The 115343-nt window shown below is 69.9% G+C and carries 100 protein-coding genes and 1 pseudogene (2 of these 101 running past the window's edge); 46 read left to right on the forward strand and 55 right to left on the reverse strand.

The features are described 5' to 3' along the window. Positions 1 to 113, reverse strand: partial view of a winged helix-turn-helix transcriptional regulator gene (locus OOJ91_RS08265; RefSeq protein WP_266244044.1) — the 5' portion only. 286 nt of this gene lie to the left of the window's left edge; 113 of the gene's 399 nt are visible here — the first part of the coding sequence; it begins with the start codon at positions 111 to 113; its stop codon lies off the left edge, out of view. A gap of 54 nt (positions 114 to 167) precedes the next feature. On the opposite strand from OOJ91_RS08265, the gene OOJ91_RS08270 reads away from it, so the two are divergent. Further along, the gene (locus OOJ91_RS08270) at positions 168 to 980 is read left to right on the forward strand and encodes an alpha/beta fold hydrolase (RefSeq protein ID WP_266244045.1); all 813 of its coding nucleotides are present in this window, start codon (positions 168 to 170) and stop codon (positions 978 to 980) included. A gap of 70 nt (positions 981 to 1050) precedes the next feature. Here the strand turns inward: OOJ91_RS08270 and OOJ91_RS08275 are convergent, their stop codons facing one another. From OOJ91_RS08275 to OOJ91_RS08290, 4 genes are all read right to left on the reverse strand, one after another. Then, a complete protein-coding gene (locus tag OOJ91_RS08275) occupies positions 1051 to 2412 on the reverse strand; it encodes a BNR repeat-containing protein (protein ID WP_266244046.1) in 1362 nt (453 codons plus the stop codon). A 215-nt stretch (positions 2413 to 2627) separates the two neighbouring features. Next, on the reverse strand, positions 2628 to 3845 hold the full coding sequence (locus OOJ91_RS08280; RefSeq protein WP_266244047.1) for a nucleotide disphospho-sugar-binding domain-containing protein: 1218 nt from the start codon (positions 3843 to 3845) through the stop codon (positions 2628 to 2630). Further along, entirely contained in the window at positions 3842 to 4516 is a 675-nt protein-coding gene (locus tag OOJ91_RS08285; RefSeq protein WP_266244048.1) for a VC0807 family protein, read from the reverse strand. The genes OOJ91_RS08280 and OOJ91_RS08285 overlap by 4 nt, the downstream gene beginning before the upstream one ends. Further along, a complete protein-coding gene (locus OOJ91_RS08290; protein WP_266244049.1) occupies positions 4513 to 5130 on the reverse strand; it encodes a TetR/AcrR family transcriptional regulator in 618 nt (205 codons plus the stop codon). The genes OOJ91_RS08285 and OOJ91_RS08290 overlap by 4 nt, the downstream gene beginning before the upstream one ends. Before the next feature lie 213 nt (positions 5131 to 5343). On the opposite strand from OOJ91_RS08290, the gene OOJ91_RS08295 reads away from it, so the two are divergent. After that, positions 5344 to 6606: a prolyl oligopeptidase family serine peptidase gene (locus tag OOJ91_RS08295; protein WP_266244050.1), complete on the forward strand. Its 1263-nt coding sequence runs from the start codon at positions 5344 to 5346 to the stop codon at positions 6604 to 6606. A 10-nt stretch (positions 6607 to 6616) separates the two neighbouring features. Here the strand turns inward: OOJ91_RS08295 and OOJ91_RS08300 are convergent, their stop codons facing one another. The 3 genes from OOJ91_RS08300 to OOJ91_RS08310 all read right to left on the reverse strand — a co-directional run bounded on the left by OOJ91_RS08300 (position 6617) and on the right by OOJ91_RS08310 (position 9667). Beyond that, a complete protein-coding gene (locus OOJ91_RS08300) occupies positions 6617 to 7012 on the reverse strand; it encodes a VOC family protein (protein ID WP_266245312.1) in 396 nt (131 codons plus the stop codon). Positions 7013 to 7232: 220 nt separating this feature from the next. Then, positions 7233 to 8006, reverse strand: a complete 774-nt coding sequence (locus tag OOJ91_RS08305) for a hypothetical protein (protein WP_266244051.1) — start codon at positions 8004 to 8006, stop codon at positions 7233 to 7235. Between the two features lie 170 nt (positions 8007 to 8176). Beyond that, positions 8177 to 9667: an endo-1,4-beta-xylanase gene (locus tag OOJ91_RS08310; protein ID WP_439117031.1), complete on the reverse strand. Its 1491-nt coding sequence runs from the start codon at positions 9665 to 9667 to the stop codon at positions 8177 to 8179. 660 nt (positions 9668 to 10327) lie between these two features. Between OOJ91_RS08310 and OOJ91_RS08315 the strand changes: the two genes are divergently transcribed. From OOJ91_RS08315 to OOJ91_RS08325, 3 genes are all read left to right on the forward strand, one after another. Continuing rightward, complete coding sequence (locus OOJ91_RS08315; RefSeq protein WP_266244053.1) at positions 10328 to 10906, forward strand: hypothetical protein; 579 nt, start codon at positions 10328 to 10330, stop codon at positions 10904 to 10906. A gap of 176 nt (positions 10907 to 11082) precedes the next feature. Further along, entirely contained in the window at positions 11083 to 11763 is a 681-nt protein-coding gene (locus OOJ91_RS08320) for a lytic polysaccharide monooxygenase auxiliary activity family 9 protein (RefSeq protein WP_266244054.1), read from the forward strand. A 100-nt stretch (positions 11764 to 11863) separates the two neighbouring features. Further along, positions 11864 to 13096: a PQQ-dependent sugar dehydrogenase gene (locus OOJ91_RS08325; RefSeq protein ID WP_266244055.1), complete on the forward strand. Its 1233-nt coding sequence runs from the start codon at positions 11864 to 11866 to the stop codon at positions 13094 to 13096. A 300-nt stretch (positions 13097 to 13396) separates the two neighbouring features. Here OOJ91_RS08325 and OOJ91_RS08330 read toward each other — a convergent pair whose 3' ends face one another. Then, a complete protein-coding gene (locus OOJ91_RS08330; RefSeq protein WP_323178428.1) occupies positions 13397 to 14533 on the reverse strand; it encodes a helix-turn-helix transcriptional regulator in 1137 nt (378 codons plus the stop codon). A 96-nt stretch (positions 14534 to 14629) separates the two neighbouring features. Here OOJ91_RS08330 and OOJ91_RS08335 point away from each other — a divergent pair, with 96 nt between their 5' ends. Together OOJ91_RS08335 and OOJ91_RS08340 are read left to right on the forward strand one after the other, a co-directional pair. Further along, complete coding sequence (locus tag OOJ91_RS08335; protein WP_266245313.1) at positions 14630 to 15460, forward strand: alpha/beta fold hydrolase; 831 nt, start codon at positions 14630 to 14632, stop codon at positions 15458 to 15460. Positions 15461 to 15512: 52 nt separating this feature from the next. Continuing rightward, positions 15513 to 16361, forward strand: a complete 849-nt coding sequence (locus OOJ91_RS08340; RefSeq protein WP_266244057.1) for an alpha/beta fold hydrolase — start codon at positions 15513 to 15515, stop codon at positions 16359 to 16361. A gap of 75 nt (positions 16362 to 16436) precedes the next feature. Here the strand turns inward: OOJ91_RS08340 and OOJ91_RS08345 are convergent, their stop codons facing one another. Then, the gene (locus OOJ91_RS08345; protein ID WP_266244058.1) at positions 16437 to 17303 is read right to left on the reverse strand and encodes an alpha/beta fold hydrolase; all 867 of its coding nucleotides are present in this window, start codon (positions 17301 to 17303) and stop codon (positions 16437 to 16439) included. Positions 17304 to 17666: 363 nt separating this feature from the next. Between OOJ91_RS08345 and OOJ91_RS08350 the strand changes: the two genes are divergently transcribed. Next, on the forward strand, positions 17667 to 18782 hold the full coding sequence (locus OOJ91_RS08350) for an alkene reductase (RefSeq protein WP_266244059.1): 1116 nt from the start codon (positions 17667 to 17669) through the stop codon (positions 18780 to 18782). After that, positions 18752 to 19048: an antibiotic biosynthesis monooxygenase family protein gene (locus OOJ91_RS08355; protein WP_266244060.1), complete on the forward strand. Its 297-nt coding sequence runs from the start codon at positions 18752 to 18754 to the stop codon at positions 19046 to 19048. The genes OOJ91_RS08350 and OOJ91_RS08355 overlap by 31 nt, the downstream gene beginning before the upstream one ends. A 64-nt stretch (positions 19049 to 19112) precedes the next feature. Here OOJ91_RS08355 and OOJ91_RS08360 read toward each other — a convergent pair whose 3' ends face one another. Beyond that, positions 19113 to 19901 carry an SDR family NAD(P)-dependent oxidoreductase gene (locus OOJ91_RS08360; protein WP_266244061.1) on the reverse strand — a complete coding sequence of 263 codons (789 nt, stop codon included), beginning with the start codon at positions 19899 to 19901 and terminating at the stop codon, positions 19113 to 19115. Between the two features lie 28 nt (positions 19902 to 19929). Further along, on the reverse strand, positions 19930 to 20850 hold the full coding sequence (locus tag OOJ91_RS08365; protein ID WP_266244062.1) for a zinc-binding dehydrogenase: 921 nt from the start codon (positions 20848 to 20850) through the stop codon (positions 19930 to 19932). 186 nt (positions 20851 to 21036) lie between these two features. Here OOJ91_RS08365 and OOJ91_RS08370 point away from each other — a divergent pair, with 186 nt between their 5' ends. Then, positions 21037 to 22488 (forward strand): AfsR/SARP family transcriptional regulator, encoded by a 1452-nt coding sequence (locus OOJ91_RS08370; protein WP_266244063.1) that lies wholly within the window; start codon positions 21037 to 21039, stop codon positions 22486 to 22488. Here the strand turns inward: OOJ91_RS08370 and OOJ91_RS08375 are convergent. From OOJ91_RS08375 to OOJ91_RS08385, 3 genes are all read right to left on the reverse strand, one after another. Beyond that, on the reverse strand, positions 22373 to 23962 hold the full coding sequence (locus OOJ91_RS08375) for an FAD-dependent oxidoreductase (RefSeq protein ID WP_266244064.1): 1590 nt from the start codon (positions 23960 to 23962) through the stop codon (positions 22373 to 22375). The genes OOJ91_RS08370 and OOJ91_RS08375 overlap by 116 nt on opposite strands. Further along, on the reverse strand, positions 23959 to 24936 hold the full coding sequence (locus OOJ91_RS08380; RefSeq protein WP_266244065.1) for a quinone oxidoreductase family protein: 978 nt from the start codon (positions 24934 to 24936) through the stop codon (positions 23959 to 23961). The genes OOJ91_RS08375 and OOJ91_RS08380 overlap by 4 nt, the downstream gene beginning before the upstream one ends. 93 nt (positions 24937 to 25029) lie before the next feature. Continuing rightward, a complete protein-coding gene (locus tag OOJ91_RS08385; protein ID WP_266244066.1) occupies positions 25030 to 26490 on the reverse strand; it encodes a DHA2 family efflux MFS transporter permease subunit in 1461 nt (486 codons plus the stop codon). Between the two features lie 191 nt (positions 26491 to 26681). On the opposite strand from OOJ91_RS08385, the gene OOJ91_RS08390 reads away from it, so the two are divergent. The 5 genes from OOJ91_RS08390 to OOJ91_RS08410 all read left to right on the forward strand — a co-directional run bounded on the left by OOJ91_RS08390 (position 26682) and on the right by OOJ91_RS08410 (position 33545). Next, on the forward strand, positions 26682 to 27140 hold the full coding sequence (locus OOJ91_RS08390; RefSeq protein WP_266244067.1) for a MarR family winged helix-turn-helix transcriptional regulator: 459 nt from the start codon (positions 26682 to 26684) through the stop codon (positions 27138 to 27140). A 23-nt stretch (positions 27141 to 27163) separates the two neighbouring features. Then, complete coding sequence (locus OOJ91_RS08395; protein WP_266244068.1) at positions 27164 to 28177, forward strand: LLM class flavin-dependent oxidoreductase; 1014 nt, start codon at positions 27164 to 27166, stop codon at positions 28175 to 28177. A gap of 78 nt (positions 28178 to 28255) precedes the next feature. Next, positions 28256 to 31294 carry an AfsR/SARP family transcriptional regulator gene (locus OOJ91_RS08400; RefSeq protein WP_266244069.1) on the forward strand — a complete coding sequence of 1013 codons (3039 nt, stop codon included), beginning with the start codon at positions 28256 to 28258 and terminating at the stop codon, positions 31292 to 31294. A gap of 42 nt (positions 31295 to 31336) precedes the next feature. Further along, positions 31337 to 32509, forward strand: a complete 1173-nt coding sequence (locus tag OOJ91_RS08405; RefSeq protein ID WP_266244070.1) for an amidohydrolase family protein — start codon at positions 31337 to 31339, stop codon at positions 32507 to 32509. A gap of 82 nt (positions 32510 to 32591) precedes the next feature. Further along, on the forward strand, positions 32592 to 33545 hold the full coding sequence (locus OOJ91_RS08410) for an aromatase/cyclase (protein WP_266244071.1): 954 nt from the start codon (positions 32592 to 32594) through the stop codon (positions 33543 to 33545). Between the two features lie 59 nt (positions 33546 to 33604). On the opposite strand, the gene OOJ91_RS08415 is transcribed toward OOJ91_RS08410, so the two are convergent. From OOJ91_RS08415 to OOJ91_RS08430, 4 genes are read right to left on the reverse strand one after another with little or no spacing between them, the layout of a single operon-like run. Beyond that, the gene (locus OOJ91_RS08415) at positions 33605 to 33868 is read right to left on the reverse strand and encodes an acyl carrier protein (protein ID WP_266244072.1); all 264 of its coding nucleotides are present in this window, start codon (positions 33866 to 33868) and stop codon (positions 33605 to 33607) included. 37 nt (positions 33869 to 33905) lie between these two features. Continuing rightward, on the reverse strand, positions 33906 to 35117 hold the full coding sequence (locus tag OOJ91_RS08420; protein WP_266244073.1) for a beta-ketoacyl synthase N-terminal-like domain-containing protein: 1212 nt from the start codon (positions 35115 to 35117) through the stop codon (positions 33906 to 33908). Further along, complete coding sequence (locus OOJ91_RS08425; protein WP_266244074.1) at positions 35114 to 36382, reverse strand: beta-ketoacyl-[acyl-carrier-protein] synthase family protein; 1269 nt, start codon at positions 36380 to 36382, stop codon at positions 35114 to 35116. The genes OOJ91_RS08420 and OOJ91_RS08425 overlap by 4 nt, the downstream gene beginning before the upstream one ends. Positions 36383 to 36392: 10 nt before the next feature. Then, positions 36393 to 37412: an acyltransferase domain-containing protein gene (locus OOJ91_RS08430; protein WP_266244075.1), complete on the reverse strand. Its 1020-nt coding sequence runs from the start codon at positions 37410 to 37412 to the stop codon at positions 36393 to 36395. Positions 37413 to 37655: 243 nt separating this feature from the next. Here OOJ91_RS08430 and OOJ91_RS08435 point away from each other — a divergent pair, with 243 nt between their 5' ends. After that, positions 37656 to 38687, forward strand: a complete 1032-nt coding sequence (locus OOJ91_RS08435; RefSeq protein ID WP_266244076.1) for a ketoacyl-ACP synthase III family protein — start codon at positions 37656 to 37658, stop codon at positions 38685 to 38687. 6 nt (positions 38688 to 38693) lie between these two features. On the opposite strand, the gene OOJ91_RS08440 is transcribed toward OOJ91_RS08435, so the two are convergent. From OOJ91_RS08440 to OOJ91_RS08465, 6 genes are all read right to left on the reverse strand, one after another. Next, positions 38694 to 39614: an ABC transporter substrate-binding protein gene (locus OOJ91_RS08440; protein WP_266244077.1), complete on the reverse strand. Its 921-nt coding sequence runs from the start codon at positions 39612 to 39614 to the stop codon at positions 38694 to 38696. A gap of 10 nt (positions 39615 to 39624) precedes the next feature. Further along, the gene (locus tag OOJ91_RS08445; RefSeq protein WP_425561481.1) at positions 39625 to 40434 is read right to left on the reverse strand and encodes an amino acid ABC transporter ATP-binding protein; all 810 of its coding nucleotides are present in this window, start codon (positions 40432 to 40434) and stop codon (positions 39625 to 39627) included. Beyond that, positions 40431 to 41333 (reverse strand): amino acid ABC transporter permease, encoded by a 903-nt coding sequence (locus tag OOJ91_RS08450; protein ID WP_266244078.1) that lies wholly within the window; start codon positions 41331 to 41333, stop codon positions 40431 to 40433. Before OOJ91_RS08450 ends, OOJ91_RS08445 begins: the two co-directional genes overlap by 4 nt. Positions 41334 to 41345: 12 nt before the next feature. After that, complete coding sequence (locus tag OOJ91_RS08455) at positions 41346 to 42398, reverse strand: LLM class flavin-dependent oxidoreductase (RefSeq protein ID WP_266244079.1); 1053 nt, start codon at positions 42396 to 42398, stop codon at positions 41346 to 41348. Between the two features lie 66 nt (positions 42399 to 42464). After that, a complete protein-coding gene (locus tag OOJ91_RS08460; RefSeq protein ID WP_266244080.1) occupies positions 42465 to 43538 on the reverse strand; it encodes a phosphotransferase family protein in 1074 nt (357 codons plus the stop codon). Between the two features lie 13 nt (positions 43539 to 43551). Further along, positions 43552 to 44388, reverse strand: a complete 837-nt coding sequence (locus tag OOJ91_RS08465; protein ID WP_266244081.1) for an AfsR/SARP family transcriptional regulator — start codon at positions 44386 to 44388, stop codon at positions 43552 to 43554. Positions 44389 to 44483: 95 nt separating this feature from the next. Here OOJ91_RS08465 and OOJ91_RS08470 point away from each other — a divergent pair, with 95 nt between their 5' ends. Next, positions 44484 to 45395 (forward strand): MBL fold metallo-hydrolase, encoded by a 912-nt coding sequence (locus OOJ91_RS08470; RefSeq protein WP_266244082.1) that lies wholly within the window; start codon positions 44484 to 44486, stop codon positions 45393 to 45395. A gap of 90 nt (positions 45396 to 45485) precedes the next feature. Continuing rightward, positions 45486 to 46193, forward strand: a complete 708-nt coding sequence (locus tag OOJ91_RS08475; protein ID WP_266244083.1) for an SDR family NAD(P)-dependent oxidoreductase — start codon at positions 45486 to 45488, stop codon at positions 46191 to 46193. A gap of 152 nt (positions 46194 to 46345) precedes the next feature. Here OOJ91_RS08475 and OOJ91_RS08480 read toward each other — a convergent pair whose 3' ends face one another. The 3 genes from OOJ91_RS08480 to OOJ91_RS08490 form a co-directional block, all read right to left on the reverse strand. After that, positions 46346 to 46798, reverse strand: a complete 453-nt coding sequence (locus OOJ91_RS08480; RefSeq protein ID WP_266244084.1) for a nuclear transport factor 2 family protein — start codon at positions 46796 to 46798, stop codon at positions 46346 to 46348. A gap of 26 nt (positions 46799 to 46824) precedes the next feature. Further along, complete coding sequence (locus OOJ91_RS08485; RefSeq protein ID WP_266244085.1) at positions 46825 to 47607, reverse strand: AfsR/SARP family transcriptional regulator; 783 nt, start codon at positions 47605 to 47607, stop codon at positions 46825 to 46827. Positions 47608 to 47943: 336 nt separating this feature from the next. Next, the gene (locus OOJ91_RS08490) at positions 47944 to 48126 is read right to left on the reverse strand and encodes a hypothetical protein (protein ID WP_266244086.1); all 183 of its coding nucleotides are present in this window, start codon (positions 48124 to 48126) and stop codon (positions 47944 to 47946) included. A 200-nt stretch (positions 48127 to 48326) separates the two neighbouring features. Between OOJ91_RS08490 and OOJ91_RS08495 the strand changes: the two genes are divergently transcribed. Continuing rightward, the gene (locus OOJ91_RS08495) at positions 48327 to 48824 is read left to right on the forward strand and encodes a hypothetical protein (RefSeq protein ID WP_266244087.1); all 498 of its coding nucleotides are present in this window, start codon (positions 48327 to 48329) and stop codon (positions 48822 to 48824) included. A gap of 67 nt (positions 48825 to 48891) precedes the next feature. On the opposite strand, the gene OOJ91_RS08500 is transcribed toward OOJ91_RS08495, so the two are convergent. The 7 genes from OOJ91_RS08500 to OOJ91_RS08530 all read right to left on the reverse strand — a co-directional run bounded on the left by OOJ91_RS08500 (position 48892) and on the right by OOJ91_RS08530 (position 65474). Then, positions 48892 to 49578: a hypothetical protein gene (locus OOJ91_RS08500; protein ID WP_266244088.1), complete on the reverse strand. Its 687-nt coding sequence runs from the start codon at positions 49576 to 49578 to the stop codon at positions 48892 to 48894. 16 nt (positions 49579 to 49594) lie between these two features. After that, a complete protein-coding gene (locus OOJ91_RS08505) occupies positions 49595 to 61213 on the reverse strand; it encodes a putative Ig domain-containing protein (RefSeq protein ID WP_266244089.1) in 11619 nt (3872 codons plus the stop codon). Positions 61214 to 61585: 372 nt separating this feature from the next. Next, a complete protein-coding gene (locus OOJ91_RS08510; protein WP_266244090.1) occupies positions 61586 to 62491 on the reverse strand; it encodes a hypothetical protein in 906 nt (301 codons plus the stop codon). Between the two features lie 292 nt (positions 62492 to 62783). Next, a complete protein-coding gene (locus OOJ91_RS08515; protein WP_266244091.1) occupies positions 62784 to 63137 on the reverse strand; it encodes a hypothetical protein in 354 nt (117 codons plus the stop codon). A gap of 97 nt (positions 63138 to 63234) precedes the next feature. Next, positions 63235 to 64056 carry an alpha/beta fold hydrolase gene (locus OOJ91_RS08520; RefSeq protein WP_266244092.1) on the reverse strand — a complete coding sequence of 274 codons (822 nt, stop codon included), beginning with the start codon at positions 64054 to 64056 and terminating at the stop codon, positions 63235 to 63237. A gap of 19 nt (positions 64057 to 64075) precedes the next feature. Then, complete coding sequence (locus OOJ91_RS08525; RefSeq protein WP_266244093.1) at positions 64076 to 64645, reverse strand: DJ-1/PfpI family protein; 570 nt, start codon at positions 64643 to 64645, stop codon at positions 64076 to 64078. 85 nt (positions 64646 to 64730) lie between these two features. Continuing rightward, positions 64731 to 65474, reverse strand: coding sequence for a GntR family transcriptional regulator (locus tag OOJ91_RS08530; protein ID WP_266244094.1), 744 nt, complete (start codon positions 65472 to 65474; stop codon positions 64731 to 64733). A gap of 340 nt (positions 65475 to 65814) precedes the next feature. Here OOJ91_RS08530 and OOJ91_RS08535 point away from each other — a divergent pair, with 340 nt between their 5' ends. From OOJ91_RS08535 to OOJ91_RS08575, 9 genes are all read left to right on the forward strand, one after another. After that, complete coding sequence (locus OOJ91_RS08535) at positions 65815 to 67179, forward strand: extracellular solute-binding protein (protein WP_266244095.1); 1365 nt, start codon at positions 65815 to 65817, stop codon at positions 67177 to 67179. A gap of 101 nt (positions 67180 to 67280) precedes the next feature. Further along, positions 67281 to 68126, forward strand: coding sequence for a carbohydrate ABC transporter permease (locus OOJ91_RS08540; protein WP_266244096.1), 846 nt, complete (start codon positions 67281 to 67283; stop codon positions 68124 to 68126). After that, entirely contained in the window at positions 68126 to 69037 is a 912-nt protein-coding gene (locus tag OOJ91_RS08545; RefSeq protein WP_266244097.1) for a carbohydrate ABC transporter permease, read from the forward strand. Before OOJ91_RS08540 ends, OOJ91_RS08545 begins: the two co-directional genes overlap by 1 nt. Continuing rightward, positions 69037 to 70104 carry an ABC transporter ATP-binding protein gene (locus tag OOJ91_RS08550; RefSeq protein WP_266244098.1) on the forward strand — a complete coding sequence of 356 codons (1068 nt, stop codon included), beginning with the start codon at positions 69037 to 69039 and terminating at the stop codon, positions 70102 to 70104. Before OOJ91_RS08545 ends, OOJ91_RS08550 begins: the two co-directional genes overlap by 1 nt. Then, the gene (locus OOJ91_RS08555) at positions 70104 to 71180 is read left to right on the forward strand and encodes an ABC transporter ATP-binding protein (protein WP_266244099.1); all 1077 of its coding nucleotides are present in this window, start codon (positions 70104 to 70106) and stop codon (positions 71178 to 71180) included. The genes OOJ91_RS08550 and OOJ91_RS08555 overlap by 1 nt, the downstream gene beginning before the upstream one ends. Before the next feature lie 22 nt (positions 71181 to 71202). Then, complete coding sequence (locus OOJ91_RS08560; protein ID WP_266244100.1) at positions 71203 to 71379, forward strand: hypothetical protein; 177 nt, start codon at positions 71203 to 71205, stop codon at positions 71377 to 71379. A gap of 75 nt (positions 71380 to 71454) precedes the next feature. After that, positions 71455 to 72915 carry an NAD-dependent succinate-semialdehyde dehydrogenase gene (locus OOJ91_RS08565; RefSeq protein ID WP_266244101.1) on the forward strand — a complete coding sequence of 487 codons (1461 nt, stop codon included), beginning with the start codon at positions 71455 to 71457 and terminating at the stop codon, positions 72913 to 72915. 138 nt (positions 72916 to 73053) lie between these two features. Further along, entirely contained in the window at positions 73054 to 74307 is a 1254-nt protein-coding gene (locus OOJ91_RS08570) for an iron-containing alcohol dehydrogenase (protein ID WP_266244102.1), read from the forward strand. Between the two features lie 321 nt (positions 74308 to 74628). Further along, a complete protein-coding gene (locus OOJ91_RS08575) occupies positions 74629 to 75858 on the forward strand; it encodes a GH25 family lysozyme (RefSeq protein ID WP_266244103.1) in 1230 nt (409 codons plus the stop codon). A gap of 73 nt (positions 75859 to 75931) precedes the next feature. Here OOJ91_RS08575 and OOJ91_RS08580 read toward each other — a convergent pair whose 3' ends face one another. Further along, positions 75932 to 76771, reverse strand: coding sequence for an ABC transporter ATP-binding protein (locus OOJ91_RS08580; protein WP_266244104.1), 840 nt, complete (start codon positions 76769 to 76771; stop codon positions 75932 to 75934). A 158-nt stretch (positions 76772 to 76929) separates the two neighbouring features. Then, complete coding sequence (locus OOJ91_RS08585) at positions 76930 to 77475, reverse strand: GNAT family N-acetyltransferase (protein ID WP_266244105.1); 546 nt, start codon at positions 77473 to 77475, stop codon at positions 76930 to 76932. A 50-nt stretch (positions 77476 to 77525) separates the two neighbouring features. Here OOJ91_RS08585 and OOJ91_RS08590 point away from each other — a divergent pair, with 50 nt between their 5' ends. Continuing rightward, complete coding sequence (locus OOJ91_RS08590) at positions 77526 to 78002, forward strand: HEAT repeat domain-containing protein (protein WP_266244106.1); 477 nt, start codon at positions 77526 to 77528, stop codon at positions 78000 to 78002. Between the two features lie 100 nt (positions 78003 to 78102). On the opposite strand, the gene OOJ91_RS08595 is transcribed toward OOJ91_RS08590, so the two are convergent. Then, positions 78103 to 78609, reverse strand: a complete 507-nt coding sequence (locus OOJ91_RS08595) for a TetR family transcriptional regulator C-terminal domain-containing protein (protein WP_323178429.1) — start codon at positions 78607 to 78609, stop codon at positions 78103 to 78105. Between the two features lie 172 nt (positions 78610 to 78781). Here OOJ91_RS08595 and OOJ91_RS08600 point away from each other — a divergent pair, with 172 nt between their 5' ends. Next, the gene (locus OOJ91_RS08600; protein ID WP_266244108.1) at positions 78782 to 79768 is read left to right on the forward strand and encodes a hypothetical protein; all 987 of its coding nucleotides are present in this window, start codon (positions 78782 to 78784) and stop codon (positions 79766 to 79768) included. A 102-nt stretch (positions 79769 to 79870) separates the two neighbouring features. Here OOJ91_RS08600 and OOJ91_RS08605 read toward each other — a convergent pair whose 3' ends face one another. Beyond that, the gene (locus OOJ91_RS08605; RefSeq protein ID WP_266244109.1) at positions 79871 to 82969 is read right to left on the reverse strand and encodes a hypothetical protein; all 3099 of its coding nucleotides are present in this window, start codon (positions 82967 to 82969) and stop codon (positions 79871 to 79873) included. A 145-nt stretch (positions 82970 to 83114) separates the two neighbouring features. On the opposite strand from OOJ91_RS08605, the gene OOJ91_RS08610 reads away from it, so the two are divergent. Together OOJ91_RS08610 and OOJ91_RS08615 are read left to right on the forward strand one after the other, a co-directional pair. Next, positions 83115 to 84830, forward strand: a complete 1716-nt coding sequence (locus tag OOJ91_RS08610) for a hypothetical protein (RefSeq protein ID WP_266244110.1) — start codon at positions 83115 to 83117, stop codon at positions 84828 to 84830. A gap of 17 nt (positions 84831 to 84847) precedes the next feature. Next, positions 84848 to 85417, forward strand: coding sequence for a hypothetical protein (locus tag OOJ91_RS08615; RefSeq protein ID WP_266244111.1), 570 nt, complete (start codon positions 84848 to 84850; stop codon positions 85415 to 85417). A 66-nt stretch (positions 85418 to 85483) separates the two neighbouring features. On the opposite strand, the gene OOJ91_RS08620 is transcribed toward OOJ91_RS08615, so the two are convergent. Continuing rightward, positions 85484 to 86116, reverse strand: coding sequence for a hypothetical protein (locus OOJ91_RS08620; RefSeq protein WP_266244112.1), 633 nt, complete (start codon positions 86114 to 86116; stop codon positions 85484 to 85486). Beyond that, positions 86097 to 86459 carry a hypothetical protein gene (locus tag OOJ91_RS08625; protein ID WP_266244113.1) on the reverse strand — a complete coding sequence of 121 codons (363 nt, stop codon included), beginning with the start codon at positions 86457 to 86459 and terminating at the stop codon, positions 86097 to 86099. The genes OOJ91_RS08620 and OOJ91_RS08625 overlap by 20 nt, the downstream gene beginning before the upstream one ends. 62 nt (positions 86460 to 86521) lie before the next feature. Here OOJ91_RS08625 and OOJ91_RS08630 point away from each other — a divergent pair, with 62 nt between their 5' ends. After that, positions 86522 to 87190 carry a hypothetical protein gene (locus tag OOJ91_RS08630; RefSeq protein WP_266244114.1) on the forward strand — a complete coding sequence of 223 codons (669 nt, stop codon included), beginning with the start codon at positions 86522 to 86524 and terminating at the stop codon, positions 87188 to 87190. Positions 87191 to 87406: 216 nt separating this feature from the next. Then, positions 87407 to 87772 (forward strand): hypothetical protein, encoded by a 366-nt coding sequence (locus OOJ91_RS08635; RefSeq protein ID WP_266244115.1) that lies wholly within the window; start codon positions 87407 to 87409, stop codon positions 87770 to 87772. A 74-nt stretch (positions 87773 to 87846) separates the two neighbouring features. On the opposite strand, the gene OOJ91_RS08640 is transcribed toward OOJ91_RS08635, so the two are convergent. Next, on the reverse strand, positions 87847 to 88434 hold the full coding sequence (locus OOJ91_RS08640) for a hypothetical protein (RefSeq protein WP_323178471.1): 588 nt from the start codon (positions 88432 to 88434) through the stop codon (positions 87847 to 87849). An 87-nt stretch (positions 88435 to 88521) separates the two neighbouring features. Between OOJ91_RS08640 and OOJ91_RS08645 the strand changes: the two genes are divergently transcribed. Next, positions 88522 to 88722 (forward strand): hypothetical protein, encoded by a 201-nt coding sequence (locus tag OOJ91_RS08645; RefSeq protein WP_266244117.1) that lies wholly within the window; start codon positions 88522 to 88524, stop codon positions 88720 to 88722. 486 nt (positions 88723 to 89208) lie between these two features. Continuing rightward, positions 89209 to 90609 carry a poly(ethylene terephthalate) hydrolase family protein gene (locus OOJ91_RS08650; RefSeq protein ID WP_266244118.1) on the forward strand — a complete coding sequence of 467 codons (1401 nt, stop codon included), beginning with the start codon at positions 89209 to 89211 and terminating at the stop codon, positions 90607 to 90609. 224 nt (positions 90610 to 90833) lie between these two features. Here OOJ91_RS08650 and OOJ91_RS08655 read toward each other — a convergent pair whose 3' ends face one another. The 3 genes from OOJ91_RS08655 to OOJ91_RS08665 are packed head-to-tail and all read right to left on the reverse strand — an operon-like array spanning position 90834 to position 93031. Next, entirely contained in the window at positions 90834 to 91127 is a 294-nt protein-coding gene (locus OOJ91_RS08655) for a DUF1330 domain-containing protein (protein ID WP_266244119.1), read from the reverse strand. A gap of 30 nt (positions 91128 to 91157) precedes the next feature. Further along, complete coding sequence (locus OOJ91_RS08660; protein WP_266244120.1) at positions 91158 to 92576, reverse strand: MFS transporter; 1419 nt, start codon at positions 92574 to 92576, stop codon at positions 91158 to 91160. After that, on the reverse strand, positions 92573 to 93031 hold the full coding sequence (locus OOJ91_RS08665) for a MarR family winged helix-turn-helix transcriptional regulator (protein ID WP_266244121.1): 459 nt from the start codon (positions 93029 to 93031) through the stop codon (positions 92573 to 92575). Before OOJ91_RS08665 ends, OOJ91_RS08660 begins: the two co-directional genes overlap by 4 nt. 193 nt (positions 93032 to 93224) lie before the next feature. On the opposite strand from OOJ91_RS08665, the gene OOJ91_RS08670 reads away from it, so the two are divergent. Continuing rightward, positions 93225 to 93713 carry a hypothetical protein gene (locus OOJ91_RS08670; protein ID WP_266244122.1) on the forward strand — a complete coding sequence of 163 codons (489 nt, stop codon included), beginning with the start codon at positions 93225 to 93227 and terminating at the stop codon, positions 93711 to 93713. A gap of 361 nt (positions 93714 to 94074) precedes the next feature. Here OOJ91_RS08670 and OOJ91_RS08675 read toward each other — a convergent pair whose 3' ends face one another. Then, entirely contained in the window at positions 94075 to 94566 is a 492-nt protein-coding gene (locus OOJ91_RS08675; RefSeq protein ID WP_266244123.1) for a cupin domain-containing protein, read from the reverse strand. Between the two features lie 505 nt (positions 94567 to 95071). Continuing rightward, entirely contained in the window at positions 95072 to 95356 is a 285-nt protein-coding gene (locus OOJ91_RS08680; RefSeq protein ID WP_266244124.1) for a RidA family protein, read from the reverse strand. A gap of 301 nt (positions 95357 to 95657) precedes the next feature. On the opposite strand from OOJ91_RS08680, the gene OOJ91_RS08685 reads away from it, so the two are divergent. Both OOJ91_RS08685 and OOJ91_RS08690 read left to right on the forward strand, forming a co-directional pair. Then, entirely contained in the window at positions 95658 to 98357 is a 2700-nt protein-coding gene (locus OOJ91_RS08685) for an RICIN domain-containing protein (protein WP_266244125.1), read from the forward strand. A 144-nt stretch (positions 98358 to 98501) separates the two neighbouring features. Beyond that, positions 98502 to 101387, forward strand: coding sequence for a glycosyl hydrolase family 95 catalytic domain-containing protein (locus OOJ91_RS08690; RefSeq protein ID WP_266244126.1), 2886 nt, complete (start codon positions 98502 to 98504; stop codon positions 101385 to 101387). Between the two features lie 90 nt (positions 101388 to 101477). On the opposite strand, the pseudogene OOJ91_RS08695 reads toward OOJ91_RS08690, so the two are convergent. After that, a pseudogene (locus OOJ91_RS08695) lies at positions 101478 to 101576 on the reverse strand (IS5/IS1182 family transposase); the annotation flags it as partial. Positions 101577 to 101979: 403 nt separating this feature from the next. Here OOJ91_RS08695 and OOJ91_RS08700 point away from each other — a divergent pair. The 4 genes from OOJ91_RS08700 (at position 101980) to OOJ91_RS08715 (ending at position 105622) form a co-directional block, all read left to right on the forward strand. Continuing rightward, positions 101980 to 102816, forward strand: coding sequence for an alpha/beta fold hydrolase (locus OOJ91_RS08700; RefSeq protein WP_266244127.1), 837 nt, complete (start codon positions 101980 to 101982; stop codon positions 102814 to 102816). Next, the gene (locus OOJ91_RS08705) at positions 102809 to 103393 is read left to right on the forward strand and encodes a TetR/AcrR family transcriptional regulator (protein WP_266244128.1); all 585 of its coding nucleotides are present in this window, start codon (positions 102809 to 102811) and stop codon (positions 103391 to 103393) included. The genes OOJ91_RS08700 and OOJ91_RS08705 overlap by 8 nt, the downstream gene beginning before the upstream one ends. Positions 103394 to 103492: 99 nt before the next feature. Further along, entirely contained in the window at positions 103493 to 104761 is a 1269-nt protein-coding gene (locus tag OOJ91_RS08710) for a low temperature requirement protein A (protein WP_266244129.1), read from the forward strand. 150 nt (positions 104762 to 104911) lie between these two features. Then, positions 104912 to 105622 carry a DUF998 domain-containing protein gene (locus tag OOJ91_RS08715; protein WP_266244130.1) on the forward strand — a complete coding sequence of 237 codons (711 nt, stop codon included), beginning with the start codon at positions 104912 to 104914 and terminating at the stop codon, positions 105620 to 105622. A gap of 115 nt (positions 105623 to 105737) precedes the next feature. Here OOJ91_RS08715 and OOJ91_RS08720 read toward each other — a convergent pair whose 3' ends face one another. From OOJ91_RS08720 to OOJ91_RS08730, 3 genes are all read right to left on the reverse strand, one after another. Then, entirely contained in the window at positions 105738 to 107213 is a 1476-nt protein-coding gene (locus tag OOJ91_RS08720) for an ArnT family glycosyltransferase (protein ID WP_266244131.1), read from the reverse strand. Between the two features lie 177 nt (positions 107214 to 107390). Next, complete coding sequence (locus OOJ91_RS08725; protein WP_266244132.1) at positions 107391 to 108041, reverse strand: response regulator; 651 nt, start codon at positions 108039 to 108041, stop codon at positions 107391 to 107393. Further along, complete coding sequence (locus tag OOJ91_RS08730; protein ID WP_266244133.1) at positions 108038 to 109318, reverse strand: sensor histidine kinase; 1281 nt, start codon at positions 109316 to 109318, stop codon at positions 108038 to 108040. Before OOJ91_RS08730 ends, OOJ91_RS08725 begins: the two co-directional genes overlap by 4 nt. A gap of 574 nt (positions 109319 to 109892) precedes the next feature. Here OOJ91_RS08730 and OOJ91_RS08735 point away from each other — a divergent pair. Genes OOJ91_RS08735 through OOJ91_RS08745 form a run of 3 tightly spaced genes read left to right on the forward strand, consistent with a single transcriptional unit; the run spans position 109893 to position 112272 of the window. After that, a complete protein-coding gene (locus OOJ91_RS08735) occupies positions 109893 to 110477 on the forward strand; it encodes a TetR/AcrR family transcriptional regulator (RefSeq protein WP_266244134.1) in 585 nt (194 codons plus the stop codon). Beyond that, positions 110474 to 111295, forward strand: a complete 822-nt coding sequence (locus OOJ91_RS08740; RefSeq protein ID WP_266244135.1) for an alpha/beta fold hydrolase — start codon at positions 110474 to 110476, stop codon at positions 111293 to 111295. The genes OOJ91_RS08735 and OOJ91_RS08740 overlap by 4 nt, the downstream gene beginning before the upstream one ends. Positions 111296 to 111351: 56 nt before the next feature. After that, positions 111352 to 112272, forward strand: a complete 921-nt coding sequence (locus OOJ91_RS08745) for an NADP-dependent oxidoreductase (protein ID WP_266244136.1) — start codon at positions 111352 to 111354, stop codon at positions 112270 to 112272. 231 nt (positions 112273 to 112503) lie between these two features. On the opposite strand, the gene OOJ91_RS08750 is transcribed toward OOJ91_RS08745, so the two are convergent. From OOJ91_RS08750 to OOJ91_RS08765, 4 genes are all read right to left on the reverse strand, one after another. After that, positions 112504 to 112941 carry a hypothetical protein gene (locus OOJ91_RS08750; RefSeq protein ID WP_266244137.1) on the reverse strand — a complete coding sequence of 146 codons (438 nt, stop codon included), beginning with the start codon at positions 112939 to 112941 and terminating at the stop codon, positions 112504 to 112506. A gap of 304 nt (positions 112942 to 113245) precedes the next feature. After that, a complete protein-coding gene (locus OOJ91_RS08755) occupies positions 113246 to 113884 on the reverse strand; it encodes an NAD(P)-dependent oxidoreductase (RefSeq protein WP_266244138.1) in 639 nt (212 codons plus the stop codon). After that, the gene (locus OOJ91_RS08760) at positions 113881 to 114708 is read right to left on the reverse strand and encodes an SGNH/GDSL hydrolase family protein (protein WP_266244139.1); all 828 of its coding nucleotides are present in this window, start codon (positions 114706 to 114708) and stop codon (positions 113881 to 113883) included. Before OOJ91_RS08760 ends, OOJ91_RS08755 begins: the two co-directional genes overlap by 4 nt. After that, positions 114705 to 115343 carry the 3' portion of a hypothetical protein gene (locus OOJ91_RS08765; protein ID WP_266244140.1) on the reverse strand. Its footprint extends 66 nt past the window's final position, so only the last 639 of its 705 coding nucleotides appear in the window; its start codon lies off the right edge, out of view — the gene reads right to left on this strand; the stop codon is at positions 114705 to 114707. Before OOJ91_RS08765 ends, OOJ91_RS08760 begins: the two co-directional genes overlap by 4 nt.

The raw sequence follows: 115343 nt of genomic DNA on the forward strand, positions 1-115343 counted from the left end.
CACTTGTCGCCGATCCGGTCGAGCAGCTGCCGAGTCGGACAATCCGGGCTGAAAAGGTCCCCGGTTACCGCGGACTCACCAGGTGGCGCGAAAGTGCCGTCTTGCCAGGTCACCGAATATCTCCCATGTTGAGCAGGTAACCAATGGTAACCAGCAGGGGATCAGACATGGAATTGCGCAGAATCCGGACAAACGGCACCGAGTTGAACGTCGCCCTGGACGGCGCGGGCCCGCCGGTGCTGCTCATGCACGGCTGGCCGCACACCTGGCAGGTCTGGCGCGAGGTGCTGCCGTTGCTGGGTGGACGGCGCCGCGTCATCGCACCCGACCTACGAGGGCTCGGCGACAGCGCCCGTGCGGCGGACGGGTTCGACGCGGTGACCGGCGCCGGCGACATGCTCGGCCTGCTCGACGCGCTGGGGGTCGAGCAGGCCGAGGTCGTGGCCCTGGACGCGGGCGTGCCCGCCGCCTTCCTGCTCGGCGCCCTGCACCCCGCGCGGGTGCGCCGCCTGGTGCTGATGGAGGCGACCCTGCCCGGCCTGCCCGGCGGCTTTCCGGCGCCACCGTGGTGGTTCGGCTTCCACTCGGCCCCTGGGCTGGCCGAGACGGTGCTCGAAGGCCACGAGGCCGAGTACCTCGACTGGTTCCTGACGGCCGGCACCTTCGAGCGTCGGGGAGTGCCCCCGGAGATCCGCGACGCGTTCGTCAGTGCGTACACCGGCCGTGAGGCGCTGCGCTGCGGCTTCGGCTACTACCGCGCCGCCGAGCAGAACGCCGCAGCGATCGCCGCAGCCGGCCGACTGACCACGCCCACCCTGGCCGTCGGCGGCAACACCGTCGGCGACCTGCTCCACCGGCAGCTCACCCCGATTGCCGACGACCTGAGCGGTGAGCTGATTCCCCACAGCGGCCATCTCGTGCCACTGGACCGCCCGGACGCCGTCGCGCAGTTGCTCCGCGTCGACTCCGCAGGGCCCTAGCCGAGCGGCGGCAGGGTCGCGATGACTCGCCACGAGCGGGAACCGGGAAAATGCTCCCGCTCGTGGCGAGTCAGTTCCCGGCGCTCGTGAAGTTCAGGACGTCGATGCGGCTGCCGCCCGGATGCGGCGCGAAGACGCTTGCGATGTTGTTGGACTTCAGCAGTCGGTGGTCGAGCAGCGGATCGGAGGTGAAGGTCGCCGTGGACCGGTAGCGCACGGCCCAGTCCGACCAACCCGAGGCTCGGGACGCCGTCGCGACCTGCAACACGCCCGTGTTCGAGGCAGCGCTTACCACGAACAGGTTGTCCCGGGAATCGACGCCGATGTCGCCACGGCTGACACCCGCCTGGTAGCCGAGGATCCGCTGGCGCCACTGGCCGGTCGCAGCCTCGCGCCAGTAGTGGACGAGTACGGCGCTGGTGCGGGCGTTGGTGAAGACGGCGTCACTTGGCGCCGACGGCGGCAGGTGGGAAGCCAGGACGTGCACGTTTCCCGCCGAGTCGACGGTCTGCGACTCCTGGTTCATCAGGCCACGGTTCTGTCCGATCGCCCAGAACCGTGCCGCGGCGGCGGTCGTCGAGATCGGGCTGGAGTCGGCGGCGCCGATCAGCGCACCCGAACCACTGCGCCACGTTCGGCCTCGGTCCGTGCTGTACGCGTAGTAGAGATCGTGGTTGCTGCTCGCGTCGAAGGTCTCCCGGACGGTCCAGGTCATGTGCAGCACGCCCTGCCCGTCGTACTGGAAACCGAACAGATAGGCATTGTTGCCGAGCGTGGTGCCATTCATGATCTTGCCGACGAAGTTCCACGCACCATCCCGATACTCGAACAGGACCTGGTTGCCGTTCCCGCTCTCACCCGTACGGATCGTCAGTTGCAGATTGCCGTCGGGCATCGTGGTGAACTGCGGATAGGTCATGACGGCCATGTCGCGTCCGGCAAGGTTGTTCTGCACAGCGCCGAAGATGCCCGGCGACCAGGCGGCGGTGTCCGGCGAGGTGGCGATGCCGGCCACCGACCTGCGGTAGCGGAAACGCTGGGAATGCATGTCGAACGACAGGTGGATGCTGCCGTCCACGTGCGACAGGCCGATGCTGATCACATTGTGCGAATCGGTGGTGGTGGTGCGGTAGTCCGTCAGGCGGATGGTCTGCCACGTGCCGTTCGTCGGACGCCGGGAGACGTTGACGTAGCCCTGCTCGTCCCAGAACGCCGCGTACTGCCATCGGGCGTGCGAGACGATGCCGTCCTGCTGGAACGATTCGCCGTTCATCAGACCCGTGTAGCTTTCCGCGGTGCGGCCCTGGGTGGTCAGTGTGGTCGTGGTCGGCGCGTTCACCGTCGGCGACGCCGCCGAGGCCGGCGACGCGCCGGTGACGACCAGGAGGCCGACCAGCGCCGAACCAGCCCGGTAACGCTTCGAGACCGTCATCGGAGATCCTCTCGTGGATAGCCCATGCGCCGCCGGTATCCGGACGTTTCACGTCGGCCGGACCCTGTGGATCGTGGCGGGCATCGCTTACACAGGGGTACATGCGATCCGTCGCCCGCAGGTTGCCGCCAACCAGAAAGATTCTTCGGGAATCTACCGGCGACCCGCTGCGCGGCGGAAGGTGACGGCCCGGGTCGCGTAGGACGGGGCCGCGCTCATGCGTCGACCTCATCCCGATCCGACGCGAGGGCCGCCTCCACCGCGTCCGCCGCCGCTCGGCGCCCGCCGGTGGCCCGCACCTTCGCGGAGGCAGCGCGCAACCGCTCGCGCGTCGTCGGATCGTGCGCGAGGTCGCGCATCCTGGCCACGCCCTCGTCCCCGCTCGGGCCACCGCGGTCGCTGAGGTTCACGCCGAGACCGAGGGCCTCGACACGTGCCGCGACGAGGTGCTGCTCGCTCGTGCGAGGTGCGCACACCATCGGGACGGCGAACCAGAGGGCCTCCATGACGCTGCCCATCCCGGCGTGCGTGACGAAGAGGTCGGCCTGCGCCAACGCGGCGAGCTGGTCGACGTGCTCGTGCGCCTCGACCCGGTCGGGCACCGTTCCGAGGGCGTCGACCGGGAACCCGCCGGTGGACACGAGCACCCGGTGGTCCGGCGCCACGGCGGCCGCGGAGCGGATCAGCGACCGTACCGCCTCCGGCTCGGCGGCGGCGGTGCCGGCGCTGACGTACACGAGCCGTTCGTGCGCCGCGGGTCCGGCGCCGAGCCGCGAGCCCAGACACGGTCCGACGAAGTGCTGGTCCGTGCCGAACTCGTCCCCGTTCCACTGGAACCATCGCGGGAGGAACGCGATCGATCGCCGCTCGCGCGCCTCGGCCAGGTCGCGGACGGTGCTGCGCTCGACTCCCCAGCGCGCACAGAACTGGTCGAGCTGATCCTGCAACGGTGTGAAGGCGGGATGTGCGGGGTCGAGCACGCTCGCCTGGCCGGTGGCCGCGGCGAGCGACCACGCCGGCCCCTGGGCGAAGGACGGAAACAGCGCCACCGCCGGCCGGTCGAGGAGCTGCGCCAGCGCGCGGCCGGCCGGGTGGGCGGCCCGGTCGTAGAGCAGGACGTCGGGGACGTCGCCGCGCAGGACGGAAATGACCTGGGGTACGACGGCGACTGCCTCCGCCACCAGCACGAACGGCAGCCACACCGCGAAGTCGCCCGGCGGCACCGACGACGACGGGCGCGTGACGAGCGTCGACTCGTAGGTGACGACGTCCGCGCCGGCGGCTCTCGCGGCGGGCACCGCGACGTCCGGGGCGAAACAGGTGACCCGATGCCCGCGTGCCCGCAATTCCGTGATCACGTCGAGTACGGGAAGCAGGTGGCCGGTGGCCCCGACGGCGAGGACGGCGACGTGCGCGCCTGTCGTCGTGCTCATGCGCGCAGCCCGTGTCGGGCGGTGTACCAGAAGAACCAGGACAGCAGCCCGGCGAGCATGACGACGTACTGCACGTTGGTGACAGTCGCGACCGCGTCGAGGTCGATCACCGAGGCGATCGCGACGCGGACCACGGCGTCCAGCATCAGTACGACGCCGACCACCACGCTCACCAGGCGCAGCCGGCGCCGGAAGACGGGATCATCGATCCAGCGCTGCTGCCACGCCGCGGCGCCGGCGTCGCCGACCTTGGCCGTGGCGATGGCCGTGCCGAGGTGGAGCATGAACGGCCGCTTCATGGCCAGTGACAGCAGCACCCAGGCGCCGAGCAGACCGGTGAGCCATCCGTCCTTGATGTACAGCAGACGCGCGTCCCCGGTTACCACGCTCAACGCGCCTCCCGCGACGAACAGGCTGACGACGACGAGGCCGGCGACGTCGACCCGGCGGCTGCGCGCGGCGACCAGGGCGGCGTACGCCGCGGGGACCGCGCCCGCGGCGAGGGTGGCGGCCAACACGTCGGCGCCCATGGCGCGGAGCGCGTAGTAGACGACAAGCGGCAGGACCGCGTCGACGACGACTCGTCCGACCAGAGCGCGGCGTGCGCCCCGTCTCACCCGCACCTCGGCGGCGGCTACCGCGTCCCCCGAATCCTCGTTCACCAGCCTCACGAGAGCACCTCCCCGAGGTCCCCCGAGGCCGGGTCCACGGTGATCGCGCGATCGAAGAGTGCGCACAACTCCTCCGCGTAGACGGCCAGGTCCATCCCGTCTTCGCGGGCGAACCGCTCCACGGCGGCATCGACAGCGGCGCGGACCGTCACCGCCATCACCACCGGGTCGAACCGGCGCAGCTCCCCCGACTCCTGACCGGAGACGAACAGCTGCGCCAGCAGCACCACCGGCACGTCCTCACCAAGGTCCGCGTCCGCCGCGTCGCGGGGCAGGTTCCGGGCGATCTCGACCGCAGCACGCGCGTACGCCTGTCGTTCGCCGAGGAAGCGGAAGTTCGAGCGCAGGTACGCGGCGAGCTTGCCGCGCGCCGACGCCTCGGCCTCGATGGCCGGGACCATGAACTGCTGCGCCCGCTCACCGATGTGGCGCAGTGCCGCGGCGACCAACTCCTGCTTGGTGTCGTAGTGGTACGTGATGAGCCGCGTGCTGCTGAGTCGCGCCTTCTCAACGATCCGCGCGAACGTCGCCCCCGCGTAGCCGTGCTCGGCGAGCAACTCGACGACCGCCTCCAGGATCCGCGTCTTTCGATCAACCTCCGGTGTTATCTGCATGGATAAAATAGCAGCATGCGACCGGCCACCGCGTCAAGGGCACACGCTCCGGACCCTTCGACCAACCGCCCCGCGCCCGGGCGTCGTCACCCCGCCCAGACAGCGGCGGATCGGTGCGATCACCAGCGGCGACTCCGGTTGCCAGCGGATCTCCGCGGCGCTACGTTGACGATTCATTGATAAATATCTACGCCGCAAGGCACGGGGGCGCGCATGTCCACGTCTGTCAATCGCCGCACCGTCCTGGCCGGTGGCGCCGGCGCCGCCATCGGCCTGGCGCTGCCCGGCTCCGCCGACGCCGGTGGCCACCACCCCACACCCGTGAGCTTCACCCTCAACGCGACAACGCTCGACGGCGGCGAGCAGGTCACCTCGGTCACCCTCGACACCGGCCGGCTCGGGCCCATCGACCCCGCCGGGCTGACCCCCGGCACGTTCAGCGTGCACGCCAGGGCCACCAGCCCGATCCCGATCGCTCCCGGCGACCAGATCTTCAGCGAGTACGACCTGGACCGTGCGGTGACCGCGGCCCGCCTCGACCGGCACGGCAACATCGTGCTGGAGCTGAGCCACGCCGAAGGTCAACCGGGCGGTGGCACCCTCGGCTACATCCTGAGCAGGGGCCGCAACGTCCGGCTGGACCTCGTCTACACCATCACGCAGAACGCCCCGATCGCCCGGCGCCACGGCTCACCGCTCACCATCGCGCGCTTCGTGCAGGGACGGCTGGCGAACCCCGAGGTGGACGCCTTCAGCCACCATGTCTCGGGCTCCGGCCTGAAGTACCGGCTGTACTCCCCCGACCACCCACCCCGGCACGGTCGACGGCCGCTGATCGTCTGGCTGCACGGCGCCGGCGAGGGCGCCTCACTGCCCGACGACTACTACGACAACGAGACCACTCTGCGCGCCAACCGTGGGGCGCTCGGCTTCGCCACCCCCGAGGCGCAGCGGATCTTCTCCGGCGCGTACGTCGTCGCTCCGCAGAGCACCTCCTACTGGATGGAGGACGGCCCTCGGTTCGCCCCGCTGATCCGCGAGATCGTCCAGGACCTCGTCCGCCGCGGGCGCGTCGACCCGGCGCGGATCTACGTGGTCGGTTGCAGCAACGGCGGCTACATGTCCCTGGAGATGACAGTCGCCTATCCCGACCTTTTCGCGGCGTCGGTGCCGATCTGCGGCGTCGTCCAGCCGCTCGACGGGGAGGGCCCGCCGCTGATCACCGACGCGGAGCTGACGGGGATCCACACCCCGACCTGGCTGGTCACCTCACGCGACGACGACACCGTGCCGCCCGAGACCAACACGATCCACGCTCACGACCTCATCCCGGGAGCACTGCTCACCCTGTACGACCATGTCGTCTGGAACGGCTACCAGTTCCCCGGCCACTGGTCCTGGATCTACGTGGCCCGCAACGACCCGAGCCGCAACGGCACCCACGTCTGGCAGTGGATGGCCCGCCGCCGTCGGTGATGTGCTCACGTCAGCCAGCCCCGAGCAGATCCCATCGGTTGCCGGCGATGTCGAGGAAGACCGCGACCCGGCCATAAGGCTCGGTCCGCGGCTCCCGGACGACTGTGACACCGGCCTCGACCATTCGCCGGTAGGCGGCGTCGAAGTCGTCGACCCGGAAGAAGAACCCGACCCGGCCGGCCACCTGGTTACCGGCTGCGGCGCGTTGGTGTTCTCCGTCGGCGCGAGCGAGCAGGATTCCGGTCTGGGCGCCCGGCGGCCTAACGACGACCCACCGCTTGGGTCGGCCGTCATTGGTCAGCGATGGGGAGTCCTCGACAAGGTCGAAGCCGAGTACGTCGGTGAAGAACGCGATCGCGGGGTCGTACTCCTCGACAATCAGGGCAACCAGGTCGATCTGCACCAGGGCAGCGTACGCGAGACGGTGACCTGCTGGCCGCGGGCGCCTGGTCGAGGCGAAGCACGCGGTGGACCGCATCGCCGGCAGGCTCCATCTTGAGCGGTAAGTCCTTCCTCCTGGCCTGACCAGCACAGCGACGCCGCTGCCGGGGTGCGGTAGCAGAGCCGTACCCCGGCAGGGACGTCGATCGGGACCGAGACTCCTCCGAGCCACCCGGCGCTTCAGATCAGCAGCCGAGCCGCCTGCTCGACAGGGCGACGTCGTCGATCCACAGGTCGAACTCGTCAGGTGTCGTGCCGCCCTGGTAGAGCTGCCAGCCGATCTTCACCGTGTCGACAGTCGGCAGGACGAAGGGAACCTCGTTGCCACCGTGGTCGCTCGTGGAGGCGGTCAGCTCCGGGTTCGCCACGCCGTCGATCCACACCGCGACGCGGTTGTCGGCGGCGTCGATCTTCCACTCGAAGCACTGCCAGGTGTCCTCGGCTACCGGGGCGGACTCCCGCCAGGTGGTCCAGTCGCCGGTCGGGCCGCCGTCGGCGCCGACCCCCCAGAAGGTCCCCGGGACCGTGGGCGCGTACTGGCCGCCCACCGGACGGACGACCTCCGCGCTGCCGGTGCCTGTCGCTTCCACAAGCGTGAAGTGTGCCCAGTCCGGGGCCGTGGGGAAGGCATCGACGCGCAGACGCATCCGGCCGTAGAAACGGTTGTCCGGCGCGGCGAAGTCGTCGACGCGCAGGAAGGCGCGTCCGTTGTCAACAGTGTGGATGTGCAGCACCTGGTTGCCACGGCGGGCACGTTCGACGGTGAGCGTGCCGTGGCGGGTGTCGACGCCCCAGTTCACCGTGCTGGGCCCTCCGGGGGGCAGTCGCTCGAAGTCCTCGCAGAAGAGCAGGCCACGGGGGCACGAGGGCGGGGAGCCCCCCGACGCGCTGGCCGGAACGCTGCCGACTGCGGTGGTGAGGATCAGGGCGGCGCTGAACACCGCGAGAATTGTGCGCATTGCCATCCTCCATTGATGTGTCTCTGGCGACGCGTCGGCAAGCGTCCGGACGGCAACCGGTCGACAGTGGTGAGCCGGGTTCGACCGACCACTACGGCACCCGGGTCCGGAGCCGGCGGCTCCGGACCCGGTCAGCGTCCTGACGCGGAGGGCCGGTACGTGGCGCCGGGTCAGGGGCTGGTGCAGGAGAGGCCGCTGGGCGCCGTGTTGCTGCTGCCGTTGACCAGGAAGCCGAAGGTGGTCGAGGCGTTCGCGCCGAGAGACCCGTTGTATTCGGCGTTACGGACGCTTACCGTCCCGCTGGTGCCGGTGTTGATGCCGCTCCAGACGTTGGCGATGCTCTGCCCGCTGGCCAGCGTCAGCCGTACGGTCCAGCCGCTGAGGGTGGCGGAGCCGTTGTTGGCCACCGTGACCTCGCCCTGGAAGCCACCGCTCCAGCTGTTGACCATGCGGTACGTCGCGGTGCAGGCGCCCGGCGGAGCAGTCGTCGGCGGAGCAGTGGTCGGCGGAGCAGTGGTCGGCGGAGCAGTCGTCGGCGGAGCAGTCGTCGGCGGAGCAGTCGTCGGCGGAGCAGTCGTCGGTGGGGTCGTGGTCGGCGGCGTGCCCGGCACTGTGGTGGAGGCGGCGTTGAGAGCGTTGAGGACGGCGGTGTACGCCGCCTTGGGGTTGCTGTTGCGGTCGAAGAGCAGCGGGTTCTCGTTACCGCGCCAGGAGTCGCTGTCCCGGATGCCCCACGTCGTGATGCCGACGCAGCGGGGGACGTTCACGCAGGCCTGGGTCAGGCCCTGGTACTGGCTGGTCGAGGCGTTGGTGACGTCCGCCTCGGTCAACGCGACGTCGACCCCGAGGGCAGCGAAGCTGGACAGCGTCTGCTGGAAGTTGCCCGGCAGTGAGCTGCCACCTGTGAAGTGGGTCTGGAGGCCCACGCAGTCGACCGGGACGCCCCGGGACTTGAAGTCCCTGATCATGTTGTAGACGCCCTGCGTCTTGGCGTACGTCCAGTTCTCGATGTTGTAGTCGTTGTAGCACAGCTTCACGCTGGGGTCGGCGGCGCGCGCGGTCCGGAACGCCACCTCGATCCAGTCGTTCCCGGTGGACTGCAGGTTCGACGACCGCCGGCTGCCGTTCTCGGCGTAGGCCTCGTTCACCACGTCCCAGTAGGCGAATTTGCCCTTGTAGTGGGCCATGACGCCGTTGATGTGGCTGATCATCGCGGCCCGTAGGGCGCTGCCGCTGAGGCTTCCCCAGAACCCGGGCTGCTGGCCGTGCCAGGCCAGGGTGTGACCACGGAACCGCATGCCGTGCTCGGTGGCCCAGTTGTAGATCGCGTCGCCGCGACGGAAGTCGAACTGACCAGGGTTGGGCTCGGTCGCGTCGGGCTTCATCTCGTTGACGGCCGTCATCATGTCGAACTCGCGGTTCGCGATGGTCAGGAAGCCCGAGTCGGTGAGACGGTCCGACCCCATGGCGGCGCCGAAGTACCGGCCGCTGCGCTCGGCGGCGGCTTTCAGGGTGGTCCCGGGCGGTCCGCTGAGATCGGCGCGGGCGAAGGTCGCCAGGGCCATCGAGGACACGGTGATCGCCAGGGCACAGGCCCCGCCCAGAAGCAGCCTCGCGGCACCCCGGGTTCGGCGTTTCGGTCGAGCGGGTACGTCGTTCATCTGTGCTTTCCCCTCGGTGTTCTGTCTGGTCCAATGCCGACGCGAGCACGGAACCGAGGATCGCTGCACGGCCGGCGATCGGAGCACGCGCTCGCCGCTGGACCAGCACGCCGCAGGTGACGCCGAGCCGGCGTCAACCCCGCCGCGCCCGAATCGGTGGCCACCGCAGGCTGCCCGGCCCGCCCGGTGGATGGTGAGCACTCCGCGCCGTACGCCCGTGCGGTGTGCCACTGCCCTGCCCGCGATGCTATATCGAATCAGTTCGATCCGCGCGGGTCGGTGTCCGATGCTGTCGCCGCGTCGCCCGGCGAGCGGGGCGGCCGGGCCGAATCGGCACTGACGTACATCAATGTTGCACGTGTGGAGTCAGATGTGCTGGAATGGCTCATATCGCCGCAGCACGGGGGCAACCGTGCTGAGATCGGCCAGCACGGGAGCATCGCAGAGCCGGCAGCGTGTCACTGTGACAGACACTCGCATGCCCCTGCGCCGGGTCATCGCCGTGAGGGCGGGCATCGCGCCGGGCAAGGAATCTCGCCCGCCAGACGTATCCCCCGGCACGCGTCCCCGACGGCCGTCGCGCTCGACGCCTGACTCGCCCGGGGGCATCCGATTCGGTCTGCCAGCGCATCAGAACCGGCGACGAGGTGAGAAGCGACAATGATTTCCCGAGACAGTTTCGCGGGGTGGTACCGCCACCGCCTGCTCTGGGTGGCGGTGATCCTGCTGGCGGTGTCGGCCGGCACCGTCGTACTTGTCAATCGGGCCGCCCCGGAGACAGAGCCGGCGGATCTGCAGGCGCAGATCGTGGCCCGAATGCGCACCACGCTCGAACAGGCGGACCCGGGGCAGCACAACCACGCCGGACACAGCGCCCAGCCGGGGGCCACTGCGGAGAAGCCGCAGGTGATCTGCGGGATCCGCGTCTACGGCTACGAGCCAGCGGACGCGACCGCTCTCGCCGACGTCCAGAAGGTCTACGGCTTCCACCTCTGTGGAGTCGCCGAGCAGAACCGCCCGTGGGACGTGGCGGTCAAGCTGGCCGGACCGTTGATCATGGACATGTCCACCAACCCTCCGGGCATCCAGGTCGTCGAGGCGACCGCCGACGTCAGGTTCGTCGACCGGCTACGGGAGATGTTCCCGGCCAAGTACGCGACGTTGGCGCAGGAGGAGGCGTTGACCCCTGCGGAGATGGCCGAGCAGCGCCGCCGGTACGACGCCGCAGCCGGGCTCTGACCAGGCCTGGCGGCCGAGCAGGTAAGGGGGGACCCGTATTGATCCGACGATCCGGACAGCTAGCTCCACATCCACCCATAGATAGATCAGCATTGATATTTACGGCGATGGATGCAACAGTGGCTTTGGGAGCGTTCCCATACTGATCTCCCGTACCGAGGAACGGAGGATGAACAGTGCGTTCACACAAGCCCGACCAATCCGGCGGACGACAGCGGTCGACCGTCCGTCGGTCCCTCCAGGCGCTCGTCCTGATGGTCGCCATGGTGGTCGGTACGCTGCCCTCGACCGGCGCGGCTCAGGCACACGGCACAGTCATCGGCCCGGCGACCCGGGCCTACCAGTGCTGGAAGACCTGGGGCAACCAGCACACCAACCCGGCCATGCAGCAGCAGGACCCGATGTGCTGGCAGGCGTTCCAGGCCAACCCCGACACCATGTGGAACTGGATGAGCCAACTGCGGGACGGCCTCGCCGGCCAGTACCAGGCCCGCACCCCGGACGGGCAACTGTGCAGCAACGCCCTCTCCAGGAACGACGCGGTGAACCAGCCCGGGGCGTGGAAGACGACAGCCGTCAGCCGCAACCTCACGGTCCAGATGTACGACCAGGCCAGCCACGGGGCTGACTACTTCCAGGTCTACGTCACCAAGCAGGGGTTCAACCCGGCCACCCAGCGGCTCGGGTGGGGCAACCTCGACCTGATCGCGACGACCGGACGGTACGCGCCGGCCCAGAACATCACGTTCAACGTCTCGCTCCCTGCGCGCAGTGGGAACCAGATCCTGTTCGTGCTGTGGAGGGCGTCGCACCTGGACCAGACCTACATGTGGTGCAGCGACATCACCATCGCCTGATCGGCAGGTCCGACAGGTACGGCACCACTCCGGCCCGGGGCGCGTTGGCGCCCTGGGCCGGACTGCTCGCCCACCACCCCACCTGATCGAGGAGCTGAACATGCAGAGACGGCGTTATCGCCCGGCCACCATGCTGGCGGGGCTGCTCATCCTGACCCTGTCCGCGCTTCTGGTGCCGCCGGCGCCGATGGCCGGCACCGCGGCGGCCGGCACGCCCCGCGCCCGTGCGGTGCCACTGACCGAGCTGACAGTCGTATCCGAACGGGTGGCGTTCGGTCTGCAGCGTCCGATCGCGCTCACCGGACTGCCGGACGGTCGGATGCTGATCGCGGAGAAGAACGGCACCGTCCGCGCGTACCATCCCGACACCGGCCTGGCGGCAGAGCCGGTGCTCGACCTGACCGCCCGGATCGACACGTCGGACAACGAGCGCGGCCTCCTCGGCATCACGCCCGCGCCGAACTTCGCGCGGACCGGGATCCTCTACGTGGCCTACACGAGCCTGCCGGCCGGCGCGCTCACCCTGGCACGAGTGCCCATCGGCGCTCCGGACCGGCTCCAGGTGCTGCTCACCCAGGAGCACGCCGAGTTCGGCAACCACAACGGCGGCCAGGTCGCCTTCGGCCGCGACGGCTACCTCTACTGGTCCACCGGCGACGGCGGCGACGCGAACGACCCGTTCAAGAGCGGCCAGAACCTCGGCACCCTGCTCGGCAAGATCGTGCGAATCGACGTCAACCGCGCCTGCGGGGGCAAGCCCTACTGCGTGCCCTCCGACAACCCGTTCGTCCGCGTGCCTGGCGCGCGGCCGGAGATCTGGGTCTACGGGCTGCGCAACCCGTGGAAGTTCTCCATCGACCCGGTCGACGGCTCCCTGTGGATCGGTGATGTCGGCCAGGGGCTGGTCGAGGAGATCGACCACATCCGCCCGTCGCAGCGTGGGGCGAACCTCGGGTGGTCCTGTCGAGAGGGCACGCCGGTCTTCGACCAGACGCAGTGCCGGCCGGGCGTGCGGCTCACCGACCCGGTCTTCGAGTACGAGCACTACCTGACGGAGAACTGTTCGGTGATCGGCGGCGTGGTGTACCGAGGGTCCGCCACCCCGGAGGCGCGAGGCACGTACCTCGCGAGCGACTACTGCTCGACCCTCGCGTTCGCCGTCCGCCCCAGGGCCACGGGCGGCTACGAGTCCGCGACGATCGGCAACCTCCCCACCCAGCCCACCGCGATCGGCACCGACGCGCAGGGTGAGCTGTACGTGCTCAGCGACCTCCCGGGATGGCTGAGCCGGGTACGGTTCGAGCGGGTCCAGCCGGCCCCGGCAGCGGGGTGACGATCCGCTGAACCTCCGGGCGATTCCTCCCCATCCGTGACCCCACAGTGGGCGGCCGCGCACGAGCGGCCGTCCACTGTGGGGTCCGCCCCCAATCCGCCCCACCCGGCTGCGACAGCCGAGAACGTACGACCTCATGCTCCCGCCTCACTGGGATCGGGGCAGCGGTGGTGCCGCGTCCGGCACCGTCGTGCGGTTACCGCGAGGCGTACGACGGTGCCGGACCGCCGGCCCGGTATTGACGGCTGACGGTGCCGTGAATGTGGTCGAGAAACTGCTACCGATGACCTCGCTGTCCGTTCAGGAAAACGCGCCGTCACGTGCCGCAGCAGCCACCGATCTCGATGCCGACAGGGCGGCGGCGAAGCGCTGCGGCTCAGCCGGCGCCATCACCACGATGCTGAGGTGCGGTGCGCTCTGCAGCGTCAGGAACTCGTTTGTGAACGACATCTCACCGAACGCCGGGTGCCGCAGGGTCTTCACGTGGTGCTGCCAGGTGGAGACGGTCTGGTCGTGCCACAGCTGCCGAAATTCGGGGCTGCGCTCGGAGAGCTCGTTGGTGATCTCGGCGAGCCGAGGATGGCCAGGGTACTGCCCGGCATGCAGGCGCAGCAGCCCGACCAAGTCGGCGGCGGCGCCCGCCCACTCCGCTCCCCACCGCTCACGGGCCTCCGGGGCGAGCATCGTCCACCGGACGGCGTTTCGGTGGCGGGCGGGCATCGTCGCGAAGTCGGCGTACAGGAACGCCGCGGCGGCGTTGAAGTACGCCACGTCCAGCATGGGCTGCAGCACCCCCGCCGGCGTGTCGCCGAACGCTGCGACAAGCTGCCGTACCCGATCGTTGACGGGATCGCCGGGATCGGCGACCGGCCGCTGCTCGGCGACGCGCGCGAGCGCGAACAGGTGCCGGCGCTCGTCGTCGGTCAGACACAGCGTGCGGGCCACGCTGCTCAGCACCCCGGGCGACGCCGTCGGCTGCCGCCCCTGCTCGAGGCGCGCGTAGTAGTCGACGCTCACGCCCGCGAGTTGGGCCACCTCTTCGCGGCGCAGCCCCGGAACTCGCCGCCGGTGCCCTCCCGGCAGGCCGACGCGACGAGGCTCTACGCGGCTTCGCCGATCCCGCAGGAAGGCGGCCAGAGCTTCATTACGGATCACCCAACAAAGGTTACGCGAGGGTGGGCATCCGATTCCTAGGTCATGGTGTGCCTGGCACGTCGCACCGACCGGTGGTTGCCTGAGTACCGCAGGCGCTACTGAAGAAGTGGACAGGGATGCAGATTTCACCAACAGGTTCCGGCGGTCTCCAAGGGTTGCCGATGGGCTTGTGACGCACGCCCCCATCCGGCGCCTACGGCCGAGCCGACCGAACCGAGCCGATCGCCACGGCGCCGGTTGACCTCGAGGCCGATCGAATTGCCGACACCACGCCGGCCACATTCGCGAGCCGTTCCCATTGTGCTGCCCGGCGTTGGTTCCACAAATATGTTCGCGCTGGCCGGCGAAAGCCGGCTCGAAAAGAATGGACCAGAACAGATGGCGTACATCAAGGTCGGAGAGGAAAACTCCACCGACATCGAGCTGTATTACGAGGACCACGGAACCGGCCGGCCGGTGGTGCTCATCCACGGGTTCCCCCTCAGCGGACGCTCGTGGGAGAAGCAGGAAGCCGCGCTTCTCGACGCCGGATACCGGGTGATCACCTACGACCGGCGAGGCTTCGGGCGGTCCAGCCAACCGGCCGGCGGCTACGACTACGACACCTTCGCCAGCGACCTGGACACCCTTCTGCACACCCTCGAACTCGACGATGTCACGCTCGTGGGCTTCTCGATGGGCACCGGTGAGGTCGTCCGCTACCTGGGAACCCGCGGCTCGGCCCGAGTGGCCCGGGTGGCCCTGCTCGGACCGCTCGGACCGTTCCTGCGCAAGACCGATGACAACCCCGAAGGTGTCGAGACGGCGTTCTTCGAGGGCATCAAGTCCGCCATCAGGGCGGATCGGCCGGCGGCCATCAAATCGTTCCTCGACAACTTCTACAACATGGATGTCCTCGGCGGCACCCTGGTGAGCGACTCCGCCTGGCAGGACAGCTTCAACGTGGCGCTGGGCGCCTCGCCCATCGCCGCGGTGAAGTGCGTCGACGCGTGGCTGGAGGACTTCCGCGACGACATCGCCTCGATCGACATCCCGGTACTGGTCGTCCAGGGCGACTCGGACCGGATCCTGCCGCCGCCGGTCACCGGTAACCGGCTGCCCGCGCTGCTGCGCGACGTACGGCAGGTCCAGATCGAGGGCGGCCCGCACGCGATCGGCTGGACGCACGCCGAGCGCGTGAACCAGGAGCTGATCGCCTTCCTCGGCTGAGAAGCCACCGGCACCGTCCATCCGCAGAAACGAAACATTGGAAAGGAACGCAGTGTTCTCTGTCTCGAACAAGGCTCGCCGACTGGCGCTGGGAGCAGCCGGCCTCGGTGTGCTGATCAGCCTCGCCGGGGTCGCCGCGCCGGCCCTCGCCGAAAGCAGCTACCTGCACCCCGCGAAGGAGAAGCCGACTGTCGTGCTCGTGCACGGCGCGTGGGCGGACGGGTCCAGCTGGGACAAGGTGGCGGCCAAGCTCCAGCACGACGGCTACCGGGTGGTCACGCCGCCGAATCTGCTGTCGGGCGTGAAGAACGACGCGGACAGTCTCCGCGCGTACCTGGACACCATCACCGGACCGATCGTCCTCGTCGGGCACTCGTACGGCGGCATGGTCATCACCAACGCGGCAGTGGGTGACGAGCAGGTCAAGGCCCTGGTGTACGTCGACGCGTACATCCCGGATGCGCACGACACAGTGCTGTCGCTGACCTCGGCCGTGCCGGGCTCGGTCTTCGCGGCCGAAGCGTCCACAGTCTTCGACCAGGTCGCGATTCCCGGCGCCGACCCGGGAATTGTCAACCTCTACGTGAAGCCGTCGATCTTCGGTAAGGCGTTCGCCGACAGGAGCATCCCCGCCAAGGACGTGGCGGTACTGGCCGCCCGGCAGCGGCCCCTGGCCTTGAACGCCCTGGTCGAGGAGTCCGGCGAGCCGGCCTGGCGCACCATCCCCTCGTGGTCGGTGATCGGCAAGCAGGACGCCGTCATCCCCGCCGCCGAGCAGGTCGCCATGTCCAAGAGGGCCAAGGCACACACCACCGAGGTCAACGCCCCCCACCTGTCCATGGTCACCGACACGGGCGCGGTCACCAACCAGATCGAGGCCGCCGCCAAGGCGACCAACTGACAGGACAATCGGCTGTGGCCGCGTGGGCCGGTCTGGCCCACGCGGCCACGGTGGTGCCGATGTCACGGGGTCCGGTCAGGTGGTCGTCCGGGCCGCCTCCAGGATGACCTGGGTGACCTCACCGGGATGCGAGATCAGGCCCAGGTGGCCGGCGTCGATCCGGGTGATGTCGGCCCCCGCCCGCTTCATCATCTCTTCCTGGCGGGCCGGCGGGATGACCCGGTCCTCCTCACCGATCACCGCCCATACCGGGATCGTCTTCCACGCCGGCTCCGTGGCCGGCTCCGCCAGGGCGTTCGTGGCCAGGGCGGTCTGGGTCACGGCGAGCACCTCCGCCTGCCGCCGAGGCAGACCGTTGGCGAAGCCGGGGATGAACACCTTCGGAAGGACGTACGCGTCGACCGCGCCTTCCGGGGCGCCGGGGAACGGCACGAGCTTGAAGACGCTCGTGGGGTCGGTCAAGGCCGGCTCCAGCACCGAGCCGGAGCCTGCGGTGAGTTCCTCGACGGTCTCCCCCTTGTCCGGGGCGAAGGCGTCGACGAACACGAGTGCCTTGACGTTCTTGTTACCGGTCGCGGCGTCGCTCACCACGAAGCCGCCGTACGAGTGGGCCGCGAGCACGATGGGACCCTCGATGGTGGACAGGAAGTCCTTCAGGTAGCCGCTGTCGATCGTCGGCCCCCGGCCGGGTTGCGGCGCGACCTGGACCTCGAAACCGCGTGCCTGGAGTCTGCGGACCTCCCCACTCCAGCTCGAGCCGTCGGCCCAGGCGCCGTGCACCAGGACGATCGTCGGCTTGTCGCCATGCCCCTCGTCGGGGGTAGGTCGCACACCGCCGTCCGCGAACACGTGTGGGGCGCCTGAGCCGAGCACCGTCACAAGGGTTGCGGCGACGAGCGTTGCGGCGATGGTCTTCGGCCGACGTAGCGAGATACCGAGCATGTCTCTTCTCCCTCGTTGGTCAGTGGTTTCCGAACCCGGGCAGATGCGGATGGCTGCCAACGCGACACCGCCGAAGCCACAACCTGTCGCGAGCACCGCCTGGTGGCGGGTGCACCGACAGCGGCCGGGCTTCGGTGCCGCGACGACTCGCTTATCGCCCAACCCTCACCGTACGGACACTCGACGGAGATCTCGGACAGAAGAGGAGAATCGCTCAGGTTTCACCCTGCGGGAGGACACACCACGAACGGACCACGGCGATCCCTCAATGCCTCGGCTTCCCGCCGGCCGGTGATCTGCGCCGAGGCACCAGGTCCAGCAGGCCTCCACAGGTTCTCCACCGGAGGTGGTGACCATCGCGGTATGCCGACACTTTTCGAGCCGGTTCAGCTGGGCCGCCTGCGGTTACCCAGCCGGATCGTGATGGCGCCGATGGGCCGGGGGCGAGCCGACAAGCGGGGGACGCCGCTGCCCTACGTGGCCGAGTACTACGCCCAGCGGGCTGCCGCCGGCCTCATCGTCAGCGAGGCCACCAGTCCGGCGCCGCGCGCGGCCGGCCACGCGTACGGGGTGCAGTGGCACTCCGCCGCGGACACCGAGGCCTGGACCGCGGTGTCCGCGGCTGTGCAGGCGGCCGGCGGACGCATGGTGCTGCAGATCATGCATGCCGGGCGGATCGGTCATCCCGGCCTCTACGGTCACCGGCCGCTGGCGCCCTCCCCGGTGGCCGCGGCCGGCATGGCCCGCACGTACGACGGTCCGCGCCCGTACCCCGAACCGCTGGAGATGTCGCCGGCGGACATCGCGGACGCGATCGAGGACGTCGTCAGGTGCGCCCGCGCGGCGATCACGGCCGGCTTCGAGGGCGTCGAGCTGCACGGCGCCAACGGGTACCTGATCCACCAGTTCCTGTCCGGCACTGTCAACCGCCGCTCCGACGGTTACGGCGGTCCCCCGCACCGCCGGGTGCGATTCGCGGTGGAGCTGCTGGAGGCCGTCGCCGCCGCGATCGGCGCGGACCGGGTCGGACTGCGGTTGTCCCCCGGGTTCGGCCTCAACGACATGAGCGAACCCGATGCCGAGGTGGTCTACCCGGCCCTGCTCGACGCCCTGCGGCCCGTCGATCCGGCCTATCTGCACCTGGTCCACGGCTCCGATCCCGCCCTGGTCCGGGCGGTCCGGGCGGCGTGGGCCGGACCGATCATCGTGAATCCGGGCACGGGTGACCTCGATCCGGACGCCACTGCGCGCGTCGTGGCGGACGCGCTGACCGCCGGGTTCGACGCGGTCTCCTTCGGCAAGCAGTTCCTCGCGAACCCCGACCTGCCGCGCCGCCTGGCCGACGGCGCCGCGCTCAACCGGCCGGACCCGGCGACCTTCTACCAGGGCGGCCGGCAGGGCTACCTCGACTACCCGACCGCCGACATCACCGAAGGAAAGGCGACGCCATGGTCGTATTCGTCAACAAGCTCACGCTGATCGGTGCCGCGGAGGACCTGGAGAGCCGCTACGCCAAGGTCGCCGAGTACATGCGGACCCGCCCCGGTCTGGTGAGTTACATCCTGAGCCGCTCCCAGAAGGACCCGTCGACCTACTACAACATCGCCGAGTGGACGGACGAGGAGTCCTTCCGCACGGCGCTGCAGGAGCCGGAGTTCCGCAGCCGGCTGGACCGGCTGACCGGCATCATCAAGGGTGAACCGCACCTGACCGAACCCGTCCTCCGCTACGACGCGACCAACTGACAGCACACGGCGGCCGCCCGGGGTTCTCGCCCCGGGCGGCCGCCGCGTGTGGACGGTAGGTGATTCAGTAGTTGCCCAGGCCACCGCAGACGTTGACGGCCTGGGCGGTCATCGAGGCCGCCGTGTCGGTGATCAGGTAGCCGACCAGCCCGGCGACCTCCTCCGGCGTCGAGTAACGCCCGAGCGGGATCTTCGCCTGGAACCGCTCCAGCACCGCGTCCTCGGTGACACCCCAGTGCGCGGCGTACCCCTGGCGGACCCGGACCGCCATCGGCGTCTCCACGTAGCCCGGGCACACCGCGTTGACGGTGATCCCGCTGCCGGCCAGCTCGAATCCGAGCGCCTTGGTGAACCCGACCACGCCGTGCTTGGCGGCGGTGTACGGGGCAGCCAGCGCCACGCCCTGCTTGCCGGCGGTGGAGGCGATGTTGATGATGCGTCCCCAGCCCTGCTCCCGGATGCCACCGGCCCGGAGCACTTCGCGGGTCACCCGGAAGGTGGCGGTGAGGTTGGTGGCGAGCACGTCGTCCCAGAGCGCGTCCTCCAGGTCGGCCGTGACTCCGCCGCCGGATCGGCCGGCGTTGTTTACCAGCACGCTGATCGGTCCGAAACGGTCCACCGCGGCGGCGACGAGCCGGGTGACGTCGTCGGTGGATCGGACGTCGGCCACGGTACCGTCGACGTCCAGGCCACGGCCGCGGAGCTTGTCGGTGATCGTGGCGACCTGCTCGGCGTCGCGGGCGCAGAAGAAGGTCGCGCGGCCGCTCTCGGCAAGCGTCTCGACCACTGCCAGGCCGATACCGCTCGTGCCGCCGGTGACCAGGGCCGCGCCAGGGCGCTTCGATTCCGTCATCGTGGTGTCCTCTCTTCCGGTGGTGGGTTCACAGGCCGAGTACGACCCGGCCGGTGACCTGGCGTTCCAGTAGTGCCTCGATGGCGGAGTCGGCGTCCGCCCAGTCGGCTCGCAGCCCGACGTGCGGTCGTAGACGGCCGTCGGCGACGAGGCCGAACAGCGTTGCCAGGTCCCGAGCGGCCGCGCGGCGCTCGATCTCGTCGAGCAGGAACAGGTGCTCCAGGCGTACGCCGGCGCGGGCATGCCCCCAGTCCGGTGGCAGGACCAGGTCGGCCCGGACGGTGTTGCCGAAGACCACCGCCACGCCACCCGCGCGCAGCTTGACGAACGCGTCGCGGAAGACGGTCCCGCCGACGCTGTCGATCACCACATCGACCGCCTCGTCGGGTGGCGCCGCGTAACCCGCGTGGATCCGGTGGCCCCGCTCGATCAGGTGCCGGCCGCGTTCCGGTGTGCCGGTCCACCCCAGCGCCGTCGCCCCGGCCGCGGCGGCCAGGTCGGCCACGAATCCGCCGACTCCACCGCTGGCGCCGGTGACCAGCACCGAGCGGCCGAGCAGCCACCCGGCCCGCTGCAGGGCGTACAGCGCGGTGAGGCCGGCCACCGGCACCGCCGCCGCGATGGCCGGCTCGACACCGTCGGGCAGTGCCGCGAGGCGGTCGGTACGTACGGCGGCGAGCTGAGCCCAGCCGGTCGAGGCCGCCAGTCCGGCGACGGGCGTACCGGCCGGTGGGCCGGTACCGTCCTCGGCCGGCCGGACTACCGTGCCGGCGACGTCCAGGCCGAGCTGGGATCCCGGTGGGCGCCGGGCGGCGAGCAGCAGGTCGGCTCGGTTGACGGCGACGGCCCGGACCTCGACCAGCGCTTCGCCGGGAGCCGGGCACGGATCGGGCAGAGATTCCAGACGAATTCCGTGGGACACGTCCGCGGACGTGACGAATGCCTTCACAAGGTCCTCCCTCTCGGTTCCTTCGTACCGGCGGGTTCTGGAGTCCGGGTGGAGAACGGCCCGTGAGACCGGCATCACGGCGGACCGCGTTGCCAGGCTCGGATCGGCGCGGGCAGGATGAGCCGGGAACACAAAGGGCGACGGCGGGACAACGTTGCGCAACCGACTGTCCAACGGGGAGACTCGGTGACCGATTTTCGCCTTCTCGGCGCACTGGACGTCACGCTCGACGGGGTTCGGGTGCCGGTACGCGCCCCGAAACAGCGCGCTCTCCTGGTGACCCTGCTGGTGCGGGCCAACGACGAGGTGCCGATGGACGAGCTCTACTGGCGCCTGTGGGGTCAGCGGCCACCGGCAGCGCCTGCGGCGGCGCTGCACGTCCACGTCGCGCGGTTGCGGGCGGCGCTCGGCGACCGTAGCGGCACGGCCGGACGAGAGGGGCGGCCTCGGGTGCGCTCGCTCGGCGGTGGATACCTGCTGCAGACTCCGCCCGAGACCGTGGATCTGTTCCGGTTCCGCAGCGCCGCCCAGGAAGCCCTGCGGGCCCGGCAGTCCGGCGATACGACGAGCGAACTGACACACGTACGGGCTGCCCTGGGAGAGTGGCGCGACGATCCGCCCGCGGGGATCACGATCGCCTCGCTCGCCGTCGTTCCCTCCCTCGCCGCCGAAGCCGGTCCGGCGCTGCTGGAGGAACGATTGCGGCTGCTCGAGCGGCGCTTCGAGCTTGAGGGATATCCGCCGAGCGAGCTCGTGCCGCGCCTGCGCGCTCTGGTCGCCCTGCACCCGACGCGCGAGCGGCCCTGGGCCCTGCTCGTGTCCGCGCTGCGTCGCGCCGGCGACCGGGAGGCGGCGGTGGCCGCGTACGACGAGGCCACCGCGACGCTCCGGACCCGGCTGGGCCTGGCACCGGGGCCGGAGCTCACGGCCGAGTACCGGCGGATCACCGGCGACCGCTGGCACGCGCGGACCGACGTGCCGACACCGGCCACCCACCGGACCCTGCGCGGCGATGGGTGGGCCGCGGTCATCGATGCCCTGACCAGCAGGCACGACGGCACCGCGCTGCCCCTGGTCTGCCTGGCCGGGCCGGCCAGCGAGGAGCGGACCGCGGATCTCGTCGCGCTGGCCGGGCGGCTGCACGAGGAGTTTCCGGACGGCCAGTGGTACGTGCGGCTGACCGGCCCCGACGGGCGGCCTCACGATCCGGGCCGGTTGCTGGCCCGGCTGCTGCGGTTGTCCGGTGCGGCGCCCGACGCCATCCCGGCGGGCGGGCGGCAACTGGTAAACGCCTATCGGGCCCGGCTCAGCGACCGGCGCGTGCTGCTCCTGCTCGACGACGCCCGGGACGCCGAGCAGGTACGCGACCTGTTACCGGGCACGTCCCGGTGTGCCGTGGTCGCCGTCGGCGACGACGTACGCCCCGAACTGGTGGCGTTGCACGGCGCCCGGTCGATCGACCCGGACGGCGGCGTCGGAACCGGGCCGTGCCGGCGCCGGCGCCAGCGGCGGATTTCCTTCCTCACCGTCGCAGGACAGCCCGCAGAACCTCCTCCAGCCGAGCACCGGGATCATCCACCAGGTCAGGCGCCCGCCACGCCACGAAGCGGTCGGGCCGCACCAGCGAGGCGCCGGTGAGTCCGACTCCGTAACGGGCCGGGAAGTCCTCGGCCGTGATGGTGTGCACCGTGAGTGGGACGCCGAGACGCTCGGCGGCGTGGATTGCGGGTGCGGCCCACGCTTCGCCGGCCGGGCCGGTCAGCAGCACGAAGCCGGCACCGAACAGCGCTGTCGTCGACGATGCGGCACCCTCCGGGGTGACAAGCGGCAGGTAGGGAGCCCGTGACCCCGGCCGGCCCGTCGCCGAGGTCGGATCCTCCACCAGCGCACCGTCCTCGCCGGGTTCGGTGAGCACCGCTCCCGAGGGGTAGCGGTACCCGAAGGCCAGCACCGTGGGCGGCAGCGGTTCGGGCACGTCGTCGTCGCGCAGTTCCGGCGCCACCCGTTCCACGAGGTTCGCGAACTGCTGCTCGACCAACAGCCGGGCGTACGGTCGACGTTCGGTCTCGAAGGTGCGCAGGAGGTCGGGGCCAGCCCAGCCCTTCAGCACGGCGGCGAGCCGCCAGCCCAGGTAGAGCCCGTCCAGGATTGCGGTGTTACCGCCCAGCCCGCCGGTCGGCGGCATCACGTGGGCGGCATCACCGGCCAGGAGTATCCGGTCCACCTGGAACCGTTCCGCGACCCCGCAGGCGATCGACGTCTCGCCGGACTCGACGATGTCCAGGGGCAGGTCCTCGCCGAGCCCGAGATCCGCGGCGATCTGCCGGACGACCCCGTCGGCGGAGCGGTGCCAGCCCTCGGGGAGCTCGGGCGCCAGGTGACGGAAGTAGCCGTACAGTCCGGGAATCTCGGTGTTGAACAGCACCGCGCGGCCGATGTGGAACGCCGCGAACCGGGTGCTGTCGGCGGCCCCCGGAGTGTGCGCGAGGGGCTCGCTGAGGTCCGCTTTGAACAGCACCCGCAGGACCTGGCCTACCACTCCCCTACCCTGCAACGGTATGCCGAGCGCCTCGCGGACCGGGCTGCGCCAGCCGTCGGTGGCCACCACGTACTGCGCCCGGATCCGGTACCGCCGGCCGGTGTCCGTCTCCTCGACGTGCGCGGTGACACCGTCGGCGTCCTGGGCGAGACCGATCAGCCTGGTGCCGAAGCGCAGCTCGGCGCCGAGTTCGTGGGCACGCTCGGCCAGTGCCCGCTCCGCACCCGACTGGCTCGCGGTGCACCACTCCTCGGGGGACACGTGCCGCATGGTCAGTTCCCTGCCGCTGACCAGCGTACGGACGACGGGTCCGGCCAGCCGGGGCGCGAGGACCATGCTGAACTCACTGCGGTCCGGGCGGCTCAGCTCATGGATCCGGTCGGCCACGCCGGCGATGCGCAACGCCTCCATGGTGTGCGGGTACTGGCCGGTCGCCTTGACCGCGGTGGAGGTGCCGGGGCGGCGCTCCACGACAAGTGGGCTGACGCCGTGCAGGCCCGCGAAGATCGCCGTGCTCAGGCCGGCCGGTCCGGCCCCGACCACGAGGAGGGGCCGATGCTCGACGGCGGTCACGGGACGAGCACCACGCGGCCGAGCTGACGGCGGTCCTCGATGAGCCGGTGGGCCTGGGCCGCCTCCTCCAGGGGAAGGACCGTGTGGACGGCGACCCGCAACCGGCCGTCACGAACCAGCTCGGTCAGCTCCCGTTGGTTGTGGGCCGCTTCGTCCGGTGCGGCGGCGAGCCAGGCGTCGAGGGCCGTGCCGACGACTGTCCGCAGGCCGAGCAGATCGGTCAGAGTGACCCGACCGGCCTCGCCCGAGGCGCCCGCGAACCCGTAGTAGACGAGCCGGCCGAACGGATTGAGCAGGGCGATGCTCGGCGACAGGACCGCGCCTTCCACGCTGTCGAGGACCAGGTCGACGCCGGCGCCGCCGGTCACCTCACGGACCCGGTCGGGCCAGTCCGGCCGGGAGTAGTCCACGACGGCGTCGGCGCCGTGGGCACGGACGAAATCCGCCTTGGCCGGCGAGCCGACCCCGCCGATCACCAGGCCCGCCCCGCGCAGCCGGGCCAGTTGGGTGACGAGGTGACCGATCGCCCCGGCGGCGGCGTGCACCAGCACCGTCTCGCCGCGGGCGAGCCGGCCGACGCTCAGGACGCTCGCGGCGACCTGGGCCGTCGAGGCGAGAGCGGTGGCGACCGGTGCCGGAACGTCGTCCGGCACCGGCGCCGCCTGGGCGTCGCCGATCAGCACCAGATCGGCGTACGCGTCGGTCACGCCCCACGCGGCCAGCCGGTCACCGACGGCGAAGCGGTGGGTGCCGGGCCCGACAGCGACGACCCGGCCGACCACGTCACCGTGCGGCGCCCTGGGCACCGGGGACGGAAAGGGTGCCGTACCGGAGCGCAGCTGGGTCTCGATGAAGTTGACCCCGACGGCCTCGACCTGGACCAGGAGCTGACCCTCGTCGGGCACCGGGTCCGGTGCCTTGTCGACGGTCAGCACCTGCGGACCACCGTGCTCGTAGTAACGGATGACACGCATGCGGGTATCCCTTCCGTTGCCGCGGCGGCGAAACACCACCGCTGCCGGTTGTAGCCGGCTGCGCTCGCGGCACGGTCGAGGAAGGCCCGAGCGTTACGCGCGTTGCTGCTCCGGGGCCCGCCACGGCCCGGGTACCAGTGCTGCGGCGAGCCCTGCGACCACGGCGAAGCCCGCCACCAGCCAGTACGTCCGGCCGTACGCCTCCGAGGGGAAGCCCGAGGTGCCACTGAGCCGCTGTTGCAACGCGACCGCGACCACCGCGATGCCCAACGACCCGCCGATCTGGTTGAGGATGAACAGGGCGCTGGTGGCCCGGGGAGCGTCGTCGGGGCCGACCGCGAGGTACATGAACGCCATCAGGCCGGGCACTGTGAAGCCGATGCCGAAGCCGCCGATGCCGAACGCGATAGCGGTCAGGGCCGTCGAGGTGTGGTCACCGACGCCGGACAGCACCAGCGCGGCGATCGTGGCGAGCAGCATCCCGATCGGAGCGGTCACGCGGGCGGTGAGCCGGGCGCCGGCCTTGCCGACGGAGATCGCCCCGGCGGCGCCGAGTATGCCCGAGGGCACCATGAGCAGGCCCGCGTGCAGCGCGCCGAATCCGCGTGACTGCTGGTAGTACAGCGGAGTCAGGAACAGCAACGTGTTGGCGACCGCCCCGACGAGCAGCATGGTGACCACCGACATCGTGAAACCACGCTGGGTGAACATCCGCACGTCGATCAGGGGCTCGGCCGCGCGGCGGGCGTGCAGCACGTACGCCAGCAGCAGTGCCGCGCCGACGGCGAAGGCGGTGACCGCCGCCGGATCGCCGAAGTCGCCGCGGTGGGCCGCGGTGGTGAGCCCGTAGATGAGCACCGCGAAGCCGGGTGAGAGCAGGGCCAGGCCGATGACGTCGAGGCGTGGCCGCGGCGCTGCGGAGTCCGGCGCGTCGGCCGGCAGCGTCCGGAGGGCGAGCAGCAGAGCGATGACACCGACCGGCAGGTTGATGAGGAACATCCAGCGCCAGCTGATGTCGTCGACGAAGAAGCCGCCGAGAATCGGACCGAGCACCGGCCCGACGGTCAGCGGGATCGAGATCAGGCCCATCGCCTTGGTGACCCTGGTCGGGCCCGCGGCGCGGGCGATCGCGGCCTGGACGACCGGGAAGATCATTCCGCCGCCGAGCCCTTGGAGCAGGCGGAACGCGATCAGGCTGCCGGCCGACCAGGCCAGTCCGGACAGCAGCGAACCGACGGTGAACAGGACGACCGCGAACACCCAGATCTGACGGACACCGAACCGGTCCACGCCCCAGCCGGAGATCGGGGTCGCGACGGCGACGGCGAGCAGGTATCCGGCGGTGACCCACTGGATGGTCGACAGCGAGGTCCCGAAGACGGTGACGAGGCGGTCCACCCCGACGTTGACGATTGTCTCGTCCAGCAGGGCCATCAGCAGTGCCAGCAGCAGGACTCCGGCCATCTTGAGGAATGCGGGATCGAGGCGGTCGCCCTCCCCGACAGCGGGCTTGTCGCCGGGAGCGCGCTGGGGCGCGCTGGTGTCGCTGGCCATGGTCGTTACCTCCGAGCGGCAGTACGGTCCGGATTGACGCGCACAGAATACATGTAGGTGCAGACATTATTCGGCACCTCACGCCCTAGTTGACCACGCTTTGGGCTCTGACCTCGTGAAAAATAAATGCGTATACATTGAGTACGCATGGACGTGTAAGGTGTACGGCGACGACTCGGAGGGCGGGCGGAATGGCGGAACGACGCGGCGGGCAGCCGGACGTGCTCGACCTCTGGCGGCAACTGACGGTCCTCACCGGCCGCCTGGGCCAGACGCTCGACAAGCGCCTCGTGCGGGAGTTCGACCTCACCCTCACCGAGCTGCTGGTGCTCGACGAGCTGACCCGCGGCAACCCGCGCGGCATGCGCATCCAGGACCTCAGCGACGCGGTGGCCCTCGACCAGTCCTCGATGAGCCGCCTGGTCAGTCGCCTCAACGCCAAGCAGCTCGCCGCCCGGGTCAGCTGCGACCACGACCGCCGCGGCGTCTACTGCCAGATCACCGACCTGGGCACCGAGCGGCACGCCGCGGCCACCCGGGTCAGCCGCGCCGAACTCGGTGCGGCACTGGACGCCGCCGCCTTCGACGACCGGCTGGCATCCGTGGTGGCGCGGCTGACCCGCCCGGTCGTCGCGCCCGCCGACACCTGAGACCCGACCGAGGGAGTCACCCCGTGCAGTTGTCGATCCTGGACCAGTCGATGATCCCGGAGGGGTCCACACCGACTCAGGCGCTTACCAACACGCTCGATCTGGCCCGGACGGCCGACGCGCTCGGCTACCACCGCTACTGGCTCGCCGAACACCACGCCACGGCGTCGTTCGCGAGCCCGGCCCCCGAGATCATGATCGCGCGGCTCACCGCGGAGACCACCGGCCTGCGGATCGGCAGCGGGGGCGTGCTGCTGCCGTACTACAGCCCGTTCAAGGTGGCCGAGACGTTCCGGGTGCTGCAGGCCCTGGCCCCGGGCCGGATCGATCTGGGCATCGGCCGGGGCGCCGGAGCCTCGTCCCGGGACGCCCGGCTGCTCAACCCCTCCCTCGGCGATCACTCCGACCAGTCCTTCGCCGAGCAGGTCAGCGCCGTCCGGGCATTCCTCGGCGGGCCAGGCGACCAGGGCGGCATCATGCCGACTGTGGACGGCGTGCCGCAGGTCTGGCTGCTGGGCGCGAGCACGTCGAGTGCCGTGCTCGCCGGGCGGCTCGGCCTGCCATACTCGTTCGCGCACTTCGGCCGTCCCGAGGTCGTCACCGAAGCGGTACGGGCGTACCGGGCCAGTTTCGACACACGCGGCGGCGGCAGCCCCCGGGTGATGGTGGGCATCGGGGTGTACTGCGCGCCGACCCGCGCCGAAGCCGAGCACGTCTTCGCCAGCCAGCGACTGTTCCGGCAACGCATGACGCAGGGCGACCTGCGTCCGGTGCCGGCGCCGGAGACCGCGCTCACGGAACTCCACTCCCGGCCCGCGGCGGCGACCGGCGGGCCGGAGGAGTGGCCGCGATACGCGGTCGGCTCCCCCACCGACGTCGCCGAGCAGCTCACCGCGATGGCCACCGCGGTGGGCGTGGACGAGTTCGTGGTGTTGTCCACCATCCACGGACACAGCGACCGCGTGCGCTCGTACGCGCTGCTGGCCGACGCTCTGGGCCTACGACCGCGTACGGCCCCGGCCCTGCAACGCGCATGACACCTGTCAACCTTCGCGATCCCCGTTCGCAACATCGACGAACAATGATGGAAGGGGTTATTCGCGAGGGAGGACCGTGTGAGCGTGCCAGCCACCCCGACGGAGGAGTACCGCGTCCTCGGGCCGCTGACGGTGGTTGTCGCCGGCCGCTCCGCGCCGGTGACCGCACCGAAGCAGCGCATCATCCTGGCAAGCCTGCTGCTGCGCGCCGGCACCTGGGTCACCGCCTCGGAACTGGCGAACGCCCTGTGGGACGACCGAGCACCGAAGGACCCTCGCAGCGCCCTTCAGGTGCACCTCACCCGCCTGCGGGCCCGGTTCGCCACCGTCCACCCCGAGAGACCGGATCTGATCGAGACCCGCCCCGGCGCGTACCGGATCGTGGTGCCGCCCGGATCGCTGGACCTGGACCGCTACCGGGACGCGATCGCGCAGGCGCGCTCCGCCCGACGCGCCGGGTCGGTCGACGTCGAGCTGGCCTGGTTGCAGCAGGCCCTGGCCGAGTGGCGCGGCGACCCGCTCGCGCTGGTGCCGTCGGCCCGCATCCAGCGGGAGGTGGTCACCGCCCTGGTCGATGATCGGCTGCGCTGGATGGAGCGCCGGTTCGAGTTGGCGTTGGCCACGGGCCGGCACGCGCAGGTCATCGACGAACTACGCGCCGCGACCCTCGCTCATCCTGAGCGAGGACGCCTGTGGGGCCACCTCATGGACGCCCTCGCCGAGACCGGCGACCGGGCTGCGGCGATCGCCGCGTACCACCAGGCACGCAGAAGGCTGCGTGACGAACTGGACGCCACACCGGACACCGAGCTGCGGCGCCGCTACCGCCGGCTGATCGCCGAAACAGGCCAGACTCGCGGCAACACGGTGATCCCGATGGCCGGCCTTGGCGGATGGCGGGCACAATGCCAACTGCCACCGGACATCGCCGACTTCGTCGGGCGGGCGGACGTCTCCCACGAACTGTTTACGACCCTGGGGTCGGGCGACACACCTGTGGTCTGCCTCACCGGGGTGCCGGGGGTCGGCAAGTCCGCGCTCGCCGTGCGGGTGGCCCACCGCCTTCGGACCCGGTTTCCCGACGGCCAGTGGTACGTGTGCGCCGGCGACGGACGAACCTGGCCCGACATCATCGCGGAGATGCTGACCACCTCCGGAGTGGAACAACCGCCGACAAGCACCACTGCCGCGGTGTCCCTGCTCCGCCGCCGGCTCGCCGGACGGCGACTGCTGGTGACGATCGACGACGCCCCGGACGGTGACCCACCACACGGGCTGCTTCCCCTTCCCGCCGGATGCGCCGTCCTGGCCGTACGGCGCGGCGATCCACCGGCACTGGACTGCGACGTCGCCCACGTGGTCACCCTCGACGTCCTCTCCCCCACGGAAGCCGCGACACTGGTGACCGACATGGTCGGCCAGGCCCGGGTCAGCCGTACGCCCGCCGCGCTGGAGGCGCTCGTCGAACGGTGTGACCGGCTGCCACTGGCACTCCGGATCGCCGGCGCCCATCTGGTCACCCATCCGGCCCGCGACATCGGCGAGTTCGCCGAACTGCTCGGCGCGGACCCGCTCGGCACGCTCAGCCTGCCCGGCAGCCGGCGGGCAGCGGTCCGGACGGCCTTCGAACTCGCCTACTCCGCACTGCCCCCGGCCGTCCGGCGGCTCTTCCGGTTCCTCGAACTCGTACCCGGGTTCGCGCACCGCGTCGAGACGGTCGCCGAGCTGACCAGGATGTCACAGTCCAGCGCAGCCGCGACCGTGGCGGACCTGGCCCGCGCCCGGCTCGCCGAACTCGGGCCCGACGGGGTCATCCGCCTGCACAGCCTGGTGGCCCGGTTCGCCGCCGAGCGCGGTCTCGACGAGGATCCCGCGGCGGATCGGCGGGCCGCGCTCGTCCGGCTGGGAACGTCGTTGCTGAACGTCGCCGACGCTGCGGTGCGGCTGTGTCATCCGGATGTGGTCCGGGTCGGCGCCGGCACCGGGCAGGCGACCTTCGGCAGCCACCGGGCGGCGCGGGCCTGGCTGCAACGGGAACGGCGCAACCTCGTTGCGGTCGCGGTGCAGGCCGCCTCCGCCGGGCTGACCCCGCTCGCCGTGGGCCTGACCGACGCGCTGCGCGGGCCCTGCGGCGCCGACCGGCACCACACCGACTGGCGGATCGCCGCCGAGGCCGCTGTCGCGGCCACCGACCCGCTCCGCGAGCCCACGTACGCCGCCATCGCCCGGCTCAACCTCGGACTGGCATTGCAGGGGCTCAACGACCTGGGGCCCGCCGAGATCCATCTGCGGGAGGCCTGCGACCAGCTGCGCCGACGGGGTCCGGCCGAGTTGGAGGTCGTCGCCGTGACCGCTCTGGCCATGCACCGCCTGCAACAGCCGACCAAACGGTTCGACGACGCCATCGGCCTGCTCCACCGTGGCCTGCGACAGTGCCGACAGCTGGGGCTGCGGCACGCCCAGGCACGCTGCCTGCTGTACCTCGGGATGGCCCACCACGCGCGCGGGGAACTGCGCCTTGCGTACCGTCAATTAAGCGCCGCGGCGCGGATCGGCGAACGGGCTGGGGACTACTCCGCCCAAGCGGAGATCCTGGCCCGGCTCGGCGGCGTCTGCGGTGAGCTCGGCGCGCACCGCGAGGCGGTTCGGCGGTTACGGGCGGCCCTGCGGCTCGGCCGGTGGGCCCGCTCGGCGCACTCGGTCGCGCTCGCCTCCTACGGGCTGGCCCGGTTACGCCGCGCCGAGGGCCGATCGGACCGCGCCCACGCACACGTGGCCCGCGCCATCGCCTTCGCCGAACCCGGCGGTTACCTCGCCGTGCTGGTCAACGCCCGCAATCTGCTCGCCGGTCTGTATCGGGACGAGGGCCTGACCGGGCGCGCGGAGGTGGAGTACCGGCGCGCACTGCGCGAGGCCGAGCGGATCGGTCATCCGGGCGCCCGGTGCGAGGCGCTGACCGGCCTCGCGCTGCTGGCCCACGGGCACGGTCGCGACCAGCAGATCCCGGTGATGGCCCGGCAGGCGGCCGTCGCCGCCCGGGCCGCCGGGTCACCTCGACTGCTGTCCCAGGTCCGGGAGTTGCTCACCACACTCCAGCCGGCTCCGAGCAGGCGCTGAGACGCTGCCCGGCGACGCGGACGGGCAGCCGAAGGGTGAACGATGGTAGCGATCCGAGCACGGCGGCTCTTCGACGGCGAGCGCGTGATCCAGGCCGAACGGCCGACCGTGCTCGTTGACGACGGTGTGATCCGAGCGGTGCTCGACGGGCCACCGCCGTCCGGGCACGAGGTGGTCGACCTGGGTTCCGCCACGCTGCTGCCGGGCCTCATCGACGCCCACGTCCATCTCGCGTTCGACGCCACGGCGGACACCGTGGCCGGCCTCGTCACCGCCGACGACGACGTCGTGCTGGACCGGATGCGCTCGGCCTCGGCCGCCACCCTCGACGCCGGCGTCACCACCGCCCGTGACCTCGGCGACCGCGGCTACCTGGGCCTGCGGGTACGCGCCGAAACCGCCGCCGACGTCCGTCTCGGTCCGCGATTGCTGCTGGCCGGGCCGCCGATCACCTCGATCGGCGGCCACTGCTGGTTTCTCGGCGGTGAGGTCGAGGGCGTCGAGGCGATCCGCGCGGCGGTCCGGGACCGGGCGGCGCGGGGCGTCGACGTGGTGAAGGTGGTCGTCACCGGCGGCCGGCTGACTGCGGGGTCCCACCCCCACGAAGTGCAGTTCGGGTCGGCCGAGCTGTCCGCAGTCGTGCAGGAGGCGAAGCGGCACGGTCTGCCGGTCACCGGGCACTGTCATGCCGCGGACGGTATCGCTGACGCGGTCGCGGCCGGATTCGACGGCGTCGAGCACTGCACGTTCGTCACCGCCGACGGCACCAACGTGGATCCGGCGCTGCTGAGCCGGATGGCTGCCGCGGGAACCCGGGTCACCCTCACCCTGGGCTCGGTCCCGCAGCCTGCGGACCACACCGGCCCGGACGGGGCCGACCCCCGCCGGAAGGCCGTGCACGACGCGCTGTGGCGGATCGCCACCTCGGGGGTACCCGTCGCCTGCGCCAGCGACGCCGGCTGCGGGCCCGGTAAACCGCACGGATCACTCGCCTACGCGGTCCAGGCGATGGCTGATCTCGGGTTCTCGCCGACGGAAGCACTGCGAGCCGTCACCTCCGGTGCCGCCCAGGTCTGCGGGATCGCCGATCAGGTCGGCCGGATAGCCCCCGGGTACCAGGGCGACCTGCTCGCGGTCCACGGCGATCCGGCCATCGACCCGGGGGCGCTGCGGCACGTCGCCGCGGTGTTTCGCGCCGGGCTCCGGGTGCGGTAGCTCTCCAACGGCGCTCCACCGGACGCCGATCGGCACCCGGGACGCTCGGGTCGTACCCCATCCGACCGGTAGGAGGACCGCCGTGCCCGAACCCGAAGTCCACATCACCCGGCACAGCATCGACGTCGACGCACCCGTCGACGCCGTGTACCCGATCATCGCGGACGTCACCAGGTGGCCGTACACGTTCGGGCCGACGGTCCACGTCGACCTCCTCGAACGTCACGCCGACGGACCGCAGCAGACCGAGCGGCTCCGGTTGTGGGCCATCGCGAACGGCCTCGTCCGGTCGTGGACCTCGCGACGCACCCTGATCCCGGCCGACGGTCGTGTCGTCTTCCGGCAGGAGGTGTCGGCGGCTCCGGTCGCGTCGATGGGCGGCGAGTGGCAACTCGAAGCGCTCGACGGCGGCCGCACCCGGGTGCTGCTCCTGCACGACTTCACTGTCGTCGACGACGAGCCCGACGCGGCCGCCTGGGTGGAGCGCGCCGTCGACGCCAACAGCACGGCGGAGCTGGGCGCGCTGGGCGCAGCGGCGCGTTCCGCCAGGAACGGCACGCTGCTCTCGTTCGAGGATTCCGTAAGCGTCCCGGCCCCGGCGGCCGACGTGTACGACTTCCTGTACCGCGCCGACCGGTGGGTCGAACGGCTGCCGCACGTCGCCCGCGTCGGACTCACCGAGGACGAGCCGAACGTCCAGACCCTGGAGATGGACACCGTCGCCCCGGACGGTGCGGTGCACACGACCAGGTCGATCCGGGTCGGGTTCCCCGCCGAGCGGATCGTCTACAAGCAGACCACGCTGCCGCCGCTGCTGGCGGCGCACACCGGTGTCTGGACGCTGCGCCCGGAGGGCGACGGGGTGACCGTCACCTCGCACCACACAGTGGTGCTGCGCCCCGAGCGCATCGAGGAGCTGCTCGGACCGGGAGCCACCCTCGCCGGAGCCCGCGAGCTGGTCCAGCACAACCTCAGTACCAACAGCGTCCGCACCCTGGAGCAGGCCCGCCTGCACCTGCAGCCGGTCAGCGACTGACCGACGGCGGACACGGCGATGCGCGGCGACCGGACGGTCCGCCGCGCATCGCCGTACGATCACACCCCGGTCAACGTACGGTTGACGTCCTCCAGGAACGCCCGGGGCGTGTCGCAGCGCTCGACCACCTCGTCCGGCAGTGCCACCGCGAACTCGCGGGACACCCGCGAGACGGTCTCCAGGATGGCCAGTGAGTCGAAGCCGAGCTCGACGAACGGGGTGTCGAGGATGTCCCCGTCGATGTCGACGGTGTCGTCGTCGCCGGCCGCCTCGCGCAGGATGCGCCGCAGGTCGTCGAGGCTGAGCAGTTCGCGAGTGGTCATGGCAGGTGGTCCCTTCGGTTGTCGGGTCGCTCGGACGTCACTGCTGCGACCGGCGGAGCACGGCGGCGGCGTTGAAACCGCCCCTGCCCCGGGCCAGCACCAGCACGCAACTCAGCGGCAGCGACCGGGGCGAGCCGGTCACCAGGTCGATCGGGCAGTCCGGTGCGGGCGCGTCCACCCCCGCGGTATGCGGGGCGACGCCATCGCGCAGGGCCAGCAGGGCGGTGGCCAGATCCAGTGCGGCAGCGCCCGCCTGCAGCCGTCCGACCATGCTCTTGGGCGCGGTGACGGGCACCGCCCGGGGCCCGAAGACCGCGGCCAGCGCGGCGGCCTCGGCCCGGTCGGCGGCCCGGTCGGCCGTGCCGTCGGCGAAGACGAGACCGACGTCGGCCGGTGCCACCTGCGCGTCACGCAGGGCGCCGGTGATCGCCCTTTGCAGGCCGGTCTCCGGGGCGCCGGCGGGGTCGAACGTCGCGGCGTACCCGGCCAGTTCGCCGTACACCTTCGCGCCCCGGGCACGCGCTGCGTCCCGGTCCTCCAGCAGCAGGTGGGCGCCGCCCTCCCCCGGCACGGCGCCGTCCGCGTCGGCGGCGAACGGCCGGTACGCCCCGTCCGGGTCGGTTCGCGTGGTGTACCCGCCCGTACTCACCAAGCCGGCGATCCCGAGCGGGCAGAGGGCGCCGTCCACCCCGCCGGTGAGTATCGCCGGGGTGCCGCGTCGGATCTGCCGGCGCGCGTGCCCCACCGCGTCGAGACCGCCCGCGTGGTCGGTGACCAGCGCCGCACCGGGTCCCCGCAGGTTGTGACGGATCGAGATCTGCCCCGAATTGACAGCGTAGAACCAGGCGAACGACTGGTAGGCGCTGACGTGGCTACCGCCCTTGCTCCAGAGGTTCTCCAACTCCCGCTGGCCGAACTCGAAGCCACCCATCGAGGAGGCCGTGGCGACGCCGACGTCGTAGCGAAGTCCATCGGCGGCCGGCACCCCCGCGTCGGTCAGGGCCTGCTCTGCGGCGTAGAGACTGAGCCTGGTCATCCGGTCGGTCTGCGGCAGCAGCCGCCCCGGCAGGTGCTCCTCCGCGGCGAAGTCGGACACCTCACCGGCCAGGCGCACCGGGTATCCGCTCGAGTCGAAGCGGCTGATCTCTCGGATGCCGGGCCGCCCCTCCAGGGTCGCCTGCCAGTACGCCTCGGCGCCCAGCCCGTTGGCCGCGGCCACTCCGAGACCGGTCACGACGGCGGCGCTCATGCCGTCCTCCGATCCGGGCGGGCCAGCACGACGGCGCTCTGGAAGCCACCGAAGCCGCTGCCGACGCTCAACACGGTGTCGATCCGCTGTTCCCGGGCGGTCAGCGGAACGTAGTCCAGGTCACACTCGGGGTCGGCGACGTGCAGGTTCGCGGTCGGCGGGACCACGCCGTACTCCATGGCCAGCGCGCAGGCGACCAGCTCCAGCGCGCCGATCGCACCGAGGGAATGCCCGATCATGGATTTGATCGAGCTCACCGGCACCCGGTAGGCATGGTCGCCGAGGCTGCGTTTGAACGCCGCCGTCTCGTGGCGGTCGTTCTGTTTGGTGCTGGATCCGTGCGCGTTGACGTAATCGACGCCGTCCGGCGCGATGCGTGCCTCGTCCAGGGCCACCCGGACCGCCTCGGCCATCTCCACGCCGTCGGGCCGGAGCCCGGTCATGTGGTAGGCGTTGCTGCGACTACCGAACCCGGCGACCTCCGCGTACACGTGTGCGCCACGGCGCCTCGCGTGTTCCAGCTCCTCCAGGACGAGCACGGCCCCGCCCTCGCCGAGGACCAGCCCGTTGCGGGTGGCGTCGAAGGGGCGCGACGCGTGGGCCGCGTCGTCGTTGCGCGGACTGGTCGCCTTGATGGCGTCGAAGCAGGCGAGCGTGATCGGTGAGATCGGCGCGTCGGTGCCGCCGGCGACGACCACGTCGGCGCTGCCCTCCCGGATCAGTTCGGCGCCGTGCCCGACGGCGTCCAGTCCGGAGGTGCAGCCGTCGGAGATCAGCGCCACCGGCCCCTGCGCGCCAACGGTGTGGGCCACTTCGGCGGCGGCCGAGCTGGGCACGAACCAGTCGTACAGGTGCGGCACCGCGTACTCCGGGTCGACCCGCCAGGACCGGCCGCCGTCGCTCAGCACGACGTACTCCCGCTCCATGCTCGTGGTGCAGCCGACCGCGCAGCCCAGCGACACGGCCAGCCGTTCACCGTCCTTGCCGGGCAGGTCGAGGCCACTGCCCGCGACGGCTTCACGGGCCGCGGCCACCGCGAACTGGGTGGCCCGATCCATCCGCCGCGCCTCCTGCGGGCTGAGCCCGGCCTCGACCGGATCGAAGTCGCACTCGGCGGCGATCCTCGACCGGTACGGCGACGGGTCGAATGCGGTGATGGGCCGGGTCGCGGTGCGGCCCGAGCTGAGCAGGTCCCAGTACTGCTTGAGGTTGGTACCACCCGGAGCGACGGCTCCGAGCCCGGTGACGACCACACGACGACTCATGGTGCGACGGTCACACCCGGGGCTCAAGTGCCGGTCGAGGCGTCCTGGAAGCGGGTGTGGCAACGGCGGCCAGGGCCGCGGCGAAGGCGCCCAGGTCGTCCTCGCGGCTCCCGGCTCGGACGGGCAGCGCGGCCAGGGCCGTGGACCCGCCTCGTCGTACCGCTGGATGACGTCGGGCGAGCGCGGTGAGCCCGTGTGGTGCGCCGGCCTCGAGGAGCACGGCCGGCTCGGTGGCGCAGACCGCGTCGAGCGCGGCGGCGAACCAGACCGGCGCGACCGGCTGTCGGGCCCAGTACTGCGGGTCGGTAGCCACCGCCGAGGTCATCCGGGCGCCCGTGTAACAGGAGTACAGGGGCAGTCGCGGAGGCCGCAACGGCAACGTGCGCAGCAGCGGTTCGGCGCGGGCGGCCTCCGCGGCGATGGCAGGACTGTGGAACGCCACAGTGGAACGGGCCGACTGGCAGGTGACGCCGGCTTCCCGCAAGAGCTGCGCGGCTCGTGTGAGGGGCTCGTCGGGGCCGGCGAGCAGCACCTGCCGTGGACCGTTGACCGCGGCGAGCACCACTGCTCCATCGAGGTAGGGCTGCACCTGCTCGGGGGTCGCGGCCACCGCGAGCATGCCACCGCGCGGCGCCTCGGCGAGATGGGTGATCCGGTCCCGGAGTACGCGGACGGCGTCCGGCAGGCTCAGCACACCGGCGAGGGTCGCCGCCACGACCTCGCCGACGCTGTGCCCGAGCAGAGCCGTCGGCACCACGCCACGGTCGAGAACGCTCCGGCCGAGCCCCCAGCCGACCGCGAACAGCAACGGCTGGGAGCGGCGGAGGTCGTCGGGCGGTACGACCGGATCGGCGGCGAGCCAGTCCGCCCGGATAGCGGCGCCCTCGGGCCCCCACAGGGCGAACACCTCGTCCACGTGGCGGCGGAAATCGCTGTCGCCGCGGTACAGGCCGGTGGCCATGCCAGGTCGCTGCGCGCCCTGACCGGGAAACAGGAGCGCCACCCGTACGGCTCTTCTCTGCTCAGACATGTTCGGCAACGTCGCACCGGCCGCTTGAGGCCGGCTCCAGGCGTACGCCGCTCGACGGTTTCTCGACCCCGCGCCGAGCGCGACACGCGACGGTGGCGACACCACGACGCGACCTCGCGGCCAACCCGCGGGAGCGCCCGTTTCGAAGCCTGCCCCGCCCCGGGCGGGCGACCGCCGCCGGTCCGATGTCACGAGCATCGGGCCGGCGGCTCCACGGCACGTGAGCATGAGGGCGGCGAGCAGATGCGCATCGGTGGAATCCACGTGGCCGGTGTGGCCGCGCACATCCCGGGCCGGGTACTGACGGCCGACGCGGTAAGCGCCGGCAGTTGCGCGGGGCGACTGGCCGCGCAGACCGGGGTGGACTCGGTCGCCGTGTCGGCCGACGAGTCCGCTCCGGACATGGCGGTCCGGGCCGCCGAGCTGGCGTTGAAGCGCTCCGGGCACACCGCGCACGAGGTGGCGTTGCTGCTGCACGCCTGCGTCTACCACCAGGGGCACGACATCTGGGCGCCGGCGTCGTACGTGCAGCGGATGGCCGTCGGTAACCGCTGTCCGGCTCTGGAGGTGCGGCAACTGTCGAACGGCGGCCTCGGCGCGCTCGACCTGGCGGTGGCGTATCTGAGCGCGGCGCCGGACCGGACCGCGGCGCTGCTCACCACCGGAGACCGGTTCACCGCACCCGGTTTCGACCGCTGGAACAGTGACCCCGGCACGGTCTACGGCGACGCGGGCACCGCCCTGCTGCTGTCCCGGGACGGCGGCTTCGCCCGGCTGTTGAGCCTGGCCACTGTCTCCGAGCCGGAGTTGGAGGGGCTGCACCGCGGCGACGATCCGTTCGGCGCCGTGCCGCTGGCCCAGCGACAGCCGGTGGACCTGGACGTGGTCAAGAAGGCGTTCGTCGCGCGGACCGGGGTGTCGTACAGCATCAGTCGTGTGGTGGCCGGGCAGGCGGAGGCGCTGAGCCGGGCCCTCGCGCAGGCGGGGTTGGAGTTCGCGGACGTGGACCGGTTCGTGTTGCCGCACTTCGGGTTGCGCAGGTTGACCTCGTCGTACCTGCGGCCGTGGGGACTGCGGCCGGAGAAGACCACCTGGTCCTGGGCCCGGACCGTGGGCCACCTCGGTGCGGGTGACCAGTTCAGCGGTCTGGCGCACCTGGTGGAGTCCCGGCAGGTCCACCCCGGCGAACATGTGCTGCTCGCCGGGGTGGGGGCAGGGTACTCGTGGACCTGCGCGGTGTTGCGGATCGACGAGGTCCCGGACTGGGCGGTGTGAGGTTCGTCAGGCCGCCGACGGGTTGACCGCCGAGTGCTGGATCCCGGCCTCCTCCAGGTGCCACTTGGCCAGGATCTTCTGGTAGGTGCCCTCGGCGACGAGTGCATCGATCGCGGCGCGCAACGGTTCCGCCAGGCCGGCGCCCCTGTTCGTGGCGAGTCCGACGTCGCGGCGGTCGAGTTGGCCGGCGAGGCGCAGGCCCGGCTGTTGGGCGGCGGCGTACCGCAGCACGCTCGCGGAGCTGACCAGCACGTCGACGTGCCCCTCGCGCAGTGCCAGGAAGTGCGCGGCCGCGTCGCTGTAGGTGCTGACCCGGTAGGGCTGCTTACCGGCCTGGGCGCACTTGTCCTGCTGCCGGCGTAGGTCGTTCTCGAAGGTGCTGCCCACACCGGTGCCGATCGAGGATCCACAGAGCTGCGCCAGATCCTTGACCTCGGTGAGGGAGCTGTCGTCGCGGACCAGGATGCCCGTCCCGTCGGTCAGGTACGTGGTGAAGTCGAGGACCTTCTTGCGCTCCTCGGTGACGGAGAAGTTGGCCGTGCCGACGGCGAAGCGGCCGGCGGTGAGCCCGGTCAGCAGCGATGCGCCACTGACCTGGTCACGCTTGACGGTCAGGCCGAGTTTCCTGGCTACCGCGTCGGCGACGTCGATGTCGATGCCGCGCGGTGGCCCGCCGTCCTGCGGGTGGAAGGCGATCGGCGGGGTTCCGACGGCCGAGCCCACGGTAAGCACCCCGGACTGGCGGATCTCCGCCGGAAGCAGCTCCTTCAGAGCCGGGTCGGCCTGGACGGCGGAGACGACGTCCTCGGCGCCGAGGTTCTTCGGTGCTTCCTGGATGCTGCTGGCCGGTGCCGCGTGCAGGCATCCCGACAGCAGAAGCAGCCCGACGGCGCCGACGGCCGCCCGGCGAATACGGCTATGGGGCACGGTGTCTCCTTCAACGTTGCTGGATGGTGGCGAAGAATCGGGCGGTCCGCTCCTCCCGCGGACTGCCGAGCATCGTGGCGGGCGGTCCCTGTTCGACGATCCGGCCGCGGTCGATGAAGACGATCTCGTCGGCGACCTCGGCGGCGAAGCGCAGCTCGTGGGTGACGATGAGCATCGTCATGCCGCCGGCGGCGAGGTCGCGTACGACCGACAGCACCTCGCCGACCAGTTCCGGGTCGAGCGCGCTTGTCGGCTCGTCGAAGAGCATCACCTTCGGACGCAGAGCGAGTGCCCTGGCGATCGCGACGCGTTGTTGTTCGCCGCCGGACAACTCGCGGGGATACGACCGCTCCTTGTGGGCCAGACCGACTCGTTGCAGGAGTTCCCGGGCCCGGGCCCGGGCATCGGCGCGGCTCGCCCCCTGCACCGCGACCGGAGCTTCGACGATGTTCTCCAGGACCGTCAGATGCGGAAAGAGGTTCAGCGCCTGGAACACCATCCCCACGGCTGTCCGGTGCCGGGCGAGCAGACGCGGTGGGGCCTCGATCACCCGGTTGCCGCGCCGGATCAGCCCGACCGGCTGCCCGTCGATCAGGACGGCGCCGGAGTCGGGCCGTTCGAGGCGGTTGACGCAGCGCAGCAGGGTGCTCTTGCCCGAGCCGGACGGTCCGACCACACAGGTGACAGTGCCGGCCGGAACGGTCAGGTCCACGCGGTCGAGAACGGCCACGTCGCCGAACGCCTTGCTGATCTGGATGAGCCGAACCATGGTGCGCGGTTCACCGGTCGCCACTGCCAGTTCCTCGGCGGCGGTGCTCACCGGTCCTCCCCGGCGAGGAGCGACAGGCGTGGTCCCGCCGGGCCGGCCCGACCGCTGCCCCGCCCGAAGAACCGCTCCAGGAGGTACTGGACCACGCTGAGCAGGGTGGTGAAGAACAGGTACCAGAGGGTCGCCACGAGCAGCAGCGGAATCACGAGGTAGTTACGGTTGTAGATGAGCTGGACGGAGAAGAGCAGGTCCTGTCCGGCGATGACGCTGACCACCGAGGTTCCCTTCAGCAGCGCCGCGGCCTGGTTGGCGGCCGGCGGAACGATGGCCCGCATCGCCTGCGGCAGCACGATGCGCCACAGGGTGCGCGGACGGGAGAGGCCGAGGGCCTGAGCCGCTTCGGTCTGCGACCTCTCGACCGACAGCAGCCCGGCCCGGACGATCTCGGCGGCGTGTGCGGCCTCGTGCAGGGTCAGGCCGATGACCGCCGCCGCGAACCCGTTGATCAGGCCGCGGGTGGGCAGGTCCAGGATCGTCGGGCCGAAGGGCACCCCCACCGTCAGCCGTGGGTAGACAAGCGAGATGTTGTACCAGAACAGCAGCTGGACCAGGATCGGGACGGACCGGAACAGCCACGTGTAACCCCAGCTGATCGCCTGCAGCAGGCGGCTCCCGGACAGCCGCATGACAGCCAGCACCGTTCCGAGGGCGAACCCCCCGATCAGGGCGATGGCGGTCAACAACAGGGTGACCCGCAGGCCGTCAAGGACGACGTCGGCGGTGAGGTACTGCCCCACCACATCCCACTCGAAGGCCGGGTTGCCCGCCATGCTCACCAGCGCGAGCAGGAGCAGCACCAACCCGGCCACGCCCGCGACCCAGCGCAGGGGACGTCGCGCGGGCCGGGCGTCGGCGTAACTGTCGGCCAGGACGGCCGTCGGGGTGGACACGGCGCGTTTCCGTCAGAACCTGGGCAGCACGTGCTCGGCGAACAGGCGCAGCGATCTGGCGGCCCGCTCGTACGGGACGTTGCCGGAGACCACCTGCAGGCTCAGGGTCACCTCACCGAACCAGTCGCGGATGGTCTCCACCGCGGCGACGACCTGCTCGGGCGAGCCGACCAGAGCCTTGCGGTCAGCCACCTGCCTGTCGAAGTTGCCCTTGCCGACCCGCTCGACGATCTTCTCGTAGCCGGGATAGTCGCTGCTTCGGGTGTGCGCCCAGGACGAGACGGCAGCGGCGAGCGCTCCGTGCGACTGATCGGCGTACTGGCGGCCGAGCCGCTGTGCCTCGTCGGCGTCGTCGGCCAGGAACGCGTTGTAGCTCATGTGCACGTCCTCGTCGGTCGGCGTGAAGCCACCGGCCGCGGCGGCCTTGCGGTACAGCGCGAGGACGTCCTGCACCTGCTCCCGGGAGTTGATCGAGGGAACGAGCATGACGCCGTACCCGTTGCGGCCGGCTGCCTCGGCCGACTCCGCCGACTTGGCCGTGGCCACCAGGATCCGCGGATGCGGCTGCTGGACCGGCCGCGGCAACAGGGTGACCGGACCGAACCGGTAGAACCGGCCGTCCCACACCGCCTGCTCGGTGGACCAGAGCAGCTTGCACGCGTCCACACCCTCGTCGAAACGGGCCCGACTCTCATCCAGCGGTACGCCGAAGGCCTGGAACTCGTCCGGCAGGAACGCCCGACCGAACCCGACGTCGAGCCGGCCACCGGAGATGCCGTCGAGCATCGCCAGCTTCCCGGCGAGTTTCACCGGATGGGTGAACGCGGGCAGCACCGCACCGGTGACCAGACGAATCCGCCTGGTCCTGGCTGCCGCGGCCGCCAGGAACGTGACCGGGTCGGGGCTGTACCCACCGTACGGGGAGAAGTAGTGCTCGACCGTCTTGACGTGGTGGAAGCCCAGTTCGTCGGCCAGTTCCGCCAGGCGCAGGCTCTCCTCGAAGTACTGGGCGGCGGGCTTGTCCTGCGGACCGACGGTCGGGAAGAGGTTGATGCCGAACTTCATTCCAGCTCCCTCGGATTCGGGCGGACCGCTGCTGGCCCCGTACGGTGCCGACCATTGCGGGGTTCCCTAGAGGCCTGCTACACCCGTACTGGAGAGATCGAGACCGCTCTCGGCGAGCCGGCGGCGCAACAGCGCTGTCGCGTTGCGGTGCAGCGGAAAGTCCGATCCCGGTGGCAGGACGCCGGTCTCCTCGAGCAGCCGCACGACCCGGGCGGTGATGACACAGAACCGGAAGGCGGCGTGGACCTCGTAGTAGGCGAGATGGGCCAGCGGCCGGCCGAGGAGCCGGGCGTAGAACTCCTCGGTCTCGGCGCGGGCCGGCAGGCCGGGCAGCCGGGGAGCGCCGATGCCGTCGCTGAGGAACCGGTCCATGTGCAGGAACCAGGCCAGGTCGCTCTCCGGGCGACCGACGTCGGTCATCTCCCAGTCCAGCAGGGCGGCCGGGCGGTCACCGGCGAACACGATGTTGCCGAGCCGGGCGTCTCCCCACAGCGGGCTGGGTGTCTGCGGCGCCGGTGGCTGGTGGGCCTGCAGCCAGGCCAGCGCGGTCCGGGCGGCGTCGTTGCCCGCGGCGCCGAAGTACTCCAGCTGCCCGGCGTAGAACGCCAGGTCGCCGGAGGGCGCGGGGGTCGCCCCCAGGTCCGCCGGGTCGAGCCGGTGCAACCGCCCCATCGCGGACAGGGCGGCGAACCACGCCGCCCGCTGCCGCTGCGGCGAGGCCGAGGCCAGCCAGCCCTCCCGGTGGTACGACGGCAGGTCCGCCGGGACCTCACCGGTGATCCGGCTCATCACCACGAACGGCGCCCCGAGTACGCCCGGATCGGGCTCGAACCCGAGCACCGGCGCGACCGGGACGTCGGTCCGGGCCAGCGCCATCTGCACGCCGACCTGTTCCGGCCAGCGCAGATCGGGGAAGATCCGGTGCCCGACCGGCGCAACCCGGACGGCGAGCGGCGCGACTCGTTGGCGTCCGTCCTCCACCCACCTGGCGTCGCAGAGCAGGATCTCGGCGGAGAATCCGGCGGTCCTCGGGACGGTCAACGGACCTACGGCGACGTCGCTGACGCCACGCTTGTCGCGGAGCCAGCCGGCCAACCGGGCCCGGGTCAGGTCGGGGTCGCGCTGGACGGGTACGGGCACGGGGAGCCTCCGATCAGGACACGCCGGACGACGGCGCGGGCACGAGAGTGGGGCGGCGGAACGTGGGGACCGGCGGCTCCGTGGTCGGGTCGGCGGGCGACTCGAGCCAGGCCGCACCGGATCGCACGGCACGGTGCAACCGCTGCACCGCCGCCGAGGGCTCGACCCCGAGTTCACGCCCCAGCGCGGCGCAGAGCCGCTGGTAGACCAGGACGGCGTCAGCCTGCCGCCCACTGCGGTAGAGCGCGGTCATCAGGCTGGCGTGAATCGGCTCGCGCAGCGGATGCCGACCGGCGAGAGTCGTCGCCGCGGCCACCACCTGCCGGTGCCGGCCACAACGCAGCTCCGCTTCCAGGTACCTGTCGATCAGCAGCAGCCGCCACTGGTCGAGGTGCCCGATGATCTCCTCGGCCACCGGACCGACCCGTACGTCGGCGAGGACCGGGCCCCGCCACAGCGTCAGCGCCTGCTGCCAGTCGTGTGCGGCGTGCGCCGGTCTCCCGGCCGCGGCGTGCTGGTCGCCTCGGCGAGCCCACTCGCGGACCACACCCAGATCGGTCTGCTCCGGGTCGATCCGCAGCAGATAGCCGCGCTCACCGGTGAGCAGCCGCGCCGGCGCCTCCGCCTGGGCCAGCACCCGGCGCAGATGCATGACGTACGTCTGCAGCGTGGTGGCGGCGCTGCGTGGCGGGTGGTCGTCCCACAACTCCCGCACGCAGGTCGTCACCGGCACTGTCGCGCCCGCCCGTAACGCGAGCAGACCGAGTAGCTGCCGCTGCTTGGGCGCGGTCGGGCCCGCATCACCGCCGGCCGGGCCGATTCGCAGTCCACCGAGCACGTCGAGGTACATCAGCACACCTTCCGATCGAGACGCCGCCTCCAGCCGGAGCCGAGCGCGTTCGGGCCCACTGGGGTCCGGACCCACGTCGCAGCACCGGAGGAGACATGACCACCACACCGTTCGGCCGGCTCCTGCCGTTGGCCCCCGCGGTGTTCGCCTACATCCAGCCGCCGGGCGGCTGGTGCGTCGGCAACGCCGGCATCATCGTCGGCACCGAGCGGGTCGTGGTGGTGGACACCGCCGCGACCCGGGCCCGAGCGCAGGCGCTGCTGGCGTGCGTGCACCGGCTGGCGCCGGGCCGCCCGCACATCGTGGTGAACACCCATCACCACGGCGACCACGTCTTCGGCAACTGCGTCTTTCCCCGCGAGGCCGAGATCGTGGCTCACGAGACCGCCCGTTCCGAGATGGCCCGGACGGGGCTGGCGATGCGCGACCTGTGGCCGCAGGCCGACTTCTCCGGCATCGACCTGAGGCTGCCGACCCGTACGCTGCGGGACCGGCTGACTCTGGATCCCGGCGGCACACGTGTCGAGCTGATGCACGTCGGGCCGGCCCACACGACAAACGACGTGGTGGTGTGGCTGCCGCAGCCGCGCGTGCTGTTCGCCGGTGACGTGGCATTCTCCGGGCGTACGCCGTTCGTACTCATGGGTTCGGTCGCCGGATCGCTGCGCGCGCTGGCTTCGCTGCGCGCCCTGCGCCCCCAGGTGGTGGTGTCCGGGCACGGCGAGGTCGCGGGGCCGGAGGTGCTCGACGCCACCGAGGCGTACCTGCGGTGGCTGCGCCGCGAGGCGGCCCACGGCGTCGGTGCGGGGATCCCCCCGCTGGAGGCCGCCCGTCGGGCGGCCGACAACCCCTTCCGCGGCCTGCCGGAACCGGAACGGTTGGTGGCCAACCTGCATCGGGCGTACGCCGAGGAACGCGGTGAGCCGGCGGGCGTGTATCTGCCGTCCCGGCCGGTCACCGACGAGATGGTCCAGCTCCACGGCGGCCCGCTCAGCACATCGGTTTGACGGCACGCGGGAAGCGTCCCGGCCGGCGCTCAAGGCCGGCTCCAGTACGGCCGGACCCGTGGTCCGGACGCGGACAACGAAGGAGTTCTCATGGTCCTCAAAGGCAAGGTCGCGGTCGTGACCGGCGGCACCGCCGGTCTGGGGCAGGTCGTCGCCCGAGTGCTCGCCGACGCCGGCGCCACAGTGGTGTCGGCGGCACGTGGCGCGTCGGACGCCGTCGGCCAGTTCCCGGTCGACGTCACCGACCGGACCTCGGTCGATGCGCTCTTCTCCGCCGTGCAGGAGCGTCACGGCGGACTGGACATCCTGGTCGCGAACGCCGGCATCAACCACCCGGGGCCCCTCGCGACGCTGCCCCCGGAGCAGTGGGACGAGGTGCTGGCCACCAATCTGACCGGCGTGCTGAACTGCGTACGGGCCGCCGTCCCGCTGCTGCGGGCCGCCGGCGACGGGCGGATCGTCACGGTGTCCTCGCTGCTGGGGCGTCGGCCGATCGCCGGTGGCGGGGCCTACGGCGTCTCCAAGGCCGCCCTGGAGACCCTGACCCGTGTGCTCGCCGCGGAGCTGGCCGTCGATGGCATCACCGTCAACGCTGTCGCGCCCGGGGTGGTCGACGAGGGCATGGGACGAGCGATCCTCGGCAACGACCGGCTGTGGAACCGGCTACGCGGCTCGCTCGCCACCGAGCGACCCGGAACCGGCGCCGAGGTCGCCCGGGCGATCCTCTTCCTGGCCTCACCGGACAGTTCCTACGTCAACGGTCATGTCCTGAACGTCGACGGCGGGCTGAACTTCTAGGGCCTGCCGCAAAGTCGTCGGTCGAACCGAGGCGGCGATCCGGCAAGGCGCGGTTTCGTCCGGATACCGGTGTTGTATCTGGACGAAACCGCAACGCCGCCGGTCGTCGTCCGGGCCGGCAGCAGGGCCGGCCCGGGGCTGTGGCACAAGCCCTAGGTTCCGTCGTGCACGATGTGCCGGCGGCGGACGAACCACTCGCCGTCCTGTCGTTGCAGCAGGTCCTCGGCGGTGGTGCTCAGGTAGACCCGGGCCGCACCACCACCGGGCGGCGTCTCGAAGACGGTCGCGTAGTAGCGGGTCCGCACCGCGTCGTCACCATCCGGCTCGGCGATCACGTTGCCGTACCAGTGCCGTCGGGTGAGCCCCGACTCGGCCAGGCGGTCGATGCCGCGCCGCATCGACGCGGCGATCGCGGTACGGCCCCGACGCGGCTCGGGTTTGACGTTCTGCCCGAACTCGCCGTCCTCGGTGAACTGCTGGGACCACTGTTCGGCCCGGCCCTCGTCCAACAGCTGGAAATGGCGGGCGTAGAACTGCAGGATTTCGGCGTACGTTCCCGCGTCGACGGTGTGCGCGGTGCTGCCGGTCGGCTGAGTCGTCGTCATGGCGCTCTCCTTCGATCGGTGGATGGTCAGCTGACGAGCAGGTGGCTCGGGCCACGGTCGACGGGCAGGTCCAGGGCCGGCTCGGCTCGTAGGATGGCCTGCTCCAGACCCCGCAGCCGCCGGGACGGCTCCAACCCGAACCGCTCGGCGAGCGTGCTGCGGAACTGCCGCAGGGCAGCCAGCGCCTCGGTGATCCGGCCGCTGCGGTACAACGCGAGCGCGAGCTGAGCGCGGAGGTTCTCGTGGGTCGGATAGCGGCGCACCAGGACCCGCAGCTCACTGAGCAGTTCCCGGTGCCGTCCGACACGCAGATCGGCCTCCACGCGCTCCTCGTGTACGGCGAGACGGACTTCGTGCAGCCCTTCCAACCGGGCCCGTACGATCGAGCCCACCTGAACGTCGACCAGGGCTGGTCCGCGCCACATGTCCAGCGCCGACCGCAACAGCCGGGCCGCTTCTGGGTACCGGCCGGCGGCGAAGGCCTCGCTGCCGGTGGCCGCGATCCGGTGAAAGTCCTCCAGATCGAGCTCACCGGGCTCCACGCGCAGGGCGTACCCGCGCTCCCGGGTGCTGATCCGGTCGCCACCCTTGGCGGACCGCAGGACTTTCCGGAGGTTCATGACGTACGTCTGTAATGTCGAGTGTGCACTCATGGGCGGCTGCTCACCCCACAACTCGTCCACACAGTCGTCGACGGTGACGACGGTGTCGGCGTGCAGGAGCAGCAGGGCCAACAGTTGCCGCTGCTTCGGAGCGCTGGGCAGTTGCCCCGGCTCCATTCCCAACGGACCCAGCACCGTGAACCGCATGATGTCCCTTCGTCGCTCGGTAACGCCAACGAACGAAACTATGCCGGTGAACGCTTTCGATCTCCTTACCGGCCAATCACCCGCAACACCGTTGACCTGCGACGATCAGGCGAGAACAGGGAAAGCGCGATGGCCTGGAATTCCTATGAAGTCGGTAGGTTGAGTAGGCTGGCGAACCCGCGAGCCGATTCATGCGACCGACAGGTGGGCGCCGCGCGGCGCACACCGTCACCACGAGCGGGGTCGGGCCACGGTGGTCGTCGACGATCGTCGGCACGGGAACGTCGCGGAGAGCCGGTCGCGATGCCCGCTGCGCGGTCAGAGGCCGATCGTCGTTCAGGCCCGATCCGGGCCGAGGAAGCACGACAGCAGTTGCCTGAACTCGTGCGGGTGCTCGATCGCCGGCACGTGCCCGCATCGGCCGAACACGTGCAGACGGACATCGGCCAGGTGTGCGAGCAGGGGCTGGGCTGCCGTCCCGAGCGGGGTGACCCGATGCCTACGGTCCGCTGCCTGCACCTAGGTGGGACATCGTCGGCAGGGGCGCCCGCTCCGGCGGCACGACCGTCGGCGGTTCTCCATTATGTCCGCTTCGCGAGTGCACAGGGTGCGCGGCCGATACGCTCGTTGCGAGCAGAGACAGCGAACTGGGCGTGACGACGGGGATGGCTATGCGTAGGTCATTCGAATTGACCGTGGCACTGGGAGCGGCGTGTCTCGTGGGACTTCCCACGCCCGCCCAGGCCGACAGCACCGGCGACATCACTGCCACCGTCGTCGTCGCCGGCGGTGAACTCTCCATCATCGTGCCGGCGAGCGCCGATCTTGGCCAGGGCTCACCCGACGAGGGCATCAGCGGTCAACTCGGCACGGTCACCGTCATCGACGATCGCGCGCAACTCGCGGCGACCTGGGTGGCGACCGTGACCGCAAGTGACTTCACCACAGGCGGCGCGACGCCGGAAGAGACGATCCCGGCCAGCATGATCGACTACTGGTCTGGGCCGGCCACCCAGAACGACGGAGCGGGCGTTCTGGTGCCGGGCCAGCCCACCGCGGCCGAGGCGGTGTCACTCGCCGCACCGTCGACCGCGTTCAGCAGGACCACCGGCGACGGCCTGAACAGTGCCAGCTGGAACCCCACTCTGACCGTTGAGTTGACGCCATCCACGGTTGTTGGCGTCTACACCGGAACGGTCACCCACTCGGTCGCCTGATCGGCACCGTACGCCAGCCGCAGGCCCGGCAGCCGCACCTCGGCGACCGCCGGGACCCGAGGCTCGCTCAATCCAGGGTGACTGCGCCGGCCATCCGGTCGGTGCTCTCGGTCGGGCGGGACGCCGGGTAAGCGTGCGCGGGTGCGGCCCGGCGCCGACGGTTGCGGCGGAGCAGGACGAAGACGCCCAGGCCGATGATGAGCAGCGCCGCCGCCGCACCTGCCGACCAGAGCCAGGAGATGCCGGCATCCTCGACGGCCGGGGCGACGACGCCCGCCGGAAGCAGATCGGAGTGCGTCGCGCACACGAGTGGCTTCGTTCCGCCCTTGGCGGTGGCACAGGCGACCGTGGCGAGTCGCAGCAGATCCTTTGGCGTGTCACCGACCCGGGCCACAGTGGTGAAGGTGGATTCCTGACCCACCTTGAGATCGGTGGCCCAGGTGACCGCGCCGTCCCGGGCTTTGCCTCCGCGGTCGGCGGAGACGAGGGTCAACCCGGTCGGCAGACTCTGCGAGACCTTGATGCCGGACACCTTGCCGGTGCCGAGATTGCGGACAGTGAGCCGGTATGTCAGCTCGTCGCCGGCGGCGGCCTCGGTCCGGCCATCGTCCACGGTGATGCTGAGCAGTGGGCCGGCCGGCGAGGCCGACGCGGACGGCTTCGGCGTCGGGGCCGCCGCCTGCGCCGGGGCTACCGCAGGCCCGGCCAGCACCCATACCGCCAGTGCGGTCGCCAGTAAGGGAAACCTTCGCATGATGCTCCTCGGGCTGTCACTCGGTAATCGCCACGTATTCCAACGTCGTGGAGTACTCGTCAGCTACGACTGCGGGAATGCTGACCTCGTAGTCGTTGCCGATCGCGTCCCCGCCGGGCGCCGACGGCCCGGACTGGCGGTGCACCACCACCGGCGTCACAGCGGATAGCTCCCGGAAGATGCTGGTACCGCTCTCCCGCACCCGCAGGTTCTCGATCGGGATCGTGTACGGATTCTCGGGATTCGCCCCGACCAGTTCGGGCGCCAGCCCGCGCACCGTCACGGCGTATCCGGTGGGGCTGTTGGTGGTGACGGTCATCGTGACCACTTCTGGCTGGCCGACCACCTGCTGGGGCCGACCGGTCAGGGTGAACCCGGCCGGCAGGCCGGACAGCGTGATCGACTGCGCGGCCACGACGACCGTTGCGGTGCATGCTGCGCCGCCCCCACCCGCCGGGCAGGTGTTACCGAGGGTGGTGGAGGCCACGGTGTTGACCAGGTTCCCGTCGCCGGACACCGGCTGGTTGACGGTGACGCTGTAGGTGATCGCGGCGGTCGCGCCGACCGGCAGGTCACCGGTCCAGGTGAGCACCGGGGCGGTGTAGGACAGCACACCCGTGGTGGCGACGGCGTCGTCGACGTACACGGCGTCGTCGAGGACGTCGACGAGTGAGTCGGTGAATGTCGCGCCGCTGTAGGGCGTCTGCCCGGTGTTGGTGACGAGCACCGTGTACCGCACGGTCCCGCCAGCGACGACAGTGCCGGTGTCGGCGGTCTTGGTGATGCTCAGTTCAGGGATCCGGACCGCGACCGTGGCGGTGCAGGCCGGCGATCCCGGACAGTCGGCGCCCGCGGTGCTGGAGCTGACGGTGTTCACCAGGCTCCGGTCGCCGGTGTCCGGGAAGTTCACAGTGACCGAATAGGTGATCACCGCGACCGCCGCGACGGGGAGGTCGCCGGTCCAGGTCAGCACCGGCGCCGCGTACGAGACCACCCCGGAACTCGCGGTGGCGTCCGTGTTGTAGACGGCGTCGTCGAGCACTGCGGTGAGCGAATCCGCGAGGGTCGCGCCGGTGTACGGCGACTGTCCGGTGTTGGTGACCGTGATCGTGTACGTGACGGTGCCACCGGCGGTGACGGTTGCGGTGTCCGCCGTCTTGGTGATGCTCAGCCCGGGGATGAGGATGGCGACGCGGACGCTGCACCGCGGGTCGATGCTGCCCACCGCGCAGTTGTTGGCCTGCGCGTCGGAGGTGACCCTGTTGGCCAGGACGCGTCCGGTCGTCTGGGCGTCGCTGGTCGTCACGCTGTAGGTGATCGTCACAGCGGTGCCGATCGGCAGGTCACCACGCCAGGTCAGCACCGGCGTCGCGTACGAGACCACCCCGGAACTGGCGGTGGCGTCGGCGTTGTAGACCGCGTCACCGAGCAGGCCGGCGAGCGAGTCGGTGATCGTCGTGTCGACGTAGTCGGTCTCGCCGGTGTTCGTGGCGGTGATGGTGTAGGTGACGGTGCCGCCTGGCGTGCTTGTCGGATTGTCGGCGGTCTTCTCGATGACCAGGCCGGGCAGCAGCACCGCGACGCTCACGGTGCACGCGGGTCCGGGTGCCGCCGTCGGGCAGTTGCTGCCGGGCGCGTCGGTGGTGATGGTGCTGGCGATGGTCCGGTTGCCGGTGTCCGGGTCGTTCACCGTCACCGTGCCGGTGATGACGATGACGCCACCGACCGGGATGTCGCCGACCCAGGTCACGTTGGCACCCGCCACGGTCAGGATGCCGGAGCTGGCGACCTGGTCGCCGTTCGGCCGGGCGTCGTCAAAGACGTTCGCGGCGTTGGTCACGACCCGGATGCCCACGTACGGGGTCGGGCCGGTGTTGGTGAAGGTGGCGGTGAAGCGGACGACGCCGCCCGGCGTGGTGGTGGCCACGTCGGCGACGTTGGTGATGCTGAGCGCGGGGATGAGCACCGTGACGGTGACCGTGCAGGCGAGGTCGGTCCCCCCGACCGGGCAGTTGCTGCCCGAGGTGGTGGAGGTGACGGCGTTGGTCATGCTTCGGTCGCCGTCGGAGGGGTTGTGCGCCGCGACCGAGTAGCTGATGACTGCGGTGCCGCCGATGGCGAGGTCACCGGTCCAGGTCAGGGTCGGCGCAGCGTAGGACACCACGCCGGCCGTGGCGACCGCGTCGTTGTTGAAGGTGGCATCGTCGAGCACCGCGGCGAGGCTGTCACTGAGGGTAGCCCCGGTGTACGCGGTCTGGCCGATGTTGGTGACGGTGATGGTGTACCCCACCGTGCCACCCGGGGTGGTGGTGCCGACGTTGGCGTTCTTGTTGATGCTCAGGGCCGGCAGCAGCACCTGGACGGTCGCGGTGCAGGCCGGGTCGGTGCCGCCCGGCGGGCAGTTGCTGCCGGCGGCGGTCGAACTCACCGTGTTGACGAGGACCCGTCCGCCGGTCTGGGGATCGTCGGCGGTGACCGTGTAGGTGATGGTCACCGACCCGTCGACCGCCAGGTCACCGGTCCAGGTGAGGAACGGCGCACTGTAGGAGACGACGCCCGCGCTGGCGACCACGTCACCGTTGTAGGTGGCGTCGTCGAGCAGGCCGGCAAGGCTGTCGGTGACGGTGACCCCGGTGTACGGGGTCTCGCCGGCGTTGGTGACGGTGATCGTGTAACCGACGGTGCCGCCGGGGACGGTGCTGGCCCGGTCCGCCGTCTTGAGCACGGTCAACGCCGGGATGAGGATCGTGACGGTCGCCGTGCACGTCGGGTCGGTACCGCCCGACGGGCAGTTGTTGCCGGGGGCGGTGGAGCTGACCACCGAGGTCATGATTCGGTTGCCAGGGTCGGGGTCGCGCACCGTGAACGAACGGGTGATGGTGAGCACCGCGCCGGGCGGCAGGTCACCGGTCCACCGGATGGACGGCGTGCCCGGCACCAGTACCACGGTGCCGGTCGAGGCCGCGGCGTCGCCGTTGTACGTGGCGTCGTCGACCGAGCCGGCGAAGTTGGTCGTGATCTCGATCGCGGTCAGCGGGGTCGTACCGGTGTTGGTGGCCGTGGTGGTGAACACGACCGTGCCGCCCGGCACCGAGGTGGGGGCGTTCGCCGTGTTGACGATGCGGAGCACCGAGACCGTCACGGTGGCCGTACAGGCCGGGTTGGTGCTGCTGACGGCGCAGCTGCTACCGACGGCTGCGGAACTGACCCGGCTGGTCAGCAGGCGGTCGCCGCCGTCCGGGGCGGCGACGGACACGGAGTAGGTGACCGTGGCCGTCGCCCCCGGGGCGAGGGTGCCGGACCAGAGCAGGTTCGGGCTGGTGAAGGTGACAGTCCCGACGGTCGCGGCGGCGTCGCCGTTGTAGGTCGCGTCGTCCAGCAGCCCGGCCAGCGTGTTGGTCACCGTGACGCCCGTCTGCGCGGTCTGTCCGGTGTTGACGATGGAGATCGTGTAGCCCACCTGCGCGCCTGGCGTCGTGCTTGCCGTACCGGCGGTGATGGTGATGCCCAGGCCGGGCGTGAGCACGGGCACCAACTTCGAGCAGTCCGGGTTGGAGCTGGCCGGTGGGCAGGTGCTGCCAGCCTCCGTCGAGGAGACGGCGTTCACCATCGTCTTGTCGCCCGAGTCGGGGCTGAGGACCGTCATCGTGTACGTGATGACCGCGCTCTGCCCCGCCGGGAGGTCGCCAGTCCAGGTCAGCGTGGGCGCCGCGTACGACACGCTGCCCACGGTGGTGGTGGCGTCGTTGCCGAAGGTCGCATCGTCGAGCGCGCCGGTCATGTCGTCGGTGACCACGGCGCCCAGGTACGGGGCGGTGCCGGTGTTGCTGACGGTGATGGTGTAGCCGACCGTGCTACCGGGTGTGGTCACCGGTGTGTTGGCGACCTTGACGATGCTGAGCGCCGGCACCAGCACGTCGACCCGGACGGTGCAGCGCGAATCGGTGCCGCCGACCGGGCAGTTGTTGCCCTGGATCGTCGAGCTGGCCGTACTTGTGATGACGTTGTCGCCGGGATCGGGGTTACGCACCCGGAAGCTGCTGGCGATGGTGACCACGCCGCCCACCGGCAGGTCACCGGTCCAGCTGAGACCGCCCGGGCCGACCACGAGGGTGCCGGAGGAGACCTGGTCGCCGATCGGCACGGCGTCGTCGAGCAGGCCGGCGCCGCCCAGGTTGACGACCTGGCCGAAGTAGGCGGTACCGCCGTCGTTGGTGATGGTGGTGGTGAGGACGACCGTGCCGCCGGGCAGCACGGTGGCCCTGTCAGCGGTGTTCAGGATGCTCACCTGTGACACGGTGACCTGGGCGGTGCACCGTGGGTCGGTGCTGCCGGCGGAACAGTTGTTGTTCTCGGCGCTGGAGACCACCGTGTCGACCATCCGGTTGTCACCGCTGACCGGCTGCACAGTCACGGTGTAGGTGATGGTCACCGACCCGGCCGCCGGCACGTCGCCGGTCCAGGTGAGCACCGGTGCGCTGTAGCTGATGGCGCCCACGCCACCGGCCGAGGCGTCGTTGTTGTAGACGGCGTTGCCGAGCACGTCGGCCAGCGAGTCGTCGAAGGTCGCGTCGAGGTAGGGGGTCAGGCCGGAGTTCGACACCACCACCGTGTACGTGACGACCGAGCCGACGACGGCCGAGGCCACGTCTGCGGTCTTGGTGAACGCCAACTGGGTCTCGTCGACGACCGCGACAGTGACGGTGCACCGGGGGTCGACACCGCCCGCCGGGCAGTTGGCTCCGGCCGCGGCGGAACTGGCGACGTTGACCAGCGCATCGTCACCAACCACGGGATTGTCGACGGTGACGGTGTAGGTGACCGTGACCGTGGCACCGACTGCCAGGTTGCCGGACCAGGTGAGCACCGGTTCGGCGTAGGAGACCGCACCGGCTGTGGCGGTGGCGTCCGCGTTGTAGGCCGCGTCGTCGAGGACGCCAGCCAGGTCGTCGGCGACGCTGGTCCCGGTGTAGTCGATCTGTCCGGAGTTCGTGATGGTCAGCGTGTAGGTGAGCGTGTTGCCCGGCAGTGTCGTTGCGGCGCTCGCCGCCTTGGCGATGGTCAACGCCGGGGTGAGGACGAGCACGGTCGAGATGCACGCGGGTGGCTGGACCGTCGGGGTGCAGGAACTGCCCACGGCGGTGGACTGGAGGGTGTTGAGCATGATCTTGTTGCCCGGGTCGGGTGAGCGCACCACCACCGAGTAGGTGACCGTGACGGCTGCGCCGACCGCCAGGTCACCGCTCCAGGTGAGGGTGGTGCCGGCGAACGCGACGGTCCCCGCGCTGGCGACCGCGTCGCCGCTGTACGTCGCGTCGTCCAGCACGGTGGCCAGCGGGTTCGCCACGCTGATCGCGGTGTACGGCGCGGTACCGGAGTTGGTGATCGTGACGGTGTAACCGACGGTCTGTCCCGGCGCGGCGGTCACCGTGTCGGCGACGACATCCAGCGCGAGGCCCGGCACCAGCACGGCCACGCTGAAGACGCAGCGCGGATCCGTACTCGCGGGTGGGCAGTTGTTGCCCGCAGCCGAGGAGAGGGCGCGGCCGGTGATCTGGCGGTCGCCGGTGTCCGGGTCGAGCACTGTCGCGGTGCCGGTAAGCGTGATGGTCTGCCCCACCGCGATGTCGCCGGTCCAGACCGCACCGCCACCGCCGGCGGTCAGCGTCCCCGAGGAGGCGGTCTGGTCACCTGTCGGCAGGACATCGTCGATGAATCCTCCGAAGTCGAGGTTCACCCTGGTGTTCACATAGGGGACCTTGCCGGTGTTGGTGAAGGTGGCGCCGACCCGGATCACCTGACCAGGCTGGACAGTGGCCGGCTCGGCGGTCAGTGCGATCACCAGCCGGGCCACCGGCACGCTGACCGTGCAACGGGCGTCGCTGCCGCCGACTGTGGGACAGTTGCTGCCCACCGCCGCCGAGCTGACCCGGTTGGTGAGGATCAGATCACCGGCCACCGGGTTGTTGACCGTCACCGAATAGGTGATCGTCACCGAGGCTCCGAGGGCCAGAGCTCCGGTCCAGGTCAGATCGGGGCTGACGTAGCTGACCGCGCCGGCCGAGGCCACCGCGTCGTTGTTGTAGCCCGCGTCGTCGAGCACGCCGGCCAGGGCGTCGGTGACGGTCACCGTCGGGTACGCGGTCTCCCCGGTGTTGGCGATGGTGACGGTGTAGCCGACGGTCGCGCCCGGCGCGGTGGTCGGCGCGCCGGGCACCTTGGTGATGGTCAGGGCCGGCACCCGCACCAGCACGGTGGCGACGCATCGCGGGTCGCTGCTGCCTGTCGCGCAGTTGTTGCCCGGGGTGCTGGAGACCACCCGGTTGACAAGCGACTGATCGCCCGTGTCGGGGTCGAGGATCGTCATCGAGTACGTGATGGTGGCGACGGCGCCGAGGCCCAACGCGCCCACCCAGTTCACGTTGGGGGCGGTGTAACTGACCGTTCCGGACGTGGCCGTCGCGTCACCGTTGTAGGTGGCGTCGTTGAGCGGGTTGGCCAGCGAGTCGACGAAGGCCGCCGCCGCGTACGCCGTCTCGCCGGTGTTCGTCACGGTGATGGTGTAGGTCACCACGCCGCCCGGGGTGGTGGAGGCGGTGTTCGCGGTCTTGACGATGGTCAGACCGGGCAGCAGCACGGTGACCGTCGCCGTGCAGGACGCGGCGGGCGTACCGGGCGGGCAGTTGGTGCCGACCGCCGTCGAGCTGAGGGTCGAGGTCAGCACCCGGGAGCCGGCGTCGGGGACCTGGACGGTCACCGAGAACCGGACGGTGACTGTCGCACCCACCGCGAGCGCGCCGGTCCAGGTCAGCACCGATCCGGTGACACCGACGGTTCCGCTGTCGGCCGTGGCGTCACCGTTGTAGACGGCGTCGTCGAGCACGTCGGCAAGTGAATTGGTGACGCTTGTCGTCAGCGGGTAGGCCGTCTCCCCGGTGTTCGCGATGGCGATCGTGTAGCCGATGGTGTCGCCGGGTGTGGCGGTGGCCGCGCTCGGAATGTTGGTGAGCGTCAGTCCGGGCAACAGGACGGGGACCGTGGCCGAGCAGCGGGCGTCGACGCTGCCGGTGGCACAGTTGGCGCCCGGCGTCGCCGAGACCAGCTTGTTGGCCATCGACCGGTCGCCGGTCGCGGGATTGTTGACGGTCACCGAGTACGTGATCGTGGCGGACGCGCCGACGGCGAGGTCACCGGTCCACGAGAGGGTCGGGCTGGTGTAGCTGACCGCACCGGAGGTGGCGGCGGCGTTGCCGCCGTACACCGCGTCGTCGAGCACTCCGGCCAGTGAGTCGGTGAAGCTGGCCCCCAGGTAGGCGGCCTGGCCGGTGTTGGTCACGACGATCTGGTAAGCCACCACCGAACCCGGCGTCGTGCTCGGCACGCTCGCCGTCTTGAGCAGTGTCAGCCCGGGGATGAGGATGGTCACTGACGCGGTACACCGCGAGTCGATGCTGCCGGGGGCGCAGTTGTTGCCGACCGCCGAGGACGAGACCACGCTTGTCAGGACCGGATCGCCGGTGGTCGCCGCGCTGACCGTCACGCTGAACGTCACGGTCACGGTGGCACCGACCGCGAGGTCGCCGCTCCAGGTCAGGTTCGGGCTGGTGTACGAGAGCAGACCCGCGGTGGTGGTCGCGTCACCGTTGTAGGTCGCCCGATCGAGCAGCCCGGCCAGCGACGTGGTGACGCTGATGCCGGTGTACGCGGTCTGCCCGGTGTTGGTGATGGTCACGGTGTAGCCGACGGTGGACGAGGGAGTCGTGTTCGCGGTGCTCGCGGTGTTGGTGAGGACCAGGCCCGGTACCAGCACGGTGACCGTCGCCGTGCAGCGGGTGTCATTGGCGCCGGTCGGGCAGTTGCTGCCCAGGCTGCCGGAGCTGACGGTGTTGGTCATGAGCTTGTCGCCGGGGTCCGGCACACGCACGGTCACCGTGTAGGTGATGGTGGCGCTGGCGCCGACGGCCAGGATGCCGGTCCAGGTCAGGTTCGGGGAGCTGAAGGAGACGGCACCGGTCGTCGCCGCCGCGTCTCCGCTGTACACCGCGTCGTCGAGCACCGCGCCCAGCGCGTCGGTGTAGGTCGCGGCCGGGTAGGCGGCCTGGCCGGTGTTGGTGACCGTGACGGTGTACCGGACCACGTCACCGGGCGTCGCGGTGCTCACGTTCGCCGCCTTGACGATGGTGAGGGCAGACACCGGAACGCTTGTCGTGCACCGGGCGTCGAGGCTGCCGGCCGTGCAGTTGGTGCCGAGCGTCGGCGAGGTGACCGTGTTGGTCAACACCAGGTCACCGGTTGGCGGGCTGGCCACGGTGACCGAGTAGGTGATGGTCACGGCCGCGCCGGCGGCCAGGTTCCCGGTCCAGCTCAGGGTCGGGTTGACGTACGAGACGGTGCCCGAGGTGGCGGTCGCGTCGGCGTTGTAGACCGCGTCGTCGAGCACCCCACCGAGTGGATCGGTGATCGTGACGCCGTTGAGGGCCACCGAGGCGGTGTTGGTCACGCTGATCGTGTAACTCACCGTTCCGCCGGCCGCCACGGTGGACACGTTCGAGGTCTTGACCACGACCAGCGGCCCGGTGGTGATCACCAAGGTGACCGGTTGGATCGCCTGTTGACCGGCGGCGTCGACCACCCGCACCGTGAAGTTGGAGCTGCCGGCGGCGGTCGGGGTGCCGGAGAGCAGGCCCGTGCTCGCGTTCAGGCTGAGTCCCGGCGGCAGGCTGCCCGCACTCACCGACCAGACGAACGGTGCGGTACCGCCGTTGACGGTGAGCTGGGTGCTGTACGGGACACCCACCTGGCCGGGCGGAGGCGGCGGGAAGGTAAGCGTCGGTGACGCGGTGATGCCGAGGGAGACCGTCCGGGTGGCGGCCTGGCCGAAGGAGTCGACCACCCGGACGGTGAAGGAGTAGTTGCCGCCCAGGGTGGGGGTGCCGGAGAGCAGGCCGGTGCTCGGGTTCACTGTCACACCCGGCGGGAGACTGCCCGCGCTCACCGACCACGCGAACGGGCCGGTGCCCCCGTTCACGGTGAGTTGGTTGCTGTAGGCGATGCCGACCTGCCCCTGCGGCGGTGGCGGGAAGGTCAGCGTGGGCAGCGGCGCGACGACGATGCTCAGCGCCTGAGTGGCCGCCTGGCTGCTGGCGTCGACCACCCGGACGGTGAAGGAGAAGGTCCCGGCCGTGGTGGGGGTGCCGGAAAGCAGACCGGTGCTCGCGTTGATGGTCACCCCGGGCGGCAGGCTGCCCGCACTGATCGACCAGGCGAACGGCGCCGTCCCGCCGTTCACGGTGAGCTGGTTGCTGTAAGGGACGCTGACCTCGCCGGCGGGCGGCGCGGGGTTGGTGAGGCTGGGCGACTGGTTCGGGATGACCGGCGCGGACTGCGCCGAGGGCGGTCCGGCGCCGCCCGCGTTGCGGGCCGTCACCGTGAACGTGTACGCGGTGCCCGGGGTCAGCCCGGTCACCGTCTGGGTGGTCGCCGCGCTGGCGAAGGTCTGTGGGGTCTGCGCCACCCCGCCGATGTACGGGGTGATCACGTAGGAGGTGATCGGGCTGCTGTTGGCATTGGGGGCGGTCCAGGTCAGCGTGGCCGACGAGTCACCGGCGCTGGCTGCCGTGATGGTCGGGGCCCCGGGCACCGCGTAGGGCACCACCGCGTTGGACGCCGGACTCGTCGCGCTGGTACCGATCGAGTTGACCGCCGCGACGGTGAACGTGTAGCTCGCGCCGACCGTCAGCCCGGAGATCAGCCGGCTGGTGGTGGACGCGTCGTAGGTGATCGGGGTCTGCGCCACCCCGTTGCGGACAGGGGTGACGATGTAGCTGGTGATCGGGCTGCCGTTGCTCGCCGGAGCCGTCCAGTTCACCGTGGCGTTGGCCAGGCCGGCGGTCGCGGTCGGCGCGGTCGGGGTGGCCGGCACGTCGGTGTAGACGTACGTGGCCGCGGCGGCGACACCCCTGGTGACAACTGTGACGTTCACCGTGGCGGCGCTGCTGCGCGCGGGCATGGACGAGATGCGCAACGTCCCGTCGTCGTTCACCGTGAAGCAGCCGGGCGCCGGGCCGGACGGGCAGGGCAGCAGGCTGACAGGTGTACCAGCCTGTTGCTGGGCCGTGGTGCCGATCTCGATGGCGGTCGCCCCGGCGATGTTCGTCCCGCCGACAGTCACCGCGACGCCTCCGGCGATCGTGCTCGTCGCGGGCGAGACGGTGATCCCGCTCGGCGTCGTCGGCGGCGTGCCCACGACCGTGGTGGTGGAGATACCGGGATTGGCGTCGATGGACGAGGCGGTGACAGTGGACTGGGTCTGGATGATCGCGGGCGTGACGTTCGACCCGGTGACGATGCCGACCACCGAGATCGGTGGCAGCGACGTTCCGTTGGCGAACGGGCCGTTGCTGTTGGTGCAGGTGATGGTCTGCCCGGACGGGGCCGCGCAGACCCAACCGCTGCCGAAGGCACCGACGGGCACGACACCGGTCGGCGTGGTCGCGGTCATCGAGACCGGTGCCGTCTCGTTGGCACCGACGCTGACCGAGGGAACGACCGTGTAGTTGACCGGATCGCCGGGCTGCGGGTTCGGACCGGTGTAACTGGTCTGGGTGACGTCCAGGTCGGGCACCGGGTTGAAGGTCACCACTCTGGCGTTGTCGACCTCGTGGGTGTCCACCACGGACCCCGTGGACGCCACCCAGCCGAAGGCGAGCTGGCGCGGGATACCGTTGCTGTTCAGCATGGTCGGCGAGGTGTAGAGGCCGGCTGGGACCACTGGCAGCGGGCCTTCCAGGACCCGCGAGACGCTCGCGCCGATTGGCCTGAACACCACCATGTACCGCCCGGACGGCACCACCAGACCGGAGGCGGTGGTGAACGACGAGGTGGTCGGGTTGATCACCACCTCGACCGGTACGACCGAGGCCGCGCGAGTGGCCGCGCGGAGCGGGACCGGCGGCGACGTGGCGTTGGTGGCGGTGCTGTTCAGGCCGCAGTAGCCGACCGTGCCCCGGCCCGGTCCCCGGACCACCACCTGACCGGGAATCCTGGCGACGGTGATGAAGGATGGGTCCGTGCAGCCGCTGCCCTCGAAGTTGGTGGTGCTGTAGTTGCCGTAGACGTCGAAGCCGATGCCCAGATACCCGTTGGCCAGACCGGCCAGGTTCCTGGTGCCGCTGTAGCCGAGACCTCCGCCGGACTGGCCAATGGCTGAGGGCGCAGTCGGGCTGGCGGGATCGACCGCTGCGAGGACCAGCGTCATACCGTCGGCGCCGAAGGTTCCGCTGCCGTACTGGTAGAGGTTGAAGGTCATGTCCAGACCGGACACGGTGGGCACACTTGTCGCGCCGAAGAGTCCGCCGGTCTTGTTGGTGGTCGCGTCGGTGAGGCGCAGCTTGCCACTACCGGGCGGGTCAGTCGCCGTCGGGCAGCTGCGCGGCGCCCCGATGCCGGTGTTGCCGGAGGCGGTCAGGCAGACCACGTTCGTGCCGGCGGCCCCGGCGGGCAGGGCGGGCACGACGACGCTGCCCAGGCCGTCCGGGGTGTTGTTGTGAAAGGGCTGGTCGAACAGGACGGTGCCGGCGGCCTCGGCGACGACCGGGTTGAGCACGACGACCAGAGTGGCCAGCAGGGTGCCCACGACGCCGAAAGCGGTTCGGCGTCGGACCTCTCGTCGACCGAACAGGCGCGAGGACCGGGTGCGGGCGTTCAAGGGGCCAGGTCCGTGTTGTCGACGATTGCGAGCGTCAACGCGGTGTGTACACCGTTCGTCGCGGCGACGCTCCGACCGCGCCTCGCCGTAAAGCCATTCATCATCGCCACGCGCATGCGCCAACCCCCCATAAGACGCAATAAGGTTATGGCATCTGATACAACGGGTTTGTGCTTAATCGGCATAAAGAGGACAAATTGCCGCCCGGGCCGGGTCTCAGTGGTTTCGTGAATCGTGAGAGACACTCGGCGGATGGCGGTCGGCGGGCCGGTCAGGACGGTCTGCGGGACAACACGTCGACTACCGGTTCGAGCGGTCAGGAACCGACGCCGGCAGCGCCTGGCACGCTCCGTCACCAGCCACCATGGACGGCTGCGGTGTCGCCACAGTGAAACCGCCCCGGCGACGCCGGAGCATCCGACCGAGCAGGAGCAGAACTACGAGGCCCCCCACCGTCGGGCCGATGACGTGCAGCGGGAGGATGACCACTGTCGTCTGCGCGCTTCCCACCCGGCCGTCCGGGTTCGACACCGCGACCGTCACCCGGCACACGCAGACCAGGGGTGGAGCGTCCCACTGGGCGCTTACCTGTCGGCTGCCGTCCCGCAGCAGGGTGAATTCGGGGAATGCCACGTCCTCCCCCGCCACCCGGGCCCGCAACCGGTCCGCCGCGACGAAGTCGCGATGGAGGGTGCCGACGTTGCGTACCGTCGCGGTGAGCGCCAGCGGACCGCCCAGCGCGAAACCAGGCGCATCGACCTCGGCGACCTGCACCGACTCGATCGCGTCGCCTGGCACCGTGACGTACACCGGGGCTCCGACGCTGCGGCGGACGGTCATCCCGGGCGCATCAGCCGGCGGTGGCGCCGAGAAGATCACCGCGACCTGATGCTCGCCGGGCTCGGCGTTCGGCGGCACCGCGATCCGGAGACCCACAAGTGTGGTCGCACCGGGGGCGAGCCGAAAACGCTTCGGGTCCACCGTGACCCAGTCGATCGCCGTGTGTGCCGCGTCCGAGCGGAACGTCAACTCTCCGGCGGAGTCCACCGCGAAGCTCGCCGTCCGCATCGACACGTCGATCGCCGAACGACCCCGGTTGGTCACTGTGAACTGCTGCGGCCGCCCGTTCTCGTCGGCGGGTACGACCATCCGGCTGGGGCTGACAGTCAGCGAGAAGTCCGACTGGTCCGGCGGAGCGGTGTTCATCGGCGCGATCGGCATCAATGCCAAGAGCACCGGCAGTACGGCACCTGAAATGTGAGGCAAAATCGAGACCTGTTCAGGGTGAATTAAGGTGAAAGATGGGTTCTTATCCTAACTGGGGCTCGCCACCCTGATACCACGATTGGTCTCACGAGATGCCTGTAACTGGATGCAGGCGTTGCTGTCACCCGGTCCGGAGCGACACAGTGGGCCTTCGCTCGAATCGCCGCTGCCGGGCGCCGGAGGCCGGGCGCTGCGGGTCACCGCAACATCGGGTGACCCGCAGCGGGTCGGGCTACTTGAGCCAGGCCGCGTTGCGGACCAGCGGGGTGGCCGACCACGCCTTACCGAAACCGAACGTGTTCCCGGCGTTGAGCAGGGCCAGGACGATCAGGATGGCCGCGTAGACGAGGTGGTCGTCCATGAACGGGTTGCTCGACGGCGGCAGGACCGCTGCCCACATCATGACGACCAGGATCGCGCCGCCGATCGCGGCGAGCCGCATCCCGATGCCGAGGATCAGCGCCGTGCCGATGGCCAGCAGCGCACCCATGAACAGCACGTTGGTGACGGTGTCACCGGCGATGGCGGTGAAGAAGCCACTGAACGGGCCCTCGTGTCGAAGGCTGGATCCCCAGATCGACCCCACCCGACCTGGCTGGGGCTGAACAGCCGGGCGCAGCCACAGTGCCTACGGACCCGCCGACTCTGCCCCATGCTGATCTGCCTGAGCAGTGCCGCAGCGATTAGTGACCAAGGTCGCGGCCGAGGAAGCACGACAACAGTTGCCTGAACTCGTGCGGGTGTTCGATCGCCGGCACGTGCCCACATCTGCCGAACACGTGCAGACGGACATCGGCCAGGCGTTCGAGCAAGGGCTGGGCTGCCGTCCCGAGCGGGGTGACCCGATCCTCGGCGCCGTGCACGAGCAGCACGGGTACGCGCACCGCTGCAAGCGTCCGCGCCGAGAGGGTGAGGTCGTCGACCCATCGCGTCCTGGGTGGAGGGAACAGCGACGCGAACGCGGCCTCCCCCGCTCGCATCGCAGCCGCACGGGCATCGACTGCCGCATCGGTCACGAGCGCCTGGTCGAGGACGAGGCGACTCAGCATGTCCCGTGCTCCGAGCGGGCCGGCGGGGGCGGCCCAGACCGCGTCGAGATCGGCGGACAGCGGCGCACCGGGGGCACCCATCGTCGAGACCGCCACGACGCGTGTGACCTGCTGGGGGCGCGCGGCCGCCAGCGCCAGCGCCACGGCGCCGCCCATGGAGTGACCCACCACGGCGTAGCGCTCAATACCGAGAGCGTCCATCAGGGCGGCGGCCTGCTCCGTCCACAGCCGGAGCCCACCCCTGGAGCCCGCCGGGACAGGTGTACGCCCGAACCCCGCCTGATCCGGCGCCACCACGTGCCAGGACGTGCCCAACGCCTGTGCCGTCGCCGCCCAGGCGCCGGACCCGGTCGTGCCGGGTCCGGAGCCGTGCAGCATCAGCACCCCGGAGCCGGTGCCGCTCTCCAGGACGTAGACGGGTGAGCCGTCGACAGTGACTGTCCGAGGTGCCGTCACCGGGGCAGGCCAGGTGCGCTCATGCCGACGCGGAGTCGACCGACTTCGAGAAGAGCTCCATCATCGCCCTGCCGAACTGCGGCATGTCGGGCCACCCCCGGCAGGAGACGAGGTTGCCGTCCACGACGTCGGGAGCGTCGATCACAGTCGCGCCCGCGTTCTCCATGTCACCGGTGATCGGCGGGAAGCACGCCGTCTTTCGACCCTTCAGCAGCCCGTACACCGCTGGCACCTGCGCGCCGTGGCACACGAGCGCGATGGGAAGGTTGCGCGCGAAGAAGTGCTCGGTGATGCGCCTGACGTCGGCGTCGACCCGGATCCACTCGGGGGCACGTCCCCCGGGGATGATGAGGGCGTCATAGCGTTCGACGTCGACGTCGGCCCAGGGCACGTCGACAGGCAGTTTCCGGCCGTTCTTCTCCACGTAGGCGTCGGAGTTGGGGTCGAACTCGTGGATGACAAGCTGCACGTCACGCGTCGTGCGCGACGAGACGTCGACGTCCCAGCCGCCCTCCTGCACTCGATAGTAGGGATACATCGTGTCGAGTTCCTCGGCGGCGTCGCCGGTCAGGAGCAGCGCTCTGGGCACCTGCTTCTCCTCGCATGTGGGGACGGGTGGTGGATCCAATCCGATCCGATCGATTGAGTTAGCATTCCCCGGCCCAGCCCACCCGTCAAGCCTCTACCGCCACTCCGTCCGCGTCCTTGACCTCGTCGAACAATCGTCGGAAGCGCTCGCCGGACCGCAGGATGTGCCGACGCATCGCGTAGGCGGCGGCGTCGGGGTCACGCGCGGCGATCGCGGCCACCACCTCCTCGTGCTCGGCCATGGCCAGGTGCGTGACCTGGGTGTCGTGGTGCAGCCGGAAGAGATGCACGTGGCTGTGCAGGCGAGCGAGCGCCTCGCGGATGACCTGGTTCTCCGCGCTCAGGGCGACGAGATCGTGAAAGGCGGCGTCGCGTAGCCCGAAGGCGCCGTAGGCCGAGGGCCCGTCGCCCTCCTCCAGCTCCGCCATCTCCTCAAGCATTCGCCGCAGGCCGGCCACCTGTTCCGAGGATGCGCGTTCGGCGGATCTGCGCGCCGCTGCAGGCTCGAGGAGCAGGCGGACCTCGAGCATGTCCTCGAATCGGTGACGGGTGATCTGGGGCGGAATGCGGTACCCGGCATGGGGCACACGCACGACCAGGCCCTCGGCCTCCATCCGGTTCAGGGCGTCTCGGATCGGTGTCTGAGAGACCCCCAGCTCGCGCGCCAGGACGTCGATCGTGACGCGGGAGCCAGGCTCGATCCGTAGCGACATCAGCTGTCCGAGCAGCGTGTCGTACACCTCGTCGGCAAGCCGGCCGCCAGCTCTTCCCGGCGGCGTTCCGCCCGGCCCGGCCCTACGGCCCCGCGCGATCATCGCTTCGTCGTCCATCGTGACGTGAGGACCTTTCTTGCGCCTTCGGGAACCTGTTGACATCAGTCACAACGCTGCGGGATGCTGACGCCCCCACTGGATCGTATAGGAAAAGCGTCGAAGGCTCGGCATCAGGCTTTCCTCGCGGCGCCGCCCACCATCGCTCTACTTCGATCTTGTGTTGCCGGTCCACGGGTCGGCCCGGCAACGCGCCTGAACAACCCAGCAACTGCTCGGCGAAGCACATAGCGAGGCTCTAGAAGTCCCCACTCCGAAAGCAGGCAGGAAGATGCGGCATCCACAGCGAATAGGACGAACATCCGTTCCCGGGCGAAAGGTACGGCTGGCGGCGGCGGCCATGCTGCTGGTGGCCACGACCCTGACGGCCTGCGGCGGTGGCGAGGACGACGACGCGAAGGTGAGCGCCCCCAAGGCGCCGGCGACCATCCCGGAACTCACCAAGGACCCCCTGACCCTGAGCTTCATCTGGTTCGACTGGCCGCCGGCGCACGCGCTTGAGGACTTCGCGAACGCGGAGTACAAGAAGGAGCGGCCGAACGCGACCATCAAGGTCAACACCGTGCCGAACGCGAACTGGCACGACGCGATGTTCACCCAGTTCGCCGCGCACAAGACCGACTTCGACATCGCGATCCTGGACTCGCAACACATCGGCGAGGCGGTGACGAACGGCAACATCCTCGACATCACCGACTTCGTCAAGCAGAACATCGACGTCGCGGCCTACAACCCCTACCTCCTGGCGGCCTACGGCCAGTTCCCCCAGGCGGAGACCGGCAAGCGCGACGAGAACGCCAGCCTGTACGGACTGCCGTTGCTCGGCGACACCTGGACGATGATCTACCGCAAGGACCTGATCGGCGACAAGCCACCGCAGACCTGGGACGAGATGATCTCCGCCGCCGCGAGGTGCCAGGCGGACAACCCTGGCGTCAGCGGGCTTGCCTTCCACCAGGCGAACGGCTCCGACGCCGCGGCCGTCACCTACAACACGGTCAACGGCATCTACGGCGGCAACCTCTGGGACTCCAAGACGCGCAAGATCGACGGCGTCATCAACGACGCTGCCGGCCAGGAGGCGATGGACGTCCTGGTCAACAAGATGAAGCCGCTGACCGCCAAGGGCTCCGGCAACTGGTTCATCGACGAGGTGAACGCGGCGGTCGCCCAGGGCAAGGCATGCATCGCGTTCAACTGGATCGCCGCGAGCGGCGGCCTGCTTGATCCGAAACAGTCGACGCTCGGCACCACGCGGAAGCAGATTCTCGACAAGCTGGGCTTTGCCACCCTGCCGAGCCAGAAGACGAACCTGGTCCCGCTCGGCGGCATGGGGATGCACGTGTCGGCCTACTCCTCCAAGGCGAACCAGGCCGAGGCCCTGAACTTCATGAAGTGGTTCGAGCGGGCTGACATCCAGAAGAAGTGGGCCGCGGCCGGTGGCGTGCCGTCGCGTACGGACGCCCTCCAGTCGCCCGAGTTCCTCAACGCCGGGCCGTTCAACCAGGTGTACACCGACTCGGTTCCGCGGATGCGGGACATGTGGAACGTGCCCGAGTACGCGCGCCTCGTCAACATCGAGAACACCAACGTGAACGCGGCTCTCAACGGCGCGAAGAAGCCGAAGGACGCGCTCGACGACATCGCCAAGGAGCAGCAGGGCGTACTCGACTCCAGCGGCCGCAAGGGCGGCGGCGGACTGTGAGTGACCCTGTCCCTCTGACGACCGACCACCCCGGGCAGGTGGCGTCGGCGACGCCACCTGCACGGGGTCGGTCCCGCCGGCTGACCGATCGCGGACTCGCCGTGGCCTTCATCTCCCCCGCGCTGCTGCTGTTGCTCGCGATGTCGGTGTTTCCGTTGCTGTGGGCGTTGTACCTGTCCTTCACCGACTACTCGGCCACCCGCGGAGGGCCCGCTAATTTCATCGGGTTCGGGAACTACACGGCCATCCTGACGTCGGCGCAGGTCCACCAGAGAGCCCTGACGACGTTGATCTACGTGGTCGGCGCGGTAGCCCTGCAGACCGTGCTCGGTTTCGGCATCGCGTACCTGATCTCACGGCGTACGCACGGGCGAGGAGCGCTCACCACTCTGTTCCTGGTGCCGATGATGCTGTCGCCGGTCGTGGTCGGGCTGTTCTGGCGATTCATGCTCGACGCGCAGTTCGGCGTGGTCAACAGCATGCTCGGCTCGCTCGGCCTCGGGCAGGTGGAGTGGCTCACCCGGCAGCGAACGGCGTTGCTCTCCCTGATCGTCGTCGACACCTGGCAATGGACGCCGTTCATCATGCTCATCGCGCTCGCGGGCCTCACCGCGGTTCCCAAGTACCTGTACGAGGCCGCCTCGATCGACAGGGCGTCCGAGTGGTTCCGGTTCCGGACCATCACTCTTCCGCTCGTGTGGCCGCTGCTGCTCATTGCCGTGATGTTCCGGGGCATCGAGGCCTTCCGGCTGTTCGACCTCGTCTACATCCTCACCAGCGGAGGTCCGGGTGTCTCCACCGAGACGTTGTCGTTCCACGTCTACAAGGTCGCGTTCCTGGGCTTCAACACCGGCACTGCCTCGGCGTACGGGATCCTCATGGTCCTCGTCGTCATCGTCCTCACGCAGCTCTACCTGCGCTACCTGAACAAGCTCAAGGAGGGCTGATGGCCGTCTCCGTCGACGAGGCCGTCTCCACAGGTCCTGCCCCGGATCACACGCCCGCCGCGCGTCGCCTCGGCGGCCGGGGCCGCTCCGGGCTTGAGGTCGCGCTGCTGATCGTGCTGGCAGTCGTGATGCTCTTCCCGGTGCTGTGGATGATCGAGACGTCCATCAAGGAGAACCGGGACGTCTACGCCATTCCCGCCAAGTTCTTCGGCTTCGACGTCACCATTGACCATTTCAAGGACGTGTTCGTCGCCCCCGGGGGTGGGCGCTCGGCCCTGTCCGTCGCGTTCCTCAACTCCGTCGTGGTCGCCGGGGTCTCCACGCTGCTGGCCACCGTGCTGGGGGTCCCGGCGGCGTGGGCCTACGCACGCTTCGCCGTGCGGGCCAAGAAGGACCAACTGTTCTTCATCCTGTCCACCCGCTTCATGCCGCCCGTGGTGGTCGTGGTCCCGATCTTCCTCATGTACCGCCAGGTCGGGCTCATCGACAGCAAGCTCGGCCTGATCCTCATCTACGCCGCGTTCAACGTCCCGTTCACGATCTGGATGATGAAGGGGTTCGTCGACGAGGTGCCCGCGGAGTACGAGGATGCCGCCATGCTCGACGGCTACACCCGCTTGCAGGCCTTCTGGCGATACACCCTTCCCCTGCTCGTGCCCGGCATCGCCGCGACGGCGGTCTTCGCACTCATCTTCTCGTGGAACGAGTTCGTCTTCGCCATCTTCCTCACCTCGAGCGACGAGGTGCGGACGGCCCCACCCGCCATCGCCGGCCTCATCGGCGGCACCACTACGGACTGGGGTCTCGTGGCCGCCGCCTCAGTGGTGTTCGCCCTACCGGTGCTGGTCTTCGCCTACCTGGTGCGCAAGCACCTCGTCGCCGGTGTGACGCTCGGGGCGGTGCGACGCTGATGGCGGGCATCGAGGTGACAGCGCTGCACAAGCGCTACCCGGACGGGACTGTCGCGGTCGAGCACGTGGACCTCTCCATCGGCGACGGCGAGCTGTTCGTGATGCTCGGCCCCTCGGGGTGTGGCAAGACGACCACGCTGCGGGCCATCGCCGGCCTGGAGAGGCAGACGACAGGCGACATCCGCATCGGCGAGACGCTCGTCAACGACCTGCGGCCCGCCGATCGCGACATCGCCATGGTGTTCCAGTTCTACGCCCTCTACCCGCATCTGAGAACCCGCGACAACCTGGCGTTCCCACTACGGGCCGAGGGACTGCCCAAGGCGGAGGTGCACGAGCGGGTCAACGAGGCCGCCCGGCTGATGCGGCTCGGCCCGCTCCTGGACCGGCGCCCGCGCCAACTGTCCGGCGGGGAGCAGCAACGCGTCGCGCTCGCGCGCGCCCTGGTGCGACGACCGCGCGCGTTCCTCATGGACGAACCGCTCACCAATCTGGACGCGGAGCTGAGGGCGGACATGCGCACTGAGATCAAGCACCTGCAGGGCGAGCTGGGGGCCACGATGGTCTACGTCACCCACGACCAGGTCGAGGCGATGTCGCTCGGTCACCGAATCGCCATCCTCAACAACGGCCGCGTCGAGCAGATCGGCACCCCACTGGAGGTCTACGACCGTCCGGCGAGCCTCTTCTGCGCCGCATTCATCGGCTCTCCGCCGATGAACCTGATCGAGGTCGAGGTGGCAGACGGGACGCTGCGCGGTAAGGGCGGACTGGTCCTCACGCCGCCGCCGGGCCTGCCGCGTGACCGTAGCCTGGTCGCGGGCGTCCGGCCGGAGGCGCTGGAAGTCACCGAGCCAGGGGCGGACAGTTCGGTCCCGGCCCGGGTGGTCTCGGCGGAGTGGCTGGGCGACGAAATCATCTACGTGGTCGACCACGGCGGCCAGAGCGACGTACGGGTTCGAATGCCACCGACTGTCCGTTTCGCCGCTGACGCGAAGGTCGGGCTACGGCACACCGGCGGGACCCCGGCGGTCTACGACGTGCGCACGGAAGAGCTGGTGGCCTGATGGGAACCGTGGCGGTGCAGGGGCTGTCCAAGTCCTTCGGGAAGGTCCAGGCCCTCGACGGGGTGACGCTCGACGTGCCGGACGGCTCGTTCTTCGTCGTGCTCGGGCCCTCCGGGGCAGGCAAGACGACGACCCTACGCGCGATCGCCGGCCTGGAGAAGCTTGACGCCGGGTCGGTGCACCTGGACGGGAGGGACGCCACAGGTGACGCCCCGGCCGCACGCGACCTGGCCATGGTCTTCCAGAGCTACGCCCTCTACCCACGACACACGGTGTACGAGAACATCGCCTCGCCGCTGCGGGCCCGCCGCTGTTCGTCGAGCGAGATCGCCGCTGCCGTCGAGCAGATGTCGAGCCTGCTGCACATCGAACGTCTGCTGCAACGTCGTCCCGCGCAACTGTCGGGCGGTGAGATGCAGCGTGTCGCCCTGGCCCGGGCGCTGGTCCGTCGCCCGCGCGCGTTCCTCATGGACGAGCCACTGACGAACCTCGACCTCAAGCTCCGCGTCGAGATGCGCACCGAGCTCACCCGCATCCACCGCAGCCTCGGAGCAACATTCGTCTACGTGACAAACGACCAGGTCGAGGCCCTGTCCATGGCCGACCAGGTCGCGGTCCTCAAGGAGGGGAAGGTGCAACAGGTCGGAACACCCACCGAGGTGTACGAGCGTCCCGCCAACCAGTGGGTCGCGGGATTCGTCGGGAGCCCACCGATCAGCCTGCTCGCCTGCCACGCCGAGGGAGATCGCCTGGTCGGTGCGGAAGGCTGGACGCTGCCGCGGCCCCGCTGGACCACGGCAGAGGACGGTCGTGCGCTGCTGCTGGGCCTGCGCGCGGAGGACCTGTCCGTCGAACAGCGTGGAAGCGCGTCGTTGTCGGGAGAGCTCTACGGGCTTGAGCCGCTTGGTGACCGAACGGTGGTCGACGTCCGGGTGGGGGCGGAGATCCTCAAGGTCAAGGCCCGACCCACAGTCACCGGTACGCCTGGCGAGCGGCTACTGGTCACTGTCGACCTGGACCGTGCGCACCTGTTCGACGCGGGCACCGGGCTGTCGCTGTCCGAGGCTGGGCGCTGACCCGCCGGGCGGCGACGGCGCCATGCGCCCGCACCTGGCGATCGACCCTCGGCAGACAGTCGCCGGTGAGCACGGCCGGACGACGCGGAGACGGCAGGGGCCCGAGACGGCGATCGGTGGCGCGGGACGTCGGCCCGCGGACAGGGTCGCGGCCACCCTCGACCCGCTCGGCAACCTCGCCACCGACCAGGGCGTGTGAGCCGTCGGTCCACGTGGGCAACGCGACCGCTGAGGCACCCCGGACAGCACCAAGAAGATCACAGGAGGCGACGCGATGAGTGACCCGATCAACGTCCTGGCCCCCGAGCACAGGCGGCTCCGGATCGGCGACGCCTGGCGCGACGCCGCGAGCGGCGCCACCTTTGCCGTCGAGGACCCGGCCACCGGCAAGACCATTGCCGAGGTGGCGGACGCCGACGTCGTCGACGGGCTCGCCGCCCTGGACGCGGCGAGCACGGCGATGGCCGAGTGGGCGGCGACCCCGCCCCGGAAGCGGTCGGAGTTGTTGACCGCGACGTACCGGGCACTTACCGAGCGATCCGAGGAGGTCGCCCGCCTGATAACGCTCGAGATGGGCAAGCCGCTCGCCGAGGCTCGGGGAGAGGTGGCCTACGGTGCCGAGTTCTTCCGTTGGTTCGCCGAGGAGGCGGTACGCGTCGAGGGGCGCTACAGCGTCGCTCCCGCCGGTGGATATCGCATCCTCACCGTGCCGAAGCCGGTCGGACCATGCGTCTTCGTGACGCCCTGGAACTTTCCGTTGGCGATGGGTGCCCGCAAGATCGCTCCTGCGCTGGCCGCGGGCTGCACGACGATCACCAAGCCGGCAGGCCAGACGCCACTCACCATGCTGTTCCTGGCCCGCATCATGGAGGAGGTGGGCGTCCCCCCGGGCGTCGTCAACGTGGTGACCACCAAACGTTCCGGCACGGTGGTCTCGGCGCTGCTGGCCGACAGCCGGACCCGCAAGCTCTCGTTCACCGGGTCGACCGAGGTCGGGCGCGTGCTGCTCCGACAGGCCGCGGACAACGTGCTGCGTACCTCGATGGAACTGGGCGGCAACGCGGCCTTGATCGTGTGTGCCGACGCCGACCTGGACGTCGCGATCGACGGCGCCATGGTGGCCAAGATGCGCAACATCGGGGAGTCCTGCATCGCGGCCAACCGGATCTACGTCGAGGAGCCGGTGCGCGAGGAGTTCACGGCACGCTTCGTCGAGCGGATGGGCGCGCTCTCGATGGGCCATGGTCTCGACGACGGCGTCACCGTCGGTGCGTTGATCGACGAGGCCTCGGTCGCCAAGATCGACGAGCTGGTCGCGGACGCGGTCGATCGCGGCGCCCGGGTCCTGGTGGGTGGTGAGCGTCCGGATGGGCCGGGCCACTTCTACCCGCCCACGGTCCTCGTCGACGTGCCCGACGATGCACGGATGCTGGAGGAGGAGATCTTCGGCCCGGTGGCGCCGATCATCTCGTTCACGTCCGACGACGAGGTGCTGGCGAAGGCCAACGACACCGAGCACGGCCTGGTCGGCTACGTCTTCACCCGCGACCTCCAGCGGGCGCTCCGGTTCACCGAGGGGCTGGACACGGGGATGGTCGGCGTCAACCGTGGTCTGATATCGGACCCGTCAGCTCCGTTCGGAGGCGTGAAGCAGTCCGGGATCGGCAAGGAGGGGTCGCACGAGGGCATCCGTGAGTACCTCGACCTCACCTACGCGGCGATCGACCTCCCATGACCGGCCTGCCGCTCCGGGCGCCCGGCGCTCGCGCCCGCGCCACCCGGGCGGCCAGCCCTGCCGACGCCGTCCCGGTCTCGCAGGTGACCTGGACGTCCGCCCCGCACATCGCCGCCGACGTTCCGGAGAGGCACCGACATGCTTGAGACCGTCCGCGGACCACGCCAGTTGATAGTGGGCGAAGGGGTCGCGCAGAACATCCCCCGAGTGGTGGCCGAGAGTGGCTCGCGCGTCCTCATCGTGACCGACCAGGTTCTTCTGGGTCAGCCGGGCGTGGCCGAGATCGTGGCCGCCGTGCGGGAGAAGGTCCAGGCCGTCGAGGTGTTCTCCGACGCGACTCCCGACGTGCCACTCTCCGACGTCGCCCTGGCCGTCTCGGCCGCCGCCGAGGTGGACGCCGACGTGATCCTCGCCATCGGGGGTGGCACGGTGATCGACCTCGCCAAGATCGTCGGCGTCATCCGACGCCACGGTGGGACGCCGCGCGACTTCTACGGCGAGTCGAGGGTGCCGGGGCCGACGATGCCACTCGTCGCGGTCCCGACGACGTCAGGCACCGGCTCCGAACTCACGCCCGTCTCGGTGCTGACCGACCCGGACCGCGAGCTGAAGGTGGGGGTCTCCAGCGTCCACATCGTGCCCGACTTCGCCATCGTCGACCCCGAACTCACCTACACCTGCCCTGCGACAGTCACTGCCCACTCCGGCATCGACGCGTTGTGTCACGCCGTGGAGAGCTACACCGCGCGACCCCGGCCCCACGGACCGCGCGACCCGGTGGAGCAGGTGTTCCTCGGCCGCAACCCGATCACCGACCACTACGCGCTCCTGGCCGCGGAGCGCATCGCCCGTAGCCTGCGTCGTGCTGTCCGCGACGGAGGCGACACGGACGCCCGCGCGGACATGTCCTACGGGTCCATGCTCGCCGGGCTCGCGTTCTCCCACGCGGGCAACGCAGCCCCACACGCACTCCAGTACCCCATCGGCGCCGCCACGCACACACCGCACGGCGTGGGCGTCGGGCTGCTCCTGCCCTACGCGCTTGACGCGGCCAGGAACGCCATCAGCGACCGGTTGGCAACCCTCGCCAGGGTGTGCGGGCTCGACGTCACCGACGCCTCGGAGGCCGAGGCAGCGGACACGTTCCTCGCGTGGCTCGACAGGCTCCTCGCCGACATCGGCATCCCGCCCACCCTTGCGGACATCGGCGTGGCACGCGACGACCTCCCGCGCTTCGCGGAGATGGCCGGTGGCGTCACCCGCCTGATCCAGAACCATCCCGGCCCGACCGACACCGCCAGCCTGACCGCGATCCTCGAAGCGGCCTGGACCGGGGACCGGACCCGACACGTCGCGACTCCGAGCCGAGACAGCGAGCGGTCTTCCACCTGACCACGAGTTGCGCCAATCACTGTGGTGTTACGAGTGGTTGTCAGGGTGAATGTCCGTACGCCCGCGACCTGGGACCGGGCCTGTGCCTGTTCCCGATCCCCGGCTCTCGATCTCCACCGTACGGCTCGACGCGTACTGCCGATGATCTGATTTCGCTCGACGGGACAGCGCGGCTCTCCGTCGAGAGGAAATACTCTGCGGACCCACGTCGATGGAGTCAGCCAGCCGCGCCCCCTCGGCGCGGCGCACAGGCGTGGCGGGCTCCGCCCGCCGCGCCGACGGTCACCTCGGCCCCGCGAGCAAGGAGACACCCACCTCACCATGCCTAGAAGATTGCTCTGTGTGCTGATGTCCGCCGGCCTCGCGGTCGGTACGGCGCTCGGTGTCACGCAGCCGGCGCAGGCCGCAGACCCGTCCGTCGATGGTGGCGGTCGAGCGAACGCCGGCGTCGCCCCGGGCGCGCGCAGCGGCGCGATGGCCAAGACCGCCGCCATCCCTGCGGGTTACACGGTCCGGGGCATCGACGTCTCCAGCCACGACCACAACCTCGGCCCGATCAGCTGGCCCGCGGTCGCGGCCAGCGGCGTCAAGTTCGCCTACGTCAAGGCGACGGAAGGCAGGACGTACCTCAATCCGTACTTCGCCGAGGACTATGCCGCGGCCAAGGACGCCGGTCTGCTCGTCGGGGCCTACCATTTCGCCCGTCCGGACAAGCGCGACCCGATCAACGAGGCCAATTTCTTCGTCGACAGCGCGAAGTTCACCAAGGACGGCCAGACCCTCGTGCCGATGGTCGACATCGAGTGGCCCTACTGGAGCGACGCGCCCACCTGTTACGGGTTGACCCCGACCGAGATGTCGAGCTGGATCCGGTCCTTCACCGACCAGGTCAAGGCCCGCATCGGCCGGCCCGTGATGATCTACACGAACACCAACTACTGGAACCCGTGCACAGGCAAGAACGCGTCGTTCGGCGCCAACCCGTTGGATATCGCCGGCTACACCACCGCTCGTCCCCCGCTGCCGGCCGGTTGGACCGCGGAGACCATCTGGCAGTACGCCGCCGGCAACCCGAGCCAGCCCGGGAACTACAGCCAGAACGTCTTCAACGGCACCTACGCGGCCCTCACCCGGCTGACCGGCACGCCGGTGGCCGCGCCTCCGGTTGCCCTCCGCGCACGCGCCAACAAGCGCTACGTGGTGGCGGAGAGCGCCGGCGCCAAGCAGTTGATCGCCAACCGCACCACAGTTGCCCGGTGGGAGCAGTTCGATGTGATCAGTGCGGGCGGCGGCTACGTCGCGCTCCGCTCGCGTTCCAACGGTCGGTACGTGACGGCGGAGAGCAAGGGCGCCAAGCCGCTGATCGCCAACCGCACCAAGGTCAGCACCTGGGAGAAGTTCACCATCATCAACAACTCGGACGGCACGATCAGCCTGCGCGCCGCGGCCAACGGCAGATACGTGGTGGCGGAGAGCAAGGGCACCAAGCCGCTGATCGCCAACCGGACGTCGATCAGCACCTGGGAGAAGTTCGACCGGATCTCCCTCTGAGCACCGCCGCTGCCCGGCACCCGCACCGTGAGGGCGCCGGGCAGCGGTCTGTCACAGGCGTACCGCAGAGGTGTCAGCCGGCGGCGGCCGCCAACCGGCGGACGGACCCGGCGCGGGCGGCCCAGCGCCCGTCCTCGTGACGTACCTCGATGGGGTGTGCGAAGGCCGCCGACACCTGGGCCGTCGTGACCGTCTCATCGGCCGGCCCGGCGGCGACCGCGCTGCCGCCGCTGATCAGCATCGCGTGGGTGGTCGTCGCCGGAAGTTCCTCGAGGTGGTGGGTGACCATGATCGAAGCGAGGCGGGGCTGGGTCTCGCGGAGAAGGTCGATGGTCTCCAGCAACTGTTCCCGGGCCGCGACGTCGAGACCTGTCGTGGGCTCGTCCAGCAGCAGCAGTCGCGGCTGACTGATGAGCGCCCGGACGATCAGGGCGCGACCCCGCTCACCCTGCGAGAGGGTGGGCCAGCGCTCGTCGGCCCTGTCGACCAGCCCGAACACGCCCAGCAGAGAGTCCGCCCGATCACGGTCGTCCCGGGTCGGCTGCCAGCGCGGCGGGAGGTCGACCGATCCGACGAGCCCGGTCAGCACGACCTCACGAATGGTCAGGGGCGAGCGCAGCGGATGGCGGGGGTTCACGTGACCGATCGCCCTGCGCAGCTGTTGCAGGTCGACGCGGCCGAGTTGCTGACCGAGGATCCGCACGGTTCCCGAGGTGGGATGGGTCAGCGCGCCGCAGAATCCCAGCAGTGTGCTCTTGCCGGCGCCGTTCGGGCCAAGCAGCGCCCAGTGCTCCCCTTCACGCACGGTGAGGTCGATGCCGTGCAGGATCTGCTTGCCGTCCCGCCGGAACGTCACGTCGTGGAGGTCGACGATGGGCGACGGCGCGTGCGTCACGGCGGTCCTGGGGAGCATGGCCTTCTCTCGGTACGGCGACTGTCGCCCTGCACGCTGCCACAGACCGGCGCGCAGGTCAGTGACCACGACCACCGCCGCCGCACGGGTCCGTCGCGGAGTGCCCACCACAGACCCCGCACGGAACCACGGCCCGGGCTCAGTACCTTGCTGCCGTCCTACAGATCCATCGCGTAGACGCGGACCTGGCGGCCGGTGTCCGGCTGCACCGTTTCGCGCTCCAGCGACATGCCCAGCTTGGCCATCACCCGCGCGGACGCCTCGTTACCGACGATGTGGATGCTGACAAGCCGCCGCAGGGCCAGCCGAGCACGAGTGTCGGCGACAACGGCCTGGGCCGCCTCGGTGGCCAGCCCTCGGCCCCAGTACGCGCGGCCAAGCCGCCAGCCGATCTCCACGGCCGGCATGATCTCGGGCAGGAAGGTCGGCACCGCCAGGCCGGTGAAACCGGCCAGCTCGCCGGTCTCCTTGACCACCACCGCGTACAGGCCGAAGCCGTGCTCGTCCCAGTGCCGCTGATAGGTGGCCAGGCGCTTCGCGCTAGCGGCCCGGTCCAGCGTGCGGCCGTCATGGATATAGCGCATCACCTCGGGCTGGGCGTTGACCGCGGCGAACCCGTCCAGATCGTCGCTTCGCCAGCGGCGCAACACCAGCCGCGGAGTCTCCAGGGACGTGGCATCGAGGAAGTTCGTCGAGTCGGGCACATCCCCTTCGTAGCATTTGGAGTCCACGGCGAGTATCGCCGCCGGCACCGTTGGCTCGTCGGCTCCTCCATGACCCCGATGGGCACGTCCGCGAGAATGCTGCGTCAGCCCTCGGCTCGGTCGCAGGGCCGGCGGCAGTGGATGCGCTGCTGGTGCTGGCTGCCGACCAGGACTCACGGCTGCGAGTCCAAGCCGCCAAGGCGCTCGCGAAGGCGGCCGATTCGGATCCCCGTGTGGCGCCGCAACTGACGATGCTGGCGCGTGACGGCGAGGCCGCAGTACGAGCGGCCACCCTCAGCGGACTCGCCAGCGCCGGGGGCGGGCCATCGAACCTGCGGTATCTCCTGCTCCAATTGGTGAACGACCCGGACCCGATGGTCCGTCAACGGGTCGCGGTCGTGGCACGACATGTCGCGCCCGACGCTGCCCCGGACATCCTCCGCCGGTATACCCGCGATCACGATCGGGCCCTGCGCCGACTCGCCGCCACCGATCTGGACCGACTGACTCACCCCACCGCCCGCTGACCCGGCAGCCCACAATGTGCGGTGCCCGAGAGGACGAACCGGGAGTAGGTTCGCGCATTGGCTTCGCGCTCCGGGTGATCCGCTGCCGCCGTACCGCTGATCAGCGTTCATCGGCGGCGGCTGGCGCGATCTGGTCGAGGTGTGCGTCGACGGTGGCCCTGGCGGTGGCGTTCGAGGTCCGGCCGGGGCGCAGGAGGGCGTGCAGGATCACGCCGTCGACGAGGGCGTAGAGACGCTCTGCCTCGACCTTCTGATCGAGCCCGGGCCGGAGCGCGCCGGCGTCGGCCAGTCGTCGGATCATGGTGGCGAAGGCGTCGGTGAGGCGTATGTCGATGTCCTTGCGCAGGCTGGCCATGGTCGGTTCTACGACGGCGCGTGCCGTGAACGCGAGCCACACTTCGCACTCGCCGCGCCGTGGCCGGTCCAGCGGCAGCATCTCGTCGATCATCGACCGGACCACCGCACGCTGGTCGCCCGTGGTGTCCACGGCTCGGATCCGCTCCTCGATCCGTTCTCCCACCAACCGCAGGGCGAATCCGAGGAGTTCGGACTGGCTGGTGAAGAAGTGGCGCAACGAACCCATGGACAGCCCGGCCTCGCGCGCCACGTTTCGCACCGATGCCTGCTCAAGCCCGTCCCGCATCACGATCCGCCAGACCGCTTCGGCGAGTTCGGTCCGTCGGGTCTGCGCATCCACCAGCTTCGGCATTACTCTTTATAACACAGTCGTGCTACCTTCACGTTGCTAACACAATCGTGCTAGATAAGCGGGAGTGTCTGTGTCACGTCGAGAACACGCCTGGCTCGCGGCCGCGGTGGTCGGCTGGATCGCACTCAACGGCGCGGTGCTTCTCCTCGCGCCCGGCGACGCCCCCTTCGACTGGCCGGCGCAGCACGACCCGCCATCCGGGCCCGGCCAGGTGATCGCCGCTCAGGCCACCCTCATCGAATTGGCACTGCTCGCCGTCATCGGGTACGCGCTCACCCGTGGTCGACCCGCACCGATGATCGCCGAGCGCGCACCGACGCTCCCGACCGCTCGCCGTGAGACAGGACTCGTCCTGGCGTACGGCGTCCTCGCCCAACTCGGTGGCCTGCTCATCGGCCGAGCGCTCGGCTGGCACCCGATCGGCTTCCACCTGGCCGGCACGCTCGTCGGCACCGCCGATCCGGTCGGGCCCGCCGAGGCGCTCGGCTGGGCCACGTACAACCTTGTGGTCTACGCGCTGCTGCCACTCCTGTGGTTCCGGCGGCGCTACACCGCCCACCAGATGTGTCTGCGCTCGGCGGATCGGCGCGGCGACGCGATCCTCATCCTCGCCGTGCTGGTCCTCGAATCGCTCGCGCAATGGGTGGTGCTCGGCCACGCCTTCGCCGGCCTGGCCCCGGGTCAGCTCGCCGTCGGAGTGCCACTGACATTCCTGCTGTACCTGGCTGGCACGGTGCTGCCCACAGTCATCTTCGTGCAGAGCGTCCTCGTCCCCCGCTACGCCCGTCTGACCGGCTCCACCACCGCGACCCTCGTTCTCGGCGGCCTGACGTACGCGGCACTGCACGTGTTCGAGGGCTGGGGCAAGTTCGGGTCGCCGCGCGAGGCCACGCTGACGATCCTGTTCGTGCTTCTCATCTACACGCTGCCCGGCGCATTCAAGACCTGGCTCACCGTACGGACCGGCAACGCCTGGGTACACGCGTGGGCATATCACGCCTTCGCGCCACACACCATTCACGACGCCGGGTTGATAGTTCGGATCTTCCGCCTCTGACATGTGCGGCGAGTCGTACGGGAACCTGCGCCGTCGGCAGAGACGGACCCACCCCCTCGTCACGGTCCTGACGGTGTCCTCGACGGAGATTGGGGAGGGCTGTCAGGCGGATTGCCGGTGGCGTCCGAGTGTCAGGAGCAGGCCGGCGGCGGCCAAGGCGACTCCGGCGACGGCGGTGTATGCGGGGAGTCGGGCGGGGATGCCGAGGTAGACGGTGATGCCCAGGATGCGGGACAGGCCCCAGGGCAGCAGCGCGAGCTGGTCGTTCCACACCGTCAGCGCGCGTTCCAGGCCCACCACCGAGACCAGCGCGGACAGCACGCCGAGGGGCACGCCCGCGGCCGTGAGGGTCAGCCCGACGGCGCTTCGGCGGCGCAGGCCGTACCTGTCGCGCAGGACCACGGCGACGACCACGAACAGCCAGCAGAACGCCGCGAACGCGACGGTGACGTACGCCGCGCGCGCATTCGGCGCGGTCCAGAAGACGAACCAGTAACCGCCCGGTCCGCGCCCGGCGAGCGCCGCAAGCAGCAGCACGCTGCGCAGCAGCGCGACGCCGCCGACCACGGCCCACAGGTGGAACGGATCCCGGCGGCCGACGACGAGGCGTACGACGAGGGCGAACAGCGCCCACCCACCGAGGGTGACCAGCAGGTGCGCCGGCGCGGCGAACCAGGTCAACACGAGCCGGCTCGCCACCAGCACCACCGCCGGGACCAGCCACACCAACACCCGGTCCGCCCGCGTCGTCGGCGTCGGCAGCGCGGCGACCCGCCACGGCCGGAGCGCGCCGAGCAGCAGCCCCCGCGCGGCGGCCGCGCCGAACCCGCGCCCGTACAGGCCGAGCAGCACCACCAGCAGGATCGACCCGAGCGTCACCCGGGCCGCCCAGGCCATCGCCGGGTCCCGGTCGGCACGCCGCGCCCCGAGGTCGGCGGCGGTGAAGTTGTACGCGGGCAGGTCCAGGTCGGCGCCGTAGCGCTGCCGGTGCGCGTCGCGCGCGCCCTGGTAGGCCGCCGCGGCCAACCGCCAGTCGTGGCGGGCGGCCGGGGCGCCGGTGTCCAGCCACTGCGCGTGCCGCAGCACCATGGTCCGGTACGCGCCAAGCGTCTCGAACAGGTCGACCTGGTAGTCGAGAGTCGCGGTGAAGCGTCCGCGCAGTTCGGCGTCCCGCCAGGTCGCCGGGTCGGTCGCGGCGATCAGGTCGCGCATGCGCCGGGCCAGCACGACGGCCTGCGTGCCCTCCTCGATCGCCTCGTCGACGCGGCCGCCGGTCACCGCGTAGATGCTGTCCAGCGCGGCGGAGTCGCCGGTAGGGATGTCCCACTCGAAGATCCACATCATGGGCGGCGGTTCCAGCCCGAGCGCCCGCACCGACCTGTCGGCGTACGGACCGATGTAGAGACCCTTGGTGACCGCCTGCCGGGACAGCGCCATGGCCCGCCCGATCGCGGCGACGGTGGCCGGATCGCCGGAGAACGTGCGGTACGCCCAGTCCGCCGTGACCTGCGCCGGGTCGACGTTCGGGTCCCAGGCCAGGCGGCCGACGGCGTACGTGTTGAGGTCGTAGAGCTGCCAGAACCCGGCGCGCAGGTACAGCGACATGGGCCCGGCGCGCAGCGGCCCGCCGTCCTGGGTCCAGTTCCAGACACCCTCGACGTTCGGGTTGGCGGCGAGGAATGCGCGCAGCGCCTCGCGGTGCAGCGGGCCGAGGTCGTTGGGCAGCGAGCCGAACCCCTCGAACTCGCGCCGGGCCTGGAACTCGACGATGCGGCGGTGCCCGCCGCCAAGCAGTGTGGTGTTCAGTGGCAGGTGACTGTAGAAGTCGCCCAGGGTGTACTTGGTGGACACGATCAGGTGCGGGTCGTCGAGCCCGCCGAGGACCTTCGCGTACGACGCCGGGTTGGTGTGCAGGTCGCCGACGGCGCCGACGCCCACCGTCCACGTCCGGAAGATGATCTCCTTCCCGGCTGGGCCGGCGGTGTCCAGCAGCGCGCGCAGCATCGCGCGTACGGACGCCTCAGTGGTGACCGCGAGCCGTGACGAGTAGTCCCAGCCGGTTCCGGCGTACACCTCGCCGCCCTCGCCGACGCGGACCATCAGGCCGTCGACGAACGGCATGCTCTCGAACAGCTCGGCCAGGCCGGCCTGGTAGACCGCCCACAGCCGAGGGTCTGCCGCGTCGAGGTCGCCGACGGTCCGCGTCAGGTACGCCTCCAACGGTGGTGACACCGCGAGCATGTCGGTCAGCAGGAAGACCCGCATGCCCAAGTCCTCGGCGTACCGAAAGACGGGGCCGAACGCCGCGACCATCGCCCGTGCGCGGTCGACGTGCGGGTCTCCGGGCCGGTAGACCGCGCGCCCGTCGCCGACCTTCGCGAACGTCACGTACTCCAGGAAGCCGGGCACGACGATCCCGTTGAATCCCTGCGCCACCGAGTGGTCGACGAACTGCCGAAACTGCGCGTCGATGCGGGCCACCGCGTCGGCGTCCACCCACGGCGCGCGAGGCAGCACCGCCGACCCGACCACGTCGGTGTTCAGGCCATAGTCGTCGCCGGCGGCGAAGACGGCCGGGTCGGGCTCGCGCCCCACCGAACCCGCGTCGGTCAGCCGCAGGCCGAGCCGGGGGATGACCACCCGACCCGCATCCGCCGCGGGGAGCGCCTCGGCACCGGAGCGGATCCGGTCGGCCAGCCGGTACATCCCGGCCGCCACGCCCGCGACGTCTCCGCCCTGGACGGCCAGCTCGGTGCCGCGCACGTCGAGCCGGTACGACTCGGGCTTTCCGCCGAGGGTGGCCAGCACGCCCGCCCGTAGCGTGCTCACCGCCGACAGGTCCGGGGCCGCGACGCGCGCCCTGCCGGTGCCCGGCGTGGCCGTCGCGGACCTGGCCGGGCTCGACGCGGCCGGGGCGAGCACCGGCCGGGGCAGGCCGCGGAAGACGATCGCGTCGGCGACGGCGGCTGCGGCCTTCCTGAGGCGCGGCTCGTCGGGCACGACGAGGGACGCCAACGGCGGGACCGGCGCGGGCGTCCGCGCCGGCGCGGCGACGGCGTCCTCGCGCGGCACGACGGCGGCGGCGTGGCTCAGCCCCAGCGTGTCGCCGACCCCCCAGGCCGTGGCCGCGCCGAGCGCCAACAGGACCACCGCGGCGACGAGCAGCGGGTACGGCCGGCGAACCTGGGGGACATGAGCCACGCTCGCATGGTAGTGGCCGCACCGGCCTCCGCCCTCGACGTGCAGTAGCTGGCGGTGAGCGTCATCGGCTACCGGGAACTTCTCCTGGACGTGCATCGCGGGAAATAGGTATTGCGCCGTTGACACCGCACGGCACTCTCAGCTTATGAACAGATTCACCGCGGTGAGTCGAAGCTTCGTCGCAGTGGGGCGGGCGTCCATTGCGGTCCTGCTCGGCTTGTTACTGCTGTTGTCGGCATGCACTTTCGGCGGTGACCGGGAGCCGGACAACGAGGCCACGACCCCGCCGCCGTCGCCCGAGGAAGGTGCCGCAGTCGCGCTGACCAACGCGCTTGACCGGCTCGAAGCCTCGCCTGGGCTGCATTACAAGGGAGCATTCGACAATCCGTCCGGAACCGCGAACGTCGATCTGCGCGTCTCCGGCAGCGGCGTGGCGTACGGCTCGATGAGTGACTCCGGTGCGACGCTGCGGATCCTCGCCCTGCAGGACCGAACGCTCATTCGCGCAGGTGAGGCGTTCTGGAAGTCCGCCGCGTCCGCGCAGCCTGCGGGCGACCCGAAGATCAAGGCCGAGCTGACCAAACGCTTCGCCAGGAGTTGGGTCGCCATCGACGCCCGGGTGATGGGCGATCCCGGCGTCACGCTGCGCCCCGCCAACGTCGCCGGGCAGTTCCGCGACCAGCTACGACAGACGGGCGTCACCGCGGTGGGGCACGGTACTGTCGGCCAGCAGCAGAGCACGGCCGTCACGGTCGGATCCACCATCTATCACGTTACGTCGAACAGTCCGTACCGGTTGCTGAAGGTCGAGCACCCGCGTATCAAAGCCGCTAATCGTGCGACGCGAGGGGCGGTGCGCGGTGCGGCGTTCCGCGTCGCGCAGCGGGACCCGTCCGACGACAGCCTTGATTTCGGCGAGATGGACCCGTCGGCGCTCGACGGCTTCTACGACGATGTCGAGAACGAGGCGAAACGCGAGCTCGGCAAGGCCGTCGACTCGCGGGTGAAGTTCAATGCCACGCTCACTGGCGGCATCAGTTGTCCGTTCGGCAGCGGCGCCTGCACCGTGCGCGCCAACGTCGCCAACACACTGACGGCCGCCCAGGGTGCCGGTGCGACCGGCACGGTGCGAGCCGACATGACGGCATTCGTGACCGGGCCGTCGAACGCGGCGACCTGCACCGACTCGAAAACCATGGCGGTCAACTCCTCGACGTCCATGTCGTGCGTCGTGCGCCTGGTCCTGCCGCGGTGCAACAAACGCGGCGTCTGCACCTGGCCGGTGAACGCGAACATCATGGTGATCGCGCGGGCGGACGTCAACGTCACCGCGATCACGAAGCAGTTGCGCCGCGACCGGTCCGTCGATGGACGACTGGCCAGGTGTCGGGCCGGTCAGGGCTGCGGCTATCCGGTGAAGGGCTCCAAGGCCGGTGCGGAAGCAGCACGAGCCGACGCCGAACGGCTCGCGAGCAAGAGGCAGCAGCGACAGTGCCAGAACGGCACCGTCGCCGTGGCCAAGGTGGCCCAGAAGAGCGGTGGCGGCACGAAGACGATCGTCGCGACCGAAGCCCCGAGCAGGCCGAGGGAGTGGACGGACGCTGACCTGGGGGGCATGGAGGTCGCTGAATACCCGGGCCACGCTGAGGCGTCGATCATTCAGTGGCTGAAGCACAACGCCAACTGGTACATAGTCGAGGGCGCAGCGCAGCGCAACGTATGTCAACCCGGTGAGGCACCCAACTGCGACGTATCGTGCATGGAGCAGTTGGAGAACGTCGAGGGACTCACGATCGGCCCGGCTGAGTTCCGCAGCGGTACGCGATACAAGTCGCGGATCAGAACCTTCTGGACCGAATGAACACGAGAGGGCCTGAGGTGACCGGCTACACCGAGTTGGCCCATGGCCTAGCGGAGCTTCCCCGGGCGGCGAGGGCGGTACACGGAGCGTGCTGTGCACTGCGCTACGTGCCGGTACTGACGGCGATCACCCCTGACCTGGAAACGGTCGCTGTCGAGTACATCGACCTGATCACCGATCACCTCGGGACGGTCGACGACGGCCGGCTGACGACGGCCTACGAGCGTGTCGACGCGCTGGTGCCCAAGGTTGGTGATGGCCAGGACCCGGACTACTGGGTGGCCGATGCCCTGTCCCTTGTCGCTTACACCCTCGATTGCGCGCGATCTGACGGCTCGCCCGACGCAGCCAACTGGGTATGTTCTGGCGCACTCAACATCGCCGCCGCGATCGACGTGTACATCAGGGGTGATGGCCTGACCGCCCGGCTGGAGGAACTCGACATCGCTGCACAGGAGTCCAGCATCCGCCAGCTCCAAGGAGACTTCGACGCCTCAACGGTCGCCGGGCTTCGGTCGGAATCGGCGGTTGTCGCCGCCGAGGTGGAGACGATGCTGCAAGTGTTTCTCCGCGCCCTTCGTCCCTGAGTCATCCGGACGAGGCCGACGTCGGGGGCTGCCGGCTTGCCTGCACCTAGGGCTGCTCAAGGAGCCTCAGTCCGCACTGGTCGCCCGCTCATCGGCCCAACGACGGCCAGAATCCTCCGGATCGTCCGGTTGCAGGCTGCCGTCCACCAGACCGGCGAAGAGCGACTCGAACAACCGATCCGGGTCCACCGCTGCTCGCCCTGCCCGGTCCCCACTGGCCTCGTCGTAGGCCGCCTGAACCCCGACAACCTGGCGCGCCAACGCCACCATGTCCACGCCCGTGCGGTACAGCGACGCCCACAGCTCTTCCTCAAGCTCTATCGCGGCCCCCTCCCACGGCTGCGCCGGCTCCGGCGAGTCCCCGTCCTCTTCCTCGGCCCGCCGGTACACCGCCCGCGACCGGGCTCTGCTTGCCAGGCCCATGAGGTCCACGATCAGGGTGAACGGTCGACGGTTTATCGGGAACGCCCACGGCATCGTCCGGCCGATCCGGGCCACCCCCAGCCCCTGCACCAGGTCGAACAGCAGATCATCCGCCGGCTTCCACACCACGCTGTGGTCATGGTCGAGCACCGCCCGCAGCGCCGAGGCATCCGCCCCCAAGCCAGCCGAGGTGGACCAGCCGGTCAGCTCCGCCACCACATCGTCAACGGTGCGGCCGATCGGCTCCGGCAAGTCATCAGGCTGATGCCGGAACACCCCCGCACGGCCCGCTGGTATCCCACAGGTGGGTCAACGACCCCACGACGCCCGGCACCGCCGTGCACATCACCGCGCAGTCGCCGTCACTGACATACGCGGCGAAGACCGGATGCCCTGTCGACGCCACCACCGCCCCACAGGGCCCGAGCAGGTCCGGCGGATCGTTCCACCCGCTGGTCTCCAGCAGCTGCCACCCATCGCCCAGATCGCGCAACCAACGATGCTGGTAACCGAACCCACTCATGCCGTCCTGGTCGACCAGCAACCCCTGTGGTCGCGCCACAACGATCGTCCCCCAATAACCCACGCGCAGGAGCTTAGGCCGGGCCACCGTGATCACCCAGACACAGGCACCCTGCCCCACCATCCTCGCCAAACATGCGCGTACGAGGGTCTGCGATCATGCGGCTCGTGAGCGACTGGAAGCAGTTCCGCGATGAGGTGTCGTGGTTCCTCGGGCCGGGGGAAGGCGCTGAGGTGGGCATGGCGCGGCCCTGGGCCCGTAAGCCGATCGCTGGCTTGCCTGAACTGTCCGCGTTGCTCGCCTCGGCCACGGTCACGCCGGTGTCAGTCGGAGACACCGCCTTCGAGCTGCTGGCATGGGGGCCATCTGGCCATCGGCGGGGATGGCTCTGCCACCTACCGCGCGATGCGGACAGCGACCACATCGTCCAGACGCACAAGAGTTTCTGGAAGGCCTGCGGTGGGATAGTCGAACGGTTCGGCGAGCCGTCTACCTGGTGGACCAACCAGAATGAGGTGCTCACGGCCGCGGCGACGCAGGTGCGGGTCGCGGATGTGCTCAATGACTATGCGTGGATCTGGGAAGACGACGGTCTGCAGATTGCCATCGACCCAGATGACTACTATGCGGCAGCGGTGGAGGCCAATGGGAACCTGACCCTGGCGCATCGCGAAGACGGCCGACTACTACTCTTTGCGCCGGATCACTCCTTTGCCGGTGTCACCCCCGTGGCGGGCTCCCCACCGTACTCACTGCTCACGATCGATGAGGTGCCCGACCTCAAAACCTGGATCGAAGCGTGCGCCGCGGCCTGGCGACATCAGTAGATCGACGTGCGTACGCATCTGGCGTTGAGTCGGCACGGCGGCCTTTCCGACATCGATGACGTCACGCATTTTCGCCGTCGGACCAGTAACCGGTCCCGATGCTGAGATGCCGATCCCACAAGCGGCGCCGCGACCAGCGCATCCTCTGCGGTGGCCTCATCGGCGAACCCGAACGTGTCAATACGGTGGGAGTGGTGGCGTCGTAGGGTCCGAGGCATGCACAGCACTCTGACGGAGCACGCTCGGTGCCTCTACGGTGACGAGTATCGACCCGCTGCGCAGCCATGCCGCCCTGATCACGCCGAGCACAACTTCATCGAAGAGCTGACCTTCGCCGGCGCGGAGTCGATCCTCGCCATGCTGCACGAGTTGTGCCCGCAGGTGGTTGACGGGCTCCTGCCGGTATGGGTGCGGAACCTGGCCTATCGGTTGGTGCTTCTGCAGCGACCCGGTGAGCCTGCGCTGATGCGAGAGGCTGCGCAAAACCTCTGGCTGCACGGCCCTGATTGGGATGACATCGCGGCAGAGCTGACACGCCGTGCCGAAGCTCTGGAAGCAGGCAGACCTGGAAGCCCGACCTGAACAAGATCAGGTACGCGGATCTGCCACTGATGCTGCTCACCCGATCCCCACCCATGTGTCGACATGTAAAGGCGTTACAACCACTGCTCATCGATGTTGCCGGCGTACAGGTAGGCGGTGCGGTGGGTCGACAGCCCGGACGGCTCCGGCTCACCCGAGTACACGGCAGCGAGCAGGCCCGGCCGGTACCACCAGCCGTTCGTGATGCCACCAACCTCTGCGATCGGTTGCATCGCGGTCAGGTCAAGCTGGTCAACGGCCGGACCGGTCAGCCTGGTGACCGTGTCCGCGACGTCCATCGCCGCGTACGCCAGAGCCAGGGCCTCAACCCAGCCGTCGATGCTGCGGTGCAACGCGACCCACTGCCCATCATCGCCACCGGCGATACCGAACGTTCCGTCCGGGCCGATCAGGAACGCATACGGCACAGCGGTGCGTTGCGGCCCGGCCTCGAAGAACCAACCCTGGGGAGCAAACGTGTCTTCCCATTCTGGCGTGTCCACACGGAGCATTCGCGGGCCTGCGGCATCCTCGGTCATACCCGGCGCGGACGGCAGGACAAGGCCACCCCACCGGGCCTGAAACGCCTCGGCGCGGTCGATGACCTCGTTGGGAATTTGCGCCTCCTGCCACGCGCCTCGAAACTCACTCACCGGCGGCACGTCGAGCCAAACTCCGTGATTATTGACGAACGAACGGGCCCGTCTGCTCAAACCCGTCGGCGGCCGACGCAACCCCAACACATCCGCATGGTATCCAGCTACTGGATGCGTGTTGAGGCCGCCGACAAGGCGCGCGACCGTGGGCGTGCCTCGCGATCGACCGCTGCGGCAGGTCTGTGGACGCGTCCGGCAGTGCTGGCTCCGGGCGGTCCGCTGGTGCTGGTCCACCCCCGGCATCGCTACCTCAACATCGGCTTCTATCGCGGCGCCGACAACCCGCCGTTCTGAGCCGTAACAGGCCCGAAACTACCGGTTGAAAATCCTGGAATTTTCTGCCAGCCTGGGAGCCATCGACACGTGTGAACGTTAACAAGATCCTTTCCCCCTGGAGGCACCACACCCGGGCGTCAGGCCCACTCACCCGTCCGCCGAGCAGAGGATCGGCCTGATTTCCCGGGACCGTCCCACCGGGACACCCGACTCCGAACACTCACGATTTCCGGAACGGACGCGATAGTTGCGGTCCTGGGCGTAGCACTGCTGCCCAATCTCGCCCAGGCCGCCGGGACGACTCTCGGTGCCACCGCCGCCCAGTCCGGCCGGTACTACCACCAGGGCGTTCTCCCCGCTCCGGCGGCGACTACGGCCGCCTGCCGTACCGGCCGGGTCTGCTGACGCTGCAAGGCTGACGATCGGAAACGTCGGGGCGGGCAGGTTCGGCACACGACCGAGCCCGCCCGCCCCGCGCTCATCCACCACCAGGAGGTACCGACAGTGCGAGGACACGCCAACCACCCCCCACCCTCGGGGAACACCCATGCCGACCGACTGCCCTTCCGTTCGCGCAGACGGCTGTTCACGCTCGCCGCGGCCGGGATCGCCGCCGCCGTCGGGTTGTTCACCATGACTGTCGCGACCGGGTCGGCGTCGGCCGCCGACAATCCGTACCAGCGGGGCCCGGATCCCACCCGGACCAGCGTCACGGCCGTGAACGGCCCCTTCGCCAACACCTCGGTGAGCGTCCCGACCGGGTACGGCTTCAACGGCGGCAGGATCTACTACCCGACCGACACCAGCCAGGGCACCTTCGGGGCCATCGCGATCTCGCCGGGTTACACCGCGTTGTTCTCCGCCGAACTGGCCTGGATGGGACCGTGGCTGGCCTCCCACGGCTTCGTCGTGATCGGCATCGAGACCAACAGCCGCAACGACTTCGACACGGCGCGAGGCACCCAGTTGCTCGCCGCGCTGGACTACCTGACGCAGCAGAGCCCGGTACGCGACCGGGTCGACCCCACCCGGTTGGCGGTCGCGGGTCACTCCATGGGCGGCGGTGGCGCGCTGAGCGCGGCCACCAGGCGCTCGTCGTTGAAGGCAGCGGTCGGCATCGCGCCGTACTCGCCGTCGTCGAACCTGGCCAACGACCGCGTGCCCACGATGATCTTCGCTGGGCAGGCGGACACGGTGGTCACGCCGTCCTACGCCACCGGCCTGTACAACAGCCTCCCGGCAACGACGGAGAGCGCCTACCTGGAGGTCGCCGGCGCGGACCACGGGTTCATGGTCGGACGGTCGAACCCGGTGCTGGTCCGGACCATGCTGCCGTTCGTCAAGATGTTCGTCGACAACGACACCCGGTACAGCCAGTTCCTCTGCCCTCTGTTGGACTCCAGCGGCGTGGTCACCTACCGCAGCACCTGCCCACTGCTGCCCTCGACGCCCACCACTCCGACGGCGACCCCCACCAACACGCCTACTCCCACCGCTTCGCCTACCGTCCCACCCGCCTCCGCCAGCCAGATCGTCGGCGCCCAGTCCGGCCGATGCATCGACGTACCCAACGCCTCACGCAACAACGGCACCCGGGTAACGCTCTACGACTGCAACCAGCAGATCAACCAGGCATGGACCTACACCGCAAACAAACAACTACAGGTGTACGGCACCATGTGCCTCGACGCCGCAGGCACCGGCAACGGCGCCGCGGTCCAGATCTACACCTGCCACGGACAGACCAACCAGCAATGGAACGTCAACTCCAACGGCACCATCAGCAGCGTCCAGTCCGGACGGTGTCTCGACGTCTGGAGCACCTCCAACGGGGCCCAGATCCAGCTCTACGACTGCCACGGACAAACCAACCAACAATTCCGGCTCGCCGCTCTCGCCCGATGACCACGGTCACCGTCCTAGACATCCCGATCGAGGACGCGCAGACCGACGAGCCGCAGGGCCAGATCCACCACACCTGAGACCTGCCGGAGTGCGAACGGGCGGGCTCGGCAGCACGCCGAGCCCGCCCTCGCCACGTCTCGCACTGCCCAGGCTTTCCCGCATCCGTACCGGCTGGACATGACCGCTTCGGGTCCACGGCGAGTGTCGCAACGCCGCCTCGATCGTCAGTCGAGGCCTTCGATGATGCGGAAGTCGCGCTCGACGGCGTCGCCAAGTACGGCCAGCGCCTCCTGGTAGGCCGCACTCGCACGTGCGGCGACCGCCTGATCGAAGCTGTCGAACTCGATCAGGATGGTGCGTCCGGCGATTCCGGCGTCGTGTGCGACGACCCGGCCGTCACGGGCGATAACCCGTCCGCCCCCGGCCCGGACGGCCAAAGCAGCCAGCTTGTTGTAGGCGGCCAGCTTCTCGGGGTCGGAAATGGTGCGGTAGGCGCTTACCCAGTAGCCCTTGGCCATGTTTACCTCCTGTGTGTTCGGAATAGGTGGTCAGATCCGTGGCCGGCGGGCGAGGGCAAGGCTGACCATCGTCGTGATCGCCATCGCGGCGACGCCGACCACCGCCGCTGTCGTGTAGGCGTCGTCGTTCGGGAAGAGGCGGCCCGTGGCGGTGCCGCCGGCCAGGACCAGACCGCCGATGGCGCTGCCCAGGGAGTACCCGACGCTGCGGACGACGTAGTTGAAGCTCATGGCGCTCGACGTCTCGCTCCTGGGGGTGGCGGCCAGGATGACGCCGGGCATGGCGGCCGAGAAGATGCCGACGCCGAAGCCCAGCACGCCCATGGCCACGAGCAGTTCGGGCAGGTTGGACCGGGCGGTGGCGAACAGGACGAACCCGCCGCCGACGAGGGTGGCGCTGCCGGCCAGGAGCAGGGGACCGTCGATCCGTTCGCGGATCCGCTGCGTGAGCTTGCCGGCGAGGAACCCCAGCACGGAGAACGGGATGAGGACCAGTCCCGCCACGAAGGTCGTCAGCCCGAAGCCGTACCCGGCGCTGTGCGGCGTCTGCGCGTAGCGGGTGATGAGCGTGAGCAGGAGGTACATGCCGCACCCGCCGACGAACATCGCGATGTTCGCCCCGGCGACCGCCGGATGCCGTACCGCCCGAACGTCGACAAGGGGCGTCGTGGTGCGCAGTTCGGAGACGGCCCAGACGCAGAGCAGGAGTACGGCGGCGACGGCAAGGGTCACCGCCACGGCGAGGTGTTCGCTCCACAGGCTCCTCTCGCCGGCCAGGAACAGGACGAGGAGCAGTCCACCCGCCAGGGCGAGCGCACCGGTCACGTTCACGTGAGCGGAGCGGCCTTCGGGAGCTGCGGGCATGGAGCGCCACGCGGTCACGAAGGCGATGGCGGTGACGAGCAGGCCGAAGCCGTAGGCGGCCCGCAGCCCGCCGAACTCGGCGAGCAGCGCGGCCAGCGGGTAGCCGACACCGGCTCCGATGATGGAGACCACCGAGATCAGGGCGATGGTGGCCGCGCTGCGCTCCTCGGGAAGATGGTCACGGGCCACGCCCATCATCAGCGCCGTGAGACCGAGTCCGACTCCTTGGGCCGCTCTGCCCACGAGCAGCCAGGCGAACGGCAGCGGCAGCACGGTGAGCGCGCTGCCGACGACGACGATCGCCAGCGTGCCGAGAATCGTGGCTCGCCGGTGCGGACCGGCTCCGAGCCGGCCGAGAACGGGTGTGGCGACGGCGCCGCTGAGCAGGGCGATGGTCAGCGTCCACTGCGCGCTGTCGAGGGAGACGTGGAACGTGGTCGCCACGCTGGTGATGAGCGGCGTCCCGAGGCTGGCGACCGCCGCCACGACCAGGGCTACGAACAGCAGGGCGGGGACCAGTAGACGTGTCTCGGAACGTATCTGGGCACTGCTCACGGGCTGGTCATGAGCCGGGGCCTCGGTCACCTGTCGGACTCCTCTCGGGTGTGGCTATCGAGCTCCGCCAGATGCAGCAGCGCCGGAAGGGCTGCTGCCAGTGCCTCGACCTCGTCGACGGTGAGGTCGTCGATCAACCGCGCGTACGCGTCGACGCCCGCCTGGCGTCGCGTCCGGACGTACGACGCGCCGGCCTCGGTCAGGCACACAAGCGTGACCCGCTTGTCGGACGGATCGCCCGTCCGCTCGACCAGCCCGGATTCCTCCATCACCCGGACCAGGACGGTCATCGCGGGCTGGGTGACGCCCTCGGCCGTGGCCAGATCGGTGATCCGTCGCGGGCCGGTCTTGTCCAGGGTGGCCAGGGTGGCGGCGGACGTCAGGCTCATGTCGCGGGGAAGGCGTCGCACGGCCCTGGTGGCCAGACCGTAGAGGGCTGACCCGATGGCATCGGAAGCGCCGCGCGCGGCGTCTCGGTGAGTCACGGCGAAAGCATAGCAGATTTATATTAACTCTTTATGCATCTCCCGAGCAGGGTCCGGCGCACCGTCGGCCACAGTCGAGACGCGCCTCGCATCCAGCTCCAGACCCAGGGCTCGGCGGCCCATTAACTGATCCCACCGGTTCGACCGGGGCTGGTAGCGTGCGCCGAACATGAAGATCATGGGGGAAACATCGATGAACCGAACTCGACTCGTCCTGACTGGCGTGGCCGCTGCGGCCACGATCGCGATGTCCGGCTGCGATCCGCAGCCCGACTCCGAGGACACCGCAACCTCGCCGTCCCCGGCTGCCTCGAGCGCCGCCCCGACCGGCGGTACGGCCACCACCGCGACAAGCGCCGCGGCCAACGACGCGGCCACAGTGAAGGCCTGCGCCGACATCAAGAAGGACATCAAGGACAACGCGGCCAAGATCACCAAGGCCGAGAAGATCGGCCCGCCGGCTGGGCACTTCGCGGTCAGTGCCCAGTGGGCCGCCGGTTCGGTCGCGATCCTGGCGCACTCGATCGGTGCCAACGAGGCAGTCAACGCCGCCTCCGAGAAAATCCAGAACGAGATGATGGGCCTGAGCGACGCGTACAACAAGTCCGCCGACGCCAAGCCCAGCAAGAAGGCCCTGGAAGCCGCCATCAAGGAGCTGGACACCGCCTGCTCGGCCGCCTGACCGGTTCGACCACGCGATCGGCGGTGGCCGTCACCCGGACGGTCACCGCCGATTCGCTTGTCCGCCCCCGTTTCGAGGCACCGGGGGTGGTGCCGAACGACATGGCGCACAACCCTTCAGCCTCAGCGGCCTACGGGGACGTCGGATGACGGACCCACAGGTGAGCCGTGGGCGACTGCTCGCCACCGCCCTGCGCTCTACTGCATCCGAACCGACGCGGGTTCCCGTAAGCGCGGTGTCGCCACCGCGCTTACCCGGGAGGCCCTGCGCATCATCCGGGAGACCAGCCGGCCCGTCGGGACGCTTCAGACGACGAGCCGCTGTACCGCACGTCCGGATCGGGCTCGGGCTACGGCTGCGCTCAACGCACGAGACCGCGCCAGGGGCGTCCTTCCGTTCCCGGAAGCTGGGTCGTGTTCATGCGCTTGTCGATCTCGGCGAGTTGCTCCTCGGTCGGGTTGGGGCCGACCCGGCCGAGCTCCTCGAAGAGCTTTTCGTTACCAGCCGGCGCGCTGATGAACAGCACCTTCCCGCCGGTCTGCGTGACGAACGTGTGGTAGGCCCCACGGGGAACGACAACCGTCGTGCCGGGCCCCCCGCAGAACTCGGCATCGCCCACCCGGAACTGGTACTCCCCCTCCAGGACGAACATGACCTTCATGAAGTCGTGGTGGGCATGGGGAGGGTTCTCGGTGATCACGTCGTGGTGGAACAGGAATGCACCGAGGGCCTCTCCGACCTCGGCGCCCCGCACCAGGATCTCCGGCCGATGCGGACCGTTGAGCTGAATCAGCTCTCCCTCCCCAGGTGCGACAGCCCAGCCGTCAGGACCCCAGTCGGCGTTCGTAACCATCGTTGTTCCCCCCTTGCTTGGATGTTGTGACGAGGCAGTGGAGATCGCCGCTGTCAACGGACCATTCCCCGAGACTCGGGACGGCGCGAAACGACCACCCGGCCCACATTTGTGGCGGCGATCCATATAGTTCGCCGATCCGGCCCAGCGCCGTGATGGCCCCCGTCCTGGCAGGCGTCCTCGGCGTCCGGCCCGGGTCCGAGGATCCAGCGCACGGTCTCGTCGACCGCTGGCGATCTTGACTCAAGCCGCACAGCTCGACGTTAGTTGCGGTTTGTGAACAAACTCTTCCTCGGCGAAGCGGAGTCTCGGCCGCGCGTTGCCGCTGCCGGGACGCGCCGGGTCAACTGAACGAAGATATCGATGGTGAACAACCGCAGCGATATGTTCATGGCCTGGCCCGCCGTGCGGACAAGGGCCATGCGTTGATCGATCGGCAGCCTGTATTCGCCGCAGGCCCGGATGGACGACCAGGCCGACGACAAGACTTGAATTCGCTTGTGAATCATCTACCGGATTGAGGGCAGACGAAGCTTCCTTCGATTTCGACAAGTAAAGATTCGGCCGCAAGCCCTGCCACGAGGACGAGAGTGTTGCCTGGGAATTCACCTTCGGGAAACCACCCGGCGTAGATCTCATTCCGGACCGTGTTGAACTCGTCGAGAGTGTCACGACCGACGATAAATGTCGTTGGTTTGATCAGGTCGGCGGGGTTGGCGCCCTGTGACGCCAGCAGACTCTCGATGGCGGCGAAGACGAGGCGGGCCTGATGTGGACCGGCTTCTCGCATCGCCGGCGCTCGGGGCGACGGTCGCCCGTCTGCGCAGCGGCGTGCCGACGACCCTTTCGTCCTACCTTTGCTGCGGCTTTTGTAGAGATTGATGGAATTTCAGGCGTCGGCAAAAGATAGATGGGTCCAAATCCTTGACTCGGTGCCCATGTTGCCGGTTAATCACATCTACATGTCGACCGTGTTCACCCGCCCGGGTGGTCGACGATGACGGCGGACCGTCGAATCGATTCGACGACCGTCAGAAACGGGGCCTTGACCTGGAGTTGTGAGGCTCTCGGACGAGTCGCAGGAGGTTACCGTGCATCGTACGAACGTCCGCTGGGGCGGCCGATTGACGGTGCCGGCCAGAGGGCTGGCCGCGAGCGTGGCGCTCGGCCTGACCCTGACGCTTGGCGGCCTGACCCTGGCGACCCCCGGACCGACCCTGGCCGCGCCGGTCGCGACGCAGAGTGTCGCGGCCGCCGGACTTGACGGTGTGGCAGCCGGTAACGCCGCGATCGCCTCGGTCGACCTGGCCGGGACGTGGACCTTCACGCCTGCGGGCCGGGCGGCGACCACGATCGCGGTGCCCGGTGGCGGTTGGTACAAGCAGGGCTTCACCGACGTGACCGAGGCGGTGTACTCGCGCAGCATCACCGTGCCGGACTCGGGACAGCCGCAGTCGACCTGGATCGAGTTCGGCGCCGTCAACCACCAGGCGACACTCTCCGTCGACGGCCGCGTGGTCGCCACCCAGACGACTGCGTTCACCCCGTCGAACTTCGACATCAGTGGCTACGCGGCGCCGGGCACCACCCACACGATAAGCGTGCAGGTGAAGGGCCGCGGCGCGTTGAAGTCGTCAGGCGGCAAGTACCTGGTCCCCGTGGCGGCCGACTGGTCCGAGGCGATACCGCAGGGCATCTACCGGTCCGCGTCCCTGCGGGTGTACCCCGCGGTGTATGTCAGCGACGCGTTCGTCAGTACCTCGGTGGCGAACCGCACCCTCAGCTACGACGTGTCGGTGACGAACTCCTCGGCCGCGACCAGAACGGTCACCCTGAGCGGGTCGATCACGTCCGACGGCACGGGCTCCTTCAGCTACCCGCAGCTTCCCCAGCAAACCGTGACGGTGGCGGCCCATTCGACGGCGAAGGTCACCGTGGGCCCCGTGGCGTGGGACCTCGGCACCACCTCGTACTGGTGGCCCAATGTGCCGTACCGGTCCGGATACCGGGCCCAACTGCATCGCCTGGCGATCCACGCCACAGTCGACGACGGCCGCACCAGTGACGCCACGTACCGCTTCGGGTTCCGGGAGAGCACGCAGAACGGCGAGTACTACTACCTCAACGGCGTGCGGGTGAACTTCCGTGGCGACAGCCTGCAGGGCGCCGACTACGACCGGGTCAACTACGGCGGGAAGGGCGACGCGTACGACACCCTGCCCGGCTTCCTGCCGCCGTCGTCCGGCAACGGCGGCTGGCCGCAGGCGGTGGACAACTACCAGCGCCTCCACTACAACGTGGTACGCATGCACATGGAGCCGGTCAGCCCGTACATGCTCGATGTGGCCGACGAGATGGGCCTGATGGTCATCGACGAGACCGCCATCCGCAGTGGTGCCCAGGACTTCGTGTCCGGACGCGACAACATGGTGGCCCACGCTCGTGCGCTGACCCTGCGCGACCGCAACCATCCGGCAGTCATCCGCTGGAGCCAGATCAACGAGCCCAGCTTCAACAACAACGACTCGCAACAGTTCGAACAGGACCTGTACGCGGCGATGAACGGCAACGACGGCACCCGGCCGATCAGCATCGACGCCGCCCCCGGCGCGGACGCGGCCAGCCGGTACCCGGCCATGACCTACTCCAACTTCGCCATCTTCGCGCACTACCTGGACGGCGTCGGCCGGTACGGCGAGGCCCTGAATCGCAATTCCGGGCGTCCGGACGGCGAGGGCGAGTACATCTGGCCTGCCTGCAGCACCAGACAGGGCTTCACCTGGTTCGCCACCGCAACCGCTGCCAAGCGCGGCAAGGACGCCAGCGACCTGCGTCCGTACACGTTGTTGTCCGCCTGGGCCAGCGTGGTGCCGGGCGTGCGGTCCACCGACTTCACCCCGGAGGAGGGCGGTCACCCGATCTACGGCGTGGACAATCTGAGCGACCCGTGGAGCAACGCGCAGATCCAGCGGGTGCAGGCGGCGTTCAACCCGGTGGCCGCGGTCGACCTCCCGTACTGGTCCGCCTCCGGTAATTCGGACTCGAACGGCAGCTTCCCGCTGCCGTCGGCGGTGCCCAGCTACGCCCGCAACACCACGGTGACCCGGAACGTCACCGTGTTCAACGACGACTTCACCAACACCTCGGTGGGCTTCACCTGGACCGCCCGCCTGGACAGCCCGACCGGCGCGGTCGTCGCGTCCGGCAGCAGCACCCTGACCGTTCCGCTCGGCACGCGGGTCACCCAACCGGTGTCCTTCACCGCGCCCGCCACCGGAAGCCGCGTCTACCTGCAACTGTCGACCGCCAAGTCCGGCAGCACCGTCTTCACCGACTCCGTCGAATACCTCAACCTCAGTGGAAGCGGCGCAACCGGACCCGCAGCAGGCACCTACCGCATCGTCAACCGCAACAGCGGCAAGCCCCTCGCCATCGCCGGTAACTCCACCGCCGACGGCGCCAAAGCGATCCAGCAGAGCGGCACCCCCACCTGGACGATCAGCACCACCCAGGACGCCTACACCCTGCGCTACACCGCCTCCGGAAAGATGCTCGACGTCAACGCCGGCAGCACCACGCAGGGCCTGCAACTACAGCAGTGGTCGGCAAACGGCGGCACCAACCAGTCGTGGTACCTACGACCCACAGGTGACGGCTACTACACAATCGTCGCCCGCGGCAGCGGACTGGCAGCCGACGTCTACGCCGCCTCGACAAGCGACGGGGCCCAGGTCGTGCAATGGACCGCCAACGGCGGGACCAACCAGCAGTGGCAGTTCGTAGCCTCCTGACCAGCGCCGGAGGTGGTTGACAAGTCCGACCACAGGTGGCCTGCCGACGCTCATCGTGGTGCCCACTCGGGCGTGGTTCTCCGCACCCGAGTAGGCCACGATCCGCCCCAACCCATCAGCCTCACCATCGACAAGGGACTTCGGATGACAGACCAGCCCCTGAGCCGTAGGCGCCTCCTCGCCACCGCCGCGCTGACCGCCGGCTCGACCGCCCTGATCCCGGCTGTGGGCGCCGGACGGGCCGCCGCCGTTGCGCCTCAGGTCACGCTGCCCGAGCGCGGGATCTACGACGCGACCGCGGCGACAACCTGGACGGACGGGTTCCTCATCGGCAACGGCGAGTACGGCGCGGTCCTGTACGGAACGCCGACCCTCGAGAAGGTGATCTTCAATCACCACCGCTTCGTGCTGCCCAACGGCAGCCGGGGCGTGACCCCGCCGGTAATCTCCGGGCGGCTGGCCGGCGTGCGAGACAAGGCGCTGGCCGGGAACTACGGCGGGGCCAACACGGACTTCGCGGCCGGATGGAGCCTGCGCTGGACCCAGACCTACCACCCCGGCTTCGAGTTGCAGATCAGCACGCCCGGCATGACCACGGCCAACGGATACGCCCGCAGCACCGACTTCCGGACCGGGGAGGTCACCTCCACCTGGACCGACAGCAACGGCACCTGGACTCGCCGCGCCTTCGCCTCCCGAGCCGACAACGTCGTCGTACACGAACTGACCCCGGCCTCCGGCCGATCGATCGACGCGACGCTGAGCGCCAACACCTCCCTCGCCGGCGTTCCCGGCTCGGTCCGCTTCGCCACCCAGGCGAGCGTCATCGACGGCGCCGGCTACCTGAACCTGCGAGGCACCTACCCGTCCGGGCAGGGCGCGTTCGGCTTCGAGGGCGTCACCCGGGTCGTCGCCACCGGCGGCACGGTAGCCGCGAACGGGTCGACCATCGTCGTCACCGCGGCAACCAAGCTCCTCCTGCTGACCAAACTCGACAGGTACGAGTCATCCACGGCCTGGGACAGCAAACCGCTGCACGCGGCGCTGGCCGCGGTGCGCGCCGACTATGCCGACCTGCGGACCCGGCACGTCACTCTGCACTCGGCGATGTACGACCGCTCCCGCCTGGACCTGAACGTCTCCGCCGCCGACCGGCAGCTGTCGACCACCGAGCTGATCGCCCGGCAGAACGCCAACCGCAACACCATCGATGTGGCCCTGCTGGAACGGCTCTACGACAGCGGCCGTTACCTGTTCATCAGCTCCAGCGGCGTACTGCCGCCGCGGTTGACCGGAATCTGGGCCGGCACCTGGAATGGCGCCTGGGCCGACGACTTCACCACCGATGCCAACATCAACCTCCAGGTCGCCGGCGGCAACATTCTCGACCTCACCGATGGCATGCAGGGCTACTTCAATCTGATCCTCGGCCAGCTCGCTCACTGGCGCACAAACGCTCGCAACCTGTACGGCGCCCGCGGCTTCCTGGCCCCCTCGCGAACGGACGGCGAGTACGGGTACATGCTGCACTTCGACTCCGGCTTCCCCGGTCAGTGCTGGACCGGCGGCGCGGACTGGTTGCTCTATCCGCTGCTGGAGTATTACCAGGTCACCGGGGACCGGACGTTTCTGGCTGAGAAGCTGGGACCGGCGCTGATGGAGCTGGCGCTGTTCTACGAGGACTTCCTGACCCGCACCGATTCGGCCGGCCGTGTGGTGTTCGTGCCGTCGTTCTCGATGGAGAACTCGCCGGCCAGCACGAACGTCCTGTTGGCGATCAACGCCACCGGCGACGTCCAGGCCGGCAGACACGCCCTGCGGGCGGCCGTCGAGGCCGCCAACGCGCTCGGTGTCGAACAGGGCGCCGGCCAGGGTGTCGCACGCTGGACGGCCCTGCTGGCGAAGCTCCCGCCTTACACGATCAACGGCAGCGGCGCCCTCGCCGAATGGTCCTGGCCGGGCCTCACTGATCGCTACAACCATCGGCACGTCCATCACCTGTACGGCGCGTGGCCCCTGCACGAGATCAATCCCGAGGAGGCACCCGGTCTGGTCACCGCCGCGCTCAGGGCCCTGGCGCTACGCGGTGACGAGAACACCTCCGCGCACGGCAGCCTGCATCGAGCCCTCGCCTCCGCTCGACTCAAGGACGGCGCCGGCGTCTACAGCAACCTCCGGAAGATCATCGGCAACAACATGATCTTCCGGTCGCTGATGACAGCACACAACCCGAACCTGGAGACCTACAACGCCGACGCGGCCAACACACTGCCGGCCGTGCTCAGCGAAGCGCTCGTGTACACCAGGCCCGGCGTCATCGAGCTGCTGCCCGCCGTGCCCGGCCAACTCGCCAAGGGCAGTATCACCGGGGTCCGTGGACGCAACCAGGTACGCATCCACAGCCTCTCCTGGGATCTGCCCGGTCGCTCGGTAACCGTGGCACTCACCTCGACGATCACCCAGGCGATCACCCTCATCAGCCGGCGCGGGATGGCATCCATCACCACCTCCGCGACGGTCGCTTCCTCGCCGCTCGGCCCGCATGCCCGGGTGATCTCGATGACGGCCGGGCAACAGATACAGGTTGTCGTAGGTCTGCCGGCCGCCGGAGGCATCGTTCGACTCGTCAACCGGCGCAGCGCAAAGGTGCTTGACGTCAACGGCGGCTCCACCACGGACGGGGCAGCTGTCATCCAGTGGCCATGGACTGGCGCGTCCAACCAGCAGTGGCGGCTGCTGGCCAACAGCGACGGCTCATTCCGGCTGGCCGGTGTCAAAAGCGGAAAGGTCCTGGACAGTCCAGGTGGCTCGGGCCAGGGCGCGGGGCTCGTTCAATGGGCCGACAACGGCGGACGTAACCAGTGGTGGAATCTCGTCCCGGCGACGACAAGCGGGTACTACCGGTTCGTCAACGTGAGCAATGGCTGGTGTGTCGGGATCGAAGGCGGCTCCACCGCGGACGGCGCCAGGGCGGTCCAGCAAACAGTCAGTGGCGAGATCAGCCAGGAATGGCAGATCGTTGACGCCTGAGCCAGCGTCAGTCCCGACACCACTTGTTCGTTACGACGGTTGCAGCAGCGTTCCACGACGTTGCGTTCGCGGTAGACCTGCTTGTCGAAGGCCGGGGGTGAGCAGGATCGACAACTGTCGGCCACGACCAACAACCGCGAGGTGGATCTTCGTGCTCAACCCGCCACGGGACCGGCCGATGGCCTCGTCATCCTGAACCTCAGCTATCCGGGGGTGCGGTCAGCTTCCATGATCGACGGGACACGCCCCAGACGAGTAATTCCTAACCCTGGCCTCGGCGGTGGGCGCAGCCGGCGGCCGGAGGTGACAGTCGGTCACCTCCGTCGGGGTGGATGCGGGCGTAAGCGGTATACCTCAGAGTCATATTCATACCGCTGAGGTATACCGCTCACCTGCACATCGACATGCCGGGCAGCCAAGGCGGGCTGTTCGCCCGCCCCGGGAGGCACTCGCTGTGGCGCGACGACCTGGATGTCAGGTTTCCTGGCCTACTCGACGCCGTCCTCGGTGCCTTGGCGAGCGAAGCTTGACGCCGCTAGTTAACGTCATTAACCTACCGCTAGTTCCGTTAACCAATTCCGTGGAGGTCGTCATGACCGAGTACCTGAGCATCGCCGGTAACAACCTCGCCTATGAGGTGTCCGGGCGGGGTCCGCTCGTGGTCCTGGCGCACGGTATCGGCGACAGTCGGCACTCCTACCGTTTCCTCGCTCCGGCCCTGGCCGCCGCCGGGTACCGGGTGGCAAACGTCGACCTCCGCGGCTGCGGCGACTCCAGCCTCGGCTGGGACGGCTACAGCCGCACCGACATCGCGGGCGACCTCATCGCCGTCGTGCGTCACCTCGGCGGCCCCGCCGTGATCATCGGCCAGTCGATCAGTGGCGGTGCGGCGACCATCGCCGCGGCCACCGCACCCGAACTGATCAGCGGCGTCATCGAGCTGGCGCCGTTCACTCGCGCACAAACCTTCGATCTCGGCGGGTTGATGCGTGTGAAGCGCTTCCGCAGCGGCTACGGCCAGATGGCGCAGGTCATGGTCCGAGGAAGTCTGGCGAGCTGGAAGAAGTACCTCGATGTGGCGTACCCGGTCAAGCCCGCCGACTGGGACGCCGAACTGGCGCGTATCGAGTCGAAGCTGACGGAGCCCGGCCGGATGAAGGTCCTGCAGGCCATGTGCAAGACCAGCCCGAGCGATGCCGGCGCGCAGCTGGCCAACGTCACCTGCCCGGTCCTGGTCATCGAGGGCAGCCTCGACCCGGACTGGGCCGACCCCCGCGCCGAGGGCGAGAAGATCGTCGCTGACCTGCCCAGTGGCATCGGTGAGCTCGTCGTCATCGAGGGTGCCGGTCACTACGCACACGTGCAGACGCCGGATCAGGTCCTCGCGCTGGCCCGGCCCTTCCTCGACAAGACGCTGGCGAATGCCTAGGGCCCGGCTCACTCCGCAGTCGGTCACCGCGGCCGGCGCCGCCCTGATCGATGAGATCGGCTTCGAGAACCTCAGCATGGGCCTGCTCGCCGAACGGCTCGGAGTCAAGACCCCCGCGCTCTACAAACACGTCACCAGCCAGGCCGATCTGGCACACCGGATAGCTGTCATGGCCATGGCCGAGTTCGCTGACGCCATTCGCGACGCCATCCAGGGCCGGGCCGGCAGCGATGCCCTCGCCGCCGGCGCGCAGGCGATGCGGATGTACGTGCAGAAACACCCGGGACGGTACGCGGCCGGCAATGCCGCACGCCCGACCGGACCCGACGACCCGCTCGTTCCCGCCCTCGATCGGGTAGTCGCCTCCTGGGCGGCCATGCTGCGCGGCTACCGACTGGATTCCGTTCAGGAGATTCACGCCCTGCGGATACTCCGCAGCGTCCTGCACGGGTTCTCGACCCTGGAAGCAGCTGGCGGGTTCCAGATCGACGCGCCCGTCGACGACAGCTTCACCTGGATGATCCACTTTCTCGACCACGGCCTGCGTGCCGCCACCAGCAGCACCCTCGCCCGCTGACGGATCGTCGACGAACCCGACCACATCATCGCGGAGGACCGACATCAGCATCACCCGCGCACCCACGATCACCGCGACACCACCACCCGGCGGCCACTCATGGTGAACATCGACGAAGAGCCAAAGGACACCAGGATCGAGCGGCACGCGAGCTGGGCCGAGCTCTTCTTCGACCTCGTGGCGGTGGCCGGCGTGGCCGCCCTGGCACACGTGCTCGGGTCTGAACTGGACGCCGCAGCACTCGGTCTCTACGCACTGCTGTTCCTGGCTCTGTGGCTGTCCTGGACGACGTTCATGCTGTACGGCAACGTCGCTGCCGGCCGGACCCACGTACTGCGGCTGATGGTCGGCATGTTCGGCCTCGGGGTCATGGCCGCGTCCGTGCCAGGCGTGGCGCACACCGTGCTCGGGCACGGCACCGACATCCGTCCGCTCAATGTCTTCGCGATCGCATACATCGCCACCCGCGTCTACGGGTCCAAGTCGTGGCAACGCGGCGCGGTGTTGCTGGACTTCCCGGTGGTGCAGTACTCGGCGGGCCTGCTGCCCTGGTTCGCGTCGCTCTGGGTCGACGAACACTTGAAGCTCGCGCTCTGGGCCGCAGGAGTCGGCCTCGACCTGCTGCTGATCCTGGTCCTGTCCGGCAGCAGGCTCCTCCAGCGCGTCCAGTCGTACCTCACCGCGCCAGAAAAGACTCGGCGTCGGCCACGATCAGGAGTCCGTCCCGGCGGAACGGGACCGGTCATCCACGGGGTATCGGTCGATCCGGCCCACCTCTCCGAGCGGCTGGGACTCTTCGTCATCATCGTGCTCGGCGAATCGGTGGTGCAGATCGTCGCCGCCGCAGGTGAGGCGCGGTACGACGTCGGCCTGCTGGCCACCGCAGTCGCGTCCTTCGTTCTGCTGGCCGGCATGTTCGGCTTGTCCGTCGTCTTCGGATACGCCGGCCTGCCGCACCTGCGCGCCGGCCGGATCCCCACCCGCGCCGCCCTGGGCCTGCACTGCCTGGTCACCGGCGTCGTCGCCACCATCGCCGTACCGCTCTCCCTGGTGGTCGGGCACGGTGCCGACCCACTGCCCGAGCAAGATCGCTGGCTGCTGTGCGGCGCCGTTGCGGCCTACTTCACCCTCGGCGTGGTCACCGGCGTCGCCAGCCGCAGTTCCGACCTGCCGAGGACGATCTCACGAGTCACCACAGGTATCGCTGCCCCACTGCTGCTTGGCCTGCTCGCCACCGCCGCCAGTGGCCGGACGCTGGTGGTCTGCCTGGCCCTGATAGTCCTCGCCCACCTCTGGTTCGAACGACGACTGACACCAATCCAGGCCGCTGCCACCGATGAAGCGCCCGACCGCGCAGGAATTTCATGAACCCTTCCACTGAACGAGCCGACCAGGCGGGGCTGTACGAGCTTGACACCTCCTGGGCGCACGGGTTCACCCGCGGCATCCGCCAACTCTGAAGCCGCCGTGACTCGCCCTCCGACCACACCCCTCCCCTCCGGAACCGAAATGGAGAACATGGTGAACACGCTCCGCCCCCTCGCCGCTGCCACCTTCCTGCTGGGCCCGGCGATCTATCTCGCCGCCGAGGCGGTCACGGCCGCAGCGTGGTCATCGCCCAGCTACAGCTACGCCGACAACTGGATCAGCGACCTCGGATCCGCGACGGCCGGGGTGTTCCAAGGCCGCGAACTCGACTCGCCACTGCACGTCGTCATGAACACCGGATTCATCGTTCAGGGCCTCCTCTTCGGGATCGCCACGGTGCTGCTGTCGCGGACGTTCAGCGGGCGGTCCCGTACCTTCACCGCCGTGACGGGGCTCGTGACCATGATCGGCTACATCCTTGTCGGAACCTTCCACGGTTCCCTGCAGGCGCAGCAGAACGGCACGCTTCCCCTGCACTTCACCGGAGCAACGCTGGCGATCTTCGGTGGGAACGTGCTTGCCCTCGTCCTGGGCATCCACTGGCGGAAGTCTCCCGAGACTCGGCTGATCGGCCTCATCAGCGTCGTCGTCGGAGCATTCGGCCTGGTCTCCGTCGTCGCTCTCTTCCTCACCTTCGGTGCCGGTCTGCCCTCGGGTGCGATCGAACGCGGCTCCGTCTACACCATCGTCATCTGGCAACTCGCCGTCGCCATCGCACTCCTCCGCAGCCGGGCCGGCTCTCGCGCACCCCGCGTCGCGGCGACCAGTGCATCCACAAGGGCGGTATCCACAAGCGACTGACCCGCCAGCTCCGCATTTCGCACTCCGGCAGGGCCATCCGTGAACAGACAGCTTCGACGTTCAGGAGACGCCTGGCAGGCGGGTGTGAAGCAAGTGCTCAGCGCGGCAATGCACGCTATTCGTCGTGCCTCAGGTGGGGCCACAGCCCGACCCAGTCGGTCATCGGTCCTGTGCAGAGGCTCAGGTCGAGATGGTTGAAGTCGTTGTCCACATCGTACGGTGTGACGAACGTGCCCACCGTCAGGCACTGCGCGAAGTACGGGCGGAGTTGGTCGGCGGCATCCACCGCGAGCACCGTGGTGTCGGACGCCGACCCTGGTCCCCACATGCCGTAGGCGTTGTGTCCCGACAGCACCGGCGGTAGCCCGGGCGGGCCGAGGACGTCGAGCGTCGCCGCTTCGGCGTAGTTGTCGGTGAAGATCGACGTCGGCGGTGTGCCCGAAGAGGCCAGCGCGGTGTTTTCGGCCGCGACGAAGCCGGCGAGTTGCGGCCACCCGACCATGTCGGCCAAGTCGCTGCTGGTGGGGTGCGCGGACAGGTCACGCACCGGCCAGACCGGAAGCACCGAGGGCAGCGACACGACGGTAGCCACCAGGATGGCGCCGACCACGAGGGCACGCCGTCCCACCGGACGTCGGCCCCGGGCGAACCAGCGCTCGGTCGCCACCGCCCCCGCGGCGAGTACGGCCGGCAGCAGACCTGAGGTGTAGTACGGTTTTCCCGGCGTCCAGGCCAGCACGTAGACAACTACCAGGGTGACCGTGACCGCCAGGTAGCGCTCCTCCGTCGTGCGCCACAACCGCACGACGCCGGCGATCAGCACGGGGGCGGTGAAGAGGCCGCCGTAGACGAGTTGCGCCGGCAACCCTGCCTGGTAGTCGGCCAGGGACGTGTTCGCCCGGTGTAGCGACGCCGCCATCGTCAGTTGCGGCCAGCCATGCGTCGCCTGCCACACCACGTTCGGCGCCCAGATGATCGCGGCGATGGCGGCGGCAAGCCACGGCCAGCGCGTGCGCAGGATGTCGAAGCGGCGGGTGGCGAGCAGGCCGACCGCGAGCGCCAGCAACAGCAGCGCGACCAGATTGTTGGTTTGCAGGCCGAGGCCGGCGGCGAGGCCCGCACCGAGCCACCACCGGGGCCGGTCCCGTGCGATCGCGGTGCTCACGCACAGCACCACAAGCGTCCAGGCCAACAGCGCCGGGGGCGTGGTGTTGCCGATGTGGACCGCGCCCAGCAGCACCGGCGCGCCAGCCATGCAGAGTGCGGCCAGGACCCGACCGACGCGCCCGGCGCCGAAGATCACCGCCTGGCGGGCGGCCAGCACGATGATCGCGCCACCTTCCAGCGCCGGCAGCGTGCGTACGGCGGTCGGATGCGTGCCGCCGATCATCGTGGCCAGCCGAGTCAGGAGTGGGGCCAGCGGCGGCTGATCGACGTAGCCGAAGGCGAGATGGCGGCCGGCTTGGATGAAGTAGAGCTCGTCCTGCTGGAAACCGTAGCCGGCGCTGAACGCCAACTCGATGGCGACAAACGCGGCGGCGATGACCCAGACCAGCGTCGGGAGCCGGTCGTCGGAAGGATCCCGACCCATTGTCGGTGGCGTACCCCGATCACCGTGACCGGCCCCGATCCGCGTCCGATGGCGCGTGCTCATATGCCCTCACACTTCGTGGTGGTTCGTGACGAGCAGGCAGCACCGGCGCAGGAGATGGCCGAGACCACGAGGGTCAGGCACGCCGTACTCGGGAATTGCGCTCGTCTGGATGGGTCACGGGCGCTCGGGTGCACCGAGCAGACCGCGGTTGTAGCCTTCCGCGACCGCGGCCGCACGGTCGTTGACGTCGAGCTTCGCGTAGATGTTGATCAGGTGCGTTTTGACAGTGGCCTCGGTGATGAACAGCCGGGAGGCCGCCCCCCGATTCGTGTGGCCGGCCGCGACCAGGCGCAGCACCTCGATCTCGCGCTGACTGAGCTGGCCGATCGTCGGGGTCGGGGCGCGCAGCCGGCTCATCAGGCGGGCGGCCACCGACGGCGAGAGCGCGACTTCGCCACGGGCTGCCGAGCGTACGGCGCGCAGCAACTCGTCCCGCGGCGCGTCCTTGAGCAGATAGCCGGTGGCACCCGCCTCGATCGCCGGCAGCACGTGGCTGTCCGTGTCGTAGGTGGTCAGCACCAGCACCCGCGCCGGAACACCGCGCCGGGTCAGTTCGCCGATCGCGGTCACCCCGTCCATGCCGGCCATCCGCAGGTCCATCAGGATCACGTCCGGCTCGAGCACCTCGGCCAGCCGGACCGCCTCGGCCCCGTCCGCCGCCTCGCCGAGCACGATGAAGTCGGGGTCGCGGGCGAGCATGGCGCTCAGCCCGTCCCGCACCACCGGGTGGTCATCGGCGATGAGGAGCTTGATCGGGTCGTTCACGAGCGCACCTCCGGCGACTCGGCGTGCAGGCAGGCCGAGATTCCGGTGCCGCCGCCCGCCTCCGATTCGATCTGCAGCGTGCCGGCCAGCGCCTCGATCCGCTGGCGCATCGCGACCAACCCGAAGCCCTGGCCGTTGCGGCTCGGACGGTCAAGGTCGAAACCGTGGACGTCGAAACCGGGACCGTCGTCGCGGATGTCGAGGGCGGTCTCCTGGTCCATGTACGAAAGAGTGAGACCGACCCGGGTGGCGGTGGGGGCGTGCTTGGCGACGTTGGCCAGCGCCTCCTGTGCCGTGCGAAGCAGGGCGACCTCGGCTTGCGGGCGCATCGCACGGGTCTGACCGGTGACGGTGACCTGGGCCGGCACGTCGTGCCTGGCTGACCACCGCGCCGCGACCTCGGTGATCGCGTCGGCCAGCCGGCCGGCTTCCAGCGGCTCCGGGCGCAGCTCGTTCACCGAGCGCCGCGCCTCGGTCAGGCTCTCCCGGGCCAGCGCGGTCGCCGCCTCGTGGTGCCGGCGCCACCCCGCCGGGTCGTCGGCGGCAGCCTCGGCTGCTTGCAGCTGGGTGACGATGCCGGTCAGGCCCTGCGCAAGGGTGTCGTGAATCTCCCGGGCCATCCGAGACCGCTCGTCCAGCACACCGGACGTGCGGGCCTGCTCGACCAGTTCCTCCTGCAGCGCCGCATTCTCGGCCAGCGCCGCCTCCAGCCGCTCCCTGGCCTCCCGGGCCTCGCGCAGCGCCGCCTCGCGGGAGGCATAGTCCCGAGAGGCGACCTCGCCGATCCACGCCACCAGACACATCGGCACGATGTTGACCGCCAGGATCGCCAGGTACTCGAGCCCGCCGAGCCACGAGCCGACATCCACCCCGGCCGCCTGCGCGGTACCGGCGACCACGGCGACGCCAGCGATGAAGTACAGCTCACGCGGCCATCCGATGATCCGGTAGGCGTAGAAGTACAGCGCCGGGGTGTAGAAGCCGAACCACGGGTTGCGCAGGACCATGATCAGCCCGAACAAGATCAGGCCGGCGAGGAAGACGCTCATCGGGCCGATCCGGTCGCGCCACGCCGGGTGCAGCGTGAAGAATGCCAGGCTCCATCCCCCCGCCCCCACGCACAACACGAGGTCGATGGCGAGAGAGCCCGGCTGGTCGTGCTCGAAGACGACTGTCAGAGCGGCCATGACGGCGAGCAGCGCGTACGGGACCACGGTGACCATGGGCCGGGACCACTGTTCCCAGCCCGCCGGACCCCTGACCTGCCAACTCTGCATCGCACACCTACTTCCGGCGGACCAATCTAGCCGCCGTGACGGCGACCGGCCACGCGAGCAACGTGACCAGAGGAAGCGCGAAGAGCCTTTCGCGCTCTGTCTTCTTGCACCTGGCCGGCGCACGCGGCCAGATCGACTCCGCCGAGCGGCCGAGTGCACGTTTCTCCACCTCGATCGAGTGCTAGGGCCTGTTTCACAAGAACTGGCCGGCCTGCGGCGGGCCCGCCCTTATGAACAGGCCCCAGGGGCAGGACCATCAGAGTCGCAATGCCGGCGCCCGCGCGGATCGTCCGATCTCTTGAGCGGGCGGTGGAGTCGGCCGCTCAACCAGATGGAGGAGCAACTCCACCAATCGGTGACGCCGACGCCGAGCGACTGGGCTGGCGTGCCTGTGGTCGCCCAGCTCCGGCGCCTCCGGCCAGGCCCGCCGGGCTCGCCGCCCCGCGCGGGGAGGCGCTGCGGCGCACGGTGCGCGGCAGGACTGCCGCACCGGTTGCCGCCCCTCGGTGCCGAACCTCATTCCGCCTGTTATCCTAGGGCTCCTAGGATTAATCCGAGTCACCTAAGGATTGCTGTGCCACGACAGGGTCTGACGACTGAGCGCGTCTCCGAGGCCGCGGCCGAGCTGGCCGACTCGCTGGGCCTGGAACGCCTCACGGTCGCGGCCGTCGCCCGTCACTTCGGGGTTGCCGACGCCAGCCTCTACGGGCACGTTCGCAGCCGCGAGGCGTTGCTGCACAAGGTCGCGGTGCTGGGCGCTGCGGCGTTCGGCGACCGTCTCGCGCTCGCCGTGGCCGGCCGCTCCGGACGTCAGGCCCTGATCGGTTTCGCCGACGCCTACCGGGCGTTCGCGGTGGCCCACCCTGGGCAGTACGCGGCGACCCAGCTCCAACTTCCCGCCGACATAGGCAAGAGCTCGGTCGGGCACCTACGGATGATCGAGCTGAGCTACGCGACTCTGCGGGGGTACGGGCTCAAGGAGCCCTACCTGACCGACGCCATCCGGTTCGTGCGGAGCACGCTCCACGGGTTCGCGGCGCTCGAGACGGCAGAGGGGTTCGGGCATCCCCGAGACCTCGACGCGTCCTGGCGCGGTGTCCTGGACGCCATCCACATCGCACTCTCGAATTGGGAAATGACAGAAGGAGAGCAACGATGAACAGCAACGACGAGGAGATCCGATCGGCGGACGGCACCAGGCTGGTGGTCCGGCGGGCAGGTGCAGGCGACCCCGTGGTCCTGCTGCACGGCTCGGGAGGCGGCCTGCACTCGTGGGCTCCGGTCGCGGCGCGGCTCGCCGGATCGTACGAGCTGTGGATGCCGGCCCGACGCGGATACGGTCCCAGCGACGTCCCGCCGGGCCGCAAGTCGTTCAAGGACGACGTCGTGGACCTGTTGGCCGTGGTCGAGGCGGTCGGGCGGCCGGTGCACCTGGTCGGCGGCTCCTACGGTGCCACGCTGGCGCTGCACACGGCCGCAGCGGAGCAGGGCCGGCTGCGATCGCTTGCCGTCTTCGAGCCACCGCTGTTCGCGGCCGGGCAGTCGATCGCGCCATTGCTCAACCGCTATCGGGCGGCCTTCGAGCGAGAGGACGCGGGTGAGATGTTCGCAGTGCTCAACGACGTGACCCGGGTGCCACCCGCAATCGTCGCGGCCTTCGCGGCCGCCGCTGGCGGCAAACGGCCTGAGCCGGCCGAGGCCCGGCGCTCGGCGATCGGATGGCTGCACGACCTCGAGGCGCTCACCGACGACAGCACAGACACGGCCCGCTGGTCGTCGATCACCGTCCCGACGCTGCTGATGCAGGGCGCCGACACCTGGGAGCCGATGCCTACCACCATGAACGAGCTGGCCGCGGCTCTCCCCACAGCGCGTCGGGTCATCTGGTCAGGCCAGTCCCACTTCGCGACCATGACCGCCCCCGACCTGGTGGCCGAGGCACTCCGCGACTTCTTCGCAGGACCTGACAGTCGGTGAGCGGTACTGAGAGCACCCCATGGCAAGTCCGAACGAGGAGGAGCGGTGATCACGCGATGAAGGCGGTGCGATTCCACGAGTACGGCGGGATCGAGGCCCTGCGGGTGGAGGAGGTGAGGCGGCCGACCCCCGGCCCCGGGCAGTTGCTGGTCAAGGTCCACGCCGCCGCGATCCAGCCCGGCGAGGTGATGATCCGCAGGGGCGCGCGGCACGGGCGGTGGCCGGCGACGTTCCCCTCCGGGCAGGGCAGCGATCTGGCCGGCGTCGTGACAGAGGCCGGTCCGCAGGTTCGTGGGTTCGCGGTGGGCGACGAGGTCCTCGGCTTCACCCACAACAGGGCGAGCCACGCGGAGTTCGTCGTCGTCGAGGACGTGAATCTGACCCTGCGGCCGGAGGGGCTGTCCTGGGAGGTGGCCGGGTCGTTGTACGTGGCCGGCACGACCGCGTACGCCACTGTGTTCGCTGTCGATCCGGGACCGGACGACACGGTGGTGGTGTCCGGTGCGGCTGGTGGGGTTGGCTCCCTTGCCGTGCAGCTCGCGCGTCGGCGTGGCGCCACGGTGATCGGTCTGGCGAGCAGGGCGAACCACGCCTGGTTGCAGGACCACGGCGTCGTCCCGGTCGAGTACGGAGATGGTGTGGCCGAACGCATCCAGCAGGCCAGCGGCGGGAGGGTCGACGCGTTCATCGACACTTTCGGGGACGGCTACGTGGAGTTGGCGGTGACGTTGGGCGTGCGGCCCGAGCGGATCAACACGATCCGCGACTGGGAGGCCGCGGCCAGGGTCGGCGCGCGGACCTACGGGGAGGGCGCGGCTGCGTGCGCGGTGGTGGTCGGCGAGCTGGCCCGACTCGCCGCCCGTGGGGAGCTTGAGGTGCCGATCGCCCGCGTCTATCCGCTGGACCGTGTGCGGGATGCGTTCCGCGAGTTGGAGCAGGGGCACACCCACGGCAAGATCGTGCTTCGACCCTGGTGACCTCACCGTCACCGCGTCGGCGGCCCGTCACCGGACGACGGCGACGGCCTGCCCGGACGACGACCCTGACGTGGTCGGGGCGTCAGCCGGGTCTCCGGAACCCTCCGCAGACCCGGCCCGTCGCCTCCGCAATGTCGGTACTCGCCGTGGTCGGCGTCTCGCGATCGTCACAGGGGCTGCGTTCTTGTTACGACATTGCGTTCGGTACCGCGGGTAACGGGCGTGCCCGTTCTAGATCACACCACCGCCGGCATATCCGAATGCCCTTGCGCCACAGCGAGAGGCGTCGATGATGCCGCCTTTCTCGGGGCAGGCGTACAGCTTGATCCCGGCCAAGTCAGGCATGTTCAGGTAGAGGTAGGTAGTGGTGCCGTTGCCCTCTCGGTTCCACGCGTAGTAGGGCCCCGTCTTGGCCAGGTCGTAGCGGTAGTAGATGATGCCGACTCCTTCGCCGTCCGCGTGCGAGTCGTGAATGCTCAGAACCTCGGTGTCCGCATTGAAGAAGCCGTAGCCGACCGAGGCCGTCGACAGGGCGTTGGTGGGGACGACGGCGGCCAGCGAGGGGCTGGCGGAGACGACCGTGACGGCGGCTGTGGCGACCGTCACGACGCCCAGCCAGGTTGCGATACGCCGGACTACGGACGTGGTCGGTTGGCGTTCCGGGTGCATACATTCTCCTCAGGCAGTGGTGCGTTCTTCGTAGTGGGATTGGAACGTGGGCGCTGATCAGCCGGTGTTGGGCTCTTCGCTGCCCCCGGCTGTCATCAATCCGGCCGCATCGGCGGCACGGTGTGGTGGGTGTTCCGCGGGCGGCTTGGGTTCGCCGGCCATGTGGTATGACCGGCCGCGACGGAAGAACGTGACAGGTGATCGAGGACGACTGGCTGAGTGCGCGGTCGCCGGGCACCGGGCACCGGGCACCGGGCACCGGGACCGCTTGTACGGTGGCCTACCGGATGCTCCGGTCAGCGGTTCAGCTGGAAATCTCGACGACGGCCTTGACGGTGGAGGGATCCTCGATCGCGTTGAGCATGTAGTGAGCGAGGTCGGCGCGACTGATGGTCCGTGGGTTCTCCAGGTGGCTGTTGATCGCCGTGCGGTAGTTGCCGGTCGGCGGTCTGTCGCTGAGCATGGGCGGCCGGACGACAGTCCAGCGGACGTCCTGTTGGTGTAGGGCTTCTTCCATTCGACGCATGTCGTCGTACCCGTGCCGGTACATCCGCTGCACGACGAGTCGGGTGACGAGCTTCTGGGCGACTGGGGTCGTCGGTGCGACGTACAGCCCGGCCGAGGAGAGACAGACCAGCCGGCGGTTGGGGCTCGTCCCCAGGGCTTCGAGGGCGTTGCGGGTTCCGCGCGAGTAGATCGTGGTGGCGTGTCGCCGGTCCGTGCTCCCGAGGCAGGACAGGAGCGTGTCGTGTCCGGCAGCGGCACTCTGCCAGGGGCCGGGTACGAGGACGTCGCCGGCGACGACTGTGACGTGGGAGGCGTCGTCCACGCGAACGGTCTCCGGACGGCGCGCGATCACTGTCACCTGATGGCCGGCCGCGACCGCCTGGCTGAGCAGAGCGGTTCCGGTGCCGCCCGTGACGCCGAGAAGCAGGAGCTTCATCGGTCTGTCCCCCTGGCGAGTGCCGACAGGACTCGGGCGGCCAGTGCTTCGTGGGTGGTGGTGCTCGGGTGCAGGCCGTCGTCGGTGAAGGCGTCGGCGCCCGCGGTCGTGACGGCCGGAGCGCTGTCGATGACCACGTCGTCACTGTCGAGCAGCGCCGCCGACAGGTCGGTGATGTCGGCGTTCGTCCAGGTGATGCCGGCGCCGCGGAAGAACGGGAACGCGGCGACCCGCGTCTCGTCCACCGGGGTGGGCGTCAGCCACAGCCAACGGGATTCGGCGACGGGTAACGCCCGGGCGCGTAGCTGGGCGAGGTTTCGCAGCGTCTCGGATCGGCTTACCAGCAGCGGGCCGTCGGCGGCGTCGAGCCGTTGCGAGTCGTTGCTGCCGAGCATGCAGAACATCCAGTCGGCCGACTGCCGGCGGATCGCGGGAACGGTGGCGAGCACCTGGGTGGTGGTGGCGCCCGAGACGGCGAGGTTGTCGAAGCGCAGCCTCAGATCGGATCGTTCGGTTTGCAGGAGGACCCGCAACAGTTCGAACCAGGAGAGCCGGTCGGCCGTGGTGCTTTCGCCGATGGCCACGAGATGGTCACCGGGCCGGAAGGGAAGATTCGTGAGATCCGCGCGGACCTGTGGATCGGTGGCGAGCCGGGCCGCCGCGGCGGCTCGCTGCCGGATGAGGGTCTCCAGGGCTGTCCGGTATTCGGTCTCGTCGGCGCCGAAGATGCCCGCCAGGGTTTGCACGCGCAGGTTCTGAGCGAAGGGAAGGACGCGTTCGGGGCGTTGGAAGCGGATGAGCTTCTCGAGCATCGGGCTGGTCATGGCCGTTCTCCCGGGTCGGTGGCGCGCCGGCGGGTGGGCAGGAGAAACGCTGCGAACACGAGCCACGCCAGGGACGGGAATCGCACGATAGGCAGCAGGATCGAGAGGTCCGGGAAGGCCACGGTCAGGGTCGCGATCATCGCGAGGCCCGCGATGACGAGCCCGGCCCAGGCAAGCCAGCGGGGCAGGAGTCGGGTGATCAGTCCGGGTACGGCGATCCCGGCGATCAGCAGTCCGCTGGGCACGATGAAGCCGGGGCCACCGGTGATGAAGGCGAGATCGTGCAGGAGCCGGATCAGCTCGACTTGATCGAGGATCTCCGGTCTGGTGAGGGTCCAGGTGAGAAGCGCGGAGAGCGCCATCGATCCCGACGCCAGCACTCCGCCGACGAGTCCGATGGTGCCTCCAGGTGCTCGGACGCCCAACCGGTTCAGTCGTACCGAGGCGGTGGCGGCAAAGATCGCCAGCGGGAGGGACGCGGCGAATTGCAGGAGGGCGGTGAGCAGTACGGGGCCGGTATTACCGCGGAAGTACTCGACAACCGTGGCCTGGTCCGAGTAGGGCGACGGGTAGGTGTCACCGCCGGCGAGGATCGCGGGAAGGACGAGGGACGCCAGGAACAAGGCGACGGTCGC

It is taken from the genome of Micromonospora lupini, from assembly GCF_026342015.1.
Classification (GTDB): Bacteria; Actinomycetota; Actinomycetes; order Mycobacteriales; family Micromonosporaceae; genus Micromonospora; species Micromonospora lupini_B.

What these genes read in the sequence shown, in the direction of transcription:
- OOJ91_RS08510 (WP_266244090.1), bottom strand. Translation starts at nt 62,491, where the DNA reads ATGAACACCGCTCCGCCGGACCAGTCGGACTTCTCGCTGACTGTCAGC.
- OOJ91_RS08390 (WP_266244067.1), top strand. Translation starts at nt 26,682, where the DNA reads ATGGCGGAACGACGCGGCGGGCAGCCGGACGTGCTCGACCTCTGGCGG.
- OOJ91_RS08465 (WP_266244081.1), bottom strand. Translation starts at nt 44,388, where the DNA reads ATGTACCTCGACGTGCTCGGTGGACTGCGAATCGGCCCGGCCGGCGGT.
- OOJ91_RS08610 (WP_266244110.1), top strand. Translation starts at nt 83,115, where the DNA reads ATGAACAGATTCACCGCGGTGAGTCGAAGCTTCGTCGCAGTGGGGCGG.
- OOJ91_RS08380 (WP_266244065.1), bottom strand. Translation starts at nt 24,936, where the DNA reads ATGCGTGTCATCCGTTACTACGAGCACGGTGGTCCGCAGGTGCTGACC.
- OOJ91_RS08755 (WP_266244138.1), bottom strand. Translation starts at nt 113,884, where the DNA reads ATGAAGCTCCTGCTTCTCGGCGTCACGGGCGGCACCGGAACCGCTCTG.
- OOJ91_RS08565 (WP_266244101.1), top strand. Translation starts at nt 71,455, where the DNA reads ATGAGTGACCCGATCAACGTCCTGGCCCCCGAGCACAGGCGGCTCCGG.
- OOJ91_RS08675 (WP_266244123.1), bottom strand. Translation starts at nt 94,566, where the DNA reads ATGGTTACGAACGCCGACTGGGGTCCTGACGGCTGGGCTGTCGCACCT.
- OOJ91_RS08455 (WP_266244079.1), bottom strand. Translation starts at nt 42,398, where the DNA reads ATGAAGTTCGGCATCAACCTCTTCCCGACCGTCGGTCCGCAGGACAAG.
- OOJ91_RS08720 (WP_266244131.1), bottom strand. Translation starts at nt 107,213, where the DNA reads ATGGGTCGGGATCCTTCCGACGACCGGCTCCCGACGCTGGTCTGGGTC.
- OOJ91_RS08425 (WP_266244074.1), bottom strand. Translation starts at nt 36,382, where the DNA reads ATGAGTCGTCGTGTGGTCGTCACCGGGCTCGGAGCCGTCGCTCCGGGT.
- OOJ91_RS08710 (WP_266244129.1), top strand. Translation starts at nt 103,493, where the DNA reads ATGGTGAACATCGACGAAGAGCCAAAGGACACCAGGATCGAGCGGCAC.
- OOJ91_RS08355 (WP_266244060.1), top strand. Translation starts at nt 18,752, where the DNA reads ATGGTCGTATTCGTCAACAAGCTCACGCTGATCGGTGCCGCGGAGGAC.
- OOJ91_RS08405 (WP_266244070.1), top strand. Translation starts at nt 31,337, where the DNA reads ATGGTAGCGATCCGAGCACGGCGGCTCTTCGACGGCGAGCGCGTGATC.
- OOJ91_RS08485 (WP_266244085.1), bottom strand. Translation starts at nt 47,607, where the DNA reads ATGCGGTTCACGGTGCTGGGTCCGTTGGGAATGGAGCCGGGGCAACTG.
- OOJ91_RS08560 (WP_266244100.1), top strand. Translation starts at nt 71,203, where the DNA reads ATGCGCCCGCACCTGGCGATCGACCCTCGGCAGACAGTCGCCGGTGAG.
- OOJ91_RS08480 (WP_266244084.1), bottom strand. Translation starts at nt 46,798, where the DNA reads ATGACGACGACTCAGCCGACCGGCAGCACCGCGCACACCGTCGACGCG.
- OOJ91_RS08655 (WP_266244119.1), bottom strand. Translation starts at nt 91,127, where the DNA reads ATGGCCAAGGGCTACTGGGTAAGCGCCTACCGCACCATTTCCGACCCC.
- OOJ91_RS08345 (WP_266244058.1), bottom strand. Translation starts at nt 17,303, where the DNA reads ATGCTCGGTATCTCGCTACGTCGGCCGAAGACCATCGCCGCAACGCTC.
- OOJ91_RS08645 (WP_266244117.1), top strand. Translation starts at nt 88,522, where the DNA reads ATGGTATCCAGCTACTGGATGCGTGTTGAGGCCGCCGACAAGGCGCGC.
- OOJ91_RS08385 (WP_266244066.1), bottom strand. Translation starts at nt 26,490, where the DNA reads ATGGCCAGCGACACCAGCGCGCCCCAGCGCGCTCCCGGCGACAAGCCC.
- OOJ91_RS08630 (WP_266244114.1), top strand. Translation starts at nt 86,522, where the DNA reads ATGCGGCTCGTGAGCGACTGGAAGCAGTTCCGCGATGAGGTGTCGTGG.
- OOJ91_RS08290 (WP_266244049.1), bottom strand. Translation starts at nt 5,130, where the DNA reads ATGCAGATAACACCGGAGGTTGATCGAAAGACGCGGATCCTGGAGGCG.
- OOJ91_RS08690 (WP_266244126.1), top strand. Translation starts at nt 98,502, where the DNA reads ATGACAGACCAGCCCCTGAGCCGTAGGCGCCTCCTCGCCACCGCCGCG.
- OOJ91_RS08470 (WP_266244082.1), top strand. Translation starts at nt 44,484, where the DNA reads ATGACCACCACACCGTTCGGCCGGCTCCTGCCGTTGGCCCCCGCGGTG.
- OOJ91_RS08705 (WP_266244128.1), top strand. Translation starts at nt 102,809, where the DNA reads ATGCCTAGGGCCCGGCTCACTCCGCAGTCGGTCACCGCGGCCGGCGCC.
- OOJ91_RS08730 (WP_266244133.1), bottom strand. Translation starts at nt 109,318, where the DNA reads ATGCAGAGTTGGCAGGTCAGGGGTCCGGCGGGCTGGGAACAGTGGTCC.
- OOJ91_RS08315 (WP_266244053.1), top strand. Translation starts at nt 10,328, where the DNA reads ATGATTTCCCGAGACAGTTTCGCGGGGTGGTACCGCCACCGCCTGCTC.
- OOJ91_RS08750 (WP_266244137.1), bottom strand. Translation starts at nt 112,941, where the DNA reads ATGCACCCGGAACGCCAACCGACCACGTCCGTAGTCCGGCGTATCGCA.
- OOJ91_RS08310 (WP_439117031.1), bottom strand. Translation starts at nt 9,667, where the DNA reads ATGAACGACGTACCCGCTCGACCGAAACGCCGAACCCGGGGTGCCGCG.
- OOJ91_RS08700 (WP_266244127.1), top strand. Translation starts at nt 101,980, where the DNA reads ATGACCGAGTACCTGAGCATCGCCGGTAACAACCTCGCCTATGAGGTG.
- OOJ91_RS08745 (WP_266244136.1), top strand. Translation starts at nt 111,352, where the DNA reads ATGAAGGCGGTGCGATTCCACGAGTACGGCGGGATCGAGGCCCTGCGG.
- OOJ91_RS08415 (WP_266244072.1), bottom strand. Translation starts at nt 33,868, where the DNA reads ATGACCACTCGCGAACTGCTCAGCCTCGACGACCTGCGGCGCATCCTG.
- OOJ91_RS08760 (WP_266244139.1), bottom strand. Translation starts at nt 114,708, where the DNA reads ATGACCAGCCCGATGCTCGAGAAGCTCATCCGCTTCCAACGCCCCGAA.
- OOJ91_RS08420 (WP_266244073.1), bottom strand. Translation starts at nt 35,117, where the DNA reads ATGAGCGCCGCCGTCGTGACCGGTCTCGGAGTGGCCGCGGCCAACGGG.
- OOJ91_RS08295 (WP_266244050.1), top strand. Translation starts at nt 5,344, where the DNA reads ATGTCCACGTCTGTCAATCGCCGCACCGTCCTGGCCGGTGGCGCCGGC.
- OOJ91_RS08475 (WP_266244083.1), top strand. Translation starts at nt 45,486, where the DNA reads ATGGTCCTCAAAGGCAAGGTCGCGGTCGTGACCGGCGGCACCGCCGGT.
- OOJ91_RS08740 (WP_266244135.1), top strand. Translation starts at nt 110,474, where the DNA reads ATGAACAGCAACGACGAGGAGATCCGATCGGCGGACGGCACCAGGCTG.
- OOJ91_RS08430 (WP_266244075.1), bottom strand. Translation starts at nt 37,412, where the DNA reads ATGTCTGAGCAGAGAAGAGCCGTACGGGTGGCGCTCCTGTTTCCCGGT.
- OOJ91_RS08270 (WP_266244045.1), top strand. Translation starts at nt 168, where the DNA reads ATGGAATTGCGCAGAATCCGGACAAACGGCACCGAGTTGAACGTCGCC.
- OOJ91_RS08350 (WP_266244059.1), top strand. Translation starts at nt 17,667, where the DNA reads ATGCCGACACTTTTCGAGCCGGTTCAGCTGGGCCGCCTGCGGTTACCC.
- OOJ91_RS08325 (WP_266244055.1), top strand. Translation starts at nt 11,864, where the DNA reads ATGCAGAGACGGCGTTATCGCCCGGCCACCATGCTGGCGGGGCTGCTC.
- OOJ91_RS08530 (WP_266244094.1), bottom strand. Translation starts at nt 65,474, where the DNA reads ATGGACGACGAAGCGATGATCGCGCGGGGCCGTAGGGCCGGGCCGGGC.
- OOJ91_RS08635 (WP_266244115.1), top strand. Translation starts at nt 87,407, where the DNA reads ATGCACAGCACTCTGACGGAGCACGCTCGGTGCCTCTACGGTGACGAG.
- OOJ91_RS08305 (WP_266244051.1), bottom strand. Translation starts at nt 8,006, where the DNA reads ATGCGCACAATTCTCGCGGTGTTCAGCGCCGCCCTGATCCTCACCACC.
- OOJ91_RS08680 (WP_266244124.1), bottom strand. Translation starts at nt 95,356, where the DNA reads ATGCGAGAAGCCGGTCCACATCAGGCCCGCCTCGTCTTCGCCGCCATC.
- OOJ91_RS08555 (WP_266244099.1), top strand. Translation starts at nt 70,104, where the DNA reads ATGGGAACCGTGGCGGTGCAGGGGCTGTCCAAGTCCTTCGGGAAGGTC.
- OOJ91_RS08575 (WP_266244103.1), top strand. Translation starts at nt 74,629, where the DNA reads ATGCCTAGAAGATTGCTCTGTGTGCTGATGTCCGCCGGCCTCGCGGTC.
- OOJ91_RS08360 (WP_266244061.1), bottom strand. Translation starts at nt 19,901, where the DNA reads ATGACGGAATCGAAGCGCCCTGGCGCGGCCCTGGTCACCGGCGGCACG.
- OOJ91_RS08545 (WP_266244097.1), top strand. Translation starts at nt 68,126, where the DNA reads ATGGCCGTCTCCGTCGACGAGGCCGTCTCCACAGGTCCTGCCCCGGAT.
- OOJ91_RS08670 (WP_266244122.1), top strand. Translation starts at nt 93,225, where the DNA reads ATGAACCGAACTCGACTCGTCCTGACTGGCGTGGCCGCTGCGGCCACG.
- OOJ91_RS08500 (WP_266244088.1), bottom strand. Translation starts at nt 49,578, where the DNA reads ATGCGAAGGTTTCCCTTACTGGCGACCGCACTGGCGGTATGGGTGCTG.
- OOJ91_RS08330 (WP_323178428.1), bottom strand. Translation starts at nt 14,533, where the DNA reads ATGTGGCCGGCGTGGTGTCGGCAATTCGATCGGCCTCGAGGTCAACCG.
- OOJ91_RS08335 (WP_266245313.1), top strand. Translation starts at nt 14,630, where the DNA reads ATGGCGTACATCAAGGTCGGAGAGGAAAACTCCACCGACATCGAGCTG.
- OOJ91_RS08570 (WP_266244102.1), top strand. Translation starts at nt 73,054, where the DNA reads ATGCTTGAGACCGTCCGCGGACCACGCCAGTTGATAGTGGGCGAAGGG.
- OOJ91_RS08580 (WP_266244104.1), bottom strand. Translation starts at nt 76,771, where the DNA reads ATGCTCCCCAGGACCGCCGTGACGCACGCGCCGTCGCCCATCGTCGAC.
- OOJ91_RS08535 (WP_266244095.1), top strand. Translation starts at nt 65,815, where the DNA reads ATGCTGCTGGTGGCCACGACCCTGACGGCCTGCGGCGGTGGCGAGGAC.
- OOJ91_RS08550 (WP_266244098.1), top strand. Translation starts at nt 69,037, where the DNA reads ATGGCGGGCATCGAGGTGACAGCGCTGCACAAGCGCTACCCGGACGGG.
- OOJ91_RS08280 (WP_266244047.1), bottom strand. Translation starts at nt 3,845, where the DNA reads ATGAGCACGACGACAGGCGCGCACGTCGCCGTCCTCGCCGTCGGGGCC.
- OOJ91_RS08715 (WP_266244130.1), top strand. Translation starts at nt 104,912, where the DNA reads ATGGTGAACACGCTCCGCCCCCTCGCCGCTGCCACCTTCCTGCTGGGC.
- OOJ91_RS08435 (WP_266244076.1), top strand. Translation starts at nt 37,656, where the DNA reads ATGCGCATCGGTGGAATCCACGTGGCCGGTGTGGCCGCGCACATCCCG.
- OOJ91_RS08275 (WP_266244046.1), bottom strand. Translation starts at nt 2,412, where the DNA reads ATGACGGTCTCGAAGCGTTACCGGGCTGGTTCGGCGCTGGTCGGCCTC.